Here is a 114310-nt window from a genome sequence, read left to right on the forward strand (position 1 = left end):
TCACCTGGGCGGGATTCGAGAGCTCGAGCGTGGCGCGGCCGGCGTCGAGAATCGTCACGCGGGCGCCATCCTCGCCCTGGTACGCCTCGTGCTCGGGGAGCCCGAGGACGTCGCGGTAGAAGGCGAGGGCTGCTTCGTAGTCGTCGGCGGTGACGACGAGGCGGAGCTGCCGCACGCGCGGCCGGTCGGTGCTGTCGCTGGTCATGCCCGGCAGCCTAGGACGGCCCGGGAGGACGCGGAAGCGGGCGAAGCGGCGACCGTCCGGAGGGGACGGGATCAGGAGCGGACGAGACGCGCGATGGCGTCCGACGCCTCCTTGATCTTGGCATCCGCCGTGTCGCCGCCCGATCGCACGGCCTCGGCGACGCAGTGCGTGAGGTGCTCGTTGAGCAGGCCGAGGGCGACGGACTCGAGCGCGCTCGTCATGGCCGAGACCTGGGTGAGGATGTCGATGCAGTACTTCTCGTCGGCCACCATGTTCTGCAGTCCACGGGCCTGGCCCTCGATGCGGCGCAGACGCTTCAGGTAGTCGTCCTTGTTCGAGATGTAGCCGTGCGACGCGTGCTCGGCGCCGGCCGCGTCGTCGAGGGCGGCGTCGTCGAGGGCGGGGGCCGTGACGATGGGGGAGGGGGTGGACTTCGCCATGGGATTCTCCTTCGTGATTCGACAACAATACCCTACCGGGGTACCCTTGACCAAGGCCGACCGATTCGCGCGCCACCCGCGTCAGCGATCGGCGAACAACCGCCCCTGAGACACAAAGGACTGCCATGACGGAACTCTCCAGCGGCACGCCGCTGCCCCTGATCAACTCCGGCTCCTCCTGCGCCTGCTGTGCCCCCGCGGACACGACCGCGGCGTCGACCGCCGACACCACGGCCGGAGCAACGGCCGCGCAGAGCGCCGCGGACGAGATCACCACGGTGCTCCAGGTGACGGGCATGACCTGCGGCCACTGCGTCGCGAGCGTCACCGAGGAGCTTCGCGCCATCGACGGCGTGAGCGCGGTCGACGTCGACCTCGTTCCCGGTGGATCCTCCGCCGTGTCGGTCACGAGCGCCGCCGAGCTGGACTCCGCGGCGGTCGAGGCCGCCGTCGAGGAGGCGGGCTACAGCCTCGCGCCGTCCGGCCGATGAGCGCGGAGCGCGTCGAGCTCCTCGTCGGCGGCATGACCTGCTCGTCGTGCTCCGCCCGCATCGAGAAGAAGCTCAACCGGATGCCGGGCGTCGAGGCGTCCGTCAACTACGCCACCGAGAAGGCCACCGTTCTGCTGCCCGAGGGCACGAGCGTCGCGCAGGCCATCTCCACGATCGTGGCGACGGGCTACACGGCCGAGGTGCCGCCGGCCGCCGACGACGAGACGGGCGCCGCGGAGGTCGAGGGCCACGAGGACGCGAGGACGGCCCTCCTGCGGCGTCGCCTCGTCATCTCGGCCGCGCTCACCGTCCCCGTGCTCGCGCTGTCCATGATCCCGCCGCTGCAGTTCCCCGGGTGGCAGTGGGTCGCGCTGGTCCTGGCCGTGCCCGTCGTCGCCTGGGGCGCCTGGCCCTTCCACCGCGCCGCCGTGCTGAACGCGCGGCACGGCGCCACGACAATGGACACGCTCATCAGCGGCGGCGTGCTCGCCGCGTTCGGCTGGTCGCTCTACGCGCTCTTCCTGGGCGGGGCAGGCCGCATCGGCGCGACGATGCCCTTCGAGTGGACGCTCGAGCGCGGCTCAGGCGCCCACGAGCTGTACCTCGAGGTCGCGACCGCCGTGACCGTGTTCCTGCTCGCGGGCCGCTACTTCGAGGCGCGGGCGAAGCGGACGTCCGGCGCCGCCCTGCGCGCGCTGCTGCGCCTCGGCGCGAAGGATGCCGCCGTGCTGACCGGCGGTGTGGAGACGCGCATCCCCATCTCCGCGCTCCGGGCGGGGGACCGCTTCGTCGTGCGCCCCGGTGAGCAGATCGCCACCGACGGCGAGGTCGAGGAGGGCGCGTCCGCCGTGGACGCGAGCATGCTCACCGGCGAGAGCGTGCCCGTCGAGGTCGGCCCGGGTGACCGGGTGGTCGGCGCCACCATCAACGTGGGCGGCCGGCTCGTCGTGCGCGCAACGCGCGTGGGGGCGGACACCGAGCTCGCCCGGATGGCGCGCCTCGTCGAGGAGGCCCAGTCGGGCAAGGCCGATGTGCAGCGGATCGCGGACCGGGTCAGCGCCGTGTTCGTCCCCGTCGTCCTCGTGCTCTCCGCCCTCACGCTCGTCGGCTGGCTGCTCACCGGCGCGGGCGCGGAGATGGCGTTCTCCGCCGCGGTGGCGACCCTCATCATCGCCTGCCCCTGCGCGCTCGGCCTCGCCACGCCCACGGCGCTCCTCGTGGGCACCGGGCGCGGTGCCCAGCTCGGCATCCTCATCCGCGGACCGCAGGTGCTGGAGTCGACCCGTCGGGTCGACACGGTGGTGCTCGACAAGACGGGAACGCTGACGAGCGGGCGCATGACGCTCGCGGCCGTGGTCCCCGCCCCCGGCACATCGGAGAACGACGTCCTGGCGCTCGCCGGGGCGGCCGAGTCCGGCTCGGAGCACCCGGTCGCCGCGGCCATCGTCCGCGCCGCCGCCGGGCTCCCGGCCCCGGCGCTCGAGGCGTTCCGCAGCGAGCGCGGGCTCGGCGTCGAGGCCGTGCTGGCCGGACGCGTCGTCCGGGTCGGCCGACCGGCCTGGCTCGCCGAATCCGGTGCGGGCGCGCTTCCCGCCGCGTTGGATGCGGAGCGCTTCCGGCTGGAGCGCGCGGGCAACACGGTCGTCGCGGTCGAGGAGGACGGCGTGGTGCGCGGGCTGCTCGCGGTCGCCGACGCGCCGAAGCCCACGAGCGCCGCGGCGGTCGCAGCGTTCCGCGACCTCGGCCTGCGCCCCATCCTGCTTACCGGCGACAACGAGGAGGTCGCGGGAGCCGTCGCGGCGGCCGTCGGGATCGACGAGGTGCACGCGGGCGTGCTGCCGGCCGAGAAGGCCGACGTCGTCGCGCGGCTGCGCTCCGAGGGCAGGGTCGTCGCGATGGTCGGCGACGGCGTGAACGACGCGATCGCGCTCGCGACCGCCGACCTCGGCATCGCCATGGGAACGGGCACCGATGCGGCGATCGAGGCGAGCGACCTCACCGTCGTGAGCGGCGACCTCCTCGCGGCCGTGGACGCCGTGCGGCTGTCCCGTCGCACGCTCGCCATCATCAAGGGGAACCTGTTCTGGGCTTTCGCGTACAACGTGGCCGCGATCCCGCTTGCCGCCCTCGGCCTGCTCAACCCGCTGATCGCGGGAGCCGCCATGGCCCTGTCCTCCGTCTTCGTGGTGAGCAACAGCCTGCGCCTGCGCTCCTTCTCCCGCCGGACCGCCTGACCGCGCACGCTGGGCCCGCGCGCGGGGCCGGGTGACGTGCCCGGCACTCCGCCCCTGTCACCGTGCCCGTGCCCAGGCAGCGGCATCCTGCCCAGCTTTACCCTGGGCACGATGCCTCTGCCTGGGCAGGAGCGCGGGTTGGCTCGGGCAGGAGCGCGGGGTGGGGCGCGGGGTGCCCGCGGGGTCAGGCGGGCACGGCGGCTGCCGCGCGCTCGACCGCGGCGATCGCGGTCGCCACGTCGGCCCCGTCGGTCGACCAGTTGCTCACTGAGATGCGCAGCACGTCCCTGTCCCGCCAGTGCGATCCGGACATCCACACGGTGCCGTCCGCGATCAGGCGCGCCGTGACGGCGCGCGTCCGCTCGTCGGAGCCGAACGACAGGCAGACCTGTGTGAACACGACGTCATTCACTATCTCCACGCCGGGCTGTCGTGCAAGACCCTCCGCGAGTGCCGCGGCGGTGTCGACGAGTCGCTCTACCAGCGCCACGACGCCGCTGCGGCCCAGCGACCGGAGCGCCGCCCACACGGGGACGCCGCGCGCCCTCCGGGACATCTCCGGCACGAGCTCGTACGGGTCCGCCCGGTCGGCCGACCCGCGGATGAGGTAGGCGGCGTGCGTGCCGAGAGCCGCCCGCATCGCCTCGGGTCGGGACACGATCGCGACGCCGCAGTCGTACGGCACGTTGAGCGTCTTGTGCGCATCCGTCGCCCAGGAGTCCGCGGTGTCGATCCCGTCCATGGCTGCGGCGAAGCGGGGGCTCGCCGCAGCCCACAAGCCGAACGCGCCGTCGACGTGTACCCACGCGCCATGCTCGTGCGCGAGCGCCACCGCCTCCCTCATCGGGTCGAACGCACCGGAGTGGAGGTTCCCCGCCTGTAGGCACACGATGACCGGTCCCGCCGCCCGGGCGAGCGCGTCGGCGAGGTCGGCCGGCACGATGCGGCCCTCCCCGTCCGCCGGTACGGCCACCGGCGCGCCGAGACCCAGGTAGCGCAGGGCGAGGTCGACGGAGACGTGTCGTTCCGCGCCCGCGAGGACCGTGACGGCGGGCCCGCCGGTCAGCCCGCGCGCCTCGACGTCCCAGCCCGCCTGTGCGAGCACATGCCCGCGGGCGGCGGCCAGGCCAACGAAGTTCGCCATTGTGGCGCCCGTGGTGAAGCCGACGCCGGACCCGCCGGGCAGACCGAGGAGGTCGACGAGCCAGGCGCCCGCCACCTCCTCAATGGCTGCGGCGGCGGGCGTGGCGTATCGCATGCCCGCGTTCTGGTCCCAGGCGCTGACGAGCCAGTCGGTGGCGAGTGCGGCCGGCAATGTCCCCCCGATCACCCAACCGAAGAAGCGGCCCGAGGGCATTGCCATGAGGCCGGGCTCCGCCGCCGCGACGAGTTCGTCCACGACCTCGGCGGCTTCGAGGCCGTCGGCGGGCAGCGATCCGGCGAGCCGGTCGATCACTCCATCCGCGTCCAGGCGGGGCGCGACCGGCCGGGTGGGCATGCTCTCCAGCCACGCCACGGCCTGCTCCCGGGCACGGTCGAGAGCGTCGCGGTACACCTCCGGCTTCGCAGGCACGAGCCGAGGGTAGACCCACGCGTGGCCGCCGCGCCAGGGTCTTCCCCGCCCGAACGCGCTGCGGTCGCTCAGGCCACCCTGTCCCTGCCCAGGCAGGGGCATCCTGCCCAGCTTCACCCTGGGCACGATGCCTCTGCCTGGGCAGGAGCCCGGGGCCGCCACCTGGGCAGGAGCACGGGGTTCCGGCGGGCAGGGGCGCGGAGGGGGCTCCACAGGTCCGCTGCCTAGACTCGCGCGCATGGGTCTCTCGGACATCTCCCTCACCCGCATCGACGGGTCCGCCACCTCGTTCGGCGAGTACGCCGACCGCGTCGTGCTCGTCGTCAACGTGGCATCGCGCTGCGGCCTCGCGCCGCAGTACGAGAAGCTCGAGCAGCTGCAGCGCACCTACGGCGACCGCGGCTTCACGGTGCTCGGCTTCCCCAGCAACCAGTTCCTGCAGGAGCTCGGCAGCGAGGAGAAGATCGCCGAGTACTGCTCGGCCACCTGGGGCGTGACCTTCCCGATGTTCGAGCGGGTGCGGGTCAACGGCCGGTCGCAGCACCCGCTCTACGCCGAGTTGACCAAGACGAAGGATGCCGCGGGCAAGGCCGGGCGCGTCACCTGGAACTTCGAGAAGTTCCTCGTCACGCCCACCGGCGAGGTGCACCGGTTCCGACCAAGCGTCGAGCCGGACGCGCCCGAGCTCATCGCCGCCCTGGAGGCGGCGCTGCCCGCCGCCTGAGCCCGCTCGCCTCCGTGCACGCGGTGAGCCCGCACCTCCGCTGAGCTGACACGATCACTGAGCTCGTGGGGGCGGCATCCGCTGTGGAGGCGTCCCTTCGACAGGCTCAGGGACCGTGATGTTGCGCCGTCGTACGCTCAGCAGACACGGTCGCTGAGCTCGTCGAAGCGACATCCGTTGCGGTGGTGTCCCTTGGACAGGTTGAGGGGCCGTGCTGTTGTGCCTACGAACGACGCGGCGGTCAGTCGCCGAAGAGGGTTGCGCCGACGTAGGAGCCCTTCCTGGCCCCCGGGGGCACGGCGAAGATGCCGGAGCCCACGTGCCTCAGGTACTCGTTCATGGCGTCGTTCTCGGCCAGCCGCTGCTGGATCGGGATGAACTGGCGGCGAGGATCGCTCTGGAAGCAGACGAAGAACATGCCGGCGTTCAGCCGGCCCAGGTCGTCGTTGCCGTCGACGAAGTTGTAGCCGCGGCGCAGCAGCATCGCCCCGCCGTTCGCGCCCGGGTGGGCAAGCCGCACGTGGGCGTCGCGGTCGATGAGCGGCGCGTCGCCGCGGCCCGTGGCGGAGAAGTCCGGCGCGGTGGACTCCTCGCCGCCGGACAGCGGAGCGCCGGTGCCCTTGGTCCGGCCGACCACCCGCTCCTGCTCGCGGAGTGACGCGCGGTCCCAGGTCTCGATCGTCATGCGGATCTTGCGCGCCACCAGGTAGCTGCCGCCGACCATCCAGGACGCCGCGTCCCCGGGCGACACCCAGACGTGGTCGTCCACGAGGCCGGTGTCCTCCGCCTTCACGTTGGCGGTGCCGTCCTTGAAGCCGAAGAGGTTGCGTGGGGTCGCCTGCGCGCGGCTCGTGGACGACGTGCGGCCGAACCCCAGCTGCGACCAGCGCAGGGCGGCGCGGCCGAAGGCGATGCGGGAGAGGTTGCGGATGGCGTGCACCGCGACCTGCGGGTCATCGCTGCAGGCCTGGATGCAGAGGTCGCCGCCGACGAGCGTGTCCACGAGCGCGTCGCCCGGGAACGCGGGCAGATCCACGAGCGCGTCCGGTCGCCGAGCGGCGATGCCGAAGCGATCCCGGCCGTCCAGGGCGGTGAACAGCGTCGGCCCGAAGCCGATCGTGATGGTGAGCGACGACGCGGGGAGGTCGAGCGCCTCGCCGGTGTCCTCCGGCGGGGCGTCGTACGGGCCGTCGACCGGCCCGTACTCGCCGGCGCTGCGTCCGGCCGTCATGCGCGCGGCCGCGTCGCTCCAGTCCCAGAGCAGCTCGACGAGCTCGGCGCGCGTGATGTCGGCGACGTCGAACGAGGCGAAGTGCAGCCGGTCCTGGGCGGGCGTCACGATGCCCGACTGGTGGCGGGCGTAGAACGGATGGACGGTGGAGGCGGGGGTGGCGCCGGACGCGAGCGCCATGGCCGCGCGGTCCGTTCCCGCCCCGGCGCCCGCGCCGACGACCCCGGCGCCGGCCAGCCCGAGCAGACCGCGCCGGGAGAGGCCGCGGCGCTCGCCCTCGGGCCCGGCGCGCATCAGCCGACGAGCACGGCGGTGAGCGTGCTGAGCGGCTCGGCGAGGGCGTTGACCCCGTCCGCCAGCTCCTTCACCTGCGCCGTGCTGAGGTCGGTGTAGGAGGCGAAGCCGCTCTCCAGCGAGCCGTAGGCGGAGAGCTGGCGCTCGAGCGCCGCGAAGCGGGCGTCGAGGCGGGTGGCCAGCTCGCCGTCCTTCTGCTCGACGATGGGCCGCACGCCGTCGAAGGCGACCCGGGCGCCTTCGAGGTTGGCCTGGAAGTCCCAGAGGTCGGTGTGCGACCAGATCTCCTCCTCGCCGGTGATCTTGCCGGAGGCGACCTCGTCGAGCAGACCGACGGCGCCGTTGCTGATCGAGTCGATGGGCACCTCGAACGCCTCGTCGTGCACGGCGTCGTAGAGCCCCTGCGTGTCGGCGACGAGCAGGTCGGCGAAGCGGGCGCGGTCCGCGGCGGACAGCGGCGTGTACTCGGCGCCGCCGTTCTCGGCCGCGGCCGGGGGCCAGAGGTCCTTCTCAATGCGGTGCCAGCCGGTCCACTCGTCGCCCTCCGGCACGTCCGCCTCGCGGAAGTCGAGCTTCGGGTCGAGGTCGCCGAAGGACTCGGCGATGGGCTCGATCCGCTCGTAATGGGCCCGGCTGGGCGCGTAGAGGGAGCGCGCGGTGTCGTCGTCGCCGGCCCGGTAGGCGTCCGCGAACGATCGGGTCGCGGTCACCAGCTGGCCGACCTGATCCTTTACGTAGGCGACGTATTCCGCGGCCGCCTTCTCGCCCTGGGCCTCGAGGTCTCCCGTCAGCTGGATCTCGGCGCCCGAGTCCGTGACGGTGAACGCCTTCCTGCCGACGCCGTCGCCCACCATGCCCGGCTTGCACACGGTGAAGTACTCGCCCGGCCGGGCCTGGACCGTGAGGGTGCGGGTGATGCCGGGACCGATGTTCTCCACCTCGCCGACGATGCGCAGACCGTCCTCGGCGAGCAGGTAGAACTCGGTGACCTGGTCGGTGTCGTTCGAGACGGAGAAGGAGAGCGGCCCGCTCGGCGCCTCGGCCGCGTCGACGGTGCAGTCGTCCGCACTGCTCGTGACGGCGAGCGGAGCGGACGCGTCCCCGCCGGCGGGCGCGTTCGCGGTGCACGCGGTGAGCGGCAGGACGCAGAGCACGGCGGCGACGGTGAGCGCGGAGGGGCGGGGCGACATAGGACTCCTGGGGATGCGGGATTGTGGGTGGAGGGCCGGGATGAGGGGCCGGGGGCGGGGCCGGCTCAGTGGGGGCGGGGCCGGCTCAGTGGGGCCGGGGTCACAGGGCCGGCGTGGCGGGGGCGGGGTACGCGGCGGGGGAGCGGTCAGCGGTCGCGGGTCCCGCTGGGCGGCGCCTCCCGCGGACGGCGCGGGCGAACAGCGCGAGGGCGGGCACGGCGTATGCCAGCCAGGCCGCGGCTTCCAGCCACGTCGTCGCCGGCGAGAAATTCACGGTCCCCTTGAGCAGCGTGCCGTACCAGCTGTCGGGCGGGATGGCCGCGCTCACGTCGAAGGCGAGGGCGTGCAGCCCGGGCAGGATGCCCGCCTCCTGCAGGTCGTGCACGCCGTAGGAGAGCACGCCCGCCGCGACGACGAGCAGCGCGGCCCCGGTGCAGGTGAAGAACGTGGCGAGGTTGACCCGGACGAAGCCGCGGTAGATGAGGTAGCCGAGCACGACCGCGGTGGCGATGCCCGACGCGGCGCCGACGAGCGGCATCGTCGTCGATCCCGTGGCCTGCACCGCGGCCCAGAGGAACAGGGCCGTCTCGATGCCCTCGCGGCCCACCGCGAGGAAGGCCACGAGCACGATGCCCCAGCCCGCGCCGAGCAGGGCTCGGTCGACGTCGCTCGCGATATGCCGCTTCAGGTCCTTCGCCGCGCGCAGCATCCAGAACACCATCCAGGTGACGAAGCCCGCGGCGACGATGGACAGCGAGCCGCCGATGGCCTCCTGCGCCTCGAACGTGAGCCCGTACGCGCCGTAGGTCAGCACGGCTCCGAGGGCGAGCGAGACGAGCACCGCGAGCGCGACGCCGGCCCACAGCCGGCCGAGCACATCACGCCGCCGCAGCTTCACGATGTACGACACGAGGATGCCCACCACCAGCGCGGCCTCGAGACCCTCGCGGAGGCCGATCAGGAAGTTGGCGAGCACGCGTCGCTCCGCTCTAGATCGGGGGAAGGGGAAAGGTTGGTAAGGCTTACCTTACGTCGAGCCGACTGTAGTGGTCGTCGCGGACCCTGTCCAGACGGAACCGCCCGTTCCCGTCCCGCGCGGCCGTCCGGGTTCCCTCGAACCCGGCCGTCCAGGTTCGCTCCGGCCGGGCCCGGGTAGGCTCGGCCGGATGGAAACTCGAGGGCGCACGGAGCACATCGTGTTCGTGCACGCCCACCCCGACGACGAGACCATCGAGACCGGTGGCACGATCGCCCAGCTCCTCGCCGACGGCGTCGGCGTGACGGTGCTCACGGCCACCCGCGGCGAGCGGGGAGAGGTCATCCCGGACGACCTGGCTCACCTGCGCGACGATCAGGCGGCCCTCGCCTGCTACAGGGAGGGCGAGCTCGCCGAGGCCATGCGCGCGCTCGGCGTGCGCGACCACCGCTACCTCGGGTCCTCGGGGGCCCGCGCGGCCGGGCTCGAGGAGCGCCGCTACACCGATTCCGGCATGCGCTGGGGGAGCGACGGGCATCCGGCGCCGATCGAGCCGCTGGCGCCCGACGCCCTCACCGCCACGGACCGTCGGGAGGTCGCCCGCGACGTGCTCGCCGTGCTGCGGGACACGGACGCCACGGCGGTGGTGACCTACAACGACTTCGGCGGCTACGGGCATCCCGACCACATCGCCATCCAGCGGGCGGCCGTGCTCGCGGCGCGCGACGCCGCGCTGCCGGCCTTCGCCGTGGAGACGCCCCTGTCGATCGCCGACGCGAGCTATCGCGCGGTCCGCGAGGCCGGCTACTTCGAGCCGCCGCGCCACCACGACGCGGTCGCGCTCGACGACTCGCTCGTGCCCATCCGCATCGACGTGTCGGCCCAGCTGCCCAGGAAGATCGCCGCGCTGCGGGCGCACCGCACCCAGGTCGTGGTCACCGACGGCCAGTTCGGGCTGTCCAACGGGGTCGGCCGGGTGATCGCCGATGTCGAGTGCTACCGACCGCTCCGGGTGCCCGAGCGTCCGTCGCCTCGGGAGCCGATCCAGCAGCGGCTGCTCGGCTACGCCTTCGCCGCGCTCGCGGGCGTGGTCGTGGGCCTGCTCGGCACCGCGGCGCACCGGTTCTCGCCCGTGCTCCTCGGGATCCCCGTGCCGCTCGGACTCGGCCTGGGGCTCGCGGCGGTGGCCGCGTTGCTGCTCGGCCTGCGCGCCGTGCTGCCCAGCCGCACGCACGCGGTGGCCGCCGCGGTGGGACTGCTCGCGGCCATCGTCGTGCTGTCGCTGCCCGGTCCGGGTGGCTCCGTGCTGTTCCCGGACAGCCCGCTCAGCATCGTCTGGACCTTCGCGCCCGCGGTGATCGCCGTGCTCGTGCTCGCGTGGCCACGGCTGCCCGACCGCCGCGGATAGACTTGGGGAAGCCAGGAACTGTGAAGGGAACGCGACCGAATTGACCTATGTCATCGCCCTGCCCTGTGTGGACGTCAAGGACCGCGCCTGCATCGACGAGTGTCCCGTCGACTGCATCTACGAGGGTGAGCGTTCCCTCTACATCCAGCCCGACGAGTGCGTGGACTGCGGCGCCTGCGAGCCGGTCTGCCCGGTCGAGGCCATTTACTACGAGGACGACCTGCCCGACAAGTGGGCGGACTACTACAAGGCCAACGTCGAGTTCTTCGACGACATCGGCTCGCCCGGTGGAGCGGCCAAGGTGGGCGTGATCCACAAGGACCACGCCCTCATCGCGGCCCTGCCGCCGCAGGCCTAGCCGGTGCTCGGAGAACTCCCCGACTACCCCTGGGATCGGGTCGCCCCCTACGCGGACCGCGCCCGTCGTCATCCCGGCGGCATCGTGGACCTGTCCATCGGGTCGCCCGTCGACCCGACGCCGGAGCTCATCCGCGCCGCGCTCGCCGAGGCGACGGATGCGCACGCGTACCCGACCACGGTCGGCACCCCCGAGCTCCGCGCTGCCATCGTCGACTGGTTCGCGCGCAGGCGCGGCGTCACCATCGGCGAGGACGCGGTGCTGCCGACCATCGGGTCCAAGGAGATGGTGGCGTGGCTGCCGTTCATACTCGGCCTCGGTGAGGGTGACGTCGTCGTGCAGCCCACCGTGGCCTACCCGACCTACGCCATCGGTGCGACGCTCGCCGGCGCGCGGGCCGTCGCGAGCGACGACCCGGCGGAGTGGCCCGCGGGGACGAAGCTCGTCTGGCTCAACAGCCCGTCGAACCCCGACGGCCGGGTGCTCGGGATCGATGAACTGCGGGCCGCCGTGGAGCGCGCCCGCGAGCTCGGTGCGGTGATCGCCAGCGACGAGTGCTACGCCGAGCTCGGCTGGGGCGCCTGGTCGGGGGAGGCCACGCCGAGCATCCTCGACCCGCGCGTCGTCGGCGACGACCACGCCGGAGTGCTCGCCCTCTACTCGCTGAGCAAGCAGTCCAACCTCGCCGGCTACCGGGCCGGCATCATCGCCGGTAGCGGCGACCTGATCGACCGCATCGTGCGGGTCCGCAAGCACGCGGGGCTCATGGTGCCCGCGCCGCTTCAGCACGCCATGGCCGTGGCCTTCGGCAACGACGAGCACGTCGCCCAGCAGCGCGAGCGCTACCGCGCCCGGCGGGAGCTCCTGCTTCCCGCCCTCGAGGCACACGGCCTGCGCGTCGACGGCAGCGAGGGGGGCCTCTACCTCTGGGCGACGGCGGGAGTCGACGCCTGGCAGACCATGGGCGAGCTCGCCGATCTCGGCATCCTCGCCGGACCCGGACCGTTCTACGGCGACGCGTCGCCCGAGCACGTGCGGCTCTCGCTCACCGCGACCGACGAGCGCATCGCCGCCGCCGCGGAACGGCTGTCCGCGGCGCGCGCGATGCCGGGCCGGCACTAGCGCGAGAGCTCACGCGGCGAGGGGCGGGGACGGCCGGAAGGACGACTCCTCCAACCGATTCCCCCGAGCGTTGGCGGATGCACCAGTGGTGCACGGCTCCGATTAGGCTGTAGTCGCCTGCCCCGTGGCCGCACCGCTGACGGGGCACAACGTTTTTTCCCCACCAATCAGCAAGGAGGCGCCGTGGTAGACGTCGCGCGGACACAGTCGGCAGGCGAGGGCGACAAGGCCACTCTGACCTACCCCGGCGGTACGGCCGAGTTCCCGATCCTCGGCGCCTCGCAGGGCGCGTCGGCGATCGACATCTCCAGCCTCACGAAGCAGACCGGGCTCACCACGCTGGACAACGGGTTCGTCAACACCGCGTCCACGCGCTCCGCCATCACCTACATCGACGGCGACGCCGGCATCCTGCGCTACCGGGGCTATCCGATCGAGCAGGTCGCGACGCAGTCCACCTATCTCGAGACGGCGTGGCTGCTCATCCACGGCGAGCTGCCGACCGCGAGCGAGCTCGAGCGGTTCGACAGCGACATCCGCCGCCACACCCTGCTGCACGAGGACTTCAAGGGCCTGTTCCGGGCGCTGCCCACGAACGCCCACCCCATGTCGGTGCTGTCGAGCTGCGTATCCGCGCTCTCCACCTACTACGAGGACTCGCTGAACCCGCAGGATCGGCACCAGGTCGAGGTCTCGACGCTGCGCCTCATCGCCAAGCTGCCCGTCATCGCCGCGTACTCCTACAAGAAGAGCGTCGGCCAGGCCTTCCTCTACCCGGACAACTCGCTGAGCTTCGTCGACAACTTCCTGCGCCTGAGCTTCGGCAACAACGCCGAGCCCTACGTCGTGAACCCCGTGGTCTCGAAGGCGCTCGAGCGGCTGCTCATCCTGCACGAGGACCACGAGCAGAACGCCTCGACGTCGGCCGTGCGTCTTGTCGGCTCCACCGGCGCCAACATGTTCGCCTCGGTCTCCGCGGGCATCGACGCCCTCTTCGGCCCCAAGCACGGCGGCGCGAACGAGGCCGTGCTCGCCATGCTGGCGAAGATCCGCGACTCCGGGGAGTCCGTCGACACCTTCGTCGAGCGGGTGAAGAACAAGGAGGACGGCGTGCGCCTCATGGGCTTCGGCCACCGGGTGTACAAGAACTTCGACCCGCGCGCCCGGCTCGTCAAGGAGAGCGCCGACGAGGTGCTCGAGGCCCTCGGCATCTCGGACCCGCTGCTCGACATCGCGAAGGAGCTCGAGGCCGTCGCCCTCGCGGACGACTACTTCATCCAGCGCAAGCTGTACCCGAACGTCGACTTCTACACGGGCGTCATCTACAAGGCCATGGGCTTCCCGACGCGCATGTTCACCGCGCTGTTCGCCATCGGGCGACTGCCCGGCTGGATCGCGCACTGGCGGGAGATGAACGAGGACCCGGCGACGAAGATCGGCCGCCCGCAGCAGCTCTACGTCGGCGAGCCGGCGCGGGACTTCCCGCAGCGCTAGGACCCGGCCGAGCCGGTGTTCCTGCCGGTCGCTGGGCTCGGGGTCTCAGACCCAGCCGCTGATCCGGAGGATCGCCACCGCGATCTCCGTCGGCGTACGCCCGTCGGTGTCGATCCGGTGCACGCTCGCGCCCGCCTGCTCGTCGAGCCGGCGGGCGGCCGTCCGGCTGCGGCCGACGTGGCGCTCCAGCTCCTCGCCCTCCTCGCGTCCGGCCAGCCTGCCGGCCGCGGTGTCGTCGCTCGCGCGCAGCAGCACGGCGGTCACCCGCGGATCGTCGCCCATGGCCGCGGCGAGCACGTCGGCCTGCAGCACGCTGACGGTGTTCGTGTAGATCAGCCGGTGGTAGCCGAGGGCGCGGTAGTTGCCCCACAGCGCGGCGAGGTTGCGCTCCGCCAGTCCGTGCTCCCAGGGGGCGGGGTGAGCGAGATCGAGCGCGTCACCCTCGATCACCGCGTGCGGAACGTCCCGATCGGAGAGGATGCCGTGCAGCCGGAACGCCGCGGTGCTCTTGCCGACGCCCGATCGACCGCCGATCAGGATCGCCTCGCTGCGCTGCTGCATGCGCCCACTGTGGCGCACCCGTCCGGCGGAGGGCCAATCGGCGCCGGTTCCGGCCGTCCCCGCTGCACTAGGGTGGGCGGGCCGGAGGGAGTGGCGGGATGGTGCGGAAGCGGGCGGTCGCCGATCGGGAAGACCTCCCCGCCCTGCAGCGCAGGGTCGTCGGCACCCTCGTGGCCGGTCAGATCCTTGGCGGCCTCGGCATCGGGGCCACGCTCTCCATCGGCGCCGTGCTCGCGACCGAGGTTGCGCGCAGCGACGCCTTCGCGGGAGCGGCGGCGACCCTGAGCACGCTTGGCGCGGCCGCGGTCGCCATCCCGCTGGCGCGCCTCGCGCAGCGGAGGGGCAGGCGCATCGCGCTCGCCGTCGGCACCGCCGCGTCCCTGGCGGGCGCCGCGGGCACGGTGGCCGCGACGGCGGTCCTGAGCTTCCCGCTGCTGCTGCTCGGCTTCGCTCTGCTGGGCTGCGGCGTCGCCGTGAACCTGCAGTCGCGCTTCGCTGCCACCGACATCGCCGATCCGGGCCGCCGCGGGCGGGACCTCTCCCTCGTCGTCTGGTCGACGACCATCGGCTCCGTCGTCGGCCCCAACCTGTTCGGGCCGGGCGAGGACCTGGCGCAGCTTCTCGGGATGCCGCCGCTCACCGGCTCGTTCGCGATCGCGGTCGTGGCTCAGCTCGCCGCGACGATCGTCTACCTCGTCGGGCTCCGCCCGGACCCGTACCTCGTCAGTCGGCGGCTGCAGAACGCGCCGGTCGGCGGTGACCCGGAGGGCGGCGTCCGCGCGAGGGCCCTGGTCGTGCTCGCGATCGCCGTGCTCGGGGTGAGCCACGCGGTGATGGTCTCGGTGATGTCCATGACGCCCGTGCACCTCGTGCACCACGGGGTGGCGCTGACGGCCGTGGGGCTGACGCTGAGCCTGCACATCGCCGGCATGTTCGCCCTGTCGCCGCTGTTCGGCTGGCTGAGCGACCGGGTTGGAAGGTACGCCACCATCCTCTGCGGGCAGGCCCTGTTCGCCGCGTCCCTCGTCGTCCTGGCGCTGGGCGCCGACGACACGGCCCTCGTCACGGTCGGGCTCGTGCTGCTCGGCCTCGGCTGGAGCGCGTCGACGGTCGCGGCGTCGGCTCTGCTCACGGACCTCGTCACCGGGTCGGCGCGCCCGCGGGTGCAGGGCAGGAGCGACCTCGCGATGAACGTCGCCGGCGCCGCGGGCGGCGCGCTGGCAGGGCCTGTCCTCGCGCTGGTGGGCTACGCCGGTCTCGCCTGGGCGGCAGGCGTGCTCGTGCTCGTGCTCGTCGCGGCGGTGCTCACGGTGCCGAGGAGCAGTGCCGCGGCGCCGATGGCACGGGCCTGATCCTCACCGCCAGGCGGGGGATGCCGCGGGAGATACTGCGCCCCCGGCACTCCCGCTGGTGCCGCTCAGGCGTGCAGCGCCTGGTTGAGCTCGATCCCGGTTCCGGACCGGGACAGCACCTCGACCGCGCCGGTCAGCGAGTTGCGACGGAAGAGGAGGTTCGGCACGCCGGAGAGCTCCACGGCCTTCACCGTGCGGGGAGTCCCATCCGCCGTCGGGGCGTCACCCAGCAGGCGCACCTTGGTGCCCGCCGTCACGTAGAGGCCGGCCTCGACGACCGAGTCGTCGCCGATCGAGATGCCGATGCCCGAGTTCGCGCCGAGCAGCGCGCGCGCACCGATGCTGATGCGCTCCGTGCCGCCGCCGGACAGGGTGCCCATGATCGACGCCCCGCCGCCGATGTCGCTCCCGTCGCCCACGACGACGCCCTGCGAGATGCGGCCCTCGACCATGGAGGTGCCGAGGGTGCCGGCGTTGAAGTTCACGAAGCCCTCGTGCATCACGGTCGTGCCGGGGGCGAGGTGGGCGCCCAGCCGCACCCGGGACGCGTCGGCGATGCGCACGCGGTCCGGGCTCACGTAGTCCGTGAGACGCGGGAACTTGTCGATCGCGTGGGCGGCGATGCCGGCGCGCTGGAGCGCGGGGCGCAGCCGGTCGAAGTCGGCGGGCGCGACAGGTCCGGCGTTCGTCCAGACGACGATGGGCAGATGACCGAAGACACCGTCGAGGTTGAGGCCGTTAGGCCGGACCAGCAGGTGGCTGAGCAGGTGCAGGCGGAGGTAGGCGTCCGCTGTCGACGCGGGGGCGCTCGCGAGCTCGATGTCGACCGTCACGATCTCGATGCGCACGTTGCGCCGGGCGTCCTCACCGGCGAGCTCCTCGATGGAGGCGGGGGCGATCCAGCGGTCCCGGCCCTCGGGGATCCTGCCGAGCCGGGGCTCCGGGAACCAGGTGTCCAGCACGGTGCCGTCTGCCGTGACGGTCGCGAGGCCGTATCCCCACGCGTGCGTCTCGGTAGCGGTCGAGGGCGGAGAAGACGGCGGCGCGGTGGTCATTCCCCTAGATTATCGGTATGCCTCATGGCGGCCCGAGAGAGGGGAGGGGCGCATGGCGGACGCCTCTCGTGACCGAACCGGGCCGACCCCGGGTGCCGCGTCGCCCGCGCGGTTCGTCGGCATGCTCGGAATCGCGTTCCTCTACCTGCTGATCCTGACCTCGGTCTTCGGGCTGCTCTCCCACGCCTACCTGCCGGCCCCGTCGCTCGCCTCCGGCGGGTCGGAGGCCTGGCGGCAGTCCGTCGACCGGCTCGCCGCGCGCGTGACCGCCGTCGACACGCTCGTCGTGCCGCTCGTGGCCATCGTGCCGCTCCTGCTCCTCAAGGCGAACACCCTGCCGATCACGCGGGGGAGGCTGCTCGGCTGGGCGCTGGTCACCGGCTCGGCCGCGACCCTGGTCTCTGCCGTGTTCACCGTCGTCGGGCTCACCATCTCGTTCGGCCAGCGCATGGACCTCGTGCTGCCGACCGCGATGATGGTCGCGGTGTTCGGCTTCTACTACCTCTTCACCGTCGTCTCGGTCCTCCTCGCAGACCTCACCCTCCGCGCCACCGTGCCGTCCGCCGCGCACGCCCCCGAGCCCACCCCCGTCGGCTCCCCGTCCGCCGGGGGTTCGCGGGCGAGACGCGGCCCTTCCGTAGACTGACCGGATGGCTTCCGCTCCCGCCCTCGAGCCCACCCCCGTCGGCTCCCCGTCCGCCGGGGGTTCGCGGGCGAGACGCGGCCCTTCCGTAAACTGACCGGATGGCTTCCGCTCCCGCCCTCGACCTCTCCGCCGACTCCGTCACCCTCACCCGAGCGCTGTGCGACATCGAGTCGGTCTCGGGCGACGAGGCCACCATCGCCGACGCGATCGAGGCGAGCCTCACCGGCCTGCCCCACCTCGAGGTGATCCGCGACGGCGACGCCATCGTGGCGCGAACGAACCTGGGCCGGGCCCAGCGGGCCGTCATCGCGGGCCACATCGACACCGTGCCGATCAACGACAACGTGCCGACCCGGTTCGAGACGCTCGAGCCGGGGCACCCGTCCGGTCAGACGCCGGGGGAGTACCTGTGGGGCCGCGGCACCGTTGACATGAAGGCCGGCGTCGCCGTGCAGCTCAAGCTGGCCGCCGAGCTCACCGACCCCGTGGTCGACGTGACCTGGATCTGGTACGACCACGAGGAGGTCTCCGACGCGCTGAACGGGCTCGGCCGGCTCGCGCGCACCCGGCCGGAGCTGCTCACCGGCGACTTCGCCATCCTCGGCGAGCCCACCAACTCCTCGGTCGAGGGCGGCTGCAACGGCAACCTCCGGGTGGAGATCCGCACGTACGGCACCCGCTCCCACTCGGCGCGGTCCTGGGTCGGCTCGAACGCGGTCCACGCCGCGGCGCCCATCCTGAACACGCTCGCCGGGTACACCGCGCGCGAGGTCGAGGTGGACGGACTCGTCTACCGCGAGGGGCTGAACGCCGTGGGCATCACCGGCGGCATCGCCGGCAACATCATCCCGGACGAGTGCATGGTGCACGTCAACTACCGGTTCGCGCCGAGCCGCTCGGGCGACGAGGCGATCGCCCACATCCACGAGCTCTTCCCCGGCTACGACATCCGCGTCGTCGACCTGGCTGAGGGGGCCCGGCCCGGCATGGACGCCGAGCTCGCCCAGCACTTCCTCGCCGCCGTCGGCGGTGAGGCGAAGCCCAAGTACGGCTGGACCGACGTCGCCCGCTTCTCCTCCCTCGGGGTTCCCGCCGTCAACTACGGTCCCGGCGACCCCATCAAGGCGCACGCGGACGACGAGCGCGTCCTGCTCGAGCAGATCGTCGAGTGCGAGCGGGGACTGCGAGCGTGGCTGACCGCAGGGTAGCGGCCCCGGACAGGCCTCTGGGAGGGCGGACGCGGGATCGGGTTCCCCTCGCCCGGCAGCGGGCCCGGTGGCGCCTCCTGCCCTGGTGGGTTCGCGTCCTCGTCGTGTACGCGGTCGCGCGTGTTGTCACGACGGCCATGATGCTCGTGCTCGCCGCCGCGCAGGACGCGAACGCCTGGACAGGCGCGAATCCCGGCTACGCCGACTTCGCCAACATGTGGGACGGGAACTGGTACCACATCGTCGCGGTGGTCGGCTATCCGGCCGAGCTGCCGCTCACCCCCGAGGGGCGGGTGGCCGAGAACGCCTGGGCCTTTATGCCGGCTTACCCGCTCGTCGTGCGCGCCGTGATGCTGGCGACGGGACTGTCGTGGGCGCCGGCCGCGGTCACGGTGTCCGTACTGTTCGGGGCCGGGGCGGCCCTGCTGTTCCACCGGCTCATGGCGCCCCTCATCGGCGGGTCGTCGGCGATGTTCGCGGTCGCGCTGTTCTGCGTCGCGCCGCTCTCACCGATGATGCAGATCGCGTACGCCGAGTCGATGCACGCCTTCCTGCTGACCCTCGCGCTCCTGCTGCTCCTGCGCCGCTCCTACGGCTGGCTGTTCCCCGTCGTCGCCGTGATGTCGCTCACCCGGCCGTCCGGACTCGCGTTCGCTCTCGCCCTCGGGCTGCACGTGGTCTACCGCTTCGCCCGCCGGGGGCAGGAGCCGTTCCCGGCGCGCGAGCGCGTGCTGGCGGGGTCCCTGGCGGTGTTCAGCGCCGCCATGGGGTTCGCCTGGCCGGCGACGGCCTGGGCCGTCACGGGGTCGCTGTCGGCCTACACGGACACGGAGCTGGCCTGGCGCTCGGCCTACATCGGCTACGGCGAGCTCGTGCCGTTCGCGTCCTGGTTCCAGGGCGCGGACTGGTGGCTCGGCTCGCCGCTCGGACCCATCCTCGTCGTGGCGCTCGTGCTCGCGTTCGCCGGGGCGATGGTCCTGCCCGCGGTGCGCCGGCTGGGCGTGGACCTGCGCATCTGGGTGGCGAGCTACGCGCTCTACCTGCTCGCGGTGTTCTTCCCGCAGTCCAGCACGTTCCGGCTCCTGATGCCCCTGTTCCCCCTGCTCGGCGCGGTCGCTCAGCCGCGCTCGGCGACGTACCGAGCGGCCGTCGTCGCAGCCTCGATCGCCCTCCAGTGGGGCTGGCTGCTCGTCTGCTGGCGGGTCGACGGCTACGACTGGACGCCCCCGTGATCGGGCTCAATTTTTCAGAACGTGGAGGAATGTCCGATAATAGGGGGACATCCTTAGAAAGGGGACCTGAATGGCAGCCATGAAGCCGAGGACCGGAGACGGACCCATGGAGGCCGTGAAGGAGGGCCGCCTGATCATCGTTCGGGTGCCCCTCGAAGGCGGCGGTCGCCTCGTCGTGTCGGTGAACGACGCCGAGGCGAAGGAACTCCACGACGCGCTTGCCGGCGTCGTCTCCACGACCTAGTAGCGCGCTTCATCTCGAGCTGAGCCCCGGTTTCCGACGTCGGACCGGGGCCTTCAGCGTTTCCCCCGCCGGTACGCGGGACGCGTTGGGCGTCCTTCACGATCCCTGAGCCTGTCGAAGGACGCACCGTCTCACGGTCCCTGAGCGTGTCGAAGGGACGCACCGGACCTGCGGGTCGGCGAACGTCGCTTCGACAAGCTCAGCGACCGTACGGGTGTGGGGCGACCGCCCTCGCTCCCGGCGCGGCGCCCGGGCCGCGGGCACCCCCTAGCGGCCGCGCTTGACCAGCTGCAGCAGGCCGTCGCCCACCGGGGAGAGGGCGCTCGTCACGGCCTTCGACCGCGACACCTCCTGCAGCAGGGTGCGGAACGCCACGGACACGTCGTCCCGGGCGGCGGGGTTGGCCACGCGGCCCTTCCAGAGCGCGTGCGGCACGAGCACGGTGCCGCCGACCCGCGCCAGGCGCAGGCCGTGCTCCACGTACTCAATGACCGACGCCGGATCGGCGTCGATGAAGACGATGTCGTAGGAGGACTCGTTCATGCGGGGGAGCACGTCGCGCGCCCGCCCGGTGATCAGCCGCACCCGGTTGGCCGGGATGCCGGCGTCCGCGAACGCCGTGCGCGCGTGGTGCTGATGGTCGGGCTCGGTGTCGATGGACGTGAGGACCGCGCGCGACGCGCCGGACAGCAGACACAGCCCCGAGACGCCTGCGCCCGTGCCGATCTCGATGATGGAGGTGGCGCGGGAGGCACCGGCCAGGAGCGCGGTCTGTGCGCCGATCCCGGGCGAGACGGGCTCGATACCCAGCTCGTGCGAGTGCTGACGCGCGGCGACGAGGTGCTCGTCCTCGAGGACGAGGTCCTCGCTGAACTTCCAGTTCGATTCTTTATCGGACACGACACTCCTATTCGACCCTCAAGGTTAGTGCGTGCGCCGGGGCGTTCCGCACGGGATACTCCCGGTGAACGCACTATCCTGAAGGCGTGTTCGGACTGACCTTCGAGAAGCTGATGCTGATCGGCATCATCGCGGTCTTTTTGCTGGGCCCCGAGCGCCTGCCGTACTACGCGCAGAAGCTCGCCGACCTGGTCAAGGCCGGTCGCCGCATGGCGACGGACGCCCGCGAGCGCATGCGCACCGAGCTCGGCCCGGACTTCGACGACGTCGACTGGAAGAAGCTCGACCCGCGGCAGTACGACCCCCGCCGCATCATCCGCGAGGCCCTGCTCGAGGACGACGAGCCCGCGCCGCAGGTGGTGCGGCCCACGTCGCGTGTTGAAACGCCCGCCGCGAAGCGCGCCCGCCTCAGCGAGGAGCGCGCGAAGGCCGCGGGGGAGAGGTATGCCACCGCGCACACCGGACCCGCGCCGTTCGACGCCGAGGCCACCTAGACCCGCTTCCGCGACGCTTTCTCCCGCTCCTCCTCCCGCTCCTGCCCAGGCAGCGGCATCCTGCCCGGGTTTACGCTGGGCACGCCGCCTCTGCCTGGGCAGGGGCGGGTATGACTGACGCGAGCTGGTGGGACTGACCGAGCTGGTGCAACTGACGCGGGCTGGTGCAGCTAACGCGCGACAGTCAGCCGACGCTGAGGCCCAGGCGGCGGCCGGCGAGGTTTCGCGGGCGCACCAGACGGTCGGCCACCGAGCGGATCGCGACCGCGGCCGGATCGTTCGGCTGCGAGAGCACGATGGGCGCCCCGCTGTCGCCGCCCTCGCGCAGCGCGACGCTCAGCGGCACGGAGGCGAGCAGGGGCACGGGCTCGTCCTGGCCCGCGGAGAGCCGCCGCGCCACCTCGGCGCCGCCGCCCGTGCCGAACACGTCGAGCACCGTCCCGTCCGGCTGCACGAGCCCCGCCATGTTCTCCACGACGCCGAACACGCGCTGTCCCGTCTGCCGCGCGACCATGCCGCTGCGCTCCGCCACGTCTGCCGCGGCGGGCTGCGGGGTCGTCACGACGAGCACCTCGGCCGCGGGCAGCAGCTGGCCCAGGGAGATCGCGATGTCGCCGGTTCCCGGCGGCAGGTCGAGCAGCAGCACGTCGAGGTCGCCGAAGTAGACGTCGGTGAGGAACTGGGTCATCGTGCGGTGCAGCATCGGGCCCCGCCACGCGACGGCCGCGTTGCCGTCCACGAACATGGCGATCGAGATGACCTTCACGCCGTGGGCGACGGGCGGCAGGATCATGTCGTCGACCCGGGTCGGCTTCACCGCGATGCCGGCCTCGTCGACAAGCCCGAGGATGCCGGGGATGGAGAAGCCGTACACGTCCGCGTCGACGATGCCGACGGCCAGGCCGCGCTCTGCGAGCGCGACCGCGAGGTTGGCGGTGAGCGTGGACTTGCCGACCCCGCCCTTGCCGCTCGTCACGGCGTATACCCGGGTGAGCGAGTCCGGTCCGAACTGCACCCCGCGCCGCCCGCCGGGGCCGCGCAGGCGGTCGGTGAGGGCCGAGCGCTGCGCGGGCGTCATCACGCCGACCCGCACCTCGGTGCTCGTGACGCCGGGCACCGGCGCGACGGCCTCACGCACGTCCCGCTCGATGGTGTCCGCGGCCGGGCAGCCGACGATGGTCAGCCGGATCCCGACGACGGCGGCGCCGTCGGAGGACACCTCGACGCCCTCGACCATGTCGAGCTCGGTGATGGGGCGCCGGATCTCCGGGTCGAGCACGCGCGCGAGCGCGGCCCGCACGGCCGCCTCGAGCGCGTCAGCCACCGCGGGTCGCCTCGACCGGTGCGTCCTCGTCGCGCCTGTCCAGCTCCTCGAGCAGGGACCGCAGCTCCGCGCGGATGAAGTCCTTCGACGCGACGTCCTGCATCTGCAGCCGCAGCGCCACGACCTCGCGGGCCAGGTACTCGACGTCCGCGACGTTCCGCTCGGTGCGCTGGCGGTCCTGCTCCATCTGCACGCGGTCGCGGTCGTCCTGCCGATTCTGCGCGAGCAGGATGAGCGGCGCGGCGTACGAGGCCTGCAGCGACAGGATCAGCGTGAGCACGGTGAACCCGTACACGGCGGAGTCGAAGCGCAGGTTCTCGGGCCCGTAGGTGTTGTAGAGCAGCCAGGCGATGGTGAACACCGTGAGGCCGAACAGGAACCACGGCGTGCCCATGGCGCGAGCGACGCCCTCGGTGAAGCGGCCGAAGCGGTCCCGGCTCACGCGCTTGCGCAGGGGGAGGACGCCCGTCCGCAGGCCCTTGGGGGCGTCGAGCCGCTGCTCCCGGTTGTTATCCCGCGCCATCTCGTCGCCTCCTTCCTCGTCCGGTCGTCTTGAGGGGAATGGCGGTGGTCGCCGTGCCCCGGTATCTCGCTGCCGCGCGTTTGCGCGTCTCGCGTTCCTCGTCCTGACTTCGCCAGTCGTCCGGGAGGATGTGGTCGAGCACGTCGTCGATCGTCACGACGCCGACGAGGCGGTGGTTCTCGTCCACGACCGGCACGGAGACGAGGTTGTAGCTCGCGAGGATGCGCGACACCTCGGCGGCGGACGTGGTCGCGTGCACGGGGTCGAGGCCCTGGTCGAGCAGGGTGCCGAGCCGCTCGTGCGGCGGGTAGCGCAGCATCCGCTGGAAGTGCACCATGCCGAGGAAGCGTCCCGTGGGCGGCTCGTACGGCGGCAGGGTGATGCACACGGCCGCGCCGAGCGCTGGCGCGAGCTCGTGCCTGCGGATGAGCGCGAGGCCCTCGGCCACGGTGGCGTCGGCGGAGAGGATGATCGGGTCAGTCGTCATGAGGCCGCCCGCGGTGTCCGGGGCGTAGCTGAGAAGCATGCGCACGTCCTCGGCCTCCTCCGGCTGCATGAGGTCGAGCAGTGCCTCGCCGCGCTCGTCGGAGAGCTGGGCGATGAGGTCCGCCGCGTCGTCCGGCTGCATCTGGTCGAGCACGTCGGCCGCGCGGTCATCGTCGAGGCTGCCGAGGATGGCCACCTGGCTGCTCTCGGGCATCTCCTCGAGCACGTCGGCGAGCCGGTCGTCGGGGAGCTCCTCCGCCACCTCGAGGCGGCGCCCCTCCGGCAGGTCGAGGAGCGTGCTCGCGAGGTCCGCGGGCTTCAGGTCGGAGTACGCGGCGAGCAGCTGGCTCGCCGACTGCGCCTCGCCGGCGACGCGGCGCTCGGTGACCTCCTCCCACCGGGCGAAGATCGTGGGGCCCTTGCCGAACGGGCCGCCTCCGGTCTTGGGCCGGCGGCAGAAGAGCTGGCTGACCTCCCACTCGCCGGGGCCGATCTCCTCGATCGCGACGTCCTCGATGGTGGCGTCGCCGGATCCGTCGAGCAGGGAGACGCGCCGGCCGAGCATCTCGGCGATCACCCGCACCTCGCCGCCGCGCTGCTCGAATCGGCGCACGTTGATGAGGCCGGTCGTGATGATCTGGCCGGAGCCCACGCTGGTGACCCGGCCGATCGACAGGAACACCCGGCGCTTGCCCGGGATCTCGACGATCATGCCGACGACCCGGGGCGGGTCATTCTTGCGGTACACCACGAGCACGTCCCGCACCCGGCCTACCCGGTCACCGAGCGGATCGAATACGCTGCAGCCGGCCAGCCTGGCGACGAAGACACGGGATGCACTCACACAACTAACTTAGTTGCTGTTACCGACCCTCTACAGGCAGCCATGGGAGACTAGGGCCCGTGAGCAACCCACTCTTCGGCAGAGGCCGTGTCGCAGCCCCCTCGATTCCGCGGGGCGAGGCCGTCGCAACCTACGAGACGTACCTCGAGGCGCAGGCGGCGGTGGATTCGCTGGCCAAGGCCGACTTCCCCGTGAAGCAGGTGTCGATCGTGGGCAACGACCTGAAGAGCGTCGAGCGCGTCACCGGCAAGCTGACCTACGCGCGGGCGGCCGGCGCGGGCGCCGCGAGCGGTGCCTGGCTCGGTCTGTTCTTCGGTCTCCTGCTGTTCCTGTTCTCGGGCGCGCCGGACCTGTCCTTCGTGCTCGCCGCGGCGCTCATCGGTGCCGGCTTCGGCATGATCTTCAGCATCGTGAGCTACTCGATCCAGCGGAACCGGCGCGACTTCACCTCGACGATGCAGGTCATCTCGAGCAGCTACTCGGTCATCGTGGATCCGGACAGCGTCAACCGGGCGCGCAACCTCCTCGGCGTCGAGGCCCCGATCCACGGACTGCCCCCGCGCGCTCTGCCCGAGGACGACGACACGACGGGCGCGGCCCCCACCGCGTAACCCGCGGCGTCGCGCGACGCACGTTCCCCGGACCCCTACGGTCCCTGAGCCTGTCGAAGGGACGCTCTAAACCTTCAGAGCCGCGTTGCGTCGCTTCGACGAGCTCAGTGACCGTGCTTCCGTGCTGCCACGACCCCGCACGGTCCCTGAGCCTGTCGAAGGGACGCGCCCGCTCCCGGCACGCGTGACGTCGCTTCGACAAGCTCAGCGACCGTATTGCTGTCGAAGGGACGCGCAGCCTAGGAGCGGAGGCGGGCGATCCAGGACTCCACGTCGTCCGCGGTGCGCGGGATGCCGATCGAGAGGTTCTCGGCGCCGTCGGGCGTCACCAGCACGTCGTCCTCGATGCGCACGCCGATGCCGCGGAACCGCTCGGGCACCGTGAGGTCGTCGGGCTGGAAGTAGAGGCCGGGCTCGATGGTGAACACCATGCCCGCCTCGAGCACGCCGTCGATGTACAGGTCGCGGCGGGCCTGGGCGCAGTCGTGCACGTCCAGCCCCAGGTGGTGGCTCGTGCCGTGGACCATGTAGCGGCGGTGGTGCTGGTTCTCCGGCTGCAGGGCCTCCTCCGCCGACACGGGCAGCATGCCCCACTCGGCGACGCGGCGTGCGATCACGGCCATCGCCGCCGCGTGCACCTCGCGGAACCGGATGCCGGGGCGCACGATGGCGAAGGCGGCGTCCGCGGCCTCGCGCACCGCCTCGTACACGTCGCGCTGCACGTCGCTGAACCGGCCGCCCGTGGGCAGCGTGCGGGTGATGTCCGCGGTGTAGTAGCTCTCGACCTCGACGCCGGCGTCGATCAGGATGAGGTCGCCGTCGGCCACGGCGCCGTCGTTGCGGGTCCAGTGCAGGATGCAGGCGTGCGGTCCGGACGCCGCGATCGTGTCGTAGCCCACGGCGTTGCCGTCGGCGCGGGCGCGACCGTTGAACACACCCTCGACTTGCCGTTCGCCGCGCTCGTGGGCAAGGATGCGCGGCATGTCGCGCAGCACGTCCTCGAAGCCGCGCGCCGTGGCGTCGACCGCGCGGCGCAGCTCCTGGATCTCGTACGCGTCCTTCACGAGGCGCAGCTCGGACAGGGCGCGGGCCAGCTCGGCGTCGCCCTCGGTCGCGCCGCCGTCGCTGGAGTCGGCACCCGCACCGGCGGCGGCGCGCGCGGCGTCGATGCGGTCGGTGACCGCGCGGTCCGCCTCCCGCACGACGAGCGTGTCGGCGTCCGCGGCGGCGATCACGGCGTCCGCGTCGGCGATGCCCCGCGCGGGAAGCGCGAGGTCGGCGGCCACCTGGGCGAGGGAGGGGCGGGGTCCGATCCAGAACTCGCCGATCTCCGGGTTGGCGTAGAACTCGTCGGAGTCGCGGCCAGCGCGCTCCCGGAAGTACAGTGTCGCCTCGTGCCCGTCGGCGGTGGGCTCGAAGACGAGCACCGAGCCGGGCTCCGAGTCGGCGCCCCAGCCGGTGAGGTGCGCGAACGCGGAGTGCGCGCGGAAGGGGAAGTCGGTGTCGTTCGAGCGCTGCTTGAGGCCGCCGGCCGGGACGACCAGGCGCTTGCCCGGGAACAGCCCGGAGATGCGCGCGCGGCGCTCGGCGGCGTACGCGGCCTGCTCGCGGGCCTCGGGGAGGGTCTCCTCGCGCTCGGCCCAGCCGCTGGCGATGTAGTCGCGGAACCGCGTGCTCACCGGGGTCGTCGACCGGTTCTCGGTCGCGCGGGGCTTCGGGGTCGCCTCGGGGGCGGTGGCGGGTGCGGACGCGGGGATAGCGGAGTCGGCCATCCCTCCATTCTGCCACCGGCGTGATAGGCGCACCCGGGCGGCGGGGGAGCCGAGCGGCTCAGCGCAGCGGGTGCAGCTGGGCGACGATCGGCCGGTGGTCGCTGCCGGCGTCGTCCCGGTCCGTCACGACGCGGAACCCGGTGAAGCGCCAACCGTCCGTCGCGAGGATGTGGTCGATCGGGGTGCCGAGCAGCGGAGGGATCGCCGCGGGCCACGTGCCCACCGCGGCGTTGCCGGTCGCGGCCGCGCCGTCGATGCAGTTGCCGAGGCTGGTGATCTGTCCGTCCCCGGTGCGCGCCCCGCCGTAGTCCGCCATGTGGTCGAGCGTGGCGTTGAAGTCGCCCGCCATGATCACGTTGCCCGTGTCGCAGCGCCCGCCGAGCCACTCGAGGTCGCTGCGCCAGTTGTCCATCTCGACCGGAATGGGGGCGACGGGGTGGACCGCCATGATGGTCGGGCCGTTCCCGTCCGCAGGCTCGGCGATGACGGTGGGCAGAACGGCCGTGTTGCCCTCCTCCTCGTTGACCACGTACTCGCCGTAGGCCTCGCGGATCAGCAGAGTGGTGGAGCGGGCGGCCGCGATCTCGTCGTAAGCGGTCGTGTACACCTGCATGGGCACGCCGGCCGCGGCCATCGCGGCCGCGACGTCGAGCCCCATCGGTTCCGTCGTCTCGGGCAGGGCCACGACGTCCGCCTCCACCTCCACCGCGAGGGCGGCGACGTCCGCCGCGTCGGCTGCGCCGCCGAGGGTGTTCCAGGAGAGCACGGTGACGTCCCACTCGCCCTTCTCCGCGAACTCCGTGTTGCCGAAGCCCCGGGTGCTGAGCACGGCCGCCGACAGGCCGACGAAGGCGAGGAGCAGCACGAGGATCGAGCCGAGGAAGCGGCGGGCGCGACGGGCGGCGATGGCGACGAGACCGATCAGCACGATCGCGAGGAGGGCCGCGACGGTGGCCGCACCGCGCAGCGAGACCACCTGGGCGACGAGGAAGACCTGCTCGAGGTTCAGCAGCTGCGGCCACACCGCGACGAGGAGCACGGCCGCTACGACGACGATCACCAGCGCTGCGAGTACCCGACCGATCATGACCGGACCACTGTAGTGGCGGGCGGCTGAGCATCCGCATTCGCCTACGATTGCAGGATGCCGTTTCCGCCTCTGTCGGGCCCGATCGACCTGCACACCCACAGCAGCGTCTCGGACGGCACGCAGGCGCCCGGCGAGCTCGTGCGGGAGGCCGCGTCCCTCGGCCTCGGCGCCGTCGCCCTCACGGACCACGACTCCACGGCGGGCTGGGCCGAGGCGTCCGCCGCCGCCCTGGACGCGGGCATCGCGCTCCTGCCGGGCATGGAGCTGAGCACCCGTATCGAGTGGGCGAGCGTGCACATCCTCGGCTATCTCCTGGATCCGGCGAACGAGGAGCTGGCCGCGGAGACGGCCCGGATCCGTTCCGGTCGGCGTGATCGCGCCGAGCGCATCGTCGAGCGCATCGCGGTCGACTACGACCTCACCTGGGACGACGTGCTGGAGCAGACCAGCCCCGGTGGCACCGTCGGGCGTCCGCACATCGCCGACGCGCTCGTGGCCCGCGGCTTCGTCTCCGACCGCAGCACGGCGTTCCAGACGATCCTGCACTGGCGGGGCGGCTACTTCCAGCCGCACTACGCGCCCGACCCGCTGACCGGGGTGCAGCTGCTGCGCGCCGCGGGCGGGGTGCCCGTGCTCGCGCACCCGGCGACCGGCGGGCGCGGCAAGGTGATCCCCGAGCAGAACCTCGCGAAGCTCGTGGACGCCGGCCTGTTCGGTCTTGAGATCGATCATCGCGAGAACACGCCGGACGGGCGGGCACGGCTGCACGAGCTCGCCGGGAAATTCGGGCTCGCCGTCACCGGGTCGAGCGACTACCACGGAAGCGGGAAGCCGAACCGGCTGGCCGAGAACTCGACGTCGCCCGCCGTGCTCGAGGCGATCCTCGAGGCCGGCACGGGATCCGCCCCCGTCCTCCCGTAGCCCGGCGGTCCTCACCCTGAGGTGCCCAGATCGGTCCCGTTTTCGCCCCGGGAACGACCGAACCCGGCACCTCACGGGGAGGTGCCGGGTTCGGGGCGGGTCGTGCGTTCGGGTCCGGTTCCCGGCTAGACCGCCGGGGTGCTCGGGCGCGAGCCGCCGCTACGGCGGCGACGGTTGCGCGAGTGCGGGCGGGTCTGGCCGTCGCCGTGCTCGCCGCCGTGTCCGCCGTGTCCGCCGTGTCCGGCGTGCGCGGTGCTCGCGGAGTCCGCCGCCGGCGCCTGGGCGCGCTCGCCGGACTCGGCGCCGCTCGCGGAAGCGCCGCTGCCGGAGCCGCCCCGCGTGCGGGTGCGGGTGCGGCCGCCCTCACGGGGCGGGCGGGAGGAGCCGTCGCGGCCGGAGTCACGGCCGGAGCCGGAGCCCTCAGACCGCACGACGGGCGTGCTCTTCAGGCGGCCCTTCGAGCCGGCGGGGATGTTGAGCTCCTCGTAGAGGTGCGGCGAGGAGGAGTAGGTCTCCTGCGGCTCGGGCTGGCCGAAGTCGAGGGCGCGGTTGATGAGCGCCCACTTGTGCATGTCGTCCCAGTCCACGAACGTGACGGCGATGCCGGTCTTGCCCGCGCGGCCGGTGCGGCCGACGCGGTGCAGGTAGGCCTTCTCGTCCTCGGGGATCGTGTGGTTGATGACGTGCGTCACGTCGTCGACGTCGATGCCGCGGGCGGCGACGTCGGTCGCGATGAGGATGTCCTTCTTGCCCGCCTTGAAGGCGGCCATGGCGCGCTCGCGCTGCTCCTGGTTGAGGTCGCCGTGCACGGCGGCGGCGTTGAAGCCGCGGTCGTTCAGCTCCTCGACGAGGCGGGCGGCGGCGCGCTTGGTGCGGGTGAAGACGACGGTCTTGCCGCGGCCCTCGGCCTGCAGGATGCGGCCGATGACCTCGTCCTTGTCCAAGCTGTGCGCCCGGTAGACGACGTGCTTGATGTTGGCCTGCATGATGCCCTCGTCCGGATCCGTCGCGCGGATGTGGATGGGGCGGTTCATGAAGCGGCGCGCGAGGGCGACGACCGGGCCGGGCATGGTCGCCGAGAACAGCATGGTGTGGCGCAGCGGCGGGGTCTGGGCGAACAGCTTCTCCACGTCGGAGAGGAAGCCGAGGTCGAGCATCTTGTCGGCCTCGTCGAGGACCATGACCTTCACCTTGGCGAGGCTGAGGAGGCGCTGACCGGCGAGGTCGAGGAGGCGGCCCGGCGTGCCGACGACGATCTGGGCGCCGGCCTTGAGCTGCTCGATCTGGCCCTCGTACGCCTTGCCGCCGTAGATGGAGACGATCTTGGTGGCGCGGTTGGATGCGGCGAGCTCGAGGTCCTCGGTCACCTGCACGGCGAGCTCGCGGGTCGGCACGACGACGAGCGCCTGCACGCCGGGCTCCGGGTCGAGGCCGAGACGCTGGATGAGGGGGAGACCGAACCCGAAGGTCTTGCCGGTTCCCGTCTTGGCCTGGCCGATGATGTCCTGGCCGGTCAGGGCGAGGGGGATGGTCTGGGTCTGGATGGGGAACGGTTCGAGGATCCCCTTCGACGCGAGAGCGTCGACCATGTCCTGTTCGATATTGAGTTCTGCAAAAGTCAAGTGAAAGCCCTGTCATGTGGCGAGCCGGAAGCGTCCGGCTGGGTGAGGCGCCCGTCACGAAAGGGGGCGCTGGTGCCTCCTTCCGATGAGGAGACCGCCCCAGTTTAGCGGCCCGACCCTGATGACCCCATGCGGCCCCTACACTGAACGCGTGTTCACCTTGTTCCGCCGTGGTCCGCAGGGCGCGGATGCGCCCCGCCTCAAGCCGCGTTCCGAGGCGAAGCGCGCCACCGTTCAGCGGGTCAGTCTCGAGGAGTTCACCCCGGACGTCCTCGCCTACCTCGGCCAGGTGGCCTATCTCCAGCTCGCGATCTTCGAGCTCCTCTCCCGCGCGGTGAGCACGGCTCCCGACATCGCGGGCAAGGAGGCGGTCAGCACCGCCGCCGGCATCGCGCTCAACCGGCACCAGGCGCTCGCCGCCGAGATCAAGCGCCACGGCGACGACCCCGCGACGGTCATGAAGCCCATCGCCGGGGCGATCGACAGGTTCTGCCGTCTCGTGCAGGGCGCCGATTGGTACGAGACCCTCGTGTCCGCGATCATCACGGCGGGGCTGCTCGACGACTTCTACGTGCGGCTGGCCGCGGGCCTGCCCGCCGAGTACCGGGACCGCGTCATCATCATCCTGGACTCCGGCGACGAGCGGCAGGGCCTCATGGATGCGGTGAAGCGCGGCATCGCCGCCTCCCCGTCGCTCGGCTCCCGCCTCGCCATGTGGGGACGCCGGCTCGTCGGCGACACCTTCCTCGTCGCCCGCTCCGCGATGATCGCGGCGGCCGACTCGTCCGCCGTCGAGGCGCGGCTCGAGCCCGTGTTCACGGAGCTCATCGCCGCGCACACCCGGCGCATGGACGCCATGGGCCTCACCGCCTGACGCCACCCGGTCCCGAGCCCAGCACATCGCGTGAGGTGCCCGCTTCGGTCCCGAATCCGGTGAAGAAGGGACCGAAGCGGGCACCTCAGCGGATGGTGGGGTGATGCGCTGCGGTCAGCCGCGGGTGAGGCGCGCGAGGAGTTGCTCGTCGTCGCGCACGCGGCGGCGGCCGAGCATCAGCTCCGTCGCGACGCTCGCCAGGCCGGCGAGCACGAGCGAGGCGACCCAGATCCAGCCGCCGTCCCAGGCGAGGCCCGCCCAGGTGAGGGCGACCCACACCACGGCGGCGACGCCCGCGCCCACGGCGGGCGCGACGGCGACGCCGATCTCGGCGCGGTGCGGCAACGCGTAGCGGGCCGCGGTCCCGAGGATCAGTCCGCCGAGGGTGACGAAGAGGAGTTCCATCCGGAGACGGGAGGGGTCAGGCGACGAAGCCGACCCGGCGGGCCTCTTCGCCGCCGAGCTCGATGTAGGCGAGGCCGTGCGTCGGCACGAGGTAGACGCGGCCCTTGACGTCCGTGAGCGTGAAGAACGCGGTCTTGCCCTCCACGGCGTCGGTGACGACCTTCTGAATGTCCTCGGGGGCCTGCTTCGACTCGAAGCTGAGCTCGCGGGGGGCGTTGGTGATACCGATGCGGATGTCCATGGGGTGCCTTTCGTGCGTCGATTCGACGGTAGGGAAAGGCTATCGGTACGGCTCGGGCGGTTCGCTCCCGTTCACTGTCGGCGGAAGGTTATAACTTGATCGCCGTGGCGATTCGAGGATTCACAAGCGGCGGTCGGGAGCACGGCCCGACCGTTCTCGACGCGTCCCAGGCCGCCGTGCTCGACCTGCCCGCCGACGCGACGGCGGCCGTGCTCGGCGCCCCCGGCTCCGGCAAGACGGCGACGCTCATCGAGCTGGTCGCGCATCGGCTCGAGCAGGGCCTGTCACCGGAGGAGCTCCTCGTCCTCACCCCGACCCGCGCGGGCGCGACCGTGCTCCGGGACCGCATCGCCCTGCGCATCGGCGTGCCCACGCTCGGGCCCCTCGCCCGCACGCCGCAGTCGCTCGCCTTCGAGATCGTCGCGGATGCGGCCGCCCACTCCGGGGACGAGCCGCCGCGGCTCCTGACCGGCGGCGAGCAGGACCAGATGCTCGCCGAGCTCCTGCAGGGCGAGATCGAGGACGGCGTCGACGGATACTGGCCCGAGCACCTCGGCCCCGACGTGCGGCGGCTGCGCGGCTTCCGCACAGAGCTGCGCGACCTCATGATGCGGTGCACCGAGCACGGCGTGACCCCGGATCGGCTCGGCCGGCTCGCGGAGCGGGAGGACCGCTCGGAGTGGGCGGCCGCCGCGACCTTCCTCCGCGGCTATGACGACGTGAAGGCCAGCTTCCGCGACCGCTCGTTCGACTCGGCCGAGCTGCTCAGCGAGGCCACCTCCCTCGTCACGGCCGCAGGCGCGGGGCTCGCCGACGAGCTCGGGCGCTTCGGCCGGCTGCGCCTGCTCCTGCTCGACGACGCCCAGGAGTCGACGCGGTCGACGCTCGCTCTCGTACGCGCCTTCGCCCGGCGCGGGGTCGCCGTCGTCGCGTTCGGCGACCCGGATGTGGCCACCGGATCATTCCGCGGCGCCCTCCCCGACGCGGTCGCCCGGCTCGGCGTGCACCTCGGCGTGCCGTCGGTGCCGACGGTCGAGCTGACAACCGTGCACCGCCAGGGGGAGGAGCTGCGCGCGCTGACCGCGGCGGTGTCCGGCCGCATCGGGTCCGCGGGCGCGGGCACCCAGCGCCGCGCCGGGGCCGCGGATGCGGTTCCGCCAGCGGATGCGGCGGCGGCAGCGGCGGAGACCGAGCCGGGCGCCGAGCGCCGCCAGGACGCGCAGCGCGGGCAGGACGGGCGGGATGCGCCCGCCGTCGTCGCCTACGAGCTGCCGTCCCCCGCGGACGAGCTCGCCGTCATCGCCCGGCGCCTGCGCGAGCGCCACGTGTTCGACGGGATGCCGTGGGGGCGCATGGCCGTGCTGGTGCGCTCGGGCGGCCAGGTGCCGGCGCTCGCGCGCGGCCTCGCGACCCTCGAGGTGCCCACCCGGGTCTCCGGTGCCGGCACCGCCGTGCGCGACGAGTACGCCGTTCGCGCCATGATCCTGCTGCTCGAGGTCGCCCTCGGGCGGGTGCCGCTTGATGCGCCCGCCGCCGTGACCCTGCTCACCGGCCCGCTCGGCGGGCTCGATGCGGTCTCGCTGCGCCGGCTCAAGTCGGCACTGCGGCACGACGAGCTCGACGCGGGCGGCGACCGGCCCGCGGACGACCTGCTCGTGGAGAGCCTGCGGGCGCCCGGCGTGCTCGCGCTCATCGACACCAGGGTGGCGCGCCTCGCCGGGCGGCTTGCCGAGAGCATCCGGGCGGCGGAGGCCCAGGCGGCGGACGGCGCGACCATCGAGGAGCTGCTCTGGGGCGTCTGGCAGCGCAGCGGGCTCGCCGGGCCCTGGCGCGAGCGCTCTCTCGGCTCGGGCATCGTCGCCGAGGAGGCGAACCGCAACCTCGACGCGATCGTCGCGCTCTTCTCGGCCGCGCGGCGCTTCGTCGAGCGCACCCCGGACGCTCCGGCCGGCGTCTTCCTCGACGCCTGGACGGGCAGCGACGTGCCCGAGGACACGCTCGCGCCGCGGTCCCTCGTCGACGCGGTGACCGTGGGCACGCCGTCGTCGGTGATCGGCGACGAGTTCGACACCGTCGTGGTCGCGGGCGTGCAGGACGGCGTGTGGCCGAATCTCCGCATCCGCGGATCACTGCTCGGCGCGCAGGACCTTGCCGCGCTCGCGGGCGGCGAGGCGGACGGCGACGGCATCGACGCCCGCACGGCCGTGCTGCACGACGAGCTGCGGATGTTCGCGCAGGCCGTGTCCCGTGCGAGCCGCGAGATCGTGGTGACGGCCGTCGCCAACGACGACGCCCTGCCCTCCGCCTTCTTCCGACTCGTGCCCGCGGGCGACCCGGGCGACCTCGCCCGTTCTCCGCTCTCGCTGCGCGGCATGGTCGCGCGGCTCCGGCGAGAGCTCACCGGCACGGGGAGCGCCGCCGCCGCGCGCGGGCTCGCCCAGCTTGCCGAGCAGGGCGTCCCCGGTGCCGACCCCGCCACCTGGTACGGCATGCTTCCGCCGAGCACGACGGAGCCGCTGCACGACCTGACGGACCCCGAGGCGGAGGCCGTGAGCGTGTCGCCCTCGCGCATGGAGTCGTTCGAGACCTGCCCGCTGCACTGGTTCATCGACACCATGGGCGGCGACAGCACCTCGACGGCGACGGGGCTCGGCACCGTGCTGCACAAGGTCATGGAGACGGCGACGGACACGAGCGCCGACGGCCTGTGGCGCGACGTCGAGGCGCGCTGGGGCGAGTTCCGCTTCGAGGCGCCGTGGCAGTCGGAGGTCGAGAAGATCCGGGCCAGGGAGATGACCACGAGGCTCTCCCACTACCTCGGCGACTTCGAGCGGGCCGGCGGCACCCTGCTCAGCTCGGAGAAGCGGTTCCGCCTGCCGATCCGGCTGGAGACGGGCGAGGCCGTGCTGAGCGGCAGCATCGACAGGGTCGAGCAGCTCGCGGACGGCAGCGCCGTGATCGTCGACCTGAAGACGGGGTCGCACGTGCCGACCACGGACGCGGCCGTCGCGGATCACCCGCAGCTCGGCGCGTACCAGCTCGCCTTCGCGGCGGGTCACATCGAGGGGCTGCCGGAGAACCTGCCCGCGGGCGGGGCCAAGCTCGTCATCGTGTCGAAGGGCACGCAGAAGAAGCCGTACCACGACCCCAAGCAGAGCGCCTTCACCGACGAGGAGATCCGGTCCTTCCAGGAGCGCGTGGCCGAGACGGCCGAGGGCATGGCGGGGGCCGTGTTCGTTGCCCAGGTCGGATCGCACTGCCTCGACCCCTGGTCATTCGGCAGCTGCCGCATCCACGTCGTCAAGGCGGTGTCGGCGTGATCGGCGCGGCGGAGCTCGCGGCCCGGCTGGGGCAGCCCACCCCGACGGTGCAGCAGCAGGCCGTCATCGAGGCGCCGCTGACGCCCGCGCTCGTCGTCGCCGGGGCGGGAAGCGGCAAGACCGAGACCATGGCCAACCGCGTGTTGTGGCTGCTCGCCAACGGCCTCGTGCAGGAGAACGAGGTGCTCGGGCTCACCTTCACCCGCAAGGCGGCGGGGGAGCTCGGCCAGCGCATCGGCCGGCGCATCGGCCAGCTGCGCGAGGCCGGACTACTGCCGGCGGACGACTCCTTCGAGCAGCCCACGGTCTCCACCTACAACTCGTTCGCGAACGCGATCTTCCGCGACAACGCCCTGCTCGTCGGGCGCGAGCCGGAGTCCGTGCTGCTCAGCGACTCCGCCGCGTGGCTGCTCGCCCGATCAGTGGTGCGGTCGAGCACCGACGAGCGCCTCGTGCCCCTCGGCAGGTCGCTGAACGCCGTGACGGACGCCGTGCTCGAGCTCAGCAGGGAGCTCGGCGAGAACGTCGTGGAGTCGTCGCGCGTCGTGCGGCTCGCCGAGGACTTCCGCTCGATCGCGGAGCTCCCGTACTCCGACTCGCCGGCCAAGCGCACGCCGTACGCGTCCGTCACCAAGGCCCTCGGCGACGTGAGTGCGCTGCCGGTGCTCGTCGACCTCGCCGACCGCTACGCCGCCGAGAAGAAGCGGCGCGGCCTCGTGGAGTTCTCGGACCAGGTCGCGCTCGCGCTCGCGGTGTGCGAGCGCCGGCCCGCCGTCGCCGCCGGCTACCGCGACCGGTTCCGGGTCGTGCTCCTCGACGAGTACCAGGACACCTCGGTGGTGCAGACCCGGCTGCTCGCGGCGCTGTTCGCCGGACACGGCGTCATGGCCGTGGGCGACCCCCACCAGTCCATCTACGGCTGGCGCGGAGCGAGCGCCGCCAACCTCGCCCGGTTCGGCGACGACTTCGGTGCGGGCGACCCGGTCGCCGAGTTCGCCCTCTCCACGAGCTGGCGCAACTCGACCACCATCCTCGCCGCCGCCAACGCGGTCGTCGGGCCCCTCACTGCGGCCAGCCGCGTGCGGGTGGAGCCGCTGCGGGCGCGGGACGGCGCGCCCGAGGGCACCGTGCTCGCCCGGTATGCCGAGACCGTGGAGGAGGAGGCCACGGGCGTCGCGGAGTGGCTCGCTGCGCGGCTTGCGGTGCGGAAGCCGGACGGCGAGTCGAAGGACGCGGCCATCCTCTTCCGGTCGCGGAGCGCCATGGGGCTGTTCGCCGAGGCGCTGGAGGCCCGCGGGGTGCCGCACCACATCCTCGGCCTCGGCGGGCTGCTGCAGGCGCCCGAGATCGTCGACCTCGTGAGCGCGCTGCGCGTGCTGCACGACCCGTCCGCGGGGTCGCACCTCATCCGCCTGCTCTCCGGCGCGCGCTGGTCCATCGGCGCGCGGGACCTGCAGCACCTGTCCCGCGTCGCGGGCTGGCTGCACAACCGCGACTGGTCGCAGCGCCGCCTGAGCGAGGAGCTCACCCGGCGGATGCGGGAGTCGGTGGCGAGCGACGACGGTCGCTCCATCGTCGACGCCCTCGACTTCGTGACCGAGGCGCCGGACGGGCACTCGCAGCTCGAGGGCTTCAGCCCCATCGGGCTGCGCCGGTTGCGGGCGGCGGGGGAGCAGCTGACCTTCCTGCGCTCGCGCACCGGCCTCGCCCTGCCCGACCTCGTGCGCCTCGTCGAGCAGGAGCTGCTGCTCGACATCGAGGTGGCGGCGCACGACAGGAGCGTGCACGGGCCGGCGAACCTCTACGCGTTCCACGACGAGCTCGACAGCTTCCTCGCGAGCGACGACCTCGCCACGCTCGGCAGCTTCCTCGGCTGGCTGGAGCGCGCGGAGCGCCAGGACACCATGGGGCCACGCAGCGAGAATTCCGAGCCGGGCACGGTGCAGCTGCTGACCATCCACGGTTCCAAGGGCCTGGAGTGGGACGTCGTCGTGGTGCCGCGGCTCGTCATCGACGAGCTGCCCGCGAAGGCCAAGGAGGGCTCGGGCTGGCTGCGCTTCGGCAAGCTGCCCTACGAGTTCCGCGGCGACTCCGCCGAGCTGCCCCTGCTCGCCTGGCGCGGCTGCGAGACGCAGAAGGACTTCGACGGCAGGCTCGCCGAGTACACGGCGGCGCTGGCCGACCGGCACCGGGCGGAGGAGCGCAGGCTGGCGTACGTCGCCGTGACGCGGGCCCGCGAGGAGCTGCTGCTCACCGGGTCGTTCTGGTCGCACACCACCCGGCCTCGCGCGGCCAGCCCGTTCCTCACCGAGCTGTTCGAGGCCGGGCTGCTGAACGAGTTCCCGCTGCTGACCCAGCACGAGGAGAATCCGCGGGCCGGATCAGCCCTCACCGCCTCGTGGCCGCTGGACCCGCTCGGGTCGCGGCGCACGCGCGTCGAGCGCGCCGCCGTCGCGGTGCAGGAGGCGATCGGTTCGATGCGGACCGGCGAGGACGCCGACGCGGGGCGCTGGCAGCGCGACATCGACCTCCTGCTCGCGGAACGCGACGCCGCGGCCGAACGGGCCGAGCTCGTGGAGCTGCCGACCCGCATCCCGGCGTCACGGTTCAAGGACTACGTGACCGACCCGTCCGGCGTCGCCGCGGCGCTGCGCCGGCCGATGCCGGAGCGGCCCTACCGCCAGACCAGGCTGGGCACGCTCTTCCACGGCTGGGTCGAGTCCCGCTTCGGCGGTTCGGGCACGGGCGACCTGCTCGACTCCCTCGCGCACGAGTTCGACGCGGATCCGGAGCAGAGCCCGGTGGACGAGGCGGAGCTTGCCCGCCTGCAGGCCACCTTCGAGCGCTCGGAGTGGGCGAGCCGGAAGCCGGTCGAGGTCGAGGTGGAGGTGCACGTGCGCGTCGCCGACCAGATCGTGATCTGCAAGATCGACGCCGTGTACGAGATTGACGGCCGGTACCGCATCGTGGACTGGAAGACGGGCAAGGCGCCCGCCGACGCCGCGGAGCTGGAGCTCCGCCAGCTTCAGCTCGCCCTGTACCGGCTCGCGTTCGCGCGCTGGCGCGGAATCGACCCGGACCTCGTCGACGCGGAGTTCTACTACGTCTCCGAGGACCGGGTCATCCGACCGGACCGTATCTACTCCGAGGAGGACCTGCGCTCGCTGTGGCTGGACTCGCTCGGCGGCCGGCCCGCGGAGAGCACCGCGACGGCGTGATCGAGTGATCCGCTCCTACTCGGGAGAGGACCTGCGCTCGCCGTTGCTCGGCTGCATCGGGGAACGGCGCGAGGCGAGCATCCGCTCGACCTGATCGACGTCCATGGCGGGCAGAGTCTGGTGCGACAGTGAGGCGCTCGACTCGTCGCCGACGCTGTCGGCGAGTCCGCCGAGCATCGAGACGGCGTCGTCGATGACCGCGCGGTCGTGCCGGTCGGTGCCGTGCAGCAGCCAGCGCGCGATCTCGAGCTCCGCGTACAGCAGGGCCCGCTGACGCAGCTGCCGGTCGACGGTCACCTGGCGGGCCGCGTTGTACGCGTCGAACACCGACTCGGCGACGTGCGCCCGGCGCGCGCCGAGCACCCAGTTCAGGTCGCGGGCGGGGTCGCCCACGCGGAGCTCGGACCAGCCGAGGACCGCCGTCACGGCGTCGCCCTCGGCGAGGAACGACGTCGACTGCAGCGAGCCGTGCACGACCGCCGGCTGGAACTGCCAGAGCGAGGTGTCGTTGAGCGCGTTCTCCCAGCGGCGCAGGAGGGCGGTGGGCACGAGGCTCGTCCCGGCCGCGCGGTCGAGGAGGCCGCCTGCGGCGCGCTGCGCGTCGGCCGCGGACAGCACGGGGAGCCCGGCGTCGCCCACGAACGCGGTCGGCAGGCTGTGGATCGCGGCGACGGCGCGGCCGATGGAGGCGGCAAGCCCGTCGCCCGGGGCGATGTCGTCGAGCTGCACGGGGCTGCCGGGGAGGAACTCGTAGACGTAGGCGCGCGTCGGGGCGATGGGCGCCTCGCCGAGCCACGTCGCCACGCGGAAGGGCAGGCGGCTGCGCACGCCCGTGCTCAGCGAGCGCAGCGCCACGAGGTCGGCGGTCTGCTCGTCCTCGGCCGACTTGGTCCTGGGCACGCGCACGATGAGGCGGCGGCCCGCGCGGTCCTCGAGGAGAGCGGAGTCGTAGTCGCCGTGCTGTCCGGAGCTGTATGGGGCGGTGCGCACGATGTCGAGCCCGGGAACTGCCGAGGTGGCCAACGCGGCTAGAGTGAGATGGGATCTGGCCATGCCTTACAGGTTAGGTCGCGGAGCCGCCCCAAAGCCCCTGCGCCACGCTGTTGAGCCGAGCCCCTCCGCTTTCGTCCCCGCCGCCGCCTGCACCCCGATGGGACTCTCGATGCCGAACCCCTTTCTCGCCCGCCTTCCGCTGTCCCGCTCCGGCGTGGACCGCGACTACATCTCCCGGGCACGCCCCGCCCTCTACGACGAGCTGTGGGCGGAGGAGACGACGCGGGTGCTGCCGCTCTGGGACGGGCGGACCCTCGCCCGCACGGACGAGCAGGGCGCGCCCGCGCTCGACCTGCGGCCGGCTGCGGAGCTGCAGACCGCCGTCGTGCGGATCTACCTCGGCCGGACGACGGTGGAGTCCGATCGCGAGCCGGCCGGATCCGCGGTCGTCGCGAGCGTGCTCACCGATGCCGCCGCCGCCGAGCTCGAGCCGGACGAGTCGCGCTGGGTGACCCTGCGCGACGTGGCGACCACGGTGAGCGACCGAGACGCCGGGCTATTCACCGAGGCGCTCGCGATCGCGAACTGGCACCTGTCCCACCCGTACTCGCCGAAGACGGGGGAGCCGACCATCGTGGAGCAGGGCGGCTGGGTGCGCCGGAGCCCCTCCGACGGCTCGGAGGTCTTCCCGCGCACCGACGCGGCCATCATCGTGGGCGTGATCGACGACCAGGACCGCATCCTGCTCGGCGCGAACGCGCGCTGGGCCAAGAAGATGTACTCCCTGCTCGCGGGCTTCGTCGAGCCGGGCGAGTCCTTCGAGGCCGCGGTCGTGCGCGAGGTCTTCGAGGAGTCCGGCGTCACCGTGACCGACCCGGTGTACCTCGGCAGCCAGCCCTGGCCGTTCCCCGCCTCGATCATGGTCGGCTTCCTGGCCCGCGTCGACGCGTCGTCGAGCCCCGAGCTCCGCCCGGACGGCGAGGAGATCGTGGACCTGCGCTGGTTCAGCCGGGAGGAGATCGCGCGCGGCGAGGTCGGCTTGCCCGGGTCGTCGTCCATCGCCCGTGCCATCCTCGAGGAGTGGTACGGCGGCCGCATCGAGGGCGGCTCCTGACCGATGTCATCCTCCGCTCCGTCGCCCGTCGCGCCCGCGTCGCCCGAAGCTCTGCTCGAGGCGCTCGACGACGAGCAGCGCCAGGCTGCCGAGGCCCTGCTCGGGCCGGTCGTGCTGCTGGCCGGTGCAGGAACCGGTAAGACCCGCGCCATCACCCACCGGATCGCCTACGGCGTCGCGGCCGGCGTCTACCCGCCGAACCGCGTCATGGCGCTCACCTTCACGGCCCGCGCGGCCGGGGAGCTGCGGAGCCGCCTGCGCGCGCTCGGGGCCGGCCCGGTGGCGGCGCGCACGTTCCACGCCGCGGCGCTGTCCCAGCTCAACTTCTTCTGGCCGCAGGTCATCGGCGGGCAGATGCCGCGCCTCGTCGCGAGCAAGGGCAAGCTGCTCGGGCACGCGGCCGAGACGCTGCACCTCAAGCTCGACACCGCGTCCCTGCGCGACATGGCCGCCGAGGTCGAGTGGCGCAAGGTGTCCCGGCTGTCGCTCCAGCAGTACGCGGCCGCGGTGCGCTCCAACCGCACGCTGCCCACCCGGGTCACGCCGGACGCCGCCGTCGACCTGCTGCAGGCGTACGAGGACGTGAAGGACTCCCGCAGGCAGATCGACTTCGAGGATGTGCTGCTCGCCACCGCGGGCATGATCGAGTCGGAGCCGTGGGTCGCGTCCCAGGTGCGGGAGCAGTACCGCTTCTTCGTGGTCGACGAGTACCAGGACGTCTCCCCGCTGCAGCAGGACCTGCTCGACCTCTGGCTGGGCGACCGCAACGACCTCTGCGTCGTCGGCGACGCGAGCCAGACCATCTACTCCTTCGCGGGCGCGAAGAGCGAGTACCTGCTGGGCTTCGCCAGCCGCTACCGCGCCGCTCGCGTGATCCGGCTGGAGCAGAACTACCGCTCGACGCCGCGGATCACCGAGACCGCGAACCGGCTAATGCGGGGCCGCCCGGGCGCCCTCGCCCTCTCGGCCGCGCGATCCGCGACGCCGGGCACCGAGGTCGTCGTCACCGCGTACCCGCACGACGGGGCCGAGGCGAGGGGCGTGGCGGCCGCCATCGCCGACCAGATCAGCGCCGGGGTGCGGCCCGAGGAGATCGCGGTGCTCTACCGCGTCAACGTGCAGGCCGCGGAGCTCGAGCGCGCGCTCGGTGACGCCGGCATCCCGTACCAGGTGCGCGGATCGCAGCGGTTCTTCGACCTGCCCGAGGTGAAGCAGGCCGTGCTCGCGCTTCGCGGCGCCTCCGTCTCCATCTCCGGCGAGCCGCTGTTCAAGTCGGTGAGCGACGTGCTGCGCTCGCTTGGCTGGACCCAGGAGGCACCCGCCTCCCGCGGCGCCGTGCGCGACCGCTGGGAGTCGCTCGACGCGATCATGGGCCTCGCGGAGCAGATGCCCGCGAGCACGTCGTTCCGCGAGTTCACGGACGAGCTGATGGAGCGCCAGGCGGGCCAGCACGAGCCAACGGTCTCGGCCGTCACGCTCGCGACCCTGCACTCGGCCAAGGGGCTCGAGTGGGACGCCGTGCACCTCGTAGGCCTCAGCGAGGGACTCGTGCCCATCAGCCACGCGACGACGCTCGCGGGCGTGGACGAGGAGCGCCGGCTGCTCTACGTCGGCATCACGCGGGCTCGGCGAGAGCTTCGGCTGTCGTGGAGCGCGGCCGGTCCGCATCGCTCGGCTGCCCGGGCGCCGTCGCGCTTCCTGGCAGAGCTCGACAGCCGCACTCCGGGTGCGGCTGCCACTCGCGCCGGCTGAGGCGTCCGGTCCGGCCGTCGAGCAGCAGGGAGCAGCCAGCGAGCGGGTTCCGACCCTCGGCGAGCCACGCGTCCGCCGCCCGGGCCACGAGGGCGGACGCCTCGAGCAGGGTGAGCGGCGACGACTCCGTCGGGGCGGGTCGCCCGGCCAACTGCGAGGCGAGCGCCGGCCAGGCGGCGTCCGCATCCGTGCGGTGCCGGTCGACGCAGTGCAGGCACGGCCCGACGTCGGGGACGACGAGCGGGCCCACCTGCACCCACCGGTCGCTGAACACCACGGCGAGGAGCGGGATGTCGCGCCGCGCCCAGTAGCCGTACACCCCGGGCCGCACGGCGTACCGCGCGACGACGACGGCGAGGTCCGCCTCCGCGGTGTTCGCGGTGTGCGGCCCGGGGGGTTCACCCGCCGCACCCGCGGCGCCCGCACCCGCGCCCTCCGTCGCATCCGAGGCGGCATTCCCCTCGGGGGTCGGCGCCGCGCTGCCACGCTGCACGAGGGTGTGGCCGGCCGCGGCGATCGCCGGGGCCAACCGGTCCGCGCACGGACCGTCGCCCTCGAGCACGACGCGGCCGACGGGGCGCGGCGACGGCGGACCGGGCACGAGCGCGTCGGAGACGGCATCGAGCAGGGCGACCACGTCGTCGTCGGTGCCGCCCGCCGAGGCCGCGATCATGGTGAGCCCCGACCGGCTGATGCCGAGTCGGAGCGCCCAGAGCATCCGCTCGTCGGCGGTGGTCACGCCGGTGAGCACGACGGCGGGCCGGTCGAGGCCGATCTGCACGGTGGTGGGGGAGCGCCAGAGCAGGGGGAGTGCGGGGTCGAGTGCCAGAGCCATCCGCGCAGGATGCACGAATCCGCTCCCGCCCGCGCCGCCTCTCCACAGCCGCCACGCGCCCGTCGGTGCCGGATGCGCGCCCCGCGCCGCCCCGCCGGCATGCCTCGGCGTCAGCCACCACGCGCCCCTGCCCAGGCAGAAGGGTCCTGCGCAGCCTAAAGCTGGGCAGTATCCTCCTGCCTGGGCAGGAGCGGAAGGGGAGGGAGGGTGCGGCGCTACACCGGGCGGGGGTCGTCGCCCGCGTCGGGCCCGCTGGCCTCGGGACCGGCGCCGTCGGGGCCGGCGGCGTCGGGGCCGCCGGACTCGCCGCCCGCGGGGGCGGGGCCGGGGTCGTCGCCGCGGAGCAGGTCCTCGATCGCCTGGTCCATCTCGTCGGGCTCCGGCTCGCCGGCCTGCAGCCGGGCCACGAGCGCGGCCGGGTCGTCGATGTCCGCGGAGGTGGGCAGCACGTCGGGGTGCGACCAGAGGGCGTCGCGCTGCTCGGCGCCGACGCCGTCCGAGACCGCCTGCCACATGGCCGCCGCCTCACGCAGGCGGCGCGGGCGCAGTTCGAGGCCGACCAGCGCGGAGAACGCGGACTCGGCGGGGCCGCCCGTGGCCCGGCGGCGTCGCACCGTCTCGGCGATGGCGTCCGCGCGGGGGAGGCGATGGGTCGCGGCGAGCGTCGTGACGTCGACCCAGCCCTCGATGAGGGCGAGCATCGTCTCGAGCCGGCCGAGCGCCGCAGTCTGCTGCTCGGTCTTCGGCGGGATGAGGGAGCCGCTGACCATCGCCTCGCGCAGCTCCTCGACGTTCGAGGGGTCGAGCGTCTCGGCGAGCTCCTGCAGGCGGGACGTGTCGATGGAGATGCCGCGGGCGTACTCGGTGATCGACGTGATCAGCTGCAGGCGCAGCCACTTCGCGTGGCGGAAGAGGCGGGCGTGGGCGAGCTCCCGCACGGCGAGGTAGATCTGCACCTCGGTCGCGGCGATGTCGAGGCCCTCCCCGAACCCGGCGATGTTCTGGGGCAGGAGGGCGGCGCGCTGCTCGTCCAGCAGGGGGATGCCGATGTCGCCACCGGACACGACCTCGGTGGAGAGCTGGGCGACGGCCTGGCCGAGCTGCATCGCGAAGAGGGTGCCACCGACGTTGCGCAGCAGCTGGCTGGCGCCCTGCACCATGCCGGCCATCTCCTCGGGCGCCTGCTCCGTGAGCACCCCGGTCAGGGCGTCGGAGATGCTGGTGGCGACCGGCTCGGCGAGCTGGGTCCACACGGGCATCGTGGCCCGCACCCACTCGGCGCGGCTCAGCAGCTTGGGAGGCAGCGGCAGGTCGCTGACGTAGGTGACCTCGTCGAGCCACAGGGCGGCGACCGTGAGCGCCTGCTCAAGTTCGCGGCGCTGCACGTCGCCGGTCGGGATGGCGGACTGGCGGGCGAGCGTCGTGGCCTGGTCCGTCGCGACCGTCCAGTTGATGCCCTCGCCGCTCGACTGCAGGGCGCTCTGCAGCTGCGCCATCAGCTGGCGCAGGACGGCCGGGTCGTTGGGCAGCCCCGCGGCGCCGGCGAGCTTCTCCGGGTCGAAGCCGGAGCTGCCGCTCAGGAACTCCCGCAGCATGTCGCGGAACTCGTCCTCGGGGTTCTGCGGTGTGTCGTCGGCCATGAGGAACTCCAGGATCTGTGGTCGCTCGGCCGGGCGGGCACCCAGCTGTCGTTCCTACGCTAATGCGCGGCGGCCTGGGCGATTCCCCCATTGACCTAGGCTGAGACGCCTGGCCTTGCGCCGCTGGCGAACACGCCCACCGGCGGGTGGGAGCAGGTAACGAAGGAGAGCCCGAGGTGAGCGTTTTCGCCCAGTACGCGCGCGATGCGACGCCCCGCCGTGGCGACCGGGGTCGCGCCGGTGTCGTGCTGCTCTCCGCGGCGTTCGTGCTCGTGCTGCTGCTCGGCATCGTCCCCACGCCGTACGTCATCGAGCAGCCGGGTCCCGTCTACGACACCCTCGGCACGAGCGAGCACGAGGGCACGAACCGTCCGCTCATCAGCATCCCCAGCCAGGAGACGTTCCCCACGACCGGCGAGCTGAACCTCCTCACCGTCAGCGTGCTCGGCAGCCCGGAGACGCCGCCGCACTGGCTCGATGTCGCCACCGCCTGGTTCGACCCCAGCAAGGCCGTCGTGCCCGTCGAGTCCGTGTTCCCGCCCGACGTCTCGCGCAAGGAGCGGGACGAGGAGAACCGGGTGCTCATGGTCAACTCGCAGCGGGACGCCATCGCCGCCGCCCTGCTCGAGCTCGGCTACGAGGTGCCGGGCGTCATCACCGTGCAGGGCATCGTGGAGGGGGAGCCGGCCGAGGGCATCGTCGAGGAGGGCGACCGGATCACCTCGGTGAACGGCACCGCGGTGACGGACTACGGCGAGCTGCAGGATCTCATCGCGAAGAACGGCAGCGACCGGCCCGTCGAGCTCGGGCTCACGCGGGACGGGAGCGCCATGACCCTGCAGGTGACGCCGCGGCAGCGGGAGGACGCGTCCGTGATCGGGGTGCTCGTCACCACCGACTACACGTTCCCCTTCGACGTGTCGATCCAGCTCGATGACGTGGGCGGACCGAGCGCGGGCATGATGTTCGCCCTCGGGATCATCGACAAGCTCGAGCCGGGCGAGCTCACCGGCGGCGAGAACATCGCGGGCACCGGCACCATCGACGCCCAGGGCGTCGTCGGGCCGATCGGCGGCATCCGGCAGAAGCTGTACGGCGCCGAGCGCGCCGGGGCGGACTACTTCCTCGCGCCGGCCCGCAACTGCGACGAGGTCGTGGGGCACGTACCGGACGGGCTCGACGTCTTCGCCGTCTCGACGCTCGACGACTCCCTCGCGGTGCTGAAGGCCGTGGCGGACGACACGTCGCTGGCCGACCTGCCGCGCTGCGCCGCGGAGTAAGGGGCGACGGATCGGGCGTCGACAGCGACGACCGGCGGACGGAGTCCTCAGCGGGACGCGAGCAGGGCGGCGGCGACGCCGCGCGCCGTGTCCGTCGTCCAGGCGGGGGAGCGCAACCGCATCGCGAGGTCGCCCGTGACCACGAGGAGCAGCTGCTCCGCGAGCTCGGCGCCGCGCCCGGGGTCGACGGCGTCGGCCAGGTTCTCGAGCCGCTCGCGCATCGACTCGGTGTCGCGGGCGATGGCCCGCGCGACCTCCTCGGGCGGGTCCGGGTACTCGGCCGCGGAGCCGAGGAAGGCGCACCACCGGGACCCGATGGGGCGAGAGCGGAAGGCGTCGAGCGCGTCGAAGACCGCGAGCAGACGGCCCTCGGCGCTGTCCCGGGCCGCGACCGCGTCGTCCCACGCCTCAAGCCACGCGCGGTGGCGCCGGTCGAGCGTTGCGGCGAGCAGTGCCTCCTTGCTCGGGTAGCCGCGGTACAGGGTGGCGGCGGACACGCCGGCCCGGTCGAGCACGGCGTCGATCGGCGTCGCAGCGATCCCGCGGGAGAAGAACAGCTCGTCGGCCGCGTCGAGCAGCTTCGACTCGGTGCTCGGGCGTATGGCCATGGCAGCACCCTAGACTTTGAAATGTGAAACGACCGTTTTCGTTACGTCCGGTATCTCCGCTCCCGCTCGTCGCGGCCGGGACCGGGCTGATCGCCGCCACGTACGGTCTCGTCCGGCTGGCCTACGGGCTCGTCCTGCCCGAGGTGGAGCGGGACCTCGCGCTCGGCGTCGCCATGGCGGGGGTCGTCTCCGCCGGGGCGTCGGTCGTCTACTGCGCGGGGGCGTTGCTCGGCTTCCTCCTGGCGGCGCGGCACCCGCGGGCCCTCGTACTCGCCGCGGCGCTCAGCGCGGCGACCGGGGCGGGCGGGATGGCGCTCGCCCCGACCGCCGTGGCGTTCGCCGTGTTCGCGATCGCCGGGTCCGCCGGCGCGGGGCTCGCGTCCCCCGCACTCGTCGCCGTGCTGCAGCGGAACCCGTCCACGCGGCGGAGCCCCCGCGCCCAGGCGATCGTCAACGCGGGAACGGGGCCGGGGCTGGTCGTGGCGGGGGTGCTGGCCCTCGTGCTGCTGCCGGACTGGCGGCTCGGCTGGGGGATCGCGGCCGCCGTCACGATCGCCGCCGCCGGCGCCGTCCTCCTCACCGATCGCGCCGACGCAGGCGACGCAGGCGACGCTCGCGCCGGGGATGCCAGGCCCCGCCGGCCCTTGCCGCCCGCGTCGTGGTACGCCGCCCACCGCGGCGTCCTCGCCGCCGCCCTCCTGATGGGCGTCGGCTCGGCCGCGGTCTGGACCTACGGCAGGACCGTCCTCGTCGCGTCCGGCGCGCCCGCGCCCGTGTCGGTGGCGGCCTGGGTCGCGCTCGGCGTCGGCGGGAGCGCGGTCATCGCCACGGCGAAGGGGCTGGAACGGCTCGGTCCGCGGGCGGCGTGGGGGCTCACTGCGGGCGTGATCGCGGTGTCCTCGGCGGCGCTCGCAGTCGGGGCGGGCAGCGCGGCGCTCGCGCTCGCGGCCTGCGCCGCGTTCGGCTGGGGCTACACGGCCGGCAGCGGAGCCCTCATCGCGTGGACGACACAGCTCGACGGCCCGCGAGCGCCGGCCGGCACGGCGCTCCTCTTCGTCACGCTGATCCTCGGCCAGGCGCTCGGCGCGGCAGCCTTCGGCGCGCTCATCCCCGCCGTGGGGGAGACCGCGGCCTTCCTCGTGGCGGCGGTGGCGTCCGCCCTCGCCGCCACGCCCGCCCTGCTCGGCGTGTCCCGCGGCAGCATTCCCCAGCCGGCCCGCCGTTGAACCGGTGCCGCCCTGAAGTTGCGCGTCCACGCCTGCCCCACCCGGCGATGCCCTACGCGGGCGGGGGAGCGCGCCCCCCGCGGCACCCCGGGTCCTGCCCGCGTGCAGCCCGTGCTCAGGGGTGTCCCAGAGGGGGAGCCACTACGCTGTGGGGGCACGCACAAACAACTGAACCAGAGGCTTCCCCTTGACTACATCAGCAGCCGAGCCCGCCAGGCGTAGCCGCGCGCCGATTGCCATCACGGCGGCGATTCTCGCCGCGCTCGTGATCCTGTTCTTCATCTTCGCCGGCTTCTACGCCGACGTCCTCTGGTACGACCAGTTGGGCTATCTCGGGGTCCTGCTGACGCAGTGGGGCAGCTACCTCGCGCTCTTCTTCATCGGCTTCCTCGCCATGGCGATCCCGGTGTTCGTGAGCCTGCAGGTGGCCTACCGCTCGCGGCCCGTCTACGCGAAGCTCAACTCGCAGCTCGACCGCTACCAGCAGGTGGTCGAGCCGCTGCGCAGGCTCGCGATGTTCGCGATCCCGAGCGTGCTCGGCCTGTTCGCCGGTGTCTCCGCCGCCGCGCGGTGGCAGACGACGCTCGAGTGGCTGAACCGCACGCCCTTCGGCACCAGGGATCCCCAGTTCGGGCTGGACATCTCGTTCTACATCTTCGAGCTGCCCTTCTACCAGGGCCTCGTCGGCTTCGCCTCGGCCGTCGTGCTGCTCTCCGGCCTCGGCGCGCTCGCCACGAGCTACCTTTACGGCGCGCTTCGCGTGAACGGCCGCGAGGTGCGCATCTCCAAGAGCGCGCGCGTGCAGATCGCGGTCACCGCGGCCCTGTACCTGCTGCTGCAGGCCGTGAGCATCTGGCTCGACCAGTACGCGACGCTCGCGGAGTCGAACACCAGCAACCTCTTCACGGGTGCGTCGTACACCGACGTCAACGCCGTGATCCCCGGCCGCGCGATCCTCGCCGGCATTGCCGCCGTCGTCGCCATCCTCTTCATCGTCACGGCGGTCGTCGGGCGCTGGCGCCTGCCCGTCATCGGCACCGCGCTGCTCATCGTGAGCAGCCTGCTGATCGGCTCCGTGTACCCGTTCCTCATCCAGCGCTTCCAGGTGGCCCCGAGCGAGAAGAGCCTGGAGTCGCAGTACCTGCAGCGGAACATCGACCTGACGCGCGACGCCTACGGGCTCACCGACGTCGAGGAGATCCCGTTCGACGCGACCACCGAGGCGTCGCAGGGCGCGCTCCGTGAGGACGCGGAGACCACCGCGAACATCCGCATCCTCGACCCGTCGATCGCGGGTCCCGCGTTCGACCAGCTGCAGCAGTTCCGGCAGTACTACCAGTTCACGCCTCTGCTCGACGTCGACCGCTACGAGATCGACGGACAGGTGCAGGACACGGTCGTCGCCGTCCGCGAGCTCGACCAGTCGGGCCTCGAGGGCAACCCCTCCTGGGTCAACACGCACCTCGTCTACACGCACGGCTACGGTCTCGTCGCGGCGTACGGCAACCAGCGCACCTCCGACGGCGAGCCGCGGTTCCTGCAGCAGGGCATCCCGACCACGGGCGCGCTCGGCGAGTTCGAGCCGCGCGTCTACTTCGGCGAGAACTCGCCCGACTACTCCATCGTCGGCGGTGAGGAGGGCGCGAACGTCGAGCTCGACTACCCGTCCGGTGCGGACGGCGAGGACCAGACCTACACGACCTTCCAGGGCAACGCCGGGCCGAAGCTCGACAACGTGTTCAAGCGCCTCATCTACGCGCTCAAGTTCCAGGCGGAGGAGATCTTCCTCGCCGACCAGGTGAGCAACGGCTCGCAGATCCTCTACGACCGCAACCCGTCCGAGCGCGTGCAGAAGGCGGCGCCGTACCTGACGCTCGACCGCGACCCGTACCCCAGCGTGGTCGACGGGCGCATCGTCTGGATCATCGACGGCTACACGACGAGCGCGGACTACCCGTACTCCGACACCCGGCCGCTCGAGGACACCATCGCCGACACGAACACCCCGAACCCGACGCTTGCTGTCGACAACATCAACTACATCCGCAACGCGGTGAAGGCGACGGTCGACGCGTACGACGGCACGGTCACGCTCTACGCCTGGGACGAGGAGGACCCGATCCTCAAGACCTGGCAGAAGATCTTCCCGACCACGCTCAAGCCGATGAGCGAGATGTCCGGGCAGCTGATGAGCCACGTGCGCTACCCCGCGGACCTGTTCAAGGTGCAGCGCGCCGTGCTCGGCCAGTACCACGTGGCCGACGCCGACCCGTTCTACTCGCAGCAGGACGCCTGGACGACGCCGAACGACCCCGCGTCGACCGAGGACGAGCAGCAGCCGCCGTACTACCTGACCCTGCAGATGCCCGGCCAGGAGAGCCCGTCGTTCTCGCTGTACACGAGCTTCATCCCGCAGCGCACCGGAGAGGGCAGCCGCAACGTGCTGACCGGATACCTCGGCGTCGACTCCGACGCCGGCTCCGAGGACGGCACGCGGGCGGAGGGCTACGGCAAGCTCCGGCTCCTCGACCTGACGAACGACGACACGATCCCCGGTCCCGGCCAGGTGCAGAACACGTTCAACACGAACACCGAGGTGGCCAACCAGCTCGCGCTGCTGACCCGCGGTGACACCAGCGTGCGACGCGGCAACCTGCTGACCCTTCCGGTCGGCGGCGGCCTGCTCTACGTGCAGCCGGTGTACGTGCAGTCGACCGGCTCGACCAGCTACCCGCTGCTGCGGAAGGTGCTCGTCGCCTTCGGTGATCAGATCGCCTTCGAGGACACCCTCGACGTCGCGCTGGACACCCTGTTCCAGGGCGAGTCCGGTGCGACGGCCGGCGACACGGATGTGCCCGCCGAGCCCGACGCCGGAGCCGGTGGCGAAGCCGACGGCGGCGCCGGTGAGGGCGAGACCCCCGCCGAGGGGGAGACCCCCGCCGGTGGCGAGGCCCCTGCCGCTCCCGCACCGACGGACGCGCGGTCCCAGGCCCTCGCGGACGCCAACGTCGCGCTCCAGGAGCGCGAGGCGGCGTACCGCAGCGGCGACCTCGTCGCCGCGGCCGAGGCCGACCAGCGCTTCGTGGAGGCCGTGGAGCGCGCGATCCAGGCGGAGGCTGCAGCCGGCGAGTAGCCGGTCACCCCGTGGTCACGAGCCGCTCTGACCGTGTGTTAGAGTACTTCTTGTGCCGCGGGGTGGAGCAGTTCGGTAGCTCGCTGGGCTCATAACCCAGAGGTCGCAGGTTCAAATCCTGTCCCCGCAACAAGAAGAGAAGGCCCGGAACCGTGAGGTTCCGGGCCTTCTCGCGTTGATGGGCGCGAGCGGATGTCCTCCTTCTGCCGTCGCGACTCCACGATCGGGCTGTCGCGACACCCCGGTTGAGGAGCATCCTTGAGGCGTGACCGAGATCGAGCCCACTGACTATGCCGAGACGCTCGGCGTGCTCGAGCGCCGGGTGCACGAGGCACGGTTCACCCTTCAGCGCCGGGCGAACGCCGAACTCCTCGACCTGTACTGGCACATCGGTGACGCCATCCTGAGCAAGCAGCGGGTGACTGGATGGGGGAGCGACGTCGTCGGCCGTCTCGCCGGAGATCTGCAGGCCGAGTTTCCGACGATGCACGGCCTGTCGCGCTCGAACCTCTTCTCGATGCGGGCGTTCGCGGCGGCATGGCCGCTGCGCGACGGGATCGTGCAGCAACCCGTCGGACAGCTGCCCTGGACGCACGTCGTCGAGCTTCTGAGCAGGCTCGACGACCAGGCGCTGCGGGAGTGGTACGCCGGGAAGGACGTGCAGAACACATGGAGCCGGGCCACCCTCATCCACCAGATCACCACGCGACTGCACGAGCGTGACGCCGCGGCGCCCGGCAACTTCCGCGCCGCGCTCTCCCGCCCGGACTCCGAGCTCGCGCACCAGCTCATGAAGGACCCCTACACGCTGGGATTCCTCGGCGTCGACGCCGACAGCGCCGGCAGCGCGGACGGCGCCAACGGGGAGCGCCAGGACCACCTCACAAGGCAGGACCGTCCGCGGGTTCCCTGAGCTCGGCGACGTCCGTCACCAAGACGAGGGAAGCCGCCCTCCGCGCGCGGACGCGAGGAGGGCGGCTTCCCGTGCACCCTGCGGCTAGTGCGCCGAGTAGCCGCCGTCGACCAGGTGGTAGCTGCCCGAGATGAACGACGCGGCGTCGCTCAGCAGGAACAGCGTGAGCGCGGCGACCTCCCTGTCCGTGCCGAGCCGCTGGGCGGCGTGCTCGCCCTCGAGGGCGGTGAGGGCCTCCTGCGACAGGCTGGAGCGGACGAGGGGGGTGTCGATGAAGCCCGGGCCCACGGCGTTCGTGCGCACGCCCTGGGCCGTGTACTCGAGGGCCGCGACCTTCGTGAGCCCGACAAGCGCGTGCTTGCTGGCGACGTATGCGGCGTTCTGCGCGATGCCGACCGAACCGAGCACGGAGGCCATGTTGACGATGCTGCCGCCGCCTGCCTCGACGATGGCGGGCAGCTGGAACTTGAGCCCGTAGAAGACCCCGTCGAGGTCGACGGCGCGGACGCGGTCCCACGCGTCGATGTCGTAGTCGCCGATCGTCTGCGGCGCGGCGCCGATGCCCGCGTTGTTCACCGCGAGGTGCAGCGCGCCGAACGTGCTCCGGGCGAACGTCACGGCCGCCTCCGAGTCCTCCCACTTGGCGGTGTTCTGGGCGAATGCGGCCGCCTTGCCGCCGGCGGCGGTGATCTCGTCCACGACCGCCTGCGCCGCGTCGAGGTTGATGTCGGTGACGACCACCGAGGCGCCCTCCTCGGCGAGCTCGCGCGCGATCTCCGCCCCGATGCCGCTGCCGCCACCCGTGACGATGGCTACCCTGCTGTCGAATCTGGCCATGCTGACCACTTCCTCACTGTGCTTCGTTGATGTCCGCGTACGTGCGTTGTGGGGCCGGGCGCCACCCGGCGGCCGGCCCCACCGTGCGGCTGTTAGCCGGCGTGCTGGTCCGACTCGGTCTCCCCGGGCTGCACGGTCCAGGCCGGAGGCTCGTCGATGCCCTGCTCCTCGTCGCGCTCCGCATCCTCGTCGGTCGGCTGCACGAGCCCCTTGGCGTGGTGGGTCGGCGCGTAGACGGCATAGAGCCGCAGGGGCTCATCGCCGGTGTTGATCACGTCGTGCCAGGTACCCGCGGGCACCTGGATCGACCAGCCGTCGGTGACCTCCTGCTCGAAGGTGAGCTCGTCCTCGGCGGGACCCATGACGCACTTGCCCGTGCCGGAGTCCAACCGCAGGAACTGGTCCGTGCCTGGGTGGGCCTCCAGCCCGATCGACTCGCCCGGGGGAATGGACATCAGGGTCACCTGCAGGTACTTCCCGGTCCAGGCGACGGTGCGGTACGTGTCGTTCTCGCGGGTCGCGGTCTCGATGTCGAACGCGTTGGGCTCCGGGCCCCTGTCCTCGATGGTCATCTACCGGTGTCCTCTCGTCGTGGTGGGTCTGAGAGCGCGGAAGCGACCGGTGGCGGTCGCGCGCACCCCCTTTCGATCCTCACACGGTTGGGTGCCGGACGCGCTCGAAGTCGGTACCGCACCACGATGTGCCTGCACCGGCGTCGCTCGTACTCTCGCGGCATCGGGTCCCGAGGGGGACCGAGAGAACCCGAAAGGAGTGCACTGTCATGTCCCGATCCACCGATCCCGGATCCACCAAGCACCGGTCCACCGATCGCCGGCGACCCGGAACGGCCGTTGCGTCCGCCCGGCCGGAGCTCCGGCCCCTCCTGGCGTTCGTCGCGCTCGCCCTGCCCATCGGCTGGGTGTTCCTCACGGTGCCGGTCGTGCTCGGCCTTCCCACCGAGCCGTTCGCCCTCGGTGCGACGCTGTTCGCCCTTCTCGGGCCCGCGTTGATCCTCACGGCGCGGGAGTCCGGCGGGAGCGGTGTCCGCCGGCTGCTCCGCGATGCGGTCCGGCCACCGCGACCGCCCTGGTGGGCCCTCGTGGCGGTCCTCGCGCTGCCACTGACCACGTGGGCCGCCGCCGTTCCGCTCGGCGGGGCGCGCCCCCTGACGCCGGCCCTGCTCGGCAGCTTCGCCGTGGGGCTGGTCATCACCACCGTGGTCATCAACATCTGGGAGGAGACGGCGTGGACCGGGTTCGTGCAGCGGCGGGCGATGGCGATCTGGGGGGCGCTCGGCGGCAGCGTCGTCACCGCGCTCCTGTTCGCCGGGATCCACCTGCCGCTCGCGTTCGCGGGGGCGAACGGCGCCGGCGACGTGCTCGCGGGCGTCGCCATCCTGGTGGCGACGGGAATCGGGCTGCGGCTCATGATCGCCGGACTCGACCCGTGGAGCGGCGGCAGCCTGCTGACCGTCGGCATCCTGCACGGCTCGTTCAACGTCACGTCGGATCTGATCGATCCCGCGTACGACTGGCTCCGGTACGTCGTCACGATCCTCCTCGGGGTCGCCGTGGTCCTGGTTCTCCGGCGCACGAGCGAACGCGGCAGACGGAGCGGGAGAAGTCCGTCGAAATAGCCTCCCCACCAATACCTCTCGGATGCTAGGTTTTCGGGTGGGCCGCTCATCGAGGACGCGGTCGAGGAGGAACCAATGACGGAAACCGCCCTTGTCTCGCGTCTGTGGCTGGAGAGCCGCGGCACGCCCGAATTCCTCCCGACCGGCACCCCGACGCTCACGTGGCAGGTCACCGGACCCGGCCCGGGCTGGCGCCAGGAGGCGGCCGTGCTCGAGCTGCGCCGCGCGGGCGCCGTCGAGAGCGTGCAGTGGGACGGCCCCGACTCCCAGGCCGTGGCCTGGCCGTTCCCCGCGCTCGCGCCGTACGACGAGGCCGAGGTGCGGGTGACCGTTCGCGGCGTCGGCGGGGCCTGGGGGGATCCGGGCGAGTGGGTGCGGGTGCGCACCGCGGCCCTCGGCCCGCAGGACTGGACCGCGGCCTTCATCGCCGCACCCACCCCCGTGGACGACGAGCGCGGCACCGTGCGGCTGCGCCGCACCTTCGACGTGTCCGGTCCCGTCCGCTCGGCGGTGCTGTCCGCCACGGCGCACGGGGTGCACGAGACGCTGGTGAACGGCACGCTCACGAGTGACGAGGTCCTCGCTCCCGGCTGGACGGCCTACGACCAGCGCCTGCTCTTCTCGTCCTCCGACGTCACCGCGCTGCTGCGTCCCGGCCGTAACGTCCTCGGCGCCACGGTCGCGGAGGGCTGGTACCGCGAGCGCTTCGGCTTCGACGGCACGTTCGCCGTCGCGTACCCGGGGCCCGTCGCGCTGTCCGCCCAGCTGCGCATCGAGTACGAGGACGGCTCCGTCGACGTCGTCGCCACGGATGGGCAGTGGGAGGCGAGCACCTCGGGCCCGACGGTCTCCGCGAGCATCTACCAGGGCGAGGCCTACGACGCCCGGCTCGAGGACGCGGCCCTGGCCGACCCGGACGCGCCGCTTCCCGGCGCGGCGGCCGCCGTGGTCGTCGAGGCCTCGCCCGCCCGTCTCGCGCCGTCGCCCGTACCGCCGGTGCGCCGCATCGAGCGCATCCCCGTCGCCGAGGTGATCCCCTCCGCCTCGGACGGCCAGATCCTCGACTTCGGGCAGAACCTCGTCGGCTGGCTCGAACTGCGGCTCGACCTGCCGGAGGGCACCGAGATCACGCTGCGGCACGCGGAGGTGCTGGAGAACGGCGAGCTCGGCATCCGGCCGCTCCGCTTCGCCGCGGCCACGGACCGCTACACCGCGGCCGGCGGCGAGCGCACGTGGAGCCCCCGCTTCACCTTCCACGGCTTCCGGTACGCGCAGATCGAGGGGCTTCCAGGCGACCTCGACCCGGCCGCCGTCACCGCGGTGGTGGTGCACACCGATCTCGAGCGCACCGGCTGGCTCGAGACGAGCGACCCCATGCTGAACCAGCTGCACCAGAACGTGCTCTGGGGCATGCGCGGCAACTTCCTGAGCATCCCCACCGACTGCCCGCAGCGCGACGAGCGGCTCGGCTGGACGGGGGACATCCAGGTGTTCACCCCCACGGCCTCGTACCTCTACGACGTGTCCGGCTTCCTCCGCTCCTGGCTCCGCGACCTCGCGCTTCAGCAGACGGACACCGGCGTGCCCATGGTGATCCCCTCTCCGCTGCCCGACCCGCCGTCGGCCGCGGCCGCCTGGGGCGACGCCGCGACCCTCGTGCCGGACGCGCTCTACGCCCGCTACGGCGACCCGGGCGTGCTCGAGGAGCAGTACCCGAGCATGCGGGCCTGGGTCGGGACCGTGCGGCGGCTCGCCGGCGACGATCACCTGTGGACCGGCACCTTCCAGTTCGGCGACTGGCTCGATCCCTCCGCACCGCCGCACAACCCCGCCGCGGCCAAGACCGACGCCGACATCGTGGCGTCCGCGCACTACTTCCGCTCGACCGAGCGGCTCGCCGCGGCCGCGCGTCTGCTCGGCAGGCACGACGACGCCGAGGAGTACGCGGCGCTCGCCGAGGCGGTGCGCGAGGCCTGGGTGCGGGAGTACGTCACCGGGGCCGGCCGCGTCGTGTCCGACGCCCACACCGCGTACGCGCTCGCGATCGAGTTCGGCCTCCTCGAGGGGGAGCGGCGCCAGGCCGCGGGCGACCGGCTGGCGGAGCTGGTCCGGGCATACGGCTACCGGGTGCGCACAGGGTTCGTCGGCACCCCGCTCGTTTGCGACGCGCTCACCGCGACCGGACACGTGCACACGGCGTACCGCCTGCTCCAGGAGCGCGGCAACCCGTCCTGGCTCTACCCGATCACCATGGGCGCGACGACCATCTGGGAGCGCTGGGACAGCATGCTGCCCGACGGCACGATCAACCCGGGTGAGATGACCTCTTTCAACCACTACGCGCTCGGCGCGGTGGCGGACTGGATGCAGCGCACCATCGGCGGGATCGCGCCCGCCGAGCCCGGGTACCGGGTCGTCGCCGTGCATCCTCGGCCCGGTGGGGCGCTCACCTCCGCCTCCGCCGCGCTGGAGACGGGGTACGGGCGCGTCGAGACGGACTGGCGGGTGGAGGGCGGCCGGTTCCGGCTTCGGCTCACGGTCCCCGTCGCGTCCGAGGCCCTCGTCACCCTGCCCGGGCACCGGGAGGAGATCCGGGTCGGCAGCGGCACGCACGAGTGGGACGTCCCGCTCGACGTGCCCGACCGCGCACCGCGGGCACTGGGCATGACGTCGCCGCTGGCGGACTTCGCCGACGACCTCGAGGCGAAGGATGCGCTCGAGGAGTTCTTCGCCGAGGTCGGCTACTTCATCGCGCGGGGCTGGGACGGGTCCGGTGCCTGGCGGTCCGACGCCCGGCTCGGATCGAGCCTGATCATGTTCCCCCGGGAGCAGCGACCGCGGCTCGAGGCGCTCCTCGGCGAGCTGAACGCCCGATGACGGGCGCGCAGGTCCCGGTCGCGGGGACGAGTGGTCGGCTCCGCACGATCATCACCGCCGACCCCGAGCTCGACGATCTCAACTCCATGATCCGGCTGCTGCTATACAGCAACGAGCTGGCCATCGAGGGGCTCGTCTACGCGAGCAGCCGCTTCCACTGGAAGGGCGACGGCGCCGGCACGACGTTCTTCCTGCCCGACCGCGAGTACGACGAGCCGAAGACGTCGTGGCGCTGGGCGCCGGGGGAGCGGTTCATCGACGACGCCATCGACGCGTACGCGCTGGTCCACGAGAACCTCGTCCGCCACGACCCCGGCTATCCCCGTCCCGAGGAGCTGCGCGCCGTCGTCCGCGAGGGGAACGTCGCGTTCGAGGGCGACATGTCGGAGGAGACGCCCGGCTCCCGGCTCATCGCCGACGCGCTGCTCGACGGCGGGACCGAGCCGGTCTACCTGCAGAACTGGGCGGGCACGAGCACCGTGGCCCGCGCCCTGCTCTCCATCGAGGAGCAGTACGCCGGATCGACGGACTGGGCGGCGACTAAGGCCGCGGTCAGCCGCAAGGCGGTGATCCTCAAGTTCGCGTCCCAGGACGGCACCTACGACGGCTACATCCGCCCGACCTGGCCCGACATCCGCGTGATCGACGTCTCGACCATAGCCTGGGGGTACGGCGCCCGCCGGGTCGCCCTGCCCGAGGGCGCCGCGATGCTCGGCGCGGACTGGATGCGCGAGAACGTCACGGAGCGGGGGCCACTCGGCGCCCTCTACCGCGTGTGGGGCGACGGCCGGCAGATGGTGCCGGGCGACCCGACCGACTACTTCCACCTCAGCGGCTTCTCCCGCGAGGAGCTGACGGAGCAGGGCTTCTGGGTCTGGATCGACCCGAGCCCGGCCGGGGAGTGGATCTCCGAGGGTGACACCACGAACCTGCTCAACCTGTTCGCGAACGGGCTCCGCGGCCACGAGCATCCGTCCTACGGCGGCTGGGGCGGCCGGGCCGAGCGGACCGATGAGGGCCCGGACACCTGGAGCGTGGCCGCGGCTCGGGACGCACGTCCCGAGGGCGAGGCACCGGATGCTGCCCCTTCCGTCGAGGCCGGCGCCGAGGGGTCGGTCTTCGGCGGACCCGCGTCGGACGAGTACTCGGTGACGCGCTGGTTCGCGCAGGCGCAGCGCGACTTCGCGACCCGGCTGCACTGGTCGGTGACGCCGGAGTACGCGGCGGCCAACCATCACCCGCTGCTCTCCGTGCATCCGGGGCTCGACGTCGCCGCGGCCGCCGGCTCCCGGGTCGTCCTGCGCGCGACCGCCGAGGACCCGGATGGCGGCACCGTGACTCTGCGCTGGTGGCAGTACCGCGAGGCGGGCACCCTGCCGGCGGCGCTCGAACTCGACGGGGCGGAGTCCGCCGAGGTCTCGTTCACGCTCCCGCCCGACGCGACCCCCGGCCAGACGGCGCACCTCGTCGTCGAGGCTCGTGACGACGCGGAGCTCCCGCTCGCGACCTACCGCCGCGTGATCGTGACGGTCACCTAGCCTGAAGCTCTTCGCAGCCCCTTCCGACGGAGCACCGCGCTCCACACCGACGCCCAGGAGAAACGCCCATGCCCGACACCCTTTCCGGACCCGTTCGCGGCCACGCAGACGAGCGGCTCGGCGGCATCGTCGCGCGCTTCGAGGCGGCCGTACGGAACGACCCCGACTTCTCCTTCCAGGCGGCGGCCTACCACCACGGCGAGTGCGTGCTCGACGTCTGGGGCGGCGCGCACCTCGGCGAGGACTCGCTCATGGTGCCGTTCTCCGTGTCGAAGAACATCATCGGCTTCACCGTGGCGCTCCTGATCCAGCGCGGCGAGCTGGACCTGGACGAGCGGGTGTCGACGTACTGGCCCGAGTTCGCCGCAGCCGGCAAGCGGGACGTCACCGTGCGGATGCTGCTCTCCCACCAGGCGGGCCTGCCGCAGGCCGACCCGCCCCTCGCGCCGGCCGAGCTGTTCGACCAGGAGCTCGCGGCGACGAGGCTCGCCGCGAGCCGGCCCTACTGGTACCCCGGGTCGTCCTTCGGCTACCACGGCATCACCATCGGCAACCTTGCGCTCGAGCTCGTCTCCCGCGCCACCGGCCGCACCCTGCACGACGTCTACGAACGCGAGATCCGGGGCCCGGGGAACATCGACTTCCACCTGGGCCTGCCCGCCGGCCTGGAGTCCCGGCTCGTGCCGGTCCTGCCGATGGTGCTCCCCGCCGCCCCCGCCCAGCCGCAGGTCATGCCGGCCCTGCTGTCGCGCGTGTTCGCGCCGGCCGGACCGACGTTCGACCTCGCGAACGACGAGCGGAGCTGGCGGTTCGGCCACCCGGCGGTCTCCGCGACGGGATCCGCGCGGGGCATCGCGAAGCTGTTCGCCGTTGCCGTCACCGGCGTGGACGGCGGCGCGCCTCTCCTCAGCGCCGACACGGTGAGCATCGTGGGGCAGCAGCAGGTCCGCGGCTACGACGAGGTGCTCGGGCAGGCGCACCGGGCGCACTCCATCGTCTTCCAGAAGCCCACGCCGGACATGCCGCTCGGCGGACCCCGTGCGTTCGGGCACGACGGCGCCCAGGGCGCCCTCGGCGGCGTGGACCCGGACACCGGCGTCAGCTACGCCTACACGGTGGCGCGCGGGCCCTGGCCCGGGGGCGCCGACCCCCGCGCTCTCGCGCTGGCCGCCGAGCTGAACGCCGTATTTGGTTCCTGACGCGAGCGCTGCTCGCCCACGATCACCTCGCCGCGGGTGCCGGCTCCCCGCGGCGAGGTCCCTCCTCGGTCCCGAATCCGGGCCCCGAACGGGGCCCGGGGTCCAGGCTCGGGTCCAGGCCTAGACGGTCAGCCCGTGGCCGTGGGGGTAGAGCGGATTCCCGGTATCCGACGGCACGTCGGGGCGGCTCGCCTCGACGGCGGCCATGGACCGGGGCAGCTCGAACGGAAGGCGCCCGCGCGGGGCGACGCGGCCGGTCAGGGCGTCCAGCAGGGCGGCGTCCGACGCGCCGTAGGAGCCCACGAGGGCCGTGACAGCGTCGTCCAGGTCGGCCAGGATCGCGGGCCGTTCGAGCGTCACGTCGAGCACCACCGGCACCTGGGCGGCGAGCGAGCGGATGCGCTCCGTCACGTCGGCCGGGAAGTCGAGGGACCCCTGGTGGAACATCGCCTCGAGGAAGTAGGTGTTGCGCGGCTCGAACGGTGCGGGGAGCCGCACGAGGGCCAGGTCGGCCTCCGCCGGGTCCGCCACCACGGTGCCGATGCCCGCGACAGAGTCGGCTGAGACGCCCTCGAGGTAGAGGCGCAGTCCGGTGCGCAGGGGGAGCGCGGCGCCGCCGCCCGGCAGGTCCCCGTTCTTCAGCACGGTCACCGACTCGGCCTGCGCCAGGTGCCCGGCCTCCCGGAACTCGGGCGCCCCGACGATGCGGTCCGCCGCGTCCTCGTCGAGGTAGGGGTCGTCGAACAGGCCGAGCTGGAACTTCACGAGCAGCAGGCGGCGCACGGCCTCGTCGATCCTGGCCTCGGCCACGCGCCCGGAGGCGACGAGGTCGAGCACGAGGTCGGTGCGCTCCTCGCCGCCGAACTGATCGGCCCCCGCGTCGAGGATGCGCTCCATCCGCTCGATCGGGGAGAGCTCCTCGACGCCCCAGGCGCGGGCCGGGAAGGGCAGCCCCATGACCTCGACGTCGGTGATGAGGCCCCAGTCGGTGACGACGACGCCGTCGAAGCCGAGCTTCTCGCGGAGCAGCCGGGTCACGATGCGGCGGTTGAAGCTGAAGGCGACCTCCTCCACGGTCTCCCCGTCGAGCTCGAGGTCGATCGGCTTGCCGTACGCGGGCATGATCGCGCTCGTGCCGGCCGCGATCGCCGCCCGGAACGGCGCGAGATGCTCCTCGAACCGGCCGCCGGGGTACACCTGGTCGTGCCCGTAGACGAAGTGGGAGTCCCCGCCGTCCTGCAGCGGCCCGCCGCCCGGGAAGTGCTTCGTCGTGCAGGCGACGCTGTCCGGGCCGATCCGCTCGCCCTGGAAGCCGTCGAGATGGGCGACGACGAGGTCGGCCGCGGTCGCCGCGTCCTGACCGTAGGTGTGAATCTGGCGGGCCCACCGCGGCTCCGTCGCCAGGTCGATCTGCGGGTGCAGTGCGGCGCGGATGCCGAGCGCCAGGTACTCCTGCCGGGCGATGGCCGCGAAGCGCCGCACGAGCTCGACGTCGCCGATGGCGGCGAGGCCGAGGGGCTCGGGCCACTGCGACAGGCTGCCCGCTGCGATCGAGGCCCCCGCGTTCTCGCTGAAGGCGTGCCGCGGGTCGGTGGAGAGCGTGACCGGGATGCCGTGTGGCGTCTCCTCGGCCAGCTCCTGCAGCGCGTTGTGCCAGCGCACGGTGTCGCGCACCGAGGGGAGGGCGCTCACGTTGAAGTGGTTGATCAGCTTGCCCATCACGACCTCGCGCGGCGTCGCGGGGGAGAATCCGGCGGCCTCGTCGTGCGCCCCCGGCTCGCCGATCCCGAGCATCGAGTGGAAGAGCAGTCCCGCCTTCTCCTCGAGAGACAGCCGGGGCACGAGGTCGGCGACGCGGTCCTCCGGGGAGAGGCGCGGATCCTCGTAGGGGTCGAGTCGCCCGTTCCCGTTCAGGTCCCGGTACTCCACGCCGTCCGGCGTCGTTGCTCTGCTGCGCGTCATTGCTGCACCTTCATCGCTTGCGTCGTTCCTCGGCGCCGCCCGCGCGAAACCGGGGAGGCACCGGCGCCCACCGTCGGACGTCTCTGAACCCTAGCAAAGAAAAGCGAATGGTCGCTAGGTTTTAGACTCCGGCCGGCCGGGGCTGCGAGGGGTGCGGCGCGTCGCCCACCTTCTCCTGCTCCCGCCAGAGAGCGCGCTTCAACTCGTCGCGGATCTCCGCGTAGGCGGGATCGGCGTAGACGTTGCGCACCTCGTGCGGGTCCGCCTCGAGGTCGTACAGCTCCCACTCCGGCGGGTAGCCGTAGAAGCCGGCGCCCTGCTGCCCGAGCCCGTCGTTGTAGAAGTAGATGAGCTTGTACTGCCTCGTGCGGTAGCCGTAGTGGGCCGACGCCTTGTGGATGATGTCGTCGTTCTCCCAGTAGCGGTAGTACGCGCCCTCGGCCTCCGGCTCGGTCGGGGCGCCCAGCAGGTCGCCCCAGAAGCTGCGGCCCTGCATGCGCGGGTGATGCGGCACGCCCGCTGCGTCGAGAATCGTCTTCGCCCAGTCCACGTTGGTGACGATGCCGTCGAAGATTCGGCCGGCGGCGATCCGCCGGGGGTAGCTCAGCAGGAGCGGCATCCGCAGCGACTCCTCGTACATGAACCGCTTGTCGAACCAGCCGTGCTCGCCCAGGAAGAAGCCCTGGTCCGAGGAGTACATGAGCAACGTGTCATCGAACTCCCCGCGGGCGCGCAGCCAGTCGAGCACCCGCCCGACGTTGTCGTCGACCGAGGCGACGCAGCGCAGGTAGTCCTCCATCATGCGCTGGTACTTCCAGAGCGCCTGATCCTCGTAGGAGAGCCCCTCGGGCGGGTCGACCTTGAGGTCGGACGTGCTGAGGTCGTCGGCGACCCGCATGCGGGCGCGTCGCATCGAGACCGAGCGCGTCGCGTAGTCGTCGAAGAAGGTCTCCGGCACCGGGATGGGGTCCGAGTACAGCTCGGCGTGCTTGGTGTCGGGTTCCCACGAGCGGTGCGGGGCCTTGTGATAGATCAGCACGCACCAGGGCTCGTCGCCCTCGAGGCTCTCGACCCACTCGGTGGCGAGGTCGGTGATGATGTCCGTCGCGTACCCCTCGATGGCGCGCTCGCCGTTCTCGGAGAGGAAGGTGGGATTCCAGTACTCGCCCTGCCCGTGCGTGCCGCTGAGGACCTCCCAGTGGTCGAAGTTCTGCGGGTCGTGCCCGTCGCCCATCCCGAGGTGCCACTTGCCGATCATCGCCGTGCGGTAGCCGGCGGCCTTCAGCTCGCTGACGAACGTCGGCTGGCTCGCGTCGATGGCGGTCCAGAGCGTGGTCACGCCGTTCACGTGGCTGTGCGTGCCGGTGAGGATGGAGGCCCGGCTGGGGGAGCAGAGCGAGTTCGCGACGAAGCAGCTGTCGAAGCGCACGCCGGCGGCGGCGACCTCGTCGATGCGCGGCGTGGTGTTCACGACAGACCCGTAAGCGCCGATCGTCTGGGTGCCGTGGTCGTCGGTGAGGATCATCACGATATTGGGCCGTCGTTCGGTCATCGGGTTTCTGCCTTCCGGGAAGCGGAGTCGGGGAGCGGATCGGGCGAGGGGGAGGGCGCCGGGAGCGCGGCGGCGAGGTGGGCGAGGCGGTCCTCCGCGGACTCGAGCCACGCGATGAGCGTGGCCGCGAGCAGCCGGCCCCGGCTCTCGAGAAGCAGGGAGGCCTCGAGGGCCCAGGCGGCGTCGTCGGCGTCTCCGGAGTCGGCGCGCGGGCCCGTGCCCGTGCCGATCAGGCCGGCGTCCAGGGGCACGCGGCGGTCGTGCTGCGCGCGGCGGAAACGCAGCTCCATGCGCACGAGCTCGAGCAGCGTCGCGGGACCGCGGTGGCGCGAGAAGTACATCCGCACCTGGAAGTCGGGATCCATCGGCCGCTCGGCGGGCTGGTAGGGCGAGTCCACCCACGCCTCGAACGCCTCCCGGCCGTCCTCCGTGAGGGCGTACAGCTTCGCGTCCGGCCCGGAGCCGCGGGGGTCGGGGGTGGACGCGGCCCACCCACGCTCGACGAGCCGTCCGAGCTGCCGGTAGATCTGCGAGGTCTGGGCCGAGTAGCCGAGCGCCCAGCCGTACCGGTTCAGCCACCTCCGCACGTCGTAGCCCGTGTGCGGACCCTGCCGCAGCAGCCCCAGCGTGATGATGTCGAGTTTCTGCAGCACCGGTTCCCTCGCCCCGCTATTCCGAGAGTGGAACGGCGTGGAATGGACGGTACCCTGATCGGGTCGGATCCCACAAGGGCCCAGCTAGGTGCAGAGTGGAATACCAGGAGCGCAGCCCACCGCGACGACGGCTCCCTGTGCAGCGGCCCGTCAGGCGGAGACGCGCGCGATCTTCGTGTACATGTCCTCGAACATCAGCCGGGTGTCGAGTGCCGTGTAGATCCGCATCGGGCGGCCGTCGGGCCGCGGCTCGTACCAGCCCTCGGCGCTCAGCAGCGGGGTGGGGCGGATCGCGTACGTGCTCGACGACGGGTCGGCCTCGAAGGACGAGTGCAGCGCGGTGAGTAGGACGAGCGGCTGGTCGCCCAGGCAGTACGTCTCGCCCATCAGCAGGCCTGCGGACTCCGCCATGGCGGCGAGGGAATCGATGCTCTCGGCGAGCCGGCGGCCCAGCGGGCCGTGCGGGCGGACGCGGGCGTCGAGCTCGGCGAAGGACACGAGCGCCTGGCGATACGTGTTCCGCGGCACCTGCCACAGGGGCACGGTCGAGTCGTTGAACACCGTGCGGGCGGCCGGGATGTCGATGGCGAGGTTGTACTCCACGCGCCCGGCGATGGGGAAGTCGAGCCCGAGCCCCTCGTGCTCGGGTCCGCCGATCCACACGGCGGTGAGGCGATTGGCGATGCGCGGCTCGAGCAGCACGGCGCTCGCAAGCTCCGTCATGCCCGCGCCCAGCGCGACGAACAGCGGCAGGTCGGTGTCCTCGCGCAGAGCCTCCCGCACGATGGCCTCGGCGGCGGCGCTCGCGATCGGCACGGCCGCATCGGCGAGTCCGATGTTGCTGCCCGCGAGCACGGGGATGTCGCTGCCGAGCAGTGCGAGCAGGTCCCGGGCGATGTCGGCCGCGTTGTCCGCCTGGCGGTCCGACGGGTCGAAGTGGTCGCCGGCAGCGAGGTGGGAGCCGATCACGAACGGGATCTCGACCGAGGGGCTCAGCACGTGGTGGGCGAGCTGGAAGAGGTCGTCCGGGTCCCCGGAGAAGTCGTTGTCGATGATGACCCGATATCGCGGCTGCATGCTGCTCCCTGCCCGGGCGCCTCGACGCGCTCCGATTCGGCGCTCACGCTAGCCCGTCCTCGGGCCTCTCAGCAAAACGTTATGAACCACTAGAAATTGGGCTCTTCAAAACCTTGTGCCCACTCGGGATTGCGCTTACAGTTCCACAACAGACGGTCCGAAGACGGGCTGCGCACCATGGAAGGACAACGATGTTCAGATTCAAGAGAGCCGCAGTCCTCGCGGTTGCCGGCACGCTCGCCCTCGCGGGCTGCAGTGCCGGAGGGTCCGGGGGCGACGGCGGTTCGGGGAACGGCTCGGGCGGCACCCTCACGTGGGGCGTGATCGCCGAGGCGTCCACGTTCGCTCAGAAGGACATGCGCTGGGCGAACGAGTCGCCCTACGCGCAGGCCGTCTACGACACCCTGCTCCGGGCCGACGCCGAGGGGAAGATCGAGCCCGGCCTCGCCACCGAGTGGTCCTACAACGAGGACAAGACCGTTCTCACCATGACGCTCCGCGACGACGTCACGTTCACGAACGGCGAGACGCTCACGGCCGAGGACGCCGCGAAGAGCCTCCTCGCGTTCAAGGGCGGTCAGTCGCCGAACGCGACCAACCTCATCAACCTCACGGACGCGAAGGCGATCGACGACACGACCCTCGAGCTGACCCTCGACGCGCCGAACCCCGCTCTCGAGACCTACCTCACCCAGAACTCCGGCCTCGTCGCGCCGGTCGAGGCCATCGACGACCCGGCCACCGCGCAGAACCCGGTCGGTTCCGGGCCCTACATCCTCAACACGGACGAGACCGTCGTCGGCAGCAGCTACGCGTTCGACAAGAACCCCGACTACTGGAACCCGGACGACCAGCACTACGACAAGCTCGTGCTCCAGTACTACGCGGACCCGACGTCGCTGCTCAACGCGGTCCAGGGCGGCCAGGTGAACGTCACGAACACCATCGACGTCAGCTCCATCGACCAGATGACGGCCACCGGCTACACCGCCAACGAGTTCGCGCTCAACTGGTGGGGCTTCCTGCTCAGCGACCGCGAGGGCACGCTCGCCCCCGAGCTCGCCGACGTCAAGGTGCGCCAGGCGATCAACTACGCGCTGGACAAGGAGTCGCTCGTCAAGACGGTCGGCAGCGGCTACGGCACCCCGACGTCGCAGATCTTCCCGCCGTCGTCGCCGAGCTTCGACGAGTCGCTCGAGGACTTCTACTCGTACGACCTCGACAAGGCGAAGGACCTCATGGCCGAGGCGGGCTACGCCGACGGCTTCGAGGTGACGATGCCCCGCGCCCCAGCCATCCCCGAGTCGCACTGGACCCTGTACGCCGACCAGCTCGCGCAGATTGGCATCACGGTCAACTACGAGGAGCAGGCCGGCGCGGAGTTCATCCCCGCTATCCTCGGCGGCAAGTACCCGATGACCTGGTTCACGCTGCAGCAGGACCCCACGGACTACCAGCTGGCGCAGTTCCAGATCGCCGAGGCGGCCACCTGGAACACGCTGCACCAGAGCACGCCCGAGGTCGAGCAGTGGGTCTCCACGATGCAGACCGGCACCGAGGATGAGGCTGTCGAGGCCGGCAAGGCGCTCAACACGTACATCGTCGAGAACGCGTGGTTCGCCCCGATGTACCGCCCCACGGCGATCTTCATGAGCGACGCCAACACGAAGGTCACCACCCAGGTCGGCAACGCCGTGCCGTACCTCTGGAACGTCCAGCCCAAGTAGCACCCGGTGCCGGACCGGGCGTACCCGGTCCGGCACCACCCCCTCGCTTTCCCCCTGCTCTCCCCGAAGGACCGATGATGCTCCGCTTCATACTCCGCCGCCTGCTCGCCGGCGTGATCCTCCTCTTCGTCGCATCGAGCCTCGCCTACCTGCTGCTCTACCTGGGCGCCGGCGACATCGCCCGCCAGATCCTCGGGGTCTCGGCCACGCAGGAGCAGGTCGCGGCGAAGGCCGCGCAGCTCGGCCTCGACCAGCCGCTGATCGTCCGCTACGTCGACTGGGTCGGGCACGCGATCACCGGCGACTTCGGTGCGTCCTGGTTCACCAGCCAGCCGGTCGTCGCCGCCATCACGTCGCGGCTCGCGGTCACGCTGTCGCTGGTCATCGGCACCACCGTCGTCACCGCGCTCGTCGGCACGGCCCTCGGGGTGTGGGCGGCGCGCAAGCGCGGCGCCGCCGACCGGTTCGTGCAGATCGTGTCCGTCCTCGGCTTCGCCATCCCCGGCTTCCTCATCGCGATCTTCCTCGTCAACGTCTTCGCCCTGAATCTCGGATGGTTCAAGCCGACCGGCTTCGTGCAGCTGAGCACGTCGTTCCCGGGGTGGCTCAGCACCGTGACCCTGCCCATCCTCGCGCTGTCGATCGGCGCCATCGCGGCGATCGCCTCCCAGGTGCGCGGCTCGGTCATCGACACCATGCGGCAGGACTGGGTGCGCACGCTGCGCAGCCGGGGGCTGTCCGAGAACCGCGTCCTCTACAAGCACGTGCTCCGCAACGCCGGCGGCCCGGCGCTCGCCGTGCTCGCCGTGCAGTTCGTCGGCCTCCTCGGCGGCGCGATCATCGTCGAGAAGATCTTCGCCATCCCGGGTCTCGGGCCGGTGGCGGTCGACTCCACCGCCCGCGGCGACATCCCCCTCGTGATGGGCCTCGTCGTCGTCACCGCGGCCATCGTCGTGGTCGTCAACATCGTCATCGAAATCCTGCACGGTTTCCTCAACCCGAAGGCGCGCATCTCATGAGCGAGTCCGCTTCCACCCCCGTCCCCACGGTCGCCGCCGAGCTCCGCGCGGCCCGATCCCACGTCGGCCGGCGTCTACTGAAGAACCCGACCGGGCTCGTCGCCCTGATCGTGCTGACCGTCATGGTCCTGCTCGCGGTCTTCGCGGACCTCCTCGCCCCCATGGACCCCAGCAAGGCCAACATCCAGGACGTGCTCGCCCCCGCGGGCGGGGCGCACCCGCTCGGCGCGGACAGCGCCGGCCGCGACGTGCTGTCCCGGCTGCTGTTCGCCACCCGGTTCAGCATCGCCGGCGCGCTCTGGGCGGTCCTCATCGCCGCGGTCATCGGCGTCACGAGCGGCCTGATCGCCGGCTACTACCAGAAGTGGTTCGAGTCGGTGTCGGTGTGGGTGATCAGCATCATCCAGGCGCTGCCCGGCATCGTCGTGCTGCTCGCCGCCCGTGCCGTCGTCGGCCCGTCGATCTGGCTCATCATGGCCGTCTTCGGCGTCATCCTCTCGCCCGCGTTCTACCGCCTCACCTACACGGCCGTGGTCGGCGTGCGCAACGAGCTGTTCATCGACGCGGCCCGGGTCGCCGGCGTGGGCGACGCGAGCATCATCGGCCGCCACATCCTCTCGGTGGTCCGCGCGCCGATCATCATCCAGGCCGCGCTGCTCGCGGGCATCGGCATCGCCGTGCAGTCCGGGCTCGACTTCCTCGGGCTCGGCGACACGAACGTGCCGACGTGGGGCCAGATGCTCTCCGACGCGTTCTCCCGTATGTACCAGGCCCCGGTCCTGCTGATCTGGCCGTCCCTGGCCATCGCGCTGACCTCCATCTCCCTCGTCCTGTTCGGCAACGCTCTCCGCGACGAGCTCGAACGCGCCGCAGGGAAGCCGAAGAAGAAGCGCCGCGGCACCACCGGGTACGTGCCCGATACCTCCGGCGACGCACCGGTGGTGCACGACGAGGAGCGCGCGGACGACCGGCCGACGCTGCTTGCGGTCGACGGCCTCGTGGTCGGCTACGACCAGCCGGACGGCGGCGTCAAGCAGGTCGTGAACGGCGTCTCGCTCACCGTGAGGAAGGGCGAGGTGCACGGCCTGATCGGTGAGTCCGGCTCGGGCAAGACCCAGACCGCGTGGTCGATCCTGCGCCTGCTTCCCGCGGGTGGCCGGATCGTCGCGGGCACCGTGTCCTTCGACGGCAAGGACCTCGCCCACCTCAGCGAGAGCGCGATGGTGAAGATCCGCGGCAGGCGCATCGCCTACATCCCGCAGGAGCCGATGTCGAACCTCGACCCGTCGTTCACCATCGGCAGCCAGCTGGTCGAGCCGATGACCGTGACCCTCGGCATCTCCAAGGCGGAGGCGAAGGAGCGGGCGCTCGCCCTGCTGGGCCGGGTCGGCCTCCCGGACCCCAAGAAGACGTTCGACTCCTACCCGCACGAGGTGTCCGGCGGACAGGCGCAGCGCGTGCTCATCGCCGGGGCCGTCTCCTGCGAGGCGGACCTCATCATCGCCGACGAGCCGACGACCGCGCTCGACGTCACCGTGCAGGCGGACATCCTCGACCTGCTCCGCGACCTGCAGAGCGACCTGCACGTCGCCGTGCTCATCGTGACGCACAACTTCGGCGTCGTCGCCGACCTGTGCGACCGGGTGTCCGTCATGCAGAACGGCCGCATCGTGGAGACGGGCCCAGCCCGGTCGATCTTCCGCGGCCCTCGCCACCCGTACACGAGGTCGCTGTTCGACGCGATCCTCGAGGACGGCGCCGCCCGCGGCCCCCTCGCCCATTCCGCAGACCGCAACACCATCACCGAGAGAAGCGCACGATGAACGCAGAGCCGCTGCTCGTCATCGACGACCTCGTCGTCGAGTACCCGGCCAAGGGCTTCGGCAAGAAGCCGTTCCGAGCCCTCAAGGGCGTCTCGCTCGACATCCGCCCCGGCGAGTGCGTCGGCCTGGTCGGCGAGTCGGGGTCCGGCAAGACCACGCTCGGCCGCGCCGTGCTCGGTCTCGCTCCCGTGACGGGCGGATCGGTGCGCTTCAAGGGGCAGGACATCTCGCACCTGAAGCGCAAGCAGCGGCGGGCGCTGTCGGACGAGATCCAGGTCGTGTTCCAGGATCCGTACTCGTCGCTCAACCCGTCCCTGACCATCGAGCAGACGCTCGCCGAGCCGCTGCGGGTGAAGAAGATGTCCGCCGCCGACGCGTCGAAGCGCATCCGCGGCCTCCTCGACCAGGTCGGCCTCCCCGCCAACTCCGCGGACCGCCTGCCCCGCGAGTTCTCGGGCGGCCAGCGCCAGCGCATCGCGATCGCGCGCGCACTCGCCCTGTCGCCGGAGCTCATCGTCTGCGACGAGCCGGTTTCCGCGCTCGACCTGTCGACGCAGGCCCGCGTGCTCGACCTGTTCAAGGACATCCAGGAGGCGACCGGCGTCGCCTACCTGTTCGTGTCGCACGACCTCGCCGTCGTCCGCCACCTCTCCCACCGGGTCGCCGTGATGTACCACGGCGAGATCGTGGAGTACGGCGACGGCGGGCAGGTCACCTCCGCCCCCGAGCACCCCTACACGCAGCGGCTGCTCCTCGCCGCCCCGGTGCCGGACCCGGTGCGCCAGGAGCAGCGCCGCGCCGACCGGCGCCGGCTGCTCGAAGCACAGCGCGAGATGGAGGTCCAGGCCGGTGTCTGACCGGCCCGTCCCCGCCGTCCGCTTCGGCGCCGCCTACTACCCGGAGTACCAGCGCACCCCCGACCAGACGAACGACTTCCGGCTCATGCGGGAGGCCGGCTTCACGGTCATCCGCGTGGGGGAGTCCGTGTGGTCGACGTGGGAGCCCGAGGAGGGGCGCTTCGACCTGGACTGGCTGGAGCCGACCCTCGACGCGGCGCACGAGAACGGCATCGGGGTCATCCTGGGCACGCCGACCTACGCGGTGCCCATGTGGCTGGCCCGGCGCCACCCGGAGATCGCCGCGGCGCCCGCGACGGGAGAGCGCCTGCAGTGGGGCGGCCGGCAGGAGATGGACTTCACGCACGGGGCCTACCGCCACTACGCCGAGCGGGTGATCCGCGCGGTCGTCGGCCGCTACCGGGACCACCCCGCGGTCATCGGCTACCAGGTCGACAACGAGCCGGGCATCCGCCTGCTGTTCAACGACGCGGTGTTCGAGCAGTTCACGGACCGGCTCCGCCGGGAGTACGGGACGGTGGAGCGGCTGAACGAGGAGTGGGGACTCGTCTACTGGTCGCACCTGCTCACGACCTGGGACGACCTCTGGCGTCCGGACGGCAACGTCCAGCCGCAGTACGACCTGGCCTGGCGCCGGTTCCAGGCCGACCTCGTGACCGATTTCATCGGCTGGCAGGCGGACATCGTTCGCGAGCTGGTGGGGCCGGAACCCTTCGTCACCACCTGCATCTCCTACGAGCAGGTCGGGGTCGAGGACGTCGACCTGTCGGCCCGCCTCGACATCGCGTCGGGCAACGCCTACTACGAGATGCAGGACGGCCTCGCGCACCCGTCCGACGCGCCGCGGTCCTCCGGGCCGATGGGCTGGATCGTCCGCGGGGCGTGGGCCGTCGCACAGCTGGGCGACCTCATGTACTCCTCCAAGCAGGCGCCGTTCCTCGTCACCGAGACGAACGCGGGCTCCATCGGCTTCTCGATGATCAATCAGTCGCCCTACGACGGGCAGTGGAAGCAGGCCGCGTGGCTGCTCGTCGCCCGCGGCGCGCGCATGATCGAGTACTGGCACTGGAACACGCTCCCCTACGGCGCGGAGACCTACTGGGGCGGCGTCCTGCCGCACAGCGGGCAGCCGGGCCGCGCGTATCGCGAGCTCGCCGAGCTGGGAGCCGACCTCGGCACCGCGGGCGCAGCCTTCGAGAACGCGGAGCCCGACTACGACATCGCCGTGCTCTACGACTCGGACAGCAAGTTCGCGCTGGGCGCGCAGTCGCCCGTCGCGGCGCCCGGTCAGTTCACCGATCCCGAGTCCTACCGCCGCATCGTCTCCGCGTTCTCGCGCGGCATCTTCGACGCCAAGCGCCAGGAGCGCCTCGTGCGGCCGCAGCAGCTGCTGCCCGGCCGCGGCGGCACCGGCTCCGCCGCGGAGGCCGCGTCCCGGTTCCCCGTGCTCGTCGTCCCCGCCCTGTACACGGCGTCGGACGAGGACCTCGACTTCCTCGCGGACTACGCGCGGGCCGGCGGCCATCTCATCGTCGGTCCCCGCACGGCGTACGGGGACCGCGAGGGGCGCGCCCGGTCCGAGCGCCAGCCGGCGCGGCTGGCCGAGGCCGCGGGCGTCTGGTACGACGAAGCGGCCAACCCCGCCGCTCCGCTCGAGCTCACCTTCGGCGAGGGTTTTCCCGCCTCGGGTGCGGCGATCGACTACCTGCAGGGGCTCGAGGCCGACGGCGCCGAGGTGCTCGCCCGCTACACGCACCCCCACTACCGGCGCTGGGCCGCGGTCACAACGCGCGCCGTGGGCGACGGACGCATCACGGTCGTGGGCACGATCCCGGACCAGGACCTCGCCCGGTCACTGGCCGAGTGGCTCGCCCCGGCGCCCGTCAACGGCTGGGCGACGCTCGACCCGTCGGTGACGGCGTCGAGCTCGACCGATGCAGGGGGGCGCACCGTCACCGTCCTGCACAACTGGGGCTGGGACGAGGCGACCGCGGTCGCCCCCGCCCTCCATCACGACCTGCTCGGGGGCGACGACGTCGCTTCCGGAGATCCCGTTCGGCTCGGGCCGTGGGGCGTTCGCGTCCTCCGTTCCGCCGGCACCGACCGCAAGGAGACACTGCGATGAGCGAGACCACGACACGAGACCGCATCGAGGCGGACGTCGAGCGTGCCCTCGGCGAGCTGACCGTCGAGGAGAAGGTCCTGCTGCTGACCGGCAAGGACTTCTGGACCACCTGGCCCATCGAGAGGATCGGGCTGCGCACCATGGTCGTCTCGGACGGGCCGTCCGGCGTGCGCGGTGAGGCGTGGGACGAGCGCTCGCCGTCCCTCAACCTGCCCTCCGCCTCCGCGCTGTCGGCGTCGTTCGATCCCGACATCGCGCGCCGCTACGGCGCGGTGGCCGCCTGCGAGGCCCGACGCAAGGGTGTCGACGTCGTGCTCGGCCCAACCATCAACCTGCACCGGTCGCCCCGCGGCGGCCGCCACTTCGAGGCGTTCAGCGAGGATCCCGTGCTCACCGCCGAGCTGGCGCGCACCTACGTGACGGGGCTGCAGGACAACGGGGTCGGGGCCACCCCGAAGCACTACATCGCCAACGACTCCGAGACGGAGCGCTTCACCGTCGACGTGCAGGTGCCGCCGCGTGCGCTGCACGAGCTGTACCTCCGCGCCTTCGAGACGGCCATCACCGAGTCCCGCGCCTGGCTCGTCATGAGCTCCTACAACTCCATCCACGGCGTCACCGCGACCGAGCACGACCTGCTCGAGACCCCGCTCAAGACGGACTGGGACTTCGACGGCGTCGTGATCAGCGACTGGACCGCGGTCCGCAGCCTGCGCTCGGCCGAGGCCGAGCAGGACCTGGTCATGCCCGGCCCGGACGGGCCCTGGGGTGACGCCCTCGTCGCCGCAATACGCGACGGCCGCATCGCCGAGGAGGTCGTCGACCGCAAGGTGCGGCGCATCCTCCGGCTCGCCGTGCGCGTCGGCGCGCTCGGCGACGCTGGCCCCGCGCCGCTCGTGCACGTCGAGGACGGCGTCGCCTTCAGCCGGACCGCCGCAGCCGAGGGCATGGTGCTCCTCGAGAACAGTGGCGAGCTGCCCTGGCGTGCGGATGCGCTCACCCGCGTCGCCGTCATCGGCAACAACGCCGAGCACGCCCGCACCCAGGGCGGCGGAAGCGCGACCGTGCTCCCCGAGCGCACGGTGTCGCCGCTCGAGGGCTTGGCCGCCGCGCTGCCGGACGTCCGGATCGACTACGCGCTCGGGGCCACCAATCAGACCGGCCTCGCCGGCATCCCTCGGGAGCGGATGACGAACCCCGTCACGGGAGGGCCCGGCGCGCGCGTGCGCTTCCTCGACGCCGCGGGCGCGGAGATCTTCGCCGAGGACCGGCTCGCGACCGAGCTGGTCTGGTTCGGCGGAGACGCGCCCGTCGCGGAGTCCAAGCAGGTCGAGGTGTCGTTCTCCTTCGTCCCCGGCCGCACCGAGCGGCTCGACCTCGGCTTCGCCGCCGCCGGTCACGGGCGGTTCTACCTGGACGGCGAGCTCGTGATCGACGAGCTCGTCGAGCCCGAGGGCGACGACCTCGGTGCCGCCTTCATGGCGCCCCCGGTGCGTGCGGTCCCGGTCGACCTGACCGAGGGGACCCCCGTGGACGTGCGATTCGTCTACGAGCAGCCGGCACGCGACGACGCACTGCTCAACGCCCTCGCGCTCAACGTCGGCACCCAGCCCTCCTCGGTCGACGAGGATCAGCTCATCGCCGAGGCGGTCGAGGCCGCCCGTGCCGCGGACGTCGCGCTCGTCGTCGTCGGCACCAACTCGAAGGTGGAGTCCGAGGGCTTCGACCGCACGGATCTGCGCCTGCCCGGGCGTCAGGACGACCTCGTGCGCGCCGTCGCCGCAGCCAACCCGCGGACGGTCGTGCTCATCAATGCGGGCTCTCCCGTGCTGCTGCCGTGGCGGAACGACGTCGCCGCCGTGCTCGTCGGCTGGTTCGGCGGGCAGGAGTTCGGCAACGCCGTGGCCGACGTGCTGCTCGGCGTCGCCGAGCCCGGCGGGCGGCTGCCCACGACCTGGGCCGCGGAGGAGGAGCACGTGCCCGTGCTCGACACGGCGCCGACCGACGGCGTGCTCGAGTACACCGAGGGCATCCACATCGGGTACCGGGCGTGGCTGCGGTCCGAGGAGGCGCCGGCGTACTGGTTCGGCCACGGGCTCGGCTACACCGACATCGCGCTGACCGACCTCGTGACCCCCTCCTATCTCATCGAGGGTGACACGACCGAGGTCGCGGTGACCGCGACGAACCGCGGCGACCGGCCCGGTAAGCAGGTCGCGCTCGTGTTCGCCGAGCGCGCGGGATCCGCCGTCGAGCGCCCGGTGCGCTGGCTTGTGGGCTTCGCGCCCATCCGGCTCGAGCCGGGGGAGACGAAGACGGTCAGCATTGACGTGCACGCGAAGCTGCTGGGGCACTGGGCCGACGGCTGGAAGTACGAGCTGGGCGACTTCACGCTCCGCGCCGGCACGACGGCGAACGACCTGCCGCTCACGGCGACGCTGGAGCTGCAGGCCGACTCCTGAGCCGACGCATCCACTGACCCCCGGGGCCCCGGTTCCGAATTCAGGCCCAACTGCGACACGCCGCGTTTCGAGGACTCGAGACGCGGCGTGTCGCAGCACAGCCTGAATTGCGAACGGCGGATGCGGGCAACCGGCGCTACGGTCCGTGAACTTGTCGAAGGGACGAAACGGTCCTCGGCTGCGGGTGCTACGGTCCCTGAGCCTGTCGAAGGGACGGAACGAGACTCCGCGTCGGTCGCGTCGCTTCGACAGGCTCAGCGACCGTAGATGGCTCAGTGACCGTGGGGTTGCTCAGCGACCGTGGGGTGGCTGACCGAGCGGGCGGCTGAGCGAGCGGGCGGCAGTTCACTGGCCGCGGGCCGCGCGCGACCGCCTCTCAGAGCGGGCGGGTGAGCAGGGCGTTCAGGTAGCTGCGGAGGTCGCCCGCCATGTCGACGGAGTCGCGGTCCAGGAGCCACTGGATCTGAAGGCCGTCCATGAGCGCGATCGTGCCGCGGGACGCCTCCTCCGGCGTGACCTCGGAGCGCAGGTCGCCGCTCTCGGCGAGCTCGCGGAACGCGGTGAGCGTCATCCCGCGCGTGAACGCGTAGCGCTCCTTGAACCACCCGTGCGCCGGGTGCTCCGGGGAGGTGGCTTCCGCCGACAGGGTGCAGAACAGCTCTACGACTCCGGGCGTCGACGCGTTGTACTCAGCGAGCTTGACCAGCGAGCGCAGCACCTCGACGCCGTGGCTGGGGTCGAAGTCGAACTGCTCCTGCGTCTGCTCGTCGCGGCGCTCGAGCACGGCGGCGAGGAGGGCGCTCTTGCTGGGGAAGTGATGCAGCAGGCCGGCCTCGCTCATGCCCACGCGCTCGGCGACGTTGCGCAGCGATCCGCTCCGGTAGCCTGACTCCGCGAAGACGTTGAGGGCCGCGTCGAGGATGACCATCCTGGTCTTCTCGCTCTTGGCGTAGGGGCCGCGGGGGCCGCGGCGCACGCGCCCATCGTCGATGGCCATGTCCGCCTCCTTGCTTCCCGGCCCGCGCCGGGGGATCATTCCTTAATACAGAGTACTCGTTCGGGATTGATTGGGATAGGGCCTCAGCTTACGCCGGGGGGAAGGGACAGCCCGATGGCGACACGATTCCCCCGCTCGGTCTTCGGCGAGGGCACCGAGCCGGATCCGCGCTTCAGCCTCGCCAACGAGCGGACCTTCCTCGCCTGGATCCGCACCTCCCTCGCCCTGATCGCCGCGGGCGTCGCCCTCGAGGCGCTCGAGCTGCCGATTCAGCCGGGCCTGCGGATCGCGGCCTCCGTGCTGTTCATCGCGCTCGGGCTGCTCGCCGCGATCCAGTCCTGGGTCGGCTGGGCGCGCACCGAGCGGGCGATGCGCCAGGAGCGCGCCCTTCCGGGTCCCACCCTGGGCGCCGTGGTCGCGCTCGGCCTCTGCGTCGCCGTCGTGCTCGTGTCGCTCGGATTCCTGCTGCCGTGAGCGACGATCGTCCGTTCGACCGCGGTCTGCAGCCGGAGCGCACGCTCCTCGCCTGGCGGCGGACCGCGCTCGCCATCGCCGTGGGGAGCGTGCTCGGCGCCAGGCTCGCCTTTCCCGTGCTCGGTGCGCTCGCCGTCGTGATCGGACTCCTCGGTGCCGCCACGGCGCTCGCCGCCTACACCGCGGCCAGCGTCCGCTACCGGCGCGCTCACCTGGCCCTGGTGGCGGGGGAGCCGCTCCCGGGCGGTGCGCTCCCGCTCGCGGCCCTCGCCGCCGCCGCGGCGCTGATCGGGGTCGCCGCGCTCGGTTACGTGCTCGCGCTCGCCGGGGGAGGGCGATCCCTGTGACGGAAGAGCCCGCAGAGCCCAGGGTTCCCGCAGAGCGCACGGTTCCCGTAGAGTCCCCGGCCCCGGTCCCGGCTGGGCCTCCGTCCGAGCCTCCGGTCGCCGGGCGGTCCAACGCGCCGGACAACCATGCGCCGGCCGCGATGTCCTGTTGCGCCCCCGCCCGGCCGGCGGTTCCCGCCGCACCGGCCCCGCGCCCCGAGCGGAGCGGGAACGGCGACCACCGCATCGAGCAGGTGGCGCTGCCGGGTGGCGTCTTCCGCATGGGCGACGCGAGTGGCGACCGGAACCCCCTCGACGGCGAGGGGCCGGTGCACGACGTGCGCATCGCCCCGTTCGCCATCGACGCGACGAGCGTGACGAACGCGGACTGGGCGGCGTTCGCGTCGGCCACCGGCTACCTGACCGAGGCCGAGACGTACGGCTACTCCGCCGTCTTCCACCTCGCCGTCGCCGCGGATCCCGCCGACATCGTGGGGCCGGCCGCCGGCGCGCCGTGGTGGTTCGGCGTCCGCGGTGCGGACTGGCGTCACCCCGGCGGCCCTCGGTCCGGGCTGGAGGGCCTCGACGACCATCCGGTCGTGCACGTGAGCTGGAACGACGCCTTGGCCTACTGCGCCTGGGCGGGCAGGCGCCTGCCGACGGAGGCCGAGTGGGAGTACGCGTCCCGCGGCGGAATCGATGGCGCGCGCTACCCGTGGGGGAATGAGCTGATGGACGGCGACCGCTGGCGGGTGAACATCTTCCAGGGCCGGTTCCCCGCGGCGAACACCGCGGAGGACGGCTTCGCGACGACCGCGCCCGTGCGCACGTTCGCGCCCAACGGGTTCGGGCTGTGGCAGACCGTCGGCAACGTGTGGGAGTGGTGCTCCGACTGGTTCGAACCCGGCTACTACGCGGTCTCACCCGCCGCCGATCCGGCCGGCCCTGAGGGCGGCCAGGCGCGCGTGTTGCGCGGCGGCTCGTACCTCTGCCACTCGTCCTACTGCAACCGGTACCGCAACGCGGCCCGGTCGTCGAACACCCCGGACTCGTCGATGGGCAACGCCGGCTTCCGCACCGTCGCCCTCGCCTGAGGCGCCTGAGGCCCGCGAGGCGCCCGAGGGGCCGCGGGGCGAGCCGGCCCGGGTTGCCTCAGGCCGGGGCCAGGTTCACGATCTCGCTCGGCTCGTAGCCCATCCGCCAGGCACCCACCCACACGCGTTCACCGTCGGGAACCACGACGGGCGACGTGTACAGGTTCCAGTGCCGCCCTCCCGTGCGCGGTGCGCCGATGTTCGCCGCGAGCCCGCCGTCGTCGGGGTCGTCGCGCGGCGGATCCGTGGTCCAGCCGATGGATGCCCCGGGCGTCACGCAGGCCGCCGTGAGCATCCCGCCCTCGACCGACGCCTCGGGGCGCGCCGTCGTGGGCGCGCGTCCGCCGGGCCGCCAGGACTCGAGCAGCTCGTTCTCGGGCAGCAGGCCGAGGTCGCCGTACCGCTCGGTCCACTCCCGCAGCGCGCTCCGCAACCGCTCGAGCGCGGCGGCGTGAGCGGGGTCGTCCACGAGGTTCACCGTCTCGTGCGGGTCCGCTTCGATGTCGTAGAGCTCCTCGGCGGGCTTGGCCGGCGCGACGATCGCCCGCTGCAGCACCGAGAGGCGGTCCGGGCGCTCGCCGCGGGCCAGCTGTCCAGCCTCCTCGAAGGCGAGCCGCCGGAACTCCTTCCAGGTGCCGAGGTGATCCGCGTACTCGTGGTGCTGCAGCTCCGACCGGTCGGGGTGCCGGTTGAGGATGTAGCGGTAGCGGCCGTCGCGCACCGTCCGCACGGAGTCCTGCTGCTCGTCCATGCGCTCGCGGGCACCGAAGGCGTACTCGTTCGGCGATCGGAACCGTCCGTCGCTGCCGAAGAGCGGGGAGCCGTGCATGTGCTCCGGCACGGGCAGGTCGAGCGCAGCGAGCATCGTCGGCGCGAGGTCGAGCAGCTGCACGATCTCCGTCCGCACGGTGCCCGGGCGGATGCGCTCGGGCCACCGCACGATCAGCGGCTCGCGCAGGCCCGCCTCGTGCGCCCACCGCTTCGCGCGCGGCATGCCCAGCCCGTGGTCGCTCCAGAAGACGACGATCGTGTCGTCCCGCAGGCCGTCGGAGTCGAGGTCGGCGAGGATCCGCCCCGCCCAGGAATCCATCTCGGTGATGAGGTCGAGGTATCGCGCCCAGGAGCGGCGGAAGACTGGGGTGTCCGGATAGTACGGCGGCAGCTCGGCGTCCTCGGGGCGGTGCCGCTGCTCCGCCGACACGTGCGGTGTCGCGGCGAGGAACGCGTCCTCGTCGAGGTAGATCTGCGACTCGTGCGTGACCATCCCTTGGAAGGCGGCGAAGAACGGCGTGTCGGGTGTCGGCCGGTTGCGCCAGTGGCCCTGCTCGCTGCAGTCGTCGAAGGCGGTGGGCGGGGTGTCCACCTGGAAGTCGGTGAACCAGTTGTTCGTCGCGTAGTAGCCGGCGGCCCGCAGGTACTCGGTGAAGAGTGCGACCTCGGGCGGCGGCGCGGCCTTCGTGCGCATGTGGACGGTGCCGATCGCCGTCGGGTAGCAGCCGGTCATGATCGCCGAGCGGGACGGGGCGCACACCGGGGCCGCCGCGAACGCGTTGTCGAACCGGGCACCCTCCTCGGCGAGCGTGTCGAGGTGCGGCGTTGTCGCGTGCTCGGCGCCCGGCCACACGCCGGCGTAGCTGCCGAGGTGCGGGCTGATGTCGTGGGTCGAGATCCACAGGATGTTCGGTCGAGTCGTCATCGACTTCCCTCGGTCGGTCGCGGAGGAGTTCGAGGAAACTCTAGCGATCACTCGGGATTGGCGGAAGGACGCGCTCAGGCGTCGATCGGCTCCGCCCGTCGGGGGTAGGCGGCCATGAGCGCCCCCGAGATCACCCAGACCACGCCGATGCCGACGATCAGGACGGTTCCGCCCAGTCCCGCCACGGCCGCGGCGAGCGCCGCTCCTCCCGCGGCGGCGGTCGCGCGCAGTCCGGCGCCCACGGTGAACACCTGGCCGCGCAGGGGAGCGGGGCTCTGCTGCTTGCGCAGCAGGAGCATGGCCGCCGAGCTGGACGCCGTGAAGAGGCCGGACAGCCCGATCAGGATCAGCGTCCAGGCGAAGCCCCAGTCGACCGCCGCGGCGAGGGTGAGTAGGCCGATGACGGCGAAGCCGAGGCCCATCGACAGCTCCGGCCGCAGGCGGCCCGGGCGCGCGGCGGTCGCGAGCGCGCCGACGAGACCCCCGATGGCGAAGGCCGACACGAGGAGAGCCCCGTCATCCGCGTCGCCGACGCGTTCGAGGGCGAGCACGACGGCGGCGACGGAGAGGGCGCCGCCGCCCAACTGGCTGAGCGTGCCGGACGTGGTGACGACGGCGAGCGGGCGATGCAGCGCGATGTGCCTGAGGCCTGCGCCCATCGTGCGCCAGATCGAGCGGTTCTGCGCGGGCCGCGGCCGCAGCCTCGTCGCGAGGGTCCCCGCGACGCCGATCAGCGCGGCGACCGCCATCGCGAGCATCGCGATCCGGGCCGAGCCCAGGGCGGTCGCCGCGGCCACGATCGCCGGCCCGCCGACCGAGCCGAGGTTGTAGGAGAGCGCATCCAGCGCGTAGGCGCGGCGCTCGCCCGGGATCTCCTCCGTGACGAAGCTCGAGAGCCCGCCCATGAAGAACGGACCGGCCGCTCCGGCCGCGCAGAGCGCGAGTGCCACGAGCGCGGTCGGGATCACGCCGAGCAGCGCGCCGAGCCCCAGCCCGAGGGCGGACACGGCTCCCGCGATGGTCATCATCGTGCGCGGCCGGCGGGTTCGGTCGAGCACGGCGCCGACGAGCGGCGCGGCGACGACCGCGGGCGCGAGGGAGGCGGCGACGAGCAGGCCGCCGATCGCGATGTCATTCAGTTCCTCGACCGCGAGGATCGGGATGGCGACGGTCGCACCGCCCATCGCGAGTCGCAGCGGGGTCGCCGACGCCAGGTAGCTCGCCGCGCTCACCGGGTGGCCCCGGCGGATGCGCCCGCGGTCCCGCACGTGCCGGCCGCGCCGCGGGGCGAGCGGGCGCCCAGCGCGAGGGGATGTCGAACTTGCCGCACGTCTAGCCCCCCTCATGGTCCCGAGCGGGCGCTGGCGTGCCCGGCCCCCGGCGGAAATGCTACGGGAGGAGGGGGCGTGGTGACGGTCGCGGCCCGGAGCCGGGAGAATGGCGGGGATGCCTGCCGACACGCTGACCCTCACCGCCCGCGCCCTCCTGTTCGACATGGACGGCACCCTCGTCGACTCCACAGAGGTGGTCGAGGCCGCGTGGCGCGGCATGGCCCGCCGATTCGACCTCGACGCCGAGGAGCTCCTCGCCGCCGTGCATGGCATCCGCGCCGAGGACAGCGTGCGCCGCTGGGCGCCGCCGGGCACCGACATCGCCTCCGTCGTCGCCGAGCTCTCCGCCTATGAGATCGACCACGCGCCGTCCACCCTCGCGGTGCCCGGCGCCGTGGCGTTCCTCGAGTCGCTCCCGCTGACCGCGCACGCCCTCGTCACGTCCGCGACGCTGCCGCTCGCCGTGGCCCGCATGGCCGGCGCGGGCATCCGCCTGCCCCAGCTGGTGGTCACCGCCGAGGACGTGCCCCGCGGCAAGCCCGCGCCGGACGTGTACCTCCTCGCCGCGAAGACGCTCGGCGTCGCGCCGGAGGACGCCGTCGTGTTCGAGGACGCCGAGGCGGGCATCCAGGCCGGGCTCGCGGCCGGGATGCGGGTCGTCGTCGTGGGCGGGCACCGCAGCGCGGCGACAGAGGGGCTGCCGCGCATCACCTCGTACGAGACGGCGGCCGCCGAAGCGGACGACGACGGCGCCCTGCGGGTGACCCTGCGGATCGAGTCCGACTCCTAGCGGTCGCGCAAGGCTCCCCGTGGCCGACGCCTAGCGGTCCGCCTCCTCGGCCCCGGCCTCCTCGGCCGCCGGCAGCGCGACCCCCTCGCGCTCGTCGCGATCGGCCCACTCGAGCAGCGGGGCGATGTCGAACACGGCGTCGTCGATGCCCGCGTGCAGGTCACCGAGGGCGGCGAAACGGGTCGGCACCGTCGCGATCGTCAGGTCCCGGGGGTTCACCGCGTCGATCTCCTCCCAGGCGATCGGCGTGGACACGGTCCCCTCCGGATTGCCCCGCACGGAGTACGCGGCCGCGATCGTGTGGTCCCGGGTGTTCTGGTTGTAGTCCACGAACACGGCCGCGGGGTCCCGATCGCGTCGCCACCAGGTCGTCGTCGCGTCCTGCGGCACGCGCCGCTCAACCTCGCGCGCGAAGGCGGCGGCCGCCCGGCGCACATCCTCGAAGCCGTGCTCGGGCCGGATGCGCACGTAGATGTGCAGGCCGCTGCCACCCGATGTCTTCGGCCAGCCCACCGCGCCGAGCTCGTCGAGGACCTCGCGCGCGACGTGCGCCACCCGGCGCACGCGGTCGAAGGACGACTCCGGCATCGGGTCTAGGTCGATGCGCCACTCGTCGGGCTTCTCGGTGTCCGCGCGCCTCGAGTTCCACGGGTGGAACTCCACGGTCGACATCTGCACGGCCCAGATCACGTGCGCCAGCTCGGTGACGCAGAGCTCGTCGGCCGTGCGCTTGTAGCGGGGGAAGAACACCCGCACGGTCTCCATCCACGGCGGCGCGCCCATGGGCAGCCGCTTCTGGTGCACCTTCTCGCCGGCGACACCGGTGGGGTAGCGGTGCATCATGCAGGGCCGCTCGCGCAGCGCGTTCACGATGCCGTCTCCCACCGAGAGGTAGTAGTTGACGAGGTCAAGCTTGGTCTCGCCCCGGGTGGGGAAGTACACCCGGTCAGGATTGCTGACGCGCACGACGCGCGAGCCGACCGGGATCTCGATCGCCGGGGTGCTCGACTTCGTGGCCGACTCCGCCGCTCGCTTCGTGGACTCCGCCATTGCCGACCTCCCGTGGTTTCCTCGTAGTCTGCTCCCTTCGCCGCCCGCCGTTCCAGCGTCGCCGCGTCGGGCGGTGCTCGAATGCTCCGGGGAAATCGGCGCGGCCGGGGAGGCGCGGGCAACCGGTTGACCGGTACAGTGGGCTCACCTTCGATGACGAACACAGGAGAACCAATGACGGATCGACTCCAGGGAAAGACCGCACTCGTGACCGGGGCCGCGACCGGCATCGGCCGCGGTGTCGCGGACCGCTTCGCCGCGGAGGGCGCTCGGGTCGTCTACGCCGACCGCAATGCGGAGGGCGCCGCGGAAGCCGCATCCGCCGTGGAGCAGGGCCGCGCGGTCGAGATGGACATCTCGGACGAGGCCAGCGTCGAGGCGGCCTTCGCCGAGCTGAAGGACGCGGGCTGGAGCCCGGACGTCGTCGTCGCCAACGCGGGCGTGCAGCTGTTCGGCCAGGACGCCAAGGTCGCGGACCTGTCGCTCGAGGCCTGGCGCCGCACCATCGACATCAACCTCACCGGCACGTTCCTCACGGTCAAGCACGCCGTCCGGGCCATGCTCGACGGCTCGGGCGGGTCCATCATCCTCACGGGCAGCCCGACCGGGATCAACGGCGAGGGCGCGGACTTCACCGCCTACAGCTCGTCGAAGGCGGGCATCCACGGCATGGCGAGGACCGTCGCGGCCGCCTACGCCCCACAGAACATCCGCGTGAACACTGTCGTCCCGGCCTACACGGAGACGACCCTCGTGACCACCATCACGACGGACCCCGAGTCGCGCGCGGGCATCATCAGCCGCATCCCGCTCGGCCGGCCCGGCGCCCCCTCGGACGTCGAGGGGATCATGGTCTACCTCGCAAGCGACGAGGGGGCGTTCGCCACCGGCGCGCTCTTCGCCGTCGATGGGGGGATGACGACCCTGTGACGCAGGACGCGGGGATCGACGCGCGGGGCGCAAGCGCCCAGGACGAGGCTTCGCGTGCGCACCGGATCGCCGAGCGCGCGTGGGCCGATTCGGAGCCGGAGCCACGGGTCTGGTCCGTCGGCCGCTGGGTGCTCGAGCGGCGCGGCGACGAGCTGGCGGATATCCGCTACGACGGGGTGCTCGTGCTGCGCAGCGTGCGGGCCGTCGCCCGTGACCGGGACTGGGACACCGTGCCCACGACGGTCGTGGGCGTGCGGGAGTCGGGCACCGGGTTCGAGATAGACCTGCGGATGACCGGCCTCGGCGCGGACCTCGAGGGGACGCTGTCCCTGACCGCGACCCCCGGTGCGGGCGACGGATCGGGCCGTGAGCGCGGCGACGAGCTGCACATCCGCTTCTCGGCGGTCTCGCACACCGACTTCCAGCGCAACCGCCTCGGGCTCGTCGTGCTGCACCCGCCCGCGGCCGCAGGCGCGCCGCTCGAGGTGACGTCGCCGTCCGGCGGCAGCACGCGGACGTCGTTCCCCGTCGAGATCGCCCCGCATCAGCCCGCCATGGACATCGCCTCCCTCGCCTGGCGTGCCGACGGCGTGCGCGTCGACCTGGCCTTCGCGGGCGACGTGTTTGAGATGGAGGACCAGCGCAACTGGACCGACGCCTCGTACAAGACCTACAGCACCCCGCTGACGCTGCCGTTCCCCGTGCTGGTGACCGGGGGCACGATGGTCGAGCAGTCCATCACCCTGCGCTGCGACGCCACGCCTGCGACCGGCGCAGCGTCCGACGCGGGCGACCGACCCGCGCCCGTCCGACTGCGGCTGGCGCCGGCCGGGCGCCCCCTGCCGTCGATCGCGGTCGGCGCCTCCACCGCCGCGGGGGCCCGTCCCACCGGGCTACCTGTTGTCGGCGACGCCCTGCTCGTCGAGCTCGAGACCGCCACGCCGAGCTGGCGGGCCGCCCTCCGCCGCGCGCTCGACGAGGCCGACGGCCGCTCGCTCGACGTGCGCGTCGTCGCAGCCGGTGCCGACCAGGTGAACGCCGCGCTCGACGCGCTCGCCGGCCTTCCGATCGCCCGGCTCGGCGTGTTCTCGCCGCGCTCGCACGTCAGCGAGCCCGCCCTCTGGGAGGCCCTGGAGAACGGCGTGAACGCGCGCGGCATCGTCGCGGAGCTGGTCGGGGGTGCGCGCTCGCACTTCACCGAGCTCAACCGCAGGCACCAGGACCTGCCCGGTGACATCCCGGCGCTCACCTTCAGCATCACGCCGCAGATGCACGCCCGCGAACGGGCCCAGCTCGTGGAATCCATCCCGATGCAGCGGCTCGTCGCGGAGAACGCGGTGCGGATCGGCGCGGGCCGGCCCGTGCACGTCGGTCCCGTCACCCTCCGGTCCCGGTTCAACGCCGTCGCCACCTCGGCTCCGGCGGGCGGCGACACCGACGACGTCGAGGGCGGCTACGGCGCCGAGCACGTGCCCGGCGCGACCGACGCCCGTCAGGTCTCCGCCGCGCTCGCGGCCTGGACCGTGGCGAGCGCCTCGGCCCTCGCCGTTCCCGGAGTGGCCGGCATCACCTACTTCGAGGAGTGGGGTCCGCGGGGCCTCGTCGGCGGGGACGGCCGACCCTTCCCCGTCGCGACGGCGCTCTCCTGGCTGCACGCGCTCGCCGGTCGCTCGGCGCTCCAGGCGGACGGGGACCTTCCGACGGGGCTCTGGGTCGTCGGCGCCGACGTGGACGGTGCCGCGGAGATCCTGCTCGCCAACCTCACGCCGGACGACATGGCCGTCACGATCGAGGCACCCGGCGTCGGGAACGAGCCGGTGACGGTTCGCGCCTACGGCATCGCGCGGGTGCCCGCGGCACGGGCGCACTGACCGGAATGCGCTGACAGGGGTGGCCTGACCGCGACCCTGCCCTGCGCCTACTATTCGTACTGGATTCGGTCGCACTCGCCGGCGGGGGCCGGGAAGGAACGCACGTGATCATCGACGCCCACCAGCACGTCTGGGATCGGGAGAAAGCCGCGTACGACTGGCTGGGGCCGCACCTCGCGCCCATCGACCGCACCTTCTCCTTCGAGGAGTCCCGGGATGCGCTGCGGCGGGCCGGTATCACCGCATCCGTTCTCGTGCAGGCGGCCGACAACGACGAGGACACCGACCTGATGCTCGAGACGGCGGAGCGCTGTCCCGAGGTCGTGGGCGTGGTCGCCTACGTGCCGCTCGCGGATCCCTCACGCGCCGCCGAGCGACTGGCGGAGCTGCGCCGCTCGAAGGTCGTGGTCGGGGTGCGGAACCTCATCCACGACCTGCCCGACCCGGACTGGCTCCTGCGGCCGGACGTCTACCGGGGTCTGACCGCGGTGCAGCGGGCGGGACTCGCCTTCGACCTGGTCTCCGTGCTGCCGCGCCACCTCGAGCACGCGACCACGATCGCTCGGCGGCACCCCGGCCTCCGCATCGTCGTCGACCACCTCTCGAAGCCGCCGATCGGCGGGGACGATCGCGAGCCCTGGTGGACGCTCATCGAGGAGGCCGCGCGCAATCCGCTCGTCTACGCCAAGATCTCCGGACTGTACGGCACCGTCGGCGGCCCCGATGCCTGGACGGTCGACGGCATCCGCCCCTTCTTCCACCGGGCGCTCGAGGTGTTCGGCCCCGATCGGCTGATGTACGGGGGCGACTGGCCGGTGTCGATCACGGCGGGCGGTTACGACCGGGTGTGGGCGGCGCTGTCCGAGCTGATCGGCGAGCTCTCGCCCGACGAGCGGGCGGCCATCCTCTCCGACACCGCGTACGCGTTCTACCGCCTCGATGACCGCCGGCTCGCGGCGGCGTCCGCCGCTGCCGCTGCATCGCCTTCGGCGGAATAGGACGGGGCCTCGCCGACCGCAGTGGGCGTCCCAACGGGCCGTATCGCTGTCAGGCGCGGCGGGACACCGCGACGGTGAACTTGGCGTTGCGTCCGGCGATCTCCGTCTGCCCGACGGTCGAACGCAGAAAACCCTGGTAGCCGAGCGGGGTGTTGAACACCGTCCACAGCTCGCCGCCCGGCCGGAGCACCCGCGCGGCCGCCCCGAAGAGCCTGAGCGCCGGGCCCGTGTGCACCGAGGTTCCGATGTGGAACGGCGGGTTGCAGACGATGAGGTCGGCGCTCCCGTCCGCCAGCTGCGCCATCGCGTCGTCCCGAATCACCGTCACCCGGTCCGACAGTCCGTTGAGGGCCATCGTCTCGGTGGCGCTCGCGGCGGCCGCGCTCGACTGGTCGGTCGCGATCACCCGAAGCTCCGGTCGCGCGCGGGCGAGGGACGCCGCGAGGATGCCGGTGCCAGAGCCGAGGTCGACGGCGGTGCCGGCGTCGGGCAGCATCCGGTCCTGGAACTCCAGCAGGAAGCGGGTGCCGAGGTCGAGGGCTGTGCCACCAAAGACCGCGCCGTGAGCCGAGACCTCGAGGCCGAGGTCGGGCACCGTGCGGCGCACGGGGAAGCGGTTCGGCGGCAGCGCATCCCGCACGCCCCGCGCGACGAGGAGGCGCGACTTCTGCCGGGCGAGCGTCGCCGTCACGTCCGAGAAGCAGGACTCGAGCACGCCGTTCATGGCCCGGGTCAGGTGCTTGATCCGGCCGCCGGCGAGCACGACCACGTCGGGGTGAGCGTGCCGGGCGACGACCTGCACGATCTCCTCGAGGGCGTCGAGACTCTTCGGCAGCTGCAGGAGCACGACCCGCGCATCGCTGACCAGCTCGGGGGAGAGGTCGTGCACGGACATGCGCTCGGTCAGGCCGAGGCGCTCGGCGTTGGACAGGAGGGCGAGCTCGCCGGTGAGCGCGTCCTGGTGCGCGCGGATCCCGCTCAGCCCGTACTGCCCGGCGGCGCCGAGGGCGAGTGCGCCGTAGTGGTCGTTGATCACCGTCACGTCGCCCGGGGCGGCCACGGCGAGCAGGGGCGCGGCCTCATCGAGCAGGTAGCGGTCGGTCGCGTCCACCGCGAAGAGGTTCTCCGCCTCCACGTCGGGGTGCCGCCGGAGGTCATCGAACGGGAACTCCTCCACCATGCGCACCCCCGATCCGTCGCATCCATTCTGCCGTGCCTCACCGGTGCTCCCCGCGTGCGGGTGCGCGGACGGGATCCGGACCAGGGGAGGGTCGGCGGCCGGTGGGGGCCGGAGGGGTGGCGATTAGGCTCATTCCATGCCTGCCCCCGAGACTTCCGCGGTCGCTGAGACCGCCTCAACCGCCTTCGGCGTGGCGGTCGCCCAGTTCGCGCCGGGCGACGACCGACGGGCGAACCTCGCGGAGATTCGTCGCCTCACCGCGGTGGCCGTGCAGCGCGGCGCCTCGCTCGTCGTGTTCCCGGAGTACTCCTCGTTCTTCCCGGGTGATCTCGGCGAGGCCTACCTCGCGGCGGCCGAGGCCCTCGACGGCGAGTTCGTCGGGGCACTGAGCGGCATTGCCGCGGAGCTGGGCGTGCACGTCGTGGCCGGGATGGTCGAGGCCACCGCGGAGGGAACGCGCGTGTCGAACACGCTCGTCGCCGTCGACCCGGAGCGCGGCCTGGTGGCCCGGTATCGCAAGGTGCACCTCTACGACGCGTTCGGGCAGCGGGAGAGCGAGTGGATCGCGCCCGGGGCCATCGAGGAGCCCGAGACGTTCGAGGTGGCGGGCATGCGTGTCGGCATGCAAACCTGTTACGACATCCGCTTCCCCGAGGTCACCAGGCGGCTGGTCGACGCCGGGGTCGACCTCGTGCTTGTGCCGGCGGAGTGGGTGCGCGGGCCCCTCAAGGAGCACCACTGGCGCACGCTCGTCACGGCGAGGGCGCTCGAGAACACGATCTTCGTCGCGGCGGCGGACCATGCTCCGCCGGTCGGCGTCGGCAATAGCATGGTCGTCGACCCGATGGGCGTCGAAGTGACGACGATCGGGGAGGGCACCGATGTCGCGGTCGCGTGGGTATCGGCGGAGCGCCTCGCGGGCGTCCGCCGCGTCAACCCGGCCCTGGCTCTCCGCCGCTTCACGGTCATCCCGCGCGACACCCCGCCCGCCTGACGCGCATACGGTCCCTGAGTCCGTCGAAGGGACGCGACACACACGGTCCCTGAGCTTGTCGAAGGGACGCGCAGCACAAGCGGTCCCTGAGCCCGTCGAAGGGACGCGACACATACGGTCCCTGAGCTTGTCGAAGGGACACGACAAGTACGGTCCCTGAGCCTGTGTAAGGGTCGCAACACACACGGTCCCTGAGCCTGTCGAAGCGACGCAAAGACACCTCGTCGCGACCCCTCCTCCACACTCTCCTTCTCTTGCTACTTAGCCACAAATATCCAGGTCAGCAGCCGAATGTCGGTGGTCGGTGAGACCATAGGGGCATGAACAGCCCGACCCTGGCGGAGCTCACGGAGGCGGTCTCGACCGCGGTACCCGTGGCGTCCCTGTGCGGGCTGAACGACGAGAATTTGCTCGCCCTCACCCGGCAGATCGAGGCGCTCGGCCGCTACGCCGACGCGCTCCGGGTGACGGCAGCGGGAGAGATCGCAGCGCGGTCCCGGACGGAGGACGGACCGGCCGGTCTCGCCGCTCGGAAGGGCTGCCGCAGTGCGAACGAACTCCTGCAGCGCCTCACCCAGATCTCCGGCGCCACGGGCGCATCCCGTCTCGGGTTGGCCGCCCTGACGCGGCCGGACACTGCGCTCTCCGGTGCGGCGATGCCGGCCAAGTTCGACCACGTCCGCGCCGCCCTCGAGACCGGCGAGCTGGGCGTGGACGCCGCGATCGCGCTGACGAAGAACCTCGCGCCGCTGCAGGACCGGGTGCACCCCGACGCCCTCGACGCTGCCGAGAAGGAGCTCGTGGCCGCGGCAACCGGTACCTCGCCCGACAGCAGCGTCCCCGCGTCGGCGGACGAGATCCGCATCCAAGCATCGGTCTGGCGCGCCACCCTCGACTCGGACGGGCTCGAACCCGACGAGGCGCACGCGATGGCCAAGCGGAGCTTCCGCCTCGGCCCCGAACGCAACGGACTCATCCCCGTGAGCGGCGGACTCCTGCCCGAAGCGGCGGGCCGAGTGAAGCGACTATTCGACGCGTACCTCACTCCGACGACCGCGCCAGCGTTCCTCACTGACGAGGAACTCGCGGCAAAGGACGCGGTCAAGGACCCGCGGACGAAGGACCAGCAGCGCCACGACATCCTCGTCGGCGTCCTCGACGCCATGGCCCGCAGCGGCGACACCCCGACCGTCGGCGGCGCCGCACCCACCGTGCTCGTGACGGTGCGGGCGGAGGATTTGGACACTGGCGGCGCAGGCTACGCGGACGGGGTCGACTCGCCCCTGTCACCCACCACGGTTCAACAGCTGGTGTGTAGCGGCGGCACGCAAAAGGTGCTGATCGGCAGAAACGGGCGCATCCTCAAGCTGGGCTCGGCGGAGCGGTGCTTCACCGCACCACAGCGCAGGGCGATCACCGCCCGGGACGGTGGCTGCCTCATCCCCGGTTGCTCGATCCCCGCAGGCTGGTGCGAGGTCCACCACGTCATCCCCGCGGCAGACGGCGGGCCGACGCACCCGGACAACGGCGTCCTCCTGTGCTGGTTCCACCACCGCACCATCGACACCTCAGGCTGGGCGATCCGCATGCGCGCCGGAGCACCCGAGGTACAAGCGCCGCCATGGCTGGACCACACCCGCCGATGGCGCCCAGCAACAAAGAGCCGAACCGCGACGGCGGCGCGCGTGAGCCGACACGGACCGTGAGCTCCACCACGGTCCCTGAGCTCCACCACGGTCCCTGAGCTTGTCGAAGGGACGCAAGCGGCAGACGTTCGAGACGCGCGTCCTAGCGCAGAGAGCGGAGGCCCGCGAGTTGGGCAGCGGCCCGCTCGAGCACGTCGACGCGTTTGCAGAACGCGAATCGCATCAGGGACGACAGCTCCCGGGCCGCGGGCTCGTGGCAGAACGCGGAGATGGGGATCGCTACAACACCGGCGAGCTCCGGCAAGCGCCGGCACAGGTCCGCGGCGTCCTGGAACCCGAGTGGGGCGGCATCCGCCGTGATGAAGTACGACCCACGCGGGCTGCCTACCTCGAATCCCGCCGCCCGCAGACCCTTGGCGAGCAGGTCGCGCTTGTGCGCCAGATCCGCCGCGATGTGGTCGAAGTACGAGTCGGGCAAGCCGAGGCCGAGCGCGATCGCCGGCTGGAACGGCGCGCCGTTCACGTAGGTGAGGAACTGCTTCACGGCGACGATCGCGCCGACGATCTCCCGCGGCGCCGTCAGCCAGCCGATCTTCCACCCCGTCGTGTTGAAGGTTTTGCCGCCCGACGAGATGGTGATGGTCCGATCCCGCGCGCCGGGCAGGGTGGCGATCGGGATGTGCTCGACCTCGAAGGTCAGGTGCTCGTACACCTCGTCGGTCACGAGGAGTGCATCGTGCTGATGGGCGAGCTCGACCAGCAGTTCCAGGGTTTCGCGCTCCAGCACAGTCCCGGTGGGGTTGTGCGGATTGTTGATCAGGATGATGCGCGTGCGGTCGGTGACGGCGCGCCGCAGTTCGTCGTGGTCCGGCTGGAAGTCGGGCGCGCGCAGGGTGACGGTCGTGTGCACGGCGTCGGCCAGGCCGATGAGTCCGCCGTAGGCGTCGTAGAACGGCTCGAGCGTCAGCACCTCGTCGCCGGGCTCGACCAGCGCGAGCAGGGTCGCCGCGAGCGCCTCCGTTGCACCGGCGGTCACCAGGACCTCCTGATCCGGATCCACCGATAGCCCGTAGAAGCGCTTCTGATGGGCGGCGATCGCCTCCCGAAGAACCGGCATGCCGAGTCCCGGCGGGTACTGGTTGATGCCGTCCGCGATCGCCCGCCGGGCCGCCTCAAGCACCTCGGCCGGGCCGTCCTCATCAGGGAAGCCCTGACCCAGGTTGATCGCGCCCGTGCGCGCCGCAAGCGCGCTCATCTCGGCGAAGATCGTCGTGCCCGGAGTTCCGTCGTCGTTGAGCAGCATGGCGCCGCTCGCGGCTCGAAGCCACGCCCCTCGTACGCTCATGCGCCCACCGTACCCGCAGGACGCCCTCGGCCCGCCCACCATGACGCTCGCATCGCTGTGGAAAAACCTGTCCGGCGGTGGGGCTGCTGCTCTACCGTTTCGGCATGAGGACTGCGCGGCGGCATCCCATCCGTGTCGTGACGGTCACCGCTGCCCTGTTGCTCGTCCTCGTCGGCTGCACGCAACCGTCCCCCGAGCCGACTCCGACGCCCTCGCCCGCCCCCAATCCGGTCTTCGCGTCGGATGAGGAGGCCCTGGCGGCGGCGGAGAAGGCGTACGCGGACTACCTCGCCATGTCGGACCTGATCGCACAGGAGGGCGGTGCGCACCCGGAGCGAATGGAAGAGGTGGCTACGGGTGAAGCGCTAACCGATGGAATCGCTGACGCTGCCCGGTACGAGGAGTCCGGCTATTTCGGTGTTGGCGTCTCGAAGTTCGATCGCATGAGTGTGCAGTCACGTACCGATGGGCCACCACCGACCCTTCGCACCTATGTCTGTCTCGATGTCTCGGGCACCAAAATTGTGGACTCTTCTGGGACCACTGTCGTTGAGACTCCCGGTTCGCCTCGAACGCCGCTTGAAGTCTCCTTCGAGCGAGTCGAACGAGGGGGAAGCTGGCTTGTCTCCGACTCAGTCCTCTGGGAGGGAGCTAATTTTTGCTAAGGCGCATCTGTCGGTGGTTCCCGCTTGTAATTCTTACGTCCTTGCTGGTGCCGGTCACTTCAGCCCAGGCGGCACCCGGTAGCTGCACTCCTACAGATGTCCGCTTTGGTACCTGCAGTAGTTCCGCCGGAGTTCAAGGCGGTCGCGTGGTCGTAGAGGGCACCGCGACGACGACGACCCCGGGCAGTGGTGGCGGCTCGGGTGGCGGTGGTGCGGCACCGCAGGCGCCGAGCGCGAACACTGGCCTGGGCACCGGCGCCGGTGTTGGGCCCGGCGCGGGCGGAGCGTCGGCCGTACGCGGCGGGGGTGTCGGCACCGGGGGAGGCAGCGGCAGTGGCACCGGGGGAGGGGGAGCTGGGGTGCCCGCGCCTCCCGCCCCTCCGCCGGTGCGGCCGCTGGTCGGTTGCGGATTGAACGCGGATGCGCTCGGCTGCACCACCGCCCCTTCCGCTCCCGGGGTGCCCGCGCCCGAGGCTGCCGCACCCGTTGCGCCCGGCACCCCGGTCGCGCCCACGCCGCCCGTCGTCGTGACGGTAACCGACCTCGTCGACTTCCGGCCCCCCACCGCGACCGCCCACATGGAGCCGAACGGCTGGGCCGTCGTGGGGCTGCCCGCGAACTTCTACGCGACGCTCGAGGGCCCGTGGGAGCAGACCGGCATGCTGCTCGGCCAGCCCGCGTCGGTCCGGTTCCAGCCCGCCGGGTTCACCTGGGACTACGGCGACGGAACCAGGTCCACCGCCGCGGTTGCCGGCTCGTCCTGGGAGGAGGCGTCGCTCGCCGAGTTCTCGACCACCGGGACCAGCCACGAGTACGCGAGCGCCGGCGACTACCGCGTCGCGCTCACCGTGCACTACTCGGCGGAGTACCGGTACGGCGGGGAGGCATGGCTGCCGGTTGCGGGGATCCTGCCCGTGGACAGCGGGGTGCTGCCGGTCTCCGCGGGCAGCGCTCAGACCGTGCTGGTAGAACGGGTGTGCACGCAGAACCCGCGGGGGCCCGGGTGTTGACCTCATAACCTTCGGCCAGATGCCTCCCAGTGCCGTCATAGAGAACGCTTAGACAGGAAGCGGAAGCTTGCGTGCAGTTGAGAGGAGCACCACTTCATGACCGACAGCCACAGGGATCCCGAAGAGATCCGGCAGGTCCCCGGTTCCGGCGCCGACGACGCCCGCACCGCATCGAACGTCCACCCCGAGGGCGGCGAGTACCGCGCCGACACCGCCGCCACTCAGCCCCTCCCGCCGAGGGACGCAGCTCCGACGGAGGACTTCGGTGTCGCGCCCCGCGCGGCCGAGGGCTCCTCTCCCGCAGGCGTCGCCGGAAACGCCGATGACGCGGGCCAGACGGCCCCCTACCCCGCCTTCCAGCAGCCGCAGGCTCAGCAGCCGCAGGCCACCCCCTACGGACAGCAGCCCAGCGCCCCTCGCTACGGAAATGAGCACGCCGGCGCTCAGCAGCCCAGCGCCCCGCAGTACGGCGGCCAGGGCTACGGCGCCGCGCCGCACACGTCCACCCCGTACCCGGGTGAGTACCCCGGCGGAGCGGCGCAGCCCGCCGGTGCCGCCGGTGCCGCCGGCGCCGCCGGAGCCGCGGGAAAGACGACGACCACGAAGCGCCGCACCGCGCCCCTCCTGCTCGCCGGCGTCGCCGTCGGCGCGCTGATCGGCGGCGTCGCCGGCGGCGGCATGACCGCTCTGCTCACGAACGACGACACCCCCGCCACCACGAGCAGCACCTCAGAGTCGCCCACCAACGTGATCGTGAACGACCCCAACGACGCGACCGTGGTCACCGAGGTCGCTCAGAAGGCGTCCCCTTCGGTCGTCACCATCTCCGTCGCCGGAGCTCAGGGCGGCGGCACCGGATCCGGTGTCATCCTGTCCGCGGACGGCTTCATCCTCACCAACACGCACGTGGTGACCCTCGACGGCCAGACCGGCTCGCCCGAGATCCAGGTCACCACGACCGACGGCAGGAACTTCAGCGCCGACCTCGTGGGCACCGACCCGATCGCCGACCTCGCCGTGATCAAGCTCCGCGACGCCAGCGGCCTGCCGACCATCGAGTTCGCGGACTCCGACAGCCTGAACGTCGGCGAGATGACGGTCGCCATCGGTGCCCCGCTCGGCCTGTCCAACACCGTGACCAACGGCATCGTCAGCGCGCTCAACCGCAGCATCCAGGTCGCGTCCGCGGCCGCGCCCGAGGACGACAGCAGCAGCGGTGACTCCGGCGGCCAGACGCCGTTCGACTTCTGGGAGTTCGGCGACCAGACGCCGAGCCAGGGGTCGACGCAGTCCGCCGCGATCTCCCTCGCCGTCATCCAGACGGACGCGGCCATCAACCCCGGCAACTCGGGCGGCGCGCTCCTCGACTCCGACGGCAAGCTGATCGGCATCAACGTCGCCATCGCGAGCGCGGGCGGCTCGTCCTCCACCTCCGCGTCCGGCAACATCGGTGTCGGCTTCGCCATCCCGTCGAACTTCGCCAAGCGCATCGCCGACGAGATCATCGAGGACGGCCAGGCCAGCCACGGCCTCCTCGGCGCCTCGGTCAGCGACGCGGATGCGGACGGCAACGTCCTTCCGGTGTCCGGCGCCTACATCGTCCGCACCACGGGCGGCGGCGCCGCGGCGAACGCGGGCCTCCAGGCCGGCGACATCGTCACCGGCATCAACGGCGTCGGCGTCGCGAGCTCCACCGACCTGACCGCCCAGGTCCGTGTGCTCCAGGGCGGCGCGGAGACCGAGATCACCTACGTCCGGGACGGCGAGGAGAACACCGTCGACGTCACCCTCGGCACGCTGTAGGCCCCCGGTTCGGACCGGGAGAGACGGCGACGGCCGCGCGGTTTTCCGCGCGGTCGTCGCCGTTCCGCTGCCCCGGTGAGCCGCCGGGTCGGGGTCTGATCGGCTGATAAACTGCGAGCCGGGACACGCCCGCGCCAGGACGGCGGAACTCGACACGAGGGATGAATGGCGCAACAGGCACCGGGCGAGGCAGCGGGATCGAGTCTCGATCTGCCCGCCGTGTCCTACGTCATGCCGATCCTCAACGAGGCGGACCACATCGAGTCCGCCGTGCAGAGCATGCTCGACCAGGACTACCCGGGCGACGTGCAGATCGTCCTCGCGCTAGGCCCCAGCACCGACGGCACGACCGAGCTCGTGCACCGGATGTCGCAGCGCGATCCGCGCATCCAGAGCGTCGACAACCGCTCCGGATCCACGCCGGCCGGACTGAACGCCGCCATCCGCGCGACCGTGCATCCCATCGTCGTGCGGGTCGACGCGCACTCCGTGCTTCCCCCCGACTACACCCGCATCGCGGTGGAGACGCTGCAGCGGACCGGTGCCGACAACGTCGGCGGGGTCATGTTCGCGGAGGGGCGGACGCCGTTCGAGAAGGCCGTCGCGCGGGCGTATCGAACCCGGGTGGGTCTCGGCGGCACCGCCCACCACGTCGGCGGCAAGGAGGGCCCCGCCGAGACCGCGTACCTCGGCTCGTTCCAGCGCCACCGCCTCCTCGAGGTGGGCCTGTTCGACGAGGGGATCCGCCGGGGACAGGACTGGGAGCTGAACCGCCGCCTGCGCGCGACGGGCGGCGTCGTCTGGTTCACGCCGCGGATGAAGGTGACCTACCGACCGCGCTCGGGCGTCCGCCCCCTGGTCAAGCAGTTCTTCGCCACCGGCCTCTGGCGCGGCGACCTCGCCCGCCGCTTCACGCGGTCGAACTCGATCCGCTACTTCGTGCCGCCGATCATGGTCCTCGCGGTGGTGCTCGGCACCCTGATCGGCATCGCCGGGCTCGCCGCCTCGGCCGCCGGCAGCGCGCTCGCCTGGCTCACCCTCGCGTTCGTGATCCCGGTCGTCTACGTGCTGTTCGTGGTCGTCTCGACGGTGCTCGTGGCCGCCCGCGACGGGTTCGCGTCGATGCTCTGGTTTCTTCTAGTGTTGCCCTGCATCCACTTCAGCTGGGGGGTCGGGTTCATCTTCGGCTTCTTCCGGCTCACCGGTGATCTCACCGGCCACACCGGGAGATAGACCATGAGTGCCGGAGACCGACCGCCGCTGGCCACCCCGCCCCGATCCATCGAGGAGCTGCGGCGTGTCACCCAGCCGCCCGAGGTCCGGCTGCGGCGCAACGCGGAGCACTGGACCGCGCACCTCTACCTGCGGGACCTGTCCCCGTACGTGACGTGGCTGCTGCTGCGCACGCGGATCAGCGCCAACGGCGTCACGGTGCTGATGATCCTCACCGGCTGGCTCACCGCGGCGTCCCTGCTGCTCCCCGGCATCGGCGGTGCGTTCCTCGCGCTCGTCCTCGGTCAGCTGCAGATGCTGCTCGACTGCTGCGACGGGGAGGTGGCGCGCTGGCGCCGCACGTCGTCGCCCGTCGGTCACTTCCTCGACGCCGTGGGCCACTACTCCACGGAGACGCTGATCGTGCTCGCGCTCGGCGTCCGCGCCGCGGGCTACCCGTTCGAGGCGCCGGGGGACTTCCTCTGGACGACCCTGGCGTTCGCGGTGGCCCTGCTGATCGTGCTCAACAAGGCGCTCAACGACCTCGTGCGCGTGGCCCGGGCGAGCGCTGACCTGCCCAAGGCGCCCGCGACGGACGCCACGGTCGCCCCGCGCCAGCGCCTGCTGGCCGTCGCCCGCCGCGCGGTGCGCTTCTTCCCGTTCCACCGGATGTTCCACTCGGTCGAGCTGACCATCGTCACGTTCGTCGTCGCCCTGATCGGCATCGTGGCGGGTCATCCCGAGACGGATCGGGTCTACCTCGCGGTGCTCGTGCCCCTGGCGGTGCTGGCCCTCGCGGGCCACTTCGTGATGATCATGAACTCGCGACGGCTGACCTCCGCGTGAGTGATCCGACCGTCGGCGTGGTCATCCTCAGCCAGGGCACCCGGGCGAGGGAGCTGGACGCGGCCCTGGCGAGCGCGATGGCCCAGACCGGCGTCGTGGTCGAGGCGGTCGTCGTCGGCAACGGCTGGGCCCCGACCGGCCTCCCCGAGGGCGTGCGCGCCGTCGCGCTGCCCCGCAACATCGGCATCCCCGCCGGCCGCAACGCGGGCGTCGACGCCGTGGCGGGGGAGTACCTCTTCTTCCTCGACGACGACGAGTCCGTGCCGAGCCCGCGCTTCCTGTCCGACGTCATCGCGCTGATGCGCCGGGACCCCAGCGTCGCGCTCGTTCAGCCCCGCATCGTCGATCCCCGGGGCGGCGAGCTCCCGCGCCGCTGGATCCCGCGCATCCGCAAGGGCTCGCCCGAGCGTCCGAGCGCGGTGTTCTCGGTGGTGGAGGGCGCCGTGGTGATCCCGCGGGACGTGTTCGAGCGTGCCGGCCGCTGGGCGGGTGAGTTCTTTTATGCCCACGAGGGCATCGAGCTGGCGTGGCGGGTCTGGGATCAGGGGCTCCGCGCCTGGTACGCCGGCGACCTCGTCGCGCACCACCCGGCCGTCGCCGTGACCCGGCACGCCGAGTTCTACCGGCTCAACGCGCGCAACCGGGTCTGGCTCGCCCGCCGCAACCTCCCCGTGCCGCTCATTCCGCTCTATGTCGGATCCTGGACCGCGGTGCAGCTCCTGCGCAGCGCCCGCAACCGCACCGGGCTTCGGGACTGGTGGGGCGGCTGGATCACCGGCTGGCGCGAGTCGCCGGGGGAGCGGCGTCCCCTCCGCTGGCGCACGGTGTTCCGCATGACCCTCGCCGGGCGGCCTCCGGTCATCTGACGCGAGGCGGTCACGATTCGCTTTCGGTCTGCGCCGGAACGGAGGCGTGGCGAAGGAGCGGGATGGCGCGTCGGTACCCTCGAATCCATGGGACTGGTGAGAGACGCGCGCCTGGGGGTGCGAGCGATCCTCAGTCTGCTGCGCCAGCGGCAGGCTAGGGGTGTGCTGCAGGGCAAGCTGGCCACGGCGGAGCCGCTGCCGCGTAATCGCTTTGCGATCGGCGTCTACTTCGCGGACTCCGCGGTGAACCTCTACCAGATCCGGCAGTGGTACCGCCCGCTCACCGAGCTCGCGAAGACCTGGCCCGTCGTCATCCTCTCCCGCAGCCCCAGCGGCGCGAACGAGCTGCTCGACGAGTCGCCGCTGCCCGTGGCGTACGTGCGGCGTGTCGTCGACCTCGAGCAGGTGATCGCGGAGCAGGAGCTGCGGATCGTGTTCTACGTGAACCAGAACACCCGCAACTTCCAGATGATGCGCTACGGGCGCCGCTGGCACGTGTTCATCAACCACGGCGAGTCCGACAAGATGTACATGACCACGAACCAGTTCAAGGCGTACGACTACAGCTTCGTCGCCGGCGACGCGGCCCTCACCCGGCTCGGCAAGGTGCTCTGGGACTACGACTTCGACCGGCGTGCCATCCCCATCGGCCGCCCGCAGGCGGACCACTACTCCGGCGTCCTGCCCTACACCCCGGACGACCGGCAGGTGATCCTCTACGCGCCGACCTGGGAGGGCGACCGCCCCGCCGCCGCGTACGGATCCATCGCCTCTCACGGCGTCGCACTCGTGCGCGGGCTGCTCCAGACCGGGCGGCATCGGGTCATCTACCGGCCGCACCCCCGCAGCGGCGTCGTCGACCCGGTGTACCGGCGGGCGAACCACGACATCATCCGGCTGATCGAGCAGGCGAATCTCGCAGACTCCGCCGCCCAGCACGTCTTCGACGACAGCGCGGACCTCGGCTGGCAGCTTGCGGCGGCGGACGTCGCCATCGTCGACATCTCCGCGATGGTCTACGACCGGCTCGCGACAGGCAAACCCCTGCTCGTCACGCGGCCGACCGCGGCGGAGGCGCAGGTCGACACCGGCGGCTACCTCTCCGACTGCGAGTGGCTGACCGCCGACGAGGCCACGGGGATCGTCGAGCGGCTCGACGCGCTCGCGGACGACGTCGCCGCGGGCGGCCGGCTCGCCGCCTGGGTGCAGCACTACTTCGGCGACACGACGCCCGGCGCCGCGACGGCACGCTTCCACGGCGCGGTGCAGCTGCTCATGGACCGCTGGGAGGAGCACGCGAGCCTGCACGCCCGCGACGACTCCACCGAGCCCGGGAACGCCGACCCGCGCGACGAGGACGACGAGGACGACGCCTAGGGCCCCCGTAGGGCCGCGCCGTCCCGCGCCTGCATGCCCGCTCCGGCTGTGTGCCTCACCGGCTTCACCCTCGCCCGTTGCTTCACCGTCCTACGCGCCCGCCGCTCTTTCCTCGGGCCCGATACCGGGGTAAGGGTGAAACAGACGGCGGGGAGGGCGAATGGACTGGCTCGGCTGGTTCGGCGGCGAGGACTACGAGTTCGCGCGGGAGGTCGTGCAGCGGGGCACGGCCGCCCTGTACGTCGTCGCGTTCGTCTCCGCCGTCAACCAGTTCCCCGTGCTGCTGGGCGAGCGCGGGTTGCTGCCCGCCCCGACGTTCCTGAGGCGGGCGCGCTACCGGGACTTCCCGAGCATCTTCCACTGGCGGTACTCGGACCGGTTCCTGCTGGCCGTGGCCTGGGCGGGGGCGGTCATCGCCGCGGCCCTCGTGGTCGGCCTGCCCCAGCTGGGCCCGCCCTGGTTGACGATGCTCACGTTCCTCGTGCTCTGGGCCCTGTACCTGTCGATCGTGAACATCGGCCAGACCTTCTACGGCTTCGGCTGGGAGAGCCTGCTGGTCGAGGCGGGCTTCGTCGTGGCCTTCCTCGGCTCGAACGACGTCGCGCCGCCGATCCTCATCATCTTCTTCCTCCGCTGGCTGCTGTTCCGGCTGGAGTTCGGCGCGGGCATGATCAAGATCCGGGGCGGTAGCGAGTGGCGCGACCTCACGGCCATGTACTACCACCACGAGACGCAGCCGATGCCGAATCCGGTCAGCTGGTTCGCCCATCACACCCCGACGTGGTTCCACCGCTGCGAGGTGCTCGGCAACCACTTCGTGCAGCTCGTCGTGCCGTTCCTTCTTTTCGCCCCGCAACCCGTGGCGTCCGTCGCCGCGCTGCTGATCATCGCCAGTCAGCTGTTCCTCGTGCTCACCGGCAACTTCTCCTGGCTCAACTGGATCACGATCGTCATCGCGTTCTCCGGCATCAGCGACGGTGTGCTGCGCGCCGTGTTCCCGTGGGCCGGGTTCGAGGGGACGTACGACGCGGACCCGGTCTGGTGGGTCGTCCTCGTCACCGCCGCGTTCCTCTTCCTCGCGGTGCTCAGCTACCGGCCGCTGCGGAACCTGTTCGCGCGCCGGCAGCTCATGAACGCGAGCTTCAACCGGTACCACCTGGTGAACGCTTACGGCGCCTTCGGCACGATCACGAAGGAGCGCAACGAGGTGGTCATCGAGGGGACGGACGACGAGGTGCCGGACGACGACGCGGACTGGCGACCGTACGAGTTCAAGGGCAAGCCCGGCGATCCCGCTCGGATGCCCCCGCAGGTCGCGCCGTACCACCTCCGCCTGGACTGGCTGATGTGGTTCCTCGCCCTCGGGTCCCGGGACACGCGGTGGTTCCAGATGCTGCTGCTCCGGCTGCTCGAGGGGGACCGGCCCACCCTCCGGCTCCTGCGCGGCAATCCGTTCCCGGACGACCCGCCGCGCTGGATCCGGGCGCAGATGTTCCTCTACCGGTACTCGACGCCGCAGGAGCGGCGCGAGCAGCACGTGTGGTGGGTGCGTGTGCCGCTGGGGCTCATCGTCGCGCCGGTGACCCTGCAGCCGGACACCCGGCGCTGATCACGGGTCTGGCGGTCAGGAGCCGGCGGGGAGGTCCTCGGCGGGCGCGTCGTCGGGCGACGGGGCGGCCTGCGGCTTCTTCCGGCCGGGCAGCAGCGAGAGCGGTCCGCGACGGCGCACGACGGCCTCGTCGCTCTCGGGCTTGACGGCCTTCGGGTCGAGGATGGCCGGGAAGACGACGGGCGGCGGCCCGAAGGCCTCGCGCGAGCTCTCGATGACCTTGCGCCCCAGCATGTGGTTGCCGGTGCCGCCGACCACAGCGCCCACCCCGAACGGGATGGCGCGACCGAGAGCGTTGCCGCCGATCCGGGCCGCGAAGCGCTTCACGAACGTGCGCTTGATGCGGTCCGTGATCGGACCCATCGCGAACTGCGGGATGCCGGTGGTGATGACCTGACCCCAGAAGCGGTTGTGGTCCGGCGCTGTCCCCTTCATCTGCCCGGTCAGCTGGCGGACGAGGTCGGCGCCCGCCGTGCCGAGGAGCATCGTCATGACGAGGGCGCGCGCACGCTCGGGGTCCTCGACGGCGATGCCGTGCACCTCGGTGATGGACTGCGCGTACAGCGCGCTCACCTCGAGGAAGCCGACGGTCTCCGCGCCGGTGAGGGCGAGGGAGGCCCCGGTGCCGATGCCCGGAACGACGGCGCTTGCGCCGACCGCCGCGCCACCGGTCGTGACCGCGGCGAGGTAGTTGCGCTCGAGGATGGCGACGAGCTGAGCCGGCGTCGCGCCGGGATGACGGCGACGGATGCGGCGGATGTGAGCGAGGACGACAGGACGCTGGATCGCGAGGACCTTGTCGATGCCCTGCACGACCCGGGGGTCGAGAGACTGCGGATCGGTCATGATCCCGAGTGTACGGGGCCGGACCGGGGCCTGCCGGGGAGTCGGCGCGAGGCAGGCGAGAATGCATATATGCCTCACTAGTATGGCATCTGGTCGCGTTGCGCGGAGGCCGATAAGCATGACGGGTGTCCGAAGCGCAGTCCGAAGCCTCCCGCGTGCTGGGGGGACGGGTGCGCGACGCCCGCGTGGCCCTCGCGCTGAGCCAGGAGGAGACCGCGCACCTCGCCGGCATGAACGTCTCGAACTACGGCAAGATCGAGCGCGGCATGGGGAACCCGAGCCTGCACACGATCGTGCGCATCGCCGCCGTGCTCGGCGTGGACCCGGGCGGGTTCACAAGGGGGCTGCGGGGCGACCAGCTCCCCGAGCGCCGCGCCGTGTACACGGCGGCGGACTACGTGCGGGAGCGCGAGCGGGAGCGCCGCGAGCGCCGCTCCTGACCCGGTTCCTCCTGACTCGGCCGCTCCTGACTGTGCCGCTCCTGATCGAGCGGTCGCGGCTCCCGCCCCCGCGAGGCGTCAGAAGCTGACGCGCCACAGGTACTCGCCCCCGTCCGGCCGGAACCAGCGGACCACGAGGACGGTGTTCAGCGCCAGGTCGTCCTCGTGCCGGAGGATGATGCGCGCGGAGTCGCCGGGGCGCATGGTGATGGGTGCCCGGCAGAGCATCGCGCCGGAGCCGAGCAGGTGCAGCGAGATGGCGTGCAGGACCTCCGAGCCGACGTTCGTCAGCGTGAACAGCGGCGGGCCCAGCGAGCGGTCGAACTCCCAGGGCACGGCGTAGGCGGCGGGCGGTGCATCGTCGTGCGACGCGTCGCCGGACGGCAGTGGCGGTACGAGGCGGATCATGCCGGGCACCATACGACTCGGGTCGGACACCCGCCCGGCGCGAACGGTGGATAGCCGCCCCCTGTGGAGGGCCGCTACTTCTGCTTCGGCGGATAGTCCGCGTTGTACGCCGCGAGCACGTCGGCAATGGGCCCGTCGAGCACGAGCGCGCCCTTGTCGAGGTAGAGCCCGCGCGTGCAGAACCGCCGCAGGTCCTTCTCGTTGTGCGACACGAAGAAGAGGGTCCGGCCGCCGGCCAGGAGCTCCTCGATGCGCCGGTAGCACTTCTCCCGGAACGCGCGGTCGCCCACCGCGAGCACCTCGTCCACGAGCATCACCGGCTCCTCGAGCCGGGAGATGACCGAGAAGGCGATGCGCACCTTCATGCCGCTCGACAGGTGCTTGTACGGCGTGTCCACGAAGTCGGCGATCTCGGCGAACTCGATGATCTCGTCGAACCGGGCGTCGATGTCGGCCCGCGTCATGCCGTGCAGTCCGGCCGTGAGGTAGACGTTGTCGCGCACCGTCAGGTCGTTCACGAAGCCGCCGGTGATCTCGATGAGCGGCGCCACGCCCGCGCCGACCCGCACCGTGCCCTCGTCGGGCAGGATCACCTCGGCGACGAGCTTGAGCAGCGTCGACTTGCCCTGGCCGTTGCGGCCGACGACGCCGATGGCCTCACCCGGTCGCACGTCGAAGGTGACGTTGCGCAGCGGCCAGAACTCGCCCGGGCGCGAACGGCGTGAGCTGCCGGCGAACAGGTCCTTGAAGTTGCGGCGCCCGCGCCGGTTCCGCCGGAACCGGATCCCGGCGTCGCGCACGGAGATGACGGGGCTTCCGGCGATGGTGGATGCGGTGGCGGACACGGCTAGATCTCCTTCAGCACGGCGCGGATGCTGCGGCGGAAGATGACGAGCCCAATCCCGAGCAGCACGAGCGACATGGCCGCGCTGACGCCGACGTAGAACGAGTCGAGCTGCTCGGGGAAGAACGCGGCGCGGTACAGGCCGAAGATGCCGCTCAGCGGGTTGAACGCCGCCCAGAAGTGGAACCCCTCGGGCAGGTCGGCGGAGGCGTAGACGATGGGCGACGCGTAGAAGAGGAAGCGCAGCACGAGCTTCACCGCGCGCTCGAGGTCGCGGAAGAACACCACGAGCGGGGCGACGATCAGGCCGACGCCCATGAGCAGGATCGCCTGGATCACGAAGGCGAGCGGCCACAGCAGCACCCAGGGGGTAAGCGTCGCTCCGGTGACGAGCGCGAACGCCGCAAGCACGGGAATGCTCGCCACGAACTCGAAGCCCTTGGACGCGATCAGGCGGAACACCCAGATGGTCCGGGGGATCTTCGTGGAGCGGATGAGCTTGGCCTCGGCCAGGAACGCGCGGGTCGAGTCGGACGCGGCACCGGTGAACCACATCCACGGCAGCAGGCCGCAGAGCAGGAACACGATGTACGGCTCGGTGCCGACGTCGCGGCTGAAGACCTGGGTGAAGACGAACCAGTAGATCCCCGACATGACGAGGGGATCGAGGATTGACCAGAGATAGCCGAGGGCGGAGGTGGAGTAGCGGACTTTCAGGTCACGCGTCGTGAGGAGCCAGAGGGCGTGGCGATACCGGGAGGCGTTCGAGCGCTGTACAGCGCCCGCGGATCCAACCACGTGTCAGGGGTTCCATTTCGTCAGCACCCCGACCCGTGGGCTACACGAAGAGGTTGGCCCGCTCGAGGTCCTCAGCGAAGTCAACCTCGACGGCGTAGAGGTCGGAGATGTCTACCGGCTCGACGAGCAGGTTGTCCTGCTCAATCGCCAACTCTATGCCACGTTCGAAGTAGTCCTGGTCCCCGACGCGGGCCAGCTGGCGCACGAGCGTCGCCTTGTCGCGGCTGGAGATGTAGTTGATACCGACCGCCTCGCCGAGGCCGCCCTTGACCGTCTTCGAGAGCTCCTTGATGTAGCCCTCGGCGGTCGTCGTGTACTTGACCTCCTCGTCGGACACCTTGCTGGTGTTCACGGTGACGAAGGTCTGGTCGCGGGCGACGAGCTTCGACGCGCGGTCGAGGATGGCGGGGTCGAAGACCACGTCGCCGTTCATCCAGAGCACGCCGCCGGGCGCCGACGCCTGGAGGGCGCGGAGCAGGCTCTTGGAGGTGTTCGTCTGGTCGTACTGCTCGTTGTAGACGAAGGACGCCTGCGGGAACGCCTCGATGATGTGCTCGAGCTTGTATCCCACGACGACCGTCACGCCGGCTGCGCTGCCGAAGGTGTGACGGATGTTGTCGAACTGCTGGCCCATGATGGTGCGACCGTCGCTGAGTTCGGTGAGGGGCTTCGGGAGGCTCCGGCCGAGACGGCTTCCCATCCCGGCTGCCAGAATTACGACCTGGGTCACGTTGATCTCCTTAGTTCCGACCGATGCGGGGAATCGAAGGACCCGGTACCAGCGTGCTGGAAGCCGGAATTCGCCCATAGTTCACCCACGAGTAGTTCACGGGACACGCCGTCATGCCTCCCAAGACTCTAACCTGAGCGACCTTCGACCTCCAGGATTGACCTTGAAGTCGTTTTCCTTTCGTGATATTTCTGCTGGTTCGATTCTTCCGGGCATCCGGACCGAACGCCCAGGCCGTGAGAACAGGGGCGCTTGGTAGCGTGGGGCGGTGAGCGACGGAACCAGGTCCGCGGGCAGAGACGCCGCGCGGGACGCAGGGCACGGCGTGCCCCTCAGTGCCCTCAACGACATCAGTGCCCTCAGCGGCGGCGCGGACCGAGCGCGGAGAGCCCGCGACGCGGCCGATTGGCTCGCGGGGGACGCCACGACCGCAGGCGGCCCGGTCGCTCCCGACGCCCCAGTCGCTCACGACGCGCCGCGAAGCGGGGGCGCGCCCGTTGTGCCCCGGGCCGGCGTGTTCCAGGATGTGCCCGTGATCGAGGACGCACCCGCAACAGAGCGGTCGAGGACGACCGCCGAAGACCGCTTCGGCTACGCGCGGTCCCGGCTGGACGAGGCGCGCGCACCCCAGGTGGCCCACCCGACGCCGACTACGCCCGGAACGTACCCGCCGCCCGAGCCGACCGGAACGTCCCGGCGTCCCGCCGATGCGCCGGGCGCCGAGGGCGTCGTGCTGTCGATCGACGGCCTTCGGAAGCGATTCGGCTCGACCGTCGCCGTCGACGACATCGACCTCGACGTGCCCACGGGATCCTTCTACGGCATCGTCGGCCCGAACGGCGCGGGCAAGACCACCACGCTCTCGATGGTGACCGGCCTGCTTCGGCCGGACGGCGGGCGCATCACCGTCCACGGCGTCGACGTCTGGGCCGACCCCGTGCGGGCGAAGCGCAGCATCGGCGTGCTGCCCGACCGGCTGCGCCTCTTCGACCGGCTCACGGGGGCGCAGCTCCTCTACTACTCGGGCATCCTCCGCGGTCTCGACGCCGCGACCGTGCGGCAGCGGTCGGCCGACCTCATCGCCGCCTTCGGCCTCGAGGACGCGGTGAACCGGCTCGTGGCCGACTACTCCGCGGGCATGACCAAGAAGATCGCCCTGGCCGCCGCCATGATCCACTCGCCGCGCCTGCTCGTGCTCGACGAGCCGTTCGAGTCGGTGGATCCGGTCTCCGCGGCGAACCTCATAGACATCCTGCAGCGTTACGTCGCGAGCGGCGGCACGGTCGTGCTCTCGAGCCACGGCATGGACTTCGTCCAGCGGGTCTGCGACCACGTCGCTATCATCGTGACCGGACGGGTGCTCGCTGCGGGGACCATGCGGGAGGTGCGCGGCGGGGGCACCCTCGAGGACCGGTTCGTGCAGCTGGCGGGCGGCCGCAAGGCGGCGGAGGGCATGGAGTGGTTGCACACTTTCTCGGACTGAAGCTCCGGATCCTCGCCAACACGTTCAAGCGCAGCCCCTGGCAGCTCGTCGCGCTCATCGTCGGCCTGCTCTACGGCATCGGCGTCTGCGTCGTCGCCGTTCTCGGGCTGATCGCGCTCCGCCTCGCCGACGTCGAGACCGCGCGCAACGTCGTCGTCATCGGCGGTTCCCTCGCGGTGCTCGGGTTCCTCGTCGTGCCCCTCGTGGTCGGGGTCGAGGACACCCTCGACCCGCGCCGGTTCTCGCTGTTCGGCATGTCCACCGACACGCTCGCGCTCGGCCTGGCCGTCGCCGCCTTCGTCGGCGTCCCGTCCCTCGTCATCGCCTCCGTCGCCATGTCGACCGTCGCGACGTGGTCGCGGGGAGTCGGCCCGGCCGCCCTCGCGGTCGTCGGCGCTCTGCTCGTCACGCTCACCTGCGTGCTAGGCGCGCGCGTGACAACGTCGGTCGCCGCGCTCACCCTCGCCACCCGGCGCGCGCGGGACACGACCGGGATCGTCGCCCTCGTCGCCCTCGTGCTCATCTCGCCGGCCGTGTCGTTGCTCGCGAACGTGGACTGGGGGCGCGACACCCGCGTCGCGTTCTCGACGCTCGCCACGACGCTCGGCTGGACGCCGCTCGGCGCCGCCTGGTCCGCCCCCGCCGACGCGGCCGCGGGCGACTACGGCGCCGCCTTCCTCAAGCTCCTGCTCGCCGCCGCCTTCGTGGGCGTGCTCGTGCTCGGCTGGCGCGCGCTGGTGGCGCGGATGCTCGTAACGCCGGAGCGCGAGTCGCACGTGAAGGTGTACGGCGGCCTCGGCCTGTTCGACCGCTTCGCCGCAACGCCCACCGGCGCCATCGCGGCCCGCAGCCTCACCTACTGGCTCCGCGATCCCCGCTACCGCGCGACGCTCGTGATGATCCCGATCCTGCCGGTCCTCCTGTTCATCCCGCTGAGCATCGCCGGCGCGCCGGCCGAGGCGCTGTGGCTGATGCCGCTGCCGTTCATGTGCCTGTTCCTCGGCTGGTCGATCCACAACGACGTCGCCTACGACAGCACCGCGCTCTGGCTGCACGTGGCGTCCGGCACGCGCGGCACCGCGGACCGCGTCGGCCGCATCGTGCCCGTCGCGCTCGTCGGGATCCCGCTCGTGCTGGTCGGCGCGATGGTCAGTGCGAACTTCCACGGCGACGACGACGTCCTGCCCTCGCTCATCGGCGTCTCGTCCGCGATCCTGTTCGCCGGGATCGGCCTGTCGAGCGTCATGTCGGCCCGGTTCCCCTACCCGGCCGTGCAGCCGGGGGACAGCCCCTTCAAGCAGCCGCAGTCGAGCGGCGCCGTCGCGGCCCTGCTGCAGTCGGTGTCGTTCCTCGTGTCGCTCCTCATCGCGTCGCCCGCCATCGTGTTCGCGGGCATGGAGCTCGTCTACGGCGGGGACTGGGGACTGTGGTCCCTCGCGTCCGGCGTCGCGATCGCCGTGCTCTCCGTCGTGGTGGGCGTCGCCTGGGGTGGCCGCATCTTCGAGCGCCGGGGGCCCGAGCTCCTCGCCTTCGCCACCCGCAACTGACCCGTGGCCGGCCCTCCTCAGGGGTCGTAGAATGTCCGGTCGTACACTGAGGAGATGTTTTCGATGAGCATGGTCCCTGAGGCGCCCCGTGAAGGGGGCGGCACCGACATCCTCGACCGCGAGCTCGAGGAGCTCCTCGAGCAGGAGCACATCGAGCCGGGCGATCACGAGCGCTTCTCGCACTACGTGAAGAAGGAGAAGATCCTCGAGTCCGCTCTCACGGGCAAGCCCGTGGTCGCGCTGTGCGGCAAGAAGTGGCTGCCGGGTCGCGACCCGCAGAAGTTCCCCGTCTGCCCGGACTGCAAGAAGATCTACGACCGGCTGAAGGACTAGCGCCCCTCGGTCGATCTGGCCCTCGGTTCCGCCGGTCCACGGCCGCGCTAGCCCTCGTAGGTGGTGGGGATCGCCGGGTCGCCCGCGCGCAGGCGGAACGCCTCGGGGGTCAGCTCGCCGATCGCGGACGCGTGGTGCTCCCGCGCCCGGCGCGTGCCGTCCGGCCCGAGGAACGACCCGTCGATCTCGCCGCCCGTGACCAACGGCACCAGCAGCTCGCGCTCCGTCGCGGAGTCGTCCGGGTCCTCACCGATGTAGATGCGCTCGAGCAGCGCCTTGCCGTGCGCGTCGAGGCGCCGCACGGGGTACTTCCGGCCGCCTACGGACTGCTTCTGCGCCGACTTCTTCGCGACCGACACCCAGTCGCCGGCGCCGTTCCGGTGGGCGACCAGCTTGAACACCATGCCCGCGGCGGGTGCACCCGAGCCGGTGACAACGCTGGTGCCCACGCCGTAGGCATCGACGGGGGAGGCGGCGAGGGCGGCGATGCCGTACTCGTCGAGGTCGTTCGTGACCGTGATCCGGGTGCGCGTCGCCCCGAGGGAGTCGAGCTGGGCCCGCACCTCGGCCACGAGCGTCGGCAGGTCGCCGGAGTCGATGCGGACGGCGCCGAGCTCGGTGCCCGCGACCTTCACAGCCGTCGCCACGCCCTGCTCGACGTCGTAGGTGTCGATCAGCAGCGTCGTCCCCGGCCCGGCCGCGTCGACCTGGGCGCGGAACGCGTCCTCCTCGCTGTCGTGCAGAAGCGTGAAGGCGTGCGCCGCGGTGCCCATGGTCGGCACGCCCCAGCTGCGGCCGGCCTCGAGGTTGGAGGTCGCTCGGAAGCCGGCGATGTACGCCGCGCGCGCGGCAGCGACGGCGGCACGCTCGTTGGCCCGGCGGGAGCCCATCTCGGCAAGCGGCCGGCCGCTGCTGACGGACACCATGCGGGCGGCGGCGCTCGCCACCGCGGAGTCGTAGTTGAGCACGCTGAGGGTGAGCGTCTCGAGGATCACGCCGTCGGCGAAGGGGGCGTCGATCACGAGGATGGGGGAGCCGGGGAAGTACAGCTCGCCCTCCCGGTAGCCCCAGATGTCGCCCTGGAAACGGTAGTTCGCGAGCCAGTCGAGGGCCTCCGCGCCGATGACCGCGTTGTCGCGCATCCACTCCAGCTCGGCGTCGCCGAAGCGGAAGTCGCGGATCAGCTCGAGCAGGCGCCCGGTGCCCGCGACGACCCCGTAGCGCCGCCCGTTCGGCAGCCGGCGGGCGAACACCTCGAAGACGCACTCGCGCGAATGCGTTCCCGCGCGGATCGCCGCGTCAAGCATCGTGTACTCGTACCGGTCGGTGAGAAGCGCTGATGAGCTGGCCACGCGCCAAGCCTAGGGGGGAGGGCGGGGCCGCTGCGGAGAGCACGGGAAGGGAGGAGGAGCCGTGTCGCGGGCGGCGACTACACTGATCTCCCGTGAGTGACGCGCCGATCGGGATCTTCGACTCCGGGGTCGGCGGACTCACGGTGGCGCGGGCCATCATGACCCAGCTGCCGCGCGAGTCGATCATCTACATCGGTGACACCGCCCACTCGCCGTACGGCACGAAGGCCATCGCCGAGGTGCGCGAGTACGCGCTCGAGGTGCTCGACACGCTCGTCGAGCAGGGCGTGAAGATGCTCGTCATCGCCTGCAACACCGCGTCGGCTGCCATGCTGCGGGACGCCCGCGAGCGCTACGACGTGCCGGTGATCGAGGTCATCCAGCCCGCCGTGCGCCGTGCGGTCTCCGCGACGCGGAACCTCCGGGTCGGCGTCATCGCGACCCAGGCGACCACGACGTCCCGCGCGTACGACGACGCCTTCGCGGCTGCGCCGCACCTCCAGCTCTTCAGCCAGGCCTGCCCCCGGTTCGTGGAGTTCGTCGAGCGCGGGGAGACCCACTCGCCCGAGCTGCTCGAGGTCGCCGAGGAGTACCTCGCCCCGCTGCGCGACGCCGGCGTCGACACCCTGGTGCTCGGCTGCACGCACTACCCGTTCCTCAAGGGCCCGATCTCGCTCGTCATGGGCCCGGAGGTCACCCTGGTGTCGAGCGACACCGAGACCGCGAACGACGTGTACCGGGAGCTCGTGTCGCACGGCACGCTCCGCACGTCGCCCGAGCCGGCCACGGTGCGCTACGAGGCGACGGGCCGCAGCGCCGAGGAGTTCCTCGCGCTCGCCGAGCGCTTCCTCGGGCCCCGGGTGTCCTCCGTCGAGCTCGTACAGACGGGCGCGATCCCGCTTCCGGCGCAGCGCTAGCGGTCGCCGCCGGTCGTCCGGCCGCACCGCAGCGCACCCCCAAGACCGCACTGGCACAACGCACCACGCACCGCACCACAGCCCCACCACGAACAGAACGGGATCGACGATGACCGGGAACACACGCAAGGACGGACGGACGGCGGACCAGCTGCGCCCGGTCACCATCGAGCGCCGCTGGAGCGCGCAGGCCGAGGGGTCCGCGCTCATCTCCTTCGGCAACACGCGCGTGCTCTGCACCGCATCCTTCACCCCCGGCGTGCCGCGCTGGCTCTCCGGCAAGGGCAAGGGCTGGGTCACCGCGGAGTACGCGATGCTCCCGCGCTCCACGAACGACCGGATGGACCGCGAGTCGGTCAAGGGCCGCATCGGCGGCCGCACTCACGAGATCTCCCGCCTCATCGGCCGCAGCCTGCGCGCCGTCATCGACACGAAGGCGCTCGGCGAGAACACGATCGTGCTGGACTGCGACGTGCTCCAGGCGGACGGCGGAACCCGCACGGCGGCGATCACGGGGGCCTACGTCGCCCTGGCCGACGCCATCGAGTGGGCCAGGACCAAGAAGCACATCCCGCAGCGGGCGACCCCGCTGATCGACAGCGTCGCCGCCGTGTCTGTCGGCATCATCGACGGCACCCCCATGCTCGACCTGGCATACGTCGAGGACGTGCGGGCGGAGACCGACATGAACGTGGTCGTGACCGGGCGCGGGCTGTTCGTCGAGGTGCAGGGCACCGCCGAGGGCGCGCCGTTCGACCGGCGCGAGCTCGACTCCCTCCTCGACCTCGCCGTGACGGGGGTCGGCCGGCTGACCGAGCTCCAGCTCGCTGCGCTCGCGGACTCCCGATGACGAAGGTCGTGCTCGCGACCCACAATGCCCACAAGGTCGAGGAGCTGCGCCGCATCCTCGGGCCGCGGCTCGAGGGCTTCGAGCTGGTCGGCTACGACGGGCCCGACCCCGCCGAGACGGGCACGAGCTTCGCCGAGAACGCCCTGATCAAGGCCCGCGCGGCGGCCCGCCACACCGGCCTGCCGGCGCTCGCCGACGACTCCGGCATCGGCGCGGACGTGATGGGCGGCGCGCCCGGCATCTTCTCCGCCCGCTGGAGCGGACCGCGCAAGGACGCGGGGGAGAACCTGCGCCTGCTCCTGTGGCAGCTCACGGACGTCCCCGCCGAGCACCGGGCCGGCGGCTTCACCTGTGCCGCCGCGCTCGTGCTCCCGGCCACGGGTGAGGAGCACGTCGAGACCGCGGTGTGGAGCGGCCGCATCCTGCAGGAGCCCCGCGGCGCCGCCGGGTTCGGCTACGACCCGATCTTCCAGCCCGACGGCTATGACGTGTCCGCCGCCGAGCTGCCGCCCGTCGAGAAGGACCGGGTCAGCCACCGCGCCATGGCCTTCGAGCGCATCGTCGCGGTACTCGCAGAGAAGCTGCCCCGGGCGTAGAGTTTCGGTGTGCCGAAATCCGGGCTGGCCGTCCACCGAAACTCGTTCCGCGCGGGCGCGATCGGGCTTGCGACAGCGCTGACCCTGGCCGGCTGCGCCGCGCCCGCGGCCGAGGCGGACCGGGCGGACGAGCGCCCGCTGGTGCTGACGACGTTCACCGTGCTCGCCGACATCGCGCGCCAGGTGGGGGGCGACGAGGTGCGCGTCGAGTCCCTGCTGAAGACCGGGGCGGAGATCCACGGCTACGAGCCCACGCCCTCCGACCTCGTCCGCGCATCCGGCGCCGACCTCATCCTGGACAACGGCCTCGGCCTGGAGGGCTGGTTCCAGCAGTTCCTCACCACCGTCGACGTCCCGCATGCCGTGCTCAGCGACGGCGTGGACACCCTTCCGATCGCCACGGGCCACTACGCGGGGGAGCCCAACCCGCACGCCTGGATGTCGCCGGTCGTCGGTCAGCAGTACGTGGGCAACGTCGCGGACGCGCTGAGCGGCCTGCTGCCCGAGCGAGCCGACGTGTTCCAGGCCAACGCGGCGGCGTATCGCGAGGAGCTCCAGGGGGTGGCCGACCGGCTCGAGGCCGCCGTCTCGACCCTGCCCGTCGACGCCCGGGTGCTCGTCACCTGCGAGGGCGCCTTCAGCTACCTCGCCCGTGACGCCGGACTCGACGAGGGGTTCCTCTGGGCCGTGAACAGCGACAACGAGGGCACGCCGCAGCAGATCGCCGCCACCACGCGGCTCGTGGCGGACCGGGACGTGCCCACCGTCTTCTGCGAGTCGACGGTCAACGACGCCGTCCAGCGGCAGGTGGCGCGGACGACGGGAGCCGCGTTCGCCGGGCCGCTCTACGTCGACTCCCTGTCCCGCCCCGACGGCCCGGTGCCGTCCTACCTCGATCTGCTCGAGCACGACGTCGACGTGATCACGAAGGGTCTCGCCCATGACTGACGCGATCGTCTCGCTGCAGGGGGTTTCGGTGCGCTACGGCGCGGTGCAGGCCCTCACCGACGTGTCACTCGAACTGCCGGCAGGCCGCATCGTCGGGCTGCTCGGCGTCAACGGCTCCGGCAAGTCCAGCCTCTTCGGCGCCGTCATGGGCACGGTGCCGATCGAGTCGGGGCGCATCCGGCTCTTCGGGGGCGAGCCCGCCGCCGCCCGGAAGCGGAATCTCGTCTCGTACGTGCCGCAGTCGGAGGCGGTCGACTGGGACTTCCCCCTGTCGGTGTGGGACGTCGTGATGATGGGCCGCTACGGGCGCATGGGGCCGACGCGGCGGCCGCGCGCGGAGGACCGCGAGGCCACCGAGCGCGCTCTGCAGCGCGTCGGCCTCCTCGACCTCGCCTCCCGGCAGATCGGCGAGCTGTCCGGCGGGCAGCGAAAGCGGGTGTTCGTCGCCCGCGGGGTGGCGCAGGAGGCGAGCCTCCTGCTGCTCGACGAGCCCTTCGCCGGGGTGGACAAGGGGTCGGAGCGGACCATCATCGAGCTGCTCCACGGCCTGCGGGACGAGGGGAAGGCCATCCTCGTCTCCACGCACG

At 72.1% G+C, this 114310-nt stretch carries 98 protein-coding genes, 1 tRNA gene and 1 pseudogene (2 of these 100 cut by a window edge); 61 read left to right on the plus strand and 39 right to left on the minus strand.

Going from position 1 to position 114310, the window contains the following annotated elements; genetic code table 11:
* A protein-coding gene (locus DAI20_RS09345; protein ID WP_108250281.1) for a VOC family protein crosses the window boundary here: on the minus strand, positions 1-205 show its 5' portion. It extends 338 nt beyond the left edge of the window; 205 of the gene's 543 nt are visible here — the first part of the coding sequence; its start codon is at positions 203-205; its stop codon lies off the left edge, out of view.
* A gap of 71 nt (positions 206-276) precedes the next feature.
* Positions 277-645, minus strand: a complete 369-nt coding sequence (locus DAI20_RS09350) for a metal-sensitive transcriptional regulator (RefSeq protein ID WP_108250282.1) — start codon at positions 643-645, stop codon at positions 277-279.
* 125 nt (positions 646-770) lie between these two features.
* On the opposite strand from DAI20_RS09350, the gene DAI20_RS09355 reads away from it, so the two are divergent.
* The gene (locus DAI20_RS09355) at positions 771-1136 is read left to right on the plus strand and encodes a heavy-metal-associated domain-containing protein (RefSeq protein ID WP_108250283.1); all 366 of its coding nucleotides are present in this window, start codon (positions 771-773) and stop codon (positions 1134-1136) included.
* The gene (locus DAI20_RS09360) at positions 1133-3370 is read left to right on the plus strand and encodes a heavy metal translocating P-type ATPase (RefSeq protein WP_108250284.1); all 2238 of its coding nucleotides are present in this window, start codon (positions 1133-1135) and stop codon (positions 3368-3370) included. Before DAI20_RS09355 ends, DAI20_RS09360 begins: the two co-directional genes overlap by 4 nt.
* Positions 3371-3554: 184 nt before the next feature.
* Here the strand turns inward: DAI20_RS09360 and DAI20_RS09365 are convergent, their stop codons facing one another.
* A complete protein-coding gene (locus DAI20_RS09365; RefSeq protein ID WP_108250625.1) occupies positions 3555-4943 on the minus strand; it encodes a pyridoxal phosphate-dependent decarboxylase family protein in 1389 nt (462 codons plus the stop codon).
* Positions 4944-5181: 238 nt separating this feature from the next.
* Between DAI20_RS09365 and DAI20_RS09370 the strand changes: the two genes are divergently transcribed.
* Positions 5182-5667 (plus strand): glutathione peroxidase, encoded by a 486-nt coding sequence (locus DAI20_RS09370; RefSeq protein WP_108250285.1) that lies wholly within the window; start codon positions 5182-5184, stop codon positions 5665-5667.
* A 241-nt stretch (positions 5668-5908) separates the two neighbouring features.
* Here the strand turns inward: DAI20_RS09370 and efeB are convergent, their stop codons facing one another.
* The 3 genes from efeB to efeU form a co-directional block, all read right to left on the minus strand.
* Positions 5909-7192 (minus strand): iron uptake transporter deferrochelatase/peroxidase subunit, encoded by a 1284-nt coding sequence (gene efeB, locus DAI20_RS09375; protein WP_108250286.1) that lies wholly within the window; start codon positions 7190-7192, stop codon positions 5909-5911.
* On the minus strand, positions 7192-8382 hold the full coding sequence (gene efeO / locus DAI20_RS09380; protein ID WP_108250287.1) for an iron uptake system protein EfeO: 1191 nt from the start codon (positions 8380-8382) through the stop codon (positions 7192-7194). Before efeO ends, efeB begins: the two co-directional genes overlap by 1 nt.
* A 100-nt stretch (positions 8383-8482) precedes the next feature.
* A complete protein-coding gene (gene efeU / locus DAI20_RS09385) occupies positions 8483-9358 on the minus strand; it encodes an iron uptake transporter permease EfeU (protein WP_108250288.1) in 876 nt (291 codons plus the stop codon).
* 190 nt (positions 9359-9548) lie between these two features.
* Here efeU and DAI20_RS09390 point away from each other — a divergent pair, with 190 nt between their 5' ends.
* The 4 genes from DAI20_RS09390 to DAI20_RS09405 all read left to right on the plus strand — a co-directional run bounded on the left by DAI20_RS09390 (position 9549) and on the right by DAI20_RS09405 (position 13740).
* The gene (locus tag DAI20_RS09390) at positions 9549-10766 is read left to right on the plus strand and encodes a DUF6113 family protein (protein ID WP_108250289.1); all 1218 of its coding nucleotides are present in this window, start codon (positions 9549-9551) and stop codon (positions 10764-10766) included.
* A 40-nt stretch (positions 10767-10806) separates the two neighbouring features.
* Positions 10807-11124 (plus strand): ferredoxin, encoded by a 318-nt coding sequence (gene fdxA / locus DAI20_RS09395; protein ID WP_108250290.1) that lies wholly within the window; start codon positions 10807-10809, stop codon positions 11122-11124.
* A gap of 3 nt (positions 11125-11127) precedes the next feature.
* Positions 11128-12246 carry a succinyldiaminopimelate transaminase gene (gene dapC / locus DAI20_RS09400; RefSeq protein WP_108250291.1) on the plus strand — a complete coding sequence of 373 codons (1119 nt, stop codon included), beginning with the start codon at positions 11128-11130 and terminating at the stop codon, positions 12244-12246.
* A gap of 183 nt (positions 12247-12429) precedes the next feature.
* On the plus strand, positions 12430-13740 hold the full coding sequence (locus DAI20_RS09405) for a citrate synthase (protein ID WP_108250292.1): 1311 nt from the start codon (positions 12430-12432) through the stop codon (positions 13738-13740).
* 45 nt (positions 13741-13785) lie between these two features.
* Here the strand turns inward: DAI20_RS09405 and DAI20_RS09410 are convergent, their stop codons facing one another.
* A complete protein-coding gene (locus DAI20_RS09410) occupies positions 13786-14301 on the minus strand; it encodes an ATPase (protein WP_108250293.1) in 516 nt (171 codons plus the stop codon).
* Between the two features lie 98 nt (positions 14302-14399).
* Here DAI20_RS09410 and DAI20_RS09415 point away from each other — a divergent pair, with 98 nt between their 5' ends.
* A complete protein-coding gene (locus DAI20_RS09415) occupies positions 14400-15653 on the plus strand; it encodes an MFS transporter (protein ID WP_108250294.1) in 1254 nt (417 codons plus the stop codon).
* Between the two features lie 65 nt (positions 15654-15718).
* On the opposite strand, the gene dapD is transcribed toward DAI20_RS09415, so the two are convergent.
* On the minus strand, positions 15719-16708 hold the full coding sequence (gene dapD / locus DAI20_RS09420) for a 2,3,4,5-tetrahydropyridine-2,6-dicarboxylate N-succinyltransferase (RefSeq protein WP_108250295.1): 990 nt from the start codon (positions 16706-16708) through the stop codon (positions 15719-15721).
* 52 nt (positions 16709-16760) lie between these two features.
* Between dapD and DAI20_RS09425 the strand changes: the two genes are divergently transcribed.
* The 4 genes from DAI20_RS09425 to DAI20_RS09440 all read left to right on the plus strand — a co-directional run bounded on the left by DAI20_RS09425 (position 16761) and on the right by DAI20_RS09440 (position 20038).
* Positions 16761-17354, plus strand: a complete 594-nt coding sequence (locus DAI20_RS09425) for a hypothetical protein (RefSeq protein WP_108250296.1) — start codon at positions 16761-16763, stop codon at positions 17352-17354.
* Positions 17355-17452: 98 nt separating this feature from the next.
* Entirely contained in the window at positions 17453-18562 is a 1110-nt protein-coding gene (dapE, locus tag DAI20_RS09430; RefSeq protein ID WP_108250297.1) for a succinyl-diaminopimelate desuccinylase, read from the plus strand.
* Positions 18563-18666: 104 nt separating this feature from the next.
* Positions 18667-19794: a hypothetical protein gene (locus DAI20_RS09435; RefSeq protein WP_240605998.1), complete on the plus strand. Its 1128-nt coding sequence runs from the start codon at positions 18667-18669 to the stop codon at positions 19792-19794.
* A gap of 70 nt (positions 19795-19864) precedes the next feature.
* Positions 19865-20038, plus strand: coding sequence for a DUF3117 domain-containing protein (locus DAI20_RS09440; protein WP_108250299.1), 174 nt, complete (start codon positions 19865-19867; stop codon positions 20036-20038).
* A gap of 267 nt (positions 20039-20305) precedes the next feature.
* Here the strand turns inward: DAI20_RS09440 and DAI20_RS09445 are convergent, their stop codons facing one another.
* Complete coding sequence (locus DAI20_RS09445; protein WP_108250300.1) at positions 20306-20938, minus strand: O-methyltransferase; 633 nt, start codon at positions 20936-20938, stop codon at positions 20306-20308.
* An 86-nt stretch (positions 20939-21024) separates the two neighbouring features.
* Here DAI20_RS09445 and DAI20_RS09450 point away from each other — a divergent pair, with 86 nt between their 5' ends.
* A complete protein-coding gene (locus tag DAI20_RS09450; protein WP_108250301.1) occupies positions 21025-21432 on the plus strand; it encodes a twin-arginine translocase TatA/TatE family subunit in 408 nt (135 codons plus the stop codon).
* Positions 21433-21616: 184 nt separating this feature from the next.
* Here DAI20_RS09450 and DAI20_RS09455 read toward each other — a convergent pair whose 3' ends face one another.
* From DAI20_RS09455 to DAI20_RS09465, 3 genes are read right to left on the minus strand one after another with little or no spacing between them, the layout of a single operon-like run.
* Entirely contained in the window at positions 21617-22756 is a 1140-nt protein-coding gene (locus DAI20_RS09455; RefSeq protein ID WP_108250302.1) for an Mrp/NBP35 family ATP-binding protein, read from the minus strand.
* A complete protein-coding gene (locus DAI20_RS09460) occupies positions 22749-23279 on the minus strand; it encodes a DUF1003 domain-containing protein (protein ID WP_108250303.1) in 531 nt (176 codons plus the stop codon). The genes DAI20_RS09455 and DAI20_RS09460 overlap by 8 nt, the downstream gene beginning before the upstream one ends.
* Positions 23266-24609 carry a magnesium transporter MgtE N-terminal domain-containing protein gene (locus tag DAI20_RS09465; RefSeq protein WP_108250304.1) on the minus strand — a complete coding sequence of 448 codons (1344 nt, stop codon included), beginning with the start codon at positions 24607-24609 and terminating at the stop codon, positions 23266-23268. Before DAI20_RS09465 ends, DAI20_RS09460 begins: the two co-directional genes overlap by 14 nt.
* Before the next feature lie 59 nt (positions 24610-24668).
* Here DAI20_RS09465 and DAI20_RS09470 point away from each other — a divergent pair, with 59 nt between their 5' ends.
* A complete protein-coding gene (locus DAI20_RS09470) occupies positions 24669-25220 on the plus strand; it encodes a YflT domain-containing protein (RefSeq protein WP_240605999.1) in 552 nt (183 codons plus the stop codon).
* Positions 25221-25459: 239 nt separating this feature from the next.
* Here the strand turns inward: DAI20_RS09470 and DAI20_RS09475 are convergent, their stop codons facing one another.
* Together DAI20_RS09475 and DAI20_RS09480 are read right to left on the minus strand one after the other, a co-directional pair.
* On the minus strand, positions 25460-26992 hold the full coding sequence (locus DAI20_RS09475) for an aminopeptidase P family protein (protein ID WP_108250305.1): 1533 nt from the start codon (positions 26990-26992) through the stop codon (positions 25460-25462).
* Positions 26993-27050: 58 nt separating this feature from the next.
* A complete protein-coding gene (locus DAI20_RS09480) occupies positions 27051-28079 on the minus strand; it encodes an endonuclease/exonuclease/phosphatase family protein (RefSeq protein WP_108250306.1) in 1029 nt (342 codons plus the stop codon).
* Between the two features lie 57 nt (positions 28080-28136).
* On the opposite strand from DAI20_RS09480, the gene DAI20_RS09485 reads away from it, so the two are divergent.
* Positions 28137-29003, plus strand: coding sequence for a PHP domain-containing protein (locus DAI20_RS09485; protein WP_108250307.1), 867 nt, complete (start codon positions 28137-28139; stop codon positions 29001-29003).
* A gap of 125 nt (positions 29004-29128) precedes the next feature.
* Here DAI20_RS09485 and DAI20_RS09490 read toward each other — a convergent pair whose 3' ends face one another.
* Positions 29129-30625: a DEAD/DEAH box helicase gene (locus tag DAI20_RS09490; RefSeq protein ID WP_108250308.1), complete on the minus strand. Its 1497-nt coding sequence runs from the start codon at positions 30623-30625 to the stop codon at positions 29129-29131.
* Between the two features lie 151 nt (positions 30626-30776).
* Between DAI20_RS09490 and DAI20_RS09495 the strand changes: the two genes are divergently transcribed.
* A complete protein-coding gene (locus tag DAI20_RS09495) occupies positions 30777-31499 on the plus strand; it encodes a ferritin-like fold-containing protein (RefSeq protein WP_240606000.1) in 723 nt (240 codons plus the stop codon).
* 114 nt (positions 31500-31613) lie between these two features.
* Here the strand turns inward: DAI20_RS09495 and DAI20_RS09500 are convergent, their stop codons facing one another.
* A complete protein-coding gene (locus DAI20_RS09500) occupies positions 31614-31904 on the minus strand; it encodes a hypothetical protein (RefSeq protein WP_108250310.1) in 291 nt (96 codons plus the stop codon).
* A 16-nt stretch (positions 31905-31920) separates the two neighbouring features.
* Complete coding sequence (locus DAI20_RS09505) at positions 31921-32145, minus strand: DUF3107 domain-containing protein (RefSeq protein ID WP_108250311.1); 225 nt, start codon at positions 32143-32145, stop codon at positions 31921-31923.
* A 104-nt stretch (positions 32146-32249) separates the two neighbouring features.
* Between DAI20_RS09505 and DAI20_RS09510 the strand changes: the two genes are divergently transcribed.
* A complete protein-coding gene (locus DAI20_RS09510; RefSeq protein WP_108250626.1) occupies positions 32250-35465 on the plus strand; it encodes an ATP-dependent helicase in 3216 nt (1071 codons plus the stop codon).
* Complete coding sequence (locus tag DAI20_RS09515; protein ID WP_108250312.1) at positions 35462-38683, plus strand: ATP-dependent helicase; 3222 nt, start codon at positions 35462-35464, stop codon at positions 38681-38683. The genes DAI20_RS09510 and DAI20_RS09515 overlap by 4 nt, the downstream gene beginning before the upstream one ends.
* Positions 38684-38698: 15 nt before the next feature.
* Here the strand turns inward: DAI20_RS09515 and DAI20_RS09520 are convergent, their stop codons facing one another.
* Positions 38699-39736 carry a phosphotransferase gene (locus DAI20_RS09520; RefSeq protein WP_108250313.1) on the minus strand — a complete coding sequence of 346 codons (1038 nt, stop codon included), beginning with the start codon at positions 39734-39736 and terminating at the stop codon, positions 38699-38701.
* A gap of 109 nt (positions 39737-39845) precedes the next feature.
* Here DAI20_RS09520 and nudC point away from each other — a divergent pair, with 109 nt between their 5' ends.
* Together nudC and DAI20_RS09530 are read left to right on the plus strand one after the other, a co-directional pair.
* Positions 39846-40790, plus strand: coding sequence for an NAD(+) diphosphatase (gene nudC / locus DAI20_RS09525; protein WP_108250314.1), 945 nt, complete (start codon positions 39846-39848; stop codon positions 40788-40790).
* Positions 40791-40793: 3 nt separating this feature from the next.
* Positions 40794-42542, plus strand: coding sequence for an ATP-dependent helicase (locus tag DAI20_RS09530; protein ID WP_108250315.1), 1749 nt, complete (start codon positions 40794-40796; stop codon positions 42540-42542).
* Here DAI20_RS09530 and DAI20_RS18965 read toward each other — a convergent pair.
* Both DAI20_RS18965 and DAI20_RS09540 read right to left on the minus strand, forming a co-directional pair.
* Positions 42505-43377 (minus strand): annotated as a pseudogene (locus tag DAI20_RS18965) (TOMM precursor leader peptide-binding protein); the annotation flags it as partial. The gene DAI20_RS09530 and the pseudogene DAI20_RS18965 overlap by 38 nt on opposite strands.
* 215 nt (positions 43378-43592) lie before the next feature.
* The gene (locus tag DAI20_RS09540) at positions 43593-45017 is read right to left on the minus strand and encodes a zinc-dependent metalloprotease (protein ID WP_108250317.1); all 1425 of its coding nucleotides are present in this window, start codon (positions 45015-45017) and stop codon (positions 43593-43595) included.
* 176 nt (positions 45018-45193) lie between these two features.
* On the opposite strand from DAI20_RS09540, the gene DAI20_RS09545 reads away from it, so the two are divergent.
* Complete coding sequence (locus tag DAI20_RS09545) at positions 45194-46297, plus strand: YlbL family protein (protein ID WP_108250318.1); 1104 nt, start codon at positions 45194-45196, stop codon at positions 46295-46297.
* Between the two features lie 47 nt (positions 46298-46344).
* Here DAI20_RS09545 and DAI20_RS09550 read toward each other — a convergent pair whose 3' ends face one another.
* Positions 46345-46905 (minus strand): TetR/AcrR family transcriptional regulator, encoded by a 561-nt coding sequence (locus tag DAI20_RS09550; protein WP_108250319.1) that lies wholly within the window; start codon positions 46903-46905, stop codon positions 46345-46347.
* A 23-nt stretch (positions 46906-46928) separates the two neighbouring features.
* Here DAI20_RS09550 and DAI20_RS09555 point away from each other — a divergent pair, with 23 nt between their 5' ends.
* From DAI20_RS09555 to DAI20_RS09570, 4 genes are all read left to right on the plus strand, one after another.
* On the plus strand, positions 46929-48131 hold the full coding sequence (locus DAI20_RS09555; protein WP_108250320.1) for an MFS transporter: 1203 nt from the start codon (positions 46929-46931) through the stop codon (positions 48129-48131).
* Between the two features lie 187 nt (positions 48132-48318).
* A complete protein-coding gene (locus DAI20_RS09560) occupies positions 48319-51264 on the plus strand; it encodes a UPF0182 family membrane protein (protein WP_205781404.1) in 2946 nt (981 codons plus the stop codon).
* Between the two features lie 56 nt (positions 51265-51320).
* Positions 51321-51394, plus strand: a tRNA-Met gene (locus tag DAI20_RS09565).
* A gap of 135 nt (positions 51395-51529) precedes the next feature.
* Positions 51530-52177, plus strand: a complete 648-nt coding sequence (locus DAI20_RS09570; RefSeq protein WP_108250321.1) for a DUF1016 N-terminal domain-containing protein — start codon at positions 51530-51532, stop codon at positions 52175-52177.
* Between the two features lie 84 nt (positions 52178-52261).
* Here the strand turns inward: DAI20_RS09570 and DAI20_RS09575 are convergent, their stop codons facing one another.
* Positions 52262-53014 carry an SDR family NAD(P)-dependent oxidoreductase gene (locus tag DAI20_RS09575; protein ID WP_108250322.1) on the minus strand — a complete coding sequence of 251 codons (753 nt, stop codon included), beginning with the start codon at positions 53012-53014 and terminating at the stop codon, positions 52262-52264.
* 92 nt (positions 53015-53106) lie between these two features.
* A complete protein-coding gene (locus DAI20_RS09580; protein WP_108250323.1) occupies positions 53107-53586 on the minus strand; it encodes a cupin domain-containing protein in 480 nt (159 codons plus the stop codon).
* A 209-nt stretch (positions 53587-53795) separates the two neighbouring features.
* Here DAI20_RS09580 and DAI20_RS09585 point away from each other — a divergent pair, with 209 nt between their 5' ends.
* From DAI20_RS09585 to DAI20_RS09600, 4 genes are all read left to right on the plus strand, one after another.
* On the plus strand, positions 53796-54650 hold the full coding sequence (locus tag DAI20_RS09585; protein ID WP_108250324.1) for a CPBP family intramembrane glutamic endopeptidase: 855 nt from the start codon (positions 53796-53798) through the stop codon (positions 54648-54650).
* 75 nt (positions 54651-54725) lie between these two features.
* Complete coding sequence (locus DAI20_RS09590) at positions 54726-57527, plus strand: family 78 glycoside hydrolase catalytic domain (RefSeq protein ID WP_108250325.1); 2802 nt, start codon at positions 54726-54728, stop codon at positions 57525-57527.
* The gene (locus DAI20_RS09595; protein ID WP_108250326.1) at positions 57524-59065 is read left to right on the plus strand and encodes a DUF1593 domain-containing protein; all 1542 of its coding nucleotides are present in this window, start codon (positions 57524-57526) and stop codon (positions 59063-59065) included. Before DAI20_RS09590 ends, DAI20_RS09595 begins: the two co-directional genes overlap by 4 nt.
* Before the next feature lie 68 nt (positions 59066-59133).
* Positions 59134-60264, plus strand: a complete 1131-nt coding sequence (locus DAI20_RS09600; RefSeq protein WP_108250327.1) for a serine hydrolase domain-containing protein — start codon at positions 59134-59136, stop codon at positions 60262-60264.
* Positions 60265-60384: 120 nt separating this feature from the next.
* Here the strand turns inward: DAI20_RS09600 and DAI20_RS09605 are convergent, their stop codons facing one another.
* The 4 genes from DAI20_RS09605 to DAI20_RS09620 all read right to left on the minus strand — a co-directional run bounded on the left by DAI20_RS09605 (position 60385) and on the right by DAI20_RS09620 (position 65508).
* Positions 60385-62226, minus strand: a complete 1842-nt coding sequence (locus DAI20_RS09605; RefSeq protein ID WP_108250328.1) for a glycoside hydrolase family 3 protein — start codon at positions 62224-62226, stop codon at positions 60385-60387.
* A 121-nt stretch (positions 62227-62347) separates the two neighbouring features.
* The gene (locus DAI20_RS09610) at positions 62348-63778 is read right to left on the minus strand and encodes a sulfatase family protein (protein WP_108250329.1); all 1431 of its coding nucleotides are present in this window, start codon (positions 63776-63778) and stop codon (positions 62348-62350) included.
* Positions 63775-64431, minus strand: coding sequence for a PadR family transcriptional regulator (locus tag DAI20_RS09615; protein WP_108250330.1), 657 nt, complete (start codon positions 64429-64431; stop codon positions 63775-63777). The genes DAI20_RS09610 and DAI20_RS09615 overlap by 4 nt, the downstream gene beginning before the upstream one ends.
* A 150-nt stretch (positions 64432-64581) precedes the next feature.
* Positions 64582-65508: a nucleoside hydrolase gene (locus DAI20_RS09620; RefSeq protein WP_108250331.1), complete on the minus strand. Its 927-nt coding sequence runs from the start codon at positions 65506-65508 to the stop codon at positions 64582-64584.
* Positions 65509-65699: 191 nt separating this feature from the next.
* On the opposite strand from DAI20_RS09620, the gene DAI20_RS09625 reads away from it, so the two are divergent.
* The 6 genes from DAI20_RS09625 to DAI20_RS09650 all read left to right on the plus strand — a co-directional run bounded on the left by DAI20_RS09625 (position 65700) and on the right by DAI20_RS09650 (position 75521).
* The gene (locus DAI20_RS09625; protein ID WP_108250332.1) at positions 65700-67235 is read left to right on the plus strand and encodes an ABC transporter substrate-binding protein; all 1536 of its coding nucleotides are present in this window, start codon (positions 65700-65702) and stop codon (positions 67233-67235) included.
* Between the two features lie 77 nt (positions 67236-67312).
* Entirely contained in the window at positions 67313-68254 is a 942-nt protein-coding gene (locus tag DAI20_RS09630) for an ABC transporter permease (RefSeq protein WP_108250630.1), read from the plus strand.
* Positions 68251-70077: a dipeptide/oligopeptide/nickel ABC transporter permease/ATP-binding protein gene (locus tag DAI20_RS09635; RefSeq protein ID WP_108250333.1), complete on the plus strand. Its 1827-nt coding sequence runs from the start codon at positions 68251-68253 to the stop codon at positions 70075-70077. The genes DAI20_RS09630 and DAI20_RS09635 overlap by 4 nt, the downstream gene beginning before the upstream one ends.
* Positions 70074-70934, plus strand: coding sequence for an ATP-binding cassette domain-containing protein (locus DAI20_RS09640; protein ID WP_108250334.1), 861 nt, complete (start codon positions 70074-70076; stop codon positions 70932-70934). Before DAI20_RS09635 ends, DAI20_RS09640 begins: the two co-directional genes overlap by 4 nt.
* Positions 70927-73059 carry a beta-galactosidase gene (locus DAI20_RS09645; RefSeq protein WP_108250335.1) on the plus strand — a complete coding sequence of 711 codons (2133 nt, stop codon included), beginning with the start codon at positions 70927-70929 and terminating at the stop codon, positions 73057-73059. The genes DAI20_RS09640 and DAI20_RS09645 overlap by 8 nt, the downstream gene beginning before the upstream one ends.
* Positions 73056-75521, plus strand: coding sequence for a glycoside hydrolase family 3 protein (locus DAI20_RS09650; RefSeq protein ID WP_108250336.1), 2466 nt, complete (start codon positions 73056-73058; stop codon positions 75519-75521). The genes DAI20_RS09645 and DAI20_RS09650 overlap by 4 nt, the downstream gene beginning before the upstream one ends.
* A gap of 376 nt (positions 75522-75897) precedes the next feature.
* Here the strand turns inward: DAI20_RS09650 and DAI20_RS09655 are convergent, their stop codons facing one another.
* Entirely contained in the window at positions 75898-76518 is a 621-nt protein-coding gene (locus tag DAI20_RS09655) for a TetR/AcrR family transcriptional regulator (RefSeq protein WP_108250337.1), read from the minus strand.
* A gap of 114 nt (positions 76519-76632) precedes the next feature.
* Between DAI20_RS09655 and DAI20_RS09660 the strand changes: the two genes are divergently transcribed.
* From DAI20_RS09660 to DAI20_RS09670, 3 genes are all read left to right on the plus strand, one after another.
* Entirely contained in the window at positions 76633-76992 is a 360-nt protein-coding gene (locus DAI20_RS09660; protein WP_108250338.1) for a YidH family protein, read from the plus strand.
* Positions 76989-77339 (plus strand): DUF202 domain-containing protein, encoded by a 351-nt coding sequence (locus DAI20_RS09665; RefSeq protein ID WP_108250339.1) that lies wholly within the window; start codon positions 76989-76991, stop codon positions 77337-77339. The genes DAI20_RS09660 and DAI20_RS09665 overlap by 4 nt, the downstream gene beginning before the upstream one ends.
* 140 nt (positions 77340-77479) lie before the next feature.
* Positions 77480-78412 (plus strand): formylglycine-generating enzyme family protein, encoded by a 933-nt coding sequence (locus DAI20_RS09670; protein WP_108250340.1) that lies wholly within the window; start codon positions 77480-77482, stop codon positions 78410-78412.
* Between the two features lie 58 nt (positions 78413-78470).
* On the opposite strand, the gene DAI20_RS09675 is transcribed toward DAI20_RS09670, so the two are convergent.
* Together DAI20_RS09675 and DAI20_RS09680 are read right to left on the minus strand one after the other, a co-directional pair.
* Positions 78471-80108 carry a sulfatase family protein gene (locus tag DAI20_RS09675; RefSeq protein ID WP_108250341.1) on the minus strand — a complete coding sequence of 546 codons (1638 nt, stop codon included), beginning with the start codon at positions 80106-80108 and terminating at the stop codon, positions 78471-78473.
* Positions 80109-80182: 74 nt separating this feature from the next.
* Entirely contained in the window at positions 80183-81340 is a 1158-nt protein-coding gene (locus DAI20_RS09680) for an MFS transporter (protein WP_159084984.1), read from the minus strand.
* A 214-nt stretch (positions 81341-81554) separates the two neighbouring features.
* On the opposite strand from DAI20_RS09680, the gene DAI20_RS09685 reads away from it, so the two are divergent.
* A complete protein-coding gene (locus tag DAI20_RS09685; RefSeq protein WP_108250632.1) occupies positions 81555-82229 on the plus strand; it encodes an HAD-IA family hydrolase in 675 nt (224 codons plus the stop codon).
* Positions 82230-82259: 30 nt separating this feature from the next.
* On the opposite strand, the gene ligD is transcribed toward DAI20_RS09685, so the two are convergent.
* Positions 82260-83279, minus strand: a complete 1020-nt coding sequence (gene ligD / locus DAI20_RS09690) for a non-homologous end-joining DNA ligase (RefSeq protein ID WP_108250343.1) — start codon at positions 83277-83279, stop codon at positions 82260-82262.
* 174 nt (positions 83280-83453) lie between these two features.
* Here ligD and DAI20_RS09695 point away from each other — a divergent pair, with 174 nt between their 5' ends.
* From DAI20_RS09695 to DAI20_RS09705, 3 genes are all read left to right on the plus strand, one after another.
* Positions 83454-84209: an SDR family NAD(P)-dependent oxidoreductase gene (locus DAI20_RS09695; protein ID WP_108250344.1), complete on the plus strand. Its 756-nt coding sequence runs from the start codon at positions 83454-83456 to the stop codon at positions 84207-84209.
* Positions 84206-86080: a D-apionate lactonase family protein gene (locus tag DAI20_RS09700; RefSeq protein WP_108250345.1), complete on the plus strand. Its 1875-nt coding sequence runs from the start codon at positions 84206-84208 to the stop codon at positions 86078-86080. The genes DAI20_RS09695 and DAI20_RS09700 overlap by 4 nt, the downstream gene beginning before the upstream one ends.
* A gap of 104 nt (positions 86081-86184) precedes the next feature.
* Positions 86185-87078, plus strand: coding sequence for an amidohydrolase family protein (locus DAI20_RS09705; RefSeq protein WP_108250346.1), 894 nt, complete (start codon positions 86185-86187; stop codon positions 87076-87078).
* 49 nt (positions 87079-87127) lie between these two features.
* Here the strand turns inward: DAI20_RS09705 and DAI20_RS09710 are convergent, their stop codons facing one another.
* A complete protein-coding gene (locus DAI20_RS09710) occupies positions 87128-88258 on the minus strand; it encodes a class I SAM-dependent methyltransferase (protein WP_108250347.1) in 1131 nt (376 codons plus the stop codon).
* A 136-nt stretch (positions 88259-88394) separates the two neighbouring features.
* On the opposite strand from DAI20_RS09710, the gene DAI20_RS09715 reads away from it, so the two are divergent.
* Positions 88395-89252: a carbon-nitrogen hydrolase family protein gene (locus DAI20_RS09715; protein ID WP_108250348.1), complete on the plus strand. Its 858-nt coding sequence runs from the start codon at positions 88395-88397 to the stop codon at positions 89250-89252.
* 320 nt (positions 89253-89572) lie between these two features.
* The gene (locus DAI20_RS09720) at positions 89573-90958 is read left to right on the plus strand and encodes an HNH endonuclease signature motif containing protein (RefSeq protein ID WP_108250349.1); all 1386 of its coding nucleotides are present in this window, start codon (positions 89573-89575) and stop codon (positions 90956-90958) included.
* Between the two features lie 82 nt (positions 90959-91040).
* Here DAI20_RS09720 and DAI20_RS09725 read toward each other — a convergent pair whose 3' ends face one another.
* Complete coding sequence (locus DAI20_RS09725; RefSeq protein WP_108250350.1) at positions 91041-92243, minus strand: pyridoxal phosphate-dependent aminotransferase; 1203 nt, start codon at positions 92241-92243, stop codon at positions 91041-91043.
* A 77-nt stretch (positions 92244-92320) separates the two neighbouring features.
* On the opposite strand from DAI20_RS09725, the gene DAI20_RS09730 reads away from it, so the two are divergent.
* The 8 genes from DAI20_RS09730 (at position 92321) to DAI20_RS09775 (ending at position 101631) form a co-directional block, all read left to right on the plus strand.
* Positions 92321-92908 (plus strand): hypothetical protein, encoded by a 588-nt coding sequence (locus DAI20_RS09730; protein ID WP_108250351.1) that lies wholly within the window; start codon positions 92321-92323, stop codon positions 92906-92908.
* Positions 92909-93366: 458 nt separating this feature from the next.
* Positions 93367-93918, plus strand: a complete 552-nt coding sequence (locus DAI20_RS09735) for a hypothetical protein (RefSeq protein WP_159084985.1) — start codon at positions 93367-93369, stop codon at positions 93916-93918.
* 96 nt (positions 93919-94014) lie between these two features.
* A complete protein-coding gene (locus DAI20_RS09750) occupies positions 94015-95721 on the plus strand; it encodes a S1C family serine protease (protein ID WP_240606001.1) in 1707 nt (568 codons plus the stop codon).
* A gap of 165 nt (positions 95722-95886) precedes the next feature.
* Positions 95887-96954, plus strand: a complete 1068-nt coding sequence (locus DAI20_RS09755) for a glycosyltransferase family 2 protein (protein WP_108250355.1) — start codon at positions 95887-95889, stop codon at positions 96952-96954.
* 3 nt (positions 96955-96957) lie between these two features.
* Complete coding sequence (locus tag DAI20_RS09760) at positions 96958-97779, plus strand: CDP-alcohol phosphatidyltransferase family protein (protein WP_108250356.1); 822 nt, start codon at positions 96958-96960, stop codon at positions 97777-97779.
* The gene (locus tag DAI20_RS09765; protein ID WP_240606002.1) at positions 97776-98645 is read left to right on the plus strand and encodes a glycosyltransferase family 2 protein; all 870 of its coding nucleotides are present in this window, start codon (positions 97776-97778) and stop codon (positions 98643-98645) included. The genes DAI20_RS09760 and DAI20_RS09765 overlap by 4 nt, the downstream gene beginning before the upstream one ends.
* 87 nt (positions 98646-98732) lie before the next feature.
* Positions 98733-100022: a CDP-glycerol glycerophosphotransferase family protein gene (locus DAI20_RS09770; RefSeq protein ID WP_108250357.1), complete on the plus strand. Its 1290-nt coding sequence runs from the start codon at positions 98733-98735 to the stop codon at positions 100020-100022.
* Between the two features lie 160 nt (positions 100023-100182).
* The gene (locus DAI20_RS09775; protein WP_108250358.1) at positions 100183-101631 is read left to right on the plus strand and encodes a lipase maturation factor family protein; all 1449 of its coding nucleotides are present in this window, start codon (positions 100183-100185) and stop codon (positions 101629-101631) included.
* A 15-nt stretch (positions 101632-101646) separates the two neighbouring features.
* On the opposite strand, the gene DAI20_RS09780 is transcribed toward DAI20_RS09775, so the two are convergent.
* Complete coding sequence (locus DAI20_RS09780; protein ID WP_108250359.1) at positions 101647-102477, minus strand: hypothetical protein; 831 nt, start codon at positions 102475-102477, stop codon at positions 101647-101649.
* Between the two features lie 125 nt (positions 102478-102602).
* Between DAI20_RS09780 and DAI20_RS09785 the strand changes: the two genes are divergently transcribed.
* Complete coding sequence (locus tag DAI20_RS09785; protein WP_108250360.1) at positions 102603-102917, plus strand: helix-turn-helix domain-containing protein; 315 nt, start codon at positions 102603-102605, stop codon at positions 102915-102917.
* Positions 102918-102995: 78 nt separating this feature from the next.
* Here the strand turns inward: DAI20_RS09785 and DAI20_RS09790 are convergent, their stop codons facing one another.
* The 4 genes from DAI20_RS09790 to DAI20_RS09805 all read right to left on the minus strand — a co-directional run bounded on the left by DAI20_RS09790 (position 102996) and on the right by DAI20_RS09805 (position 105697).
* Entirely contained in the window at positions 102996-103325 is a 330-nt protein-coding gene (locus DAI20_RS09790) for a hypothetical protein (protein WP_108250636.1), read from the minus strand.
* A gap of 74 nt (positions 103326-103399) precedes the next feature.
* The gene (locus tag DAI20_RS09795) at positions 103400-104170 is read right to left on the minus strand and encodes an ABC transporter ATP-binding protein (protein WP_240606003.1); all 771 of its coding nucleotides are present in this window, start codon (positions 104168-104170) and stop codon (positions 103400-103402) included.
* 2 nt (positions 104171-104172) lie between these two features.
* Entirely contained in the window at positions 104173-104967 is a 795-nt protein-coding gene (locus tag DAI20_RS09800) for an ABC transporter permease (RefSeq protein WP_108250361.1), read from the minus strand.
* A gap of 40 nt (positions 104968-105007) precedes the next feature.
* The gene (locus tag DAI20_RS09805; protein WP_306766471.1) at positions 105008-105697 is read right to left on the minus strand and encodes a phosphocholine cytidylyltransferase family protein; all 690 of its coding nucleotides are present in this window, start codon (positions 105695-105697) and stop codon (positions 105008-105010) included.
* Positions 105698-106427: 730 nt separating this feature from the next.
* Here DAI20_RS09805 and DAI20_RS09810 point away from each other — a divergent pair.
* From DAI20_RS09810 to DAI20_RS09820, 3 genes are all read left to right on the plus strand, one after another.
* A complete protein-coding gene (locus DAI20_RS09810) occupies positions 106428-107180 on the plus strand; it encodes an ABC transporter ATP-binding protein (RefSeq protein ID WP_240606028.1) in 753 nt (250 codons plus the stop codon).
* Positions 107156-108727, plus strand: a complete 1572-nt coding sequence (locus DAI20_RS09815; protein WP_108250363.1) for an ABC transporter permease — start codon at positions 107156-107158, stop codon at positions 108725-108727. Before DAI20_RS09810 ends, DAI20_RS09815 begins: the two co-directional genes overlap by 25 nt.
* A 63-nt stretch (positions 108728-108790) precedes the next feature.
* Positions 108791-109060: a DUF3039 domain-containing protein gene (locus tag DAI20_RS09820; protein ID WP_108250364.1), complete on the plus strand. Its 270-nt coding sequence runs from the start codon at positions 108791-108793 to the stop codon at positions 109058-109060.
* 47 nt (positions 109061-109107) lie between these two features.
* Here the strand turns inward: DAI20_RS09820 and DAI20_RS09825 are convergent, their stop codons facing one another.
* Entirely contained in the window at positions 109108-110367 is a 1260-nt protein-coding gene (locus tag DAI20_RS09825) for a nicotinate phosphoribosyltransferase (protein WP_438501984.1), read from the minus strand.
* A 137-nt stretch (positions 110368-110504) separates the two neighbouring features.
* On the opposite strand from DAI20_RS09825, the gene murI reads away from it, so the two are divergent.
* From murI to DAI20_RS09850, 5 genes are all read left to right on the plus strand, one after another.
* On the plus strand, positions 110505-111329 hold the full coding sequence (gene murI, locus DAI20_RS09830) for a glutamate racemase (RefSeq protein WP_108250366.1): 825 nt from the start codon (positions 110505-110507) through the stop codon (positions 111327-111329).
* Positions 111330-111438: 109 nt separating this feature from the next.
* Positions 111439-112179 carry a ribonuclease PH gene (gene rph, locus DAI20_RS09835; RefSeq protein ID WP_108250367.1) on the plus strand — a complete coding sequence of 247 codons (741 nt, stop codon included), beginning with the start codon at positions 111439-111441 and terminating at the stop codon, positions 112177-112179.
* The gene (locus tag DAI20_RS09840) at positions 112176-112775 is read left to right on the plus strand and encodes a non-canonical purine NTP pyrophosphatase (protein ID WP_108250368.1); all 600 of its coding nucleotides are present in this window, start codon (positions 112176-112178) and stop codon (positions 112773-112775) included. Before rph ends, DAI20_RS09840 begins: the two co-directional genes overlap by 4 nt.
* A gap of 9 nt (positions 112776-112784) precedes the next feature.
* Complete coding sequence (locus DAI20_RS09845) at positions 112785-113723, plus strand: metal ABC transporter substrate-binding protein (protein ID WP_205781405.1); 939 nt, start codon at positions 112785-112787, stop codon at positions 113721-113723.
* Positions 113716-114310 carry the 5' portion of a metal ABC transporter ATP-binding protein gene (locus DAI20_RS09850; protein ID WP_108250369.1) on the plus strand. 140 nt of this gene lie beyond the right edge of the window, so the window shows 595 of its 735 coding nt (coding positions 1-595); it begins with the start codon at positions 113716-113718; its stop codon lies off the right edge, out of view. The genes DAI20_RS09845 and DAI20_RS09850 overlap by 8 nt, the downstream gene beginning before the upstream one ends.

The sequence above is a fragment of the Planctomonas deserti genome (assembly GCF_003067705.1).
Taxonomy (GTDB): Bacteria; Actinomycetota; Actinomycetes; order Actinomycetales; family Microbacteriaceae; genus Planctomonas; species Planctomonas deserti.

What these genes read in the sequence shown, in the direction of transcription:
- DAI20_RS09350 (WP_108250282.1), bottom strand. Translation starts at nt 645, where the DNA reads ATGGCGAAGTCCACCCCCTCCCCCATCGTCACGGCCCCCGCCCTCGAC.
- DAI20_RS09355 (WP_108250283.1), top strand. Translation starts at nt 771, where the DNA reads ATGACGGAACTCTCCAGCGGCACGCCGCTGCCCCTGATCAACTCCGGC.
- DAI20_RS09360 (WP_108250284.1), top strand. Translation starts at nt 1,133, where the DNA reads ATGAGCGCGGAGCGCGTCGAGCTCCTCGTCGGCGGCATGACCTGCTCG.
- DAI20_RS09370 (WP_108250285.1), top strand. Translation starts at nt 5,182, where the DNA reads ATGGGTCTCTCGGACATCTCCCTCACCCGCATCGACGGGTCCGCCACC.
- efeB (WP_108250286.1), bottom strand. Translation starts at nt 7,192, where the DNA reads ATGCGCGCCGGGCCCGAGGGCGAGCGCCGCGGCCTCTCCCGGCGCGGT.
- efeO (WP_108250287.1), bottom strand. Translation starts at nt 8,382, where the DNA reads ATGTCGCCCCGCCCCTCCGCGCTCACCGTCGCCGCCGTGCTCTGCGTC.
- DAI20_RS09390 (WP_108250289.1), top strand. Translation starts at nt 9,549, where the DNA reads ATGGAAACTCGAGGGCGCACGGAGCACATCGTGTTCGTGCACGCCCAC.
- DAI20_RS09410 (WP_108250293.1), bottom strand. Translation starts at nt 14,301, where the DNA reads ATGCAGCAGCGCAGCGAGGCGATCCTGATCGGCGGTCGATCGGGCGTC.
- DAI20_RS09415 (WP_108250294.1), top strand. Translation starts at nt 14,400, where the DNA reads ATGGTGCGGAAGCGGGCGGTCGCCGATCGGGAAGACCTCCCCGCCCTG.
- dapD (WP_108250295.1), bottom strand. Translation starts at nt 16,708, where the DNA reads ATGACCACCGCGCCGCCGTCTTCTCCGCCCTCGACCGCTACCGAGACG.
- DAI20_RS09425 (WP_108250296.1), top strand. Translation starts at nt 16,761, where the DNA reads ATGGCGGACGCCTCTCGTGACCGAACCGGGCCGACCCCGGGTGCCGCG.
- dapE (WP_108250297.1), top strand. Translation starts at nt 17,453, where the DNA reads ATGGCTTCCGCTCCCGCCCTCGACCTCTCCGCCGACTCCGTCACCCTC.
- DAI20_RS09440 (WP_108250299.1), top strand. Translation starts at nt 19,865, where the DNA reads ATGGCAGCCATGAAGCCGAGGACCGGAGACGGACCCATGGAGGCCGTG.
- DAI20_RS09460 (WP_108250303.1), bottom strand. Translation starts at nt 23,279, where the DNA reads ATGGCGCGGGATAACAACCGGGAGCAGCGGCTCGACGCCCCCAAGGGC.
- DAI20_RS09475 (WP_108250305.1), bottom strand. Translation starts at nt 26,992, where the DNA reads ATGGCCGACTCCGCTATCCCCGCGTCCGCACCCGCCACCGCCCCCGAG.
- DAI20_RS09480 (WP_108250306.1), bottom strand. Translation starts at nt 28,079, where the DNA reads ATGATCGGTCGGGTACTCGCAGCGCTGGTGATCGTCGTCGTAGCGGCC.
- DAI20_RS09485 (WP_108250307.1), top strand. Translation starts at nt 28,137, where the DNA reads ATGCCGTTTCCGCCTCTGTCGGGCCCGATCGACCTGCACACCCACAGC.
- DAI20_RS09500 (WP_108250310.1), bottom strand. Translation starts at nt 31,904, where the DNA reads ATGGAACTCCTCTTCGTCACCCTCGGCGGACTGATCCTCGGGACCGCG.
- DAI20_RS09505 (WP_108250311.1), bottom strand. Translation starts at nt 32,145, where the DNA reads ATGGACATCCGCATCGGTATCACCAACGCCCCCCGCGAGCTCAGCTTC.
- DAI20_RS09520 (WP_108250313.1), bottom strand. Translation starts at nt 39,736, where the DNA reads ATGGCCAGATCCCATCTCACTCTAGCCGCGTTGGCCACCTCGGCAGTT.
- nudC (WP_108250314.1), top strand. Translation starts at nt 39,846, where the DNA reads ATGCCGAACCCCTTTCTCGCCCGCCTTCCGCTGTCCCGCTCCGGCGTG.
- DAI20_RS09530 (WP_108250315.1), top strand. Translation starts at nt 40,794, where the DNA reads ATGTCATCCTCCGCTCCGTCGCCCGTCGCGCCCGCGTCGCCCGAAGCT.
- DAI20_RS09540 (WP_108250317.1), bottom strand. Translation starts at nt 45,017, where the DNA reads ATGGCCGACGACACACCGCAGAACCCCGAGGACGAGTTCCGCGACATG.
- DAI20_RS09550 (WP_108250319.1), bottom strand. Translation starts at nt 46,905, where the DNA reads ATGGCCATACGCCCGAGCACCGAGTCGAAGCTGCTCGACGCGGCCGAC.
- DAI20_RS09575 (WP_108250322.1), bottom strand. Translation starts at nt 53,014, where the DNA reads ATGGCCAGATTCGACAGCAGGGTAGCCATCGTCACGGGTGGCGGCAGC.
- DAI20_RS09580 (WP_108250323.1), bottom strand. Translation starts at nt 53,586, where the DNA reads ATGACCATCGAGGACAGGGGCCCGGAGCCCAACGCGTTCGACATCGAG.
- DAI20_RS09585 (WP_108250324.1), top strand. Translation starts at nt 53,796, where the DNA reads ATGTCCCGATCCACCGATCCCGGATCCACCAAGCACCGGTCCACCGAT.
- DAI20_RS09590 (WP_108250325.1), top strand. Translation starts at nt 54,726, where the DNA reads ATGACGGAAACCGCCCTTGTCTCGCGTCTGTGGCTGGAGAGCCGCGGC.
- DAI20_RS09595 (WP_108250326.1), top strand. Translation starts at nt 57,524, where the DNA reads ATGACGGGCGCGCAGGTCCCGGTCGCGGGGACGAGTGGTCGGCTCCGC.
- DAI20_RS09600 (WP_108250327.1), top strand. Translation starts at nt 59,134, where the DNA reads ATGCCCGACACCCTTTCCGGACCCGTTCGCGGCCACGCAGACGAGCGG.
- DAI20_RS09605 (WP_108250328.1), bottom strand. Translation starts at nt 62,226, where the DNA reads ATGACGCGCAGCAGAGCAACGACGCCGGACGGCGTGGAGTACCGGGAC.
- DAI20_RS09610 (WP_108250329.1), bottom strand. Translation starts at nt 63,778, where the DNA reads ATGACCGAACGACGGCCCAATATCGTGATGATCCTCACCGACGACCAC.
- DAI20_RS09620 (WP_108250331.1), bottom strand. Translation starts at nt 65,508, where the DNA reads ATGCAGCCGCGATATCGGGTCATCATCGACAACGACTTCTCCGGGGAC.
- DAI20_RS09625 (WP_108250332.1), top strand. Translation starts at nt 65,700, where the DNA reads ATGTTCAGATTCAAGAGAGCCGCAGTCCTCGCGGTTGCCGGCACGCTC.
- DAI20_RS09630 (WP_108250630.1), top strand. Translation starts at nt 67,313, where the DNA reads ATGCTCCGCTTCATACTCCGCCGCCTGCTCGCCGGCGTGATCCTCCTC.
- DAI20_RS09635 (WP_108250333.1), top strand. Translation starts at nt 68,251, where the DNA reads ATGAGCGAGTCCGCTTCCACCCCCGTCCCCACGGTCGCCGCCGAGCTC.
- DAI20_RS09640 (WP_108250334.1), top strand. Translation starts at nt 70,074, where the DNA reads ATGAACGCAGAGCCGCTGCTCGTCATCGACGACCTCGTCGTCGAGTAC.
- DAI20_RS09650 (WP_108250336.1), top strand. Translation starts at nt 73,056, where the DNA reads ATGAGCGAGACCACGACACGAGACCGCATCGAGGCGGACGTCGAGCGT.
- DAI20_RS09655 (WP_108250337.1), bottom strand. Translation starts at nt 76,518, where the DNA reads ATGGCCATCGACGATGGGCGCGTGCGCCGCGGCCCCCGCGGCCCCTAC.
- DAI20_RS09660 (WP_108250338.1), top strand. Translation starts at nt 76,633, where the DNA reads ATGGCGACACGATTCCCCCGCTCGGTCTTCGGCGAGGGCACCGAGCCG.
- DAI20_RS09670 (WP_108250340.1), top strand. Translation starts at nt 77,480, where the DNA reads ATGTCCTGTTGCGCCCCCGCCCGGCCGGCGGTTCCCGCCGCACCGGCC.
- DAI20_RS09675 (WP_108250341.1), bottom strand. Translation starts at nt 80,108, where the DNA reads ATGACGACTCGACCGAACATCCTGTGGATCTCGACCCACGACATCAGC.
- DAI20_RS09685 (WP_108250632.1), top strand. Translation starts at nt 81,555, where the DNA reads ATGCCTGCCGACACGCTGACCCTCACCGCCCGCGCCCTCCTGTTCGAC.
- ligD (WP_108250343.1), bottom strand. Translation starts at nt 83,279, where the DNA reads ATGGCGGAGTCCACGAAGCGAGCGGCGGAGTCGGCCACGAAGTCGAGC.
- DAI20_RS09695 (WP_108250344.1), top strand. Translation starts at nt 83,454, where the DNA reads ATGACGGATCGACTCCAGGGAAAGACCGCACTCGTGACCGGGGCCGCG.
- DAI20_RS09710 (WP_108250347.1), bottom strand. Translation starts at nt 88,258, where the DNA reads ATGGTGGAGGAGTTCCCGTTCGATGACCTCCGGCGGCACCCCGACGTG.
- DAI20_RS09715 (WP_108250348.1), top strand. Translation starts at nt 88,395, where the DNA reads ATGCCTGCCCCCGAGACTTCCGCGGTCGCTGAGACCGCCTCAACCGCC.
- DAI20_RS09720 (WP_108250349.1), top strand. Translation starts at nt 89,573, where the DNA reads ATGAACAGCCCGACCCTGGCGGAGCTCACGGAGGCGGTCTCGACCGCG.
- DAI20_RS09725 (WP_108250350.1), bottom strand. Translation starts at nt 92,243, where the DNA reads ATGAGCGTACGAGGGGCGTGGCTTCGAGCCGCGAGCGGCGCCATGCTG.
- DAI20_RS09750 (WP_240606001.1), top strand. Translation starts at nt 94,015, where the DNA reads ATGACCGACAGCCACAGGGATCCCGAAGAGATCCGGCAGGTCCCCGGT.
- DAI20_RS09755 (WP_108250355.1), top strand. Translation starts at nt 95,887, where the DNA reads ATGGCGCAACAGGCACCGGGCGAGGCAGCGGGATCGAGTCTCGATCTG.
- DAI20_RS09760 (WP_108250356.1), top strand. Translation starts at nt 96,958, where the DNA reads ATGAGTGCCGGAGACCGACCGCCGCTGGCCACCCCGCCCCGATCCATC.
- DAI20_RS09770 (WP_108250357.1), top strand. Translation starts at nt 98,733, where the DNA reads ATGGGACTGGTGAGAGACGCGCGCCTGGGGGTGCGAGCGATCCTCAGT.
- DAI20_RS09775 (WP_108250358.1), top strand. Translation starts at nt 100,183, where the DNA reads ATGGACTGGCTCGGCTGGTTCGGCGGCGAGGACTACGAGTTCGCGCGG.
- DAI20_RS09780 (WP_108250359.1), bottom strand. Translation starts at nt 102,477, where the DNA reads ATGACCGATCCGCAGTCTCTCGACCCCCGGGTCGTGCAGGGCATCGAC.
- DAI20_RS09790 (WP_108250636.1), bottom strand. Translation starts at nt 103,325, where the DNA reads ATGATCCGCCTCGTACCGCCACTGCCGTCCGGCGACGCGTCGCACGAC.
- DAI20_RS09820 (WP_108250364.1), top strand. Translation starts at nt 108,791, where the DNA reads ATGAGCATGGTCCCTGAGGCGCCCCGTGAAGGGGGCGGCACCGACATC.
- DAI20_RS09825 (WP_438501984.1), bottom strand. Translation starts at nt 110,367, where the DNA reads ATGCTTGACGCGGCGATCCGCGCGGGAACGCATTCGCGCGAGTGCGTC.
- rph (WP_108250367.1), top strand. Translation starts at nt 111,439, where the DNA reads ATGACCGGGAACACACGCAAGGACGGACGGACGGCGGACCAGCTGCGC.
- DAI20_RS09840 (WP_108250368.1), top strand. Translation starts at nt 112,176, where the DNA reads ATGACGAAGGTCGTGCTCGCGACCCACAATGCCCACAAGGTCGAGGAG.